Genomic DNA, 115,343 nt, shown 5'->3' on the forward strand with positions numbered 1-115,343 from the left:
GGGATTTAACGAAGGCTTGCACATCAGACTGAATGAAGAAAGTCTCCACAGATGGATAAGCGGTTCCGGGTACTTCTGGATCGATGTCTATATGCACGAACCCTCGTGAGGGTATCATCGCCGGATTCCAGAAAGAGGTGAATTCACCCAATCGGCTTCCCAAAACCAGTATGCGGCCAGGACGTTGCTCTTGCATGTATTGCAAAATTGAGGCATGACCTCCAAAGCCTGTGACGCCGATATATTGAGGATGATTTTCTGGGAAGATACCTTTGCCGCGTGGCGAAGACATCACTGCTGCTCCAGTTCTCTCGGCCAATTGGCGGATTTCTGTTGCTGCACCTCTGGCACCAAAGCCCACCCAAATGGCAAAGGGCGCTTCAGAAAGTAATTGTACAGCTTTAGCTATCGCACTCTCTTCAGGACTCGTGAGAGCTTGTGAGAAAGTCGCGTCAGGTAATGGTGTTTTGAGTAAACTTGACTGAGTTGTTGTAGGGATACTCAGATGAGCAACAAACCCACCTGGTCTTGTCAAACCAAGAGCAAGTCTGCGAGCAACCTCTGGCAGTTCATCATCAGACTCGATGGTAGTAGCATAATGAAATAGTGAACCGGATGTACAAAGCAATTCGTTGGGCATTGTGTAGGTGCTGGTTTCCTGAAAAGCCCAGCGTCCACGCTGTGGTGCTGAGGTAGCAGCTGATAAGAAAATCACCTTTGCACCTTCCCAACGGGCTGCAAACAGTGCAGTTAAAGCATTGGTAATTCCTGGCCCTGTTGTAGTAAACACAACAACAGGGCGGTTATTAACAAAGTATGACTCAATGGCTGCAAAACCTGCTCCAGCTTCATGACGGAAGTGAAGTACATCAATGGCGCTATGTTCTAGACTAGCCCAAAGTGAGGCGATCGCTCCGCCAGAGATACCAAAAGCATGACGCACTCCCAGTCTTTGCAGCATCCTGACTACAGCTTCGGCAACAGAAAGCGGCGCAGATTGTTCACTGCTGAGAATCGGTATGTCTAAGCGAGTATTTGTCTGTCCATCTCCAAAAGGTGAAAATGGTGGGAAAATAGAAGATTTAGATGAACGTTCGAGATCAGCAGCAGTAAGGGATTTGGAATCCATAGTTAGCCTCAAATATAAGTCATTTAGTAACCACCAATCTAATTTCAAACTATCTAGATTGTCTTGACAATCAAACTTAGACTATAGATAGTTGACAACTTATTTTGGTATTACAAAACCGTTGGCACAATTTTTTCAAAGTCTTTGACAGTCGAACCACCATTCACTTGTCATTTAAGTATCTGGAGACTTTTAGAAGAGAGCTTCAGTTCTTTACAAATTTGTAGAGGTGGGTTTTGCGACCATACTTTCAGTAATATGTAGAATTTGTTTGCTAAATCTGCCCTTGATATATTTAACGTTGATTAGGACATCATTTATGCAACTTTCTAAGATGCAATTGAAAGTTCTTCTTCACGTAGAATTCGTTTGAGTACTTTACCCATTGCATTCTTGGGTAGGGAATCAATAAATTTAATCGCGCTTGGAATTTTGTAACTCGCCATTTTCTCAAAGCAGAAGGCAATTATATCCTCTTGTGTTATGGCAAAACCTGCTTTTAAGAGAATCTTAGCTTTGACTATCTCACCTTTTACTGGATCGGGAGCACCATAGACAGCACATTCAGCGATCGCTGGATGTGTATAGAGGACATTCTCAACTTCCGCAGGATATACTTTGAAGCCAGAAACATTAATCATGTCTTTTAAGCGATCAACAAGATAAAAATAGCCATCCTCATCCATCGTGCCAATGTCACCAGTATGAAACCAGCCATTTTTGAGAACTTGGGCAGTTTCAATAGGACGGTTCCAATAACCGAGCATGACATTCGGGCCTCGAACAATGATCTCACCCAATTCTCCTGGTTGTACTTGCTTACCATCAAAATTGATAATTTTCATTTCGACATTTTCAATGGGGGCACCAATTGAGCCAAGTTTGTATTTCAAGTCGTGGTTGTAGCAGGCGAAAGGAGATGTTTCAGTCAGACCATACCCTTCATGAATCACGCAACCATGCCTTTTCTGCCACTGTTGGACGACTTCGGGTGACATCGGTGCGGCGGCAGTAAAATAATAACGCACACTTTTAAGGTTGTAACCAGACGTATCCATATTCAGTAGTTTTATGAAAACTGTTGGTACACCAAAAAACATCGTTATGCCTTGATTAGCAATAGTTTCAAGTACTTTCTCTGGCTCAAAACGGCGTTGTAAAACAATGGTTGCACAGGCGTTTAATCCGGCGTTGAGAATTGCATTTTGACCAAAGCAATGGAATAGCGGCAGATAAAGCAATAGTCGGTCATCAGAGTGCATTCCACAACAACGATTCTTGGAATACATATTTGAAATGATATTGCCGTGAGAAAGTGTAGCGCCTTTAGGAAATCCTGTTGTACCGGATGTGTAGACAATAGCAGCCGGTTCGTCGCGTTCCATTTCGACAGCACAGGCTTTGGGTACAGCACTTGCCATCAGTTGCTCTAGATTAATTCCCTTTTTTGATCGACCGTCTGCAATCAAAATATGTTCAAGTTGGGATAAGTCCCAATCTGGTACATTCTTACTGAGTTCCTCTGTTGTAATAAGTGTATTAGCACTGCAATCATTGAGGATAAATTTAACTTCATCACTCTTGAGCATGACATTAAGTGAAACAGCTACAGCACCAATTTTCTGAATTCCCAAGTAGCAGAAGACAAATACTGGAATATTCGGTAAAAATAAGGCAACGCGATCGCCTTTTTGAATTCCCAATCCCCGTAATCCGTTAGCCACGCGATTGGCTAGTTGGTCAAGCTGTTGGTAAGTAAAATAGTTGTCTTCAAAAATCAGAGCGATTTTGTCAGGAAATAACAGTTGACCCCTCTGTATATGTTGTGCAATGTTCATCACCGAAAATACTCACTTCAAGCAGCAGACGAAAGCAAATTAAGTTAACAAAGTCTTTTTAGTAAGCATCAACAAGACTCACTTGCGATTCTAAGGTCATCAATATTCCGTGGCGAGGTCGCAATGTGAACATTGCTTCCTCTTCAACAGGATGCCCTGGTACTGAATGTAGACGGTATTTTTGGGCTATCATCGCTACAACCAACTGCATTTCGGTCATCGCAAATATCTCGCCAATACATTGGCGTGGCCCGCCCCCAAATGGAAAGTAGGCATAGCGTGGGCGTTGAGCAACTTGTTCCCGTGCAAAACGTTCGGGATTGAATTCTTCGGGGTTTTCCCAGAAGCTTGGTAGCCGTTGCGTGACATAGGAGCTGACCATGATCAAGGAGCGAGCTGGTATATGATAGTCGCCAATTTGATCAGACTCTAGATTAGTGCGAGTGAAAACCCAAGCACCCGGATAAAGCCGCATCGATTCTTCGATGATCATCCTGGTATATTTTAAGCTTGGTAAATCCTCCAAGGTTGGAGTACGCCCGTCTAGAACACGGCTAATTTCCTCTTGCAATTGATATTCTACGCTTGGGTTTTGAGAGAGCAAATACCAAGTCCACGCAATAACGGCAGCTGAAGTTTCAAACCCACCGGTGAAAATTGTCATAATTTCGTCGCGCAGTTGCTCATCGCTCATTCCCTGACCAGATTCTTGGTCATAAGCATCCATCAACATTGAGAGCAGATCATCCGGAGATTTGCTGCCTTCTCGACGTTCCCGAATGATCCGATAGATAGCTCCATCCAAGGTTTGCATCGATTGTTGAAATCTGCGGTTTTTGAGCGTGGGTACCCACAAAGGCAGCTTGATTACTGCCCAGAGTTGGCTACTAAGGTACTTATATGCCGTGTCCCAAGCTTGATTGAGTTTATCAATTTCGTCATCAGAATCGATGCTTAACAAACTCTCCAGAAGGATCGTCTGCGCTAATTGCATCATCTCTGCAAAAATGTCGAGCGGTTTATCTGAGTCAATGTTGCGCCAGTTCTCCAGCATCTGAGCGATGTTTTTAGTCATTAGGTTGACCAGTGTGCCGACTTTCTGGCGATGAAAACTTGGCTGCATGAGATGCCGCTCACGCCGCCAGGATTCACCTTCTTTGACTGCCAAACCATCGCCAATCACCAGCTTGATTGCCTGGAAGTTTTCGCCCTTGATATAGTTGCGACTGTTTTCTTGCAGAATGTATTTCAAATGATCTGGATGAGCCACTAAGTAAAGCTGCTGAGAACCCATCGCTCTTAGATGGACAACATCACCATATTGACGTACAGCGTTAGTTAGGAACTGGAGTGGATTTCTCAACATTTGTGGAAGGTTGCCGATGATTGGATAACCATGCGGGCCAGGAGGAGTTTTGCGTAACGTTGGCGAACCCTCTTGTAGAGAAGCGGCTTGTCCGGGGGCATCGTCTGCCGAAATACTCTGTTTTAGCATCTTGTTTTTGTACAACCTCAGTCTAAGCTAAATAAAGTCTCTTTCAGGGCTTGGACAATCTGTCCTCCATCTGCGATATCCTCTGCGATCAAGGCAATGTGTTCATCTAGGGGTTGTTCATCGTCGTTCCAAATGTAAGGGCGTCCAGGTGAAGGTTTTTGTCCTACTACATCACGCACCGCCATATAGAGATTTTTAGTTGCGGGTGACAGGGTAACACGGGCGTCATAATGGTCAGCAACGAGGTAAGTACGTAAATCAACGGCTTGCACCCCAAACATCAGAGCGATCGCCATATATTGTTGAAAGATTTCCACGCTTACACGCGCTAAGTTGGCAGACGCAAAACCTTGGCTGTTGATATTTTGGTTATATTGTTCAGCGTGGGTAGGAAATCTGTCAGTTATAGAATTCCCATAGAAGGTCAACAGGGGCATAATTGAATTTCCAGTGATTTGCAATCCTTTCAATCCCATGTTGACGTTGCGTTGTTGGTTACCTACTAAAGATGGTGGCAGTCCATTGTTAAATTCCGGCGCTACTAAGTAAGCTATTTGTACATCCAAGTGTTTCGCCAATAACCCCATATAGTAACGTAGCTGATCCATTCCTACACCAATGTACTGTCCTAAGAAATTGCCGCCATGATAACTGGCTTGGTTTGCCACATCGATGAGCGGGTTGTCTGTGACAGCATTAAGTTCTACTTCAATTTGTCTTTGAATCTGCTCTATACCATCAACAATCGGCCCCATATACTGTGCTAAACAGCGTAGCGAATAACGGTCTTGAATGGGGTTTTCACCGCGATAGTCATGAGAACCATCTAACTCATCGCGGATTAAGCGTGAGCCAGCAAGCAGGTTGAGCATTTGAGCAGCAGCCCATTTTTGACCTGAATGAGGTTTGAGCTGATGAATAAATGGGTGAAATGATTGATTAGTACCTCTCAAACCTTGGATAGCTAAGGCGTGTGAACCCATAGCTAGTGCTAAGAGAATTTTGGTGTCATGTAGGCAGTTAGCTGCAATACCTGTCATAACTGAAGTGCCATTCATCATTGCTAACCCTTCTTTTGGAAGTAGTTGCAATGGCTCTAAACCCAGTTTCTTTAACGCAGTTGGTGCGTCCATTTCTTCGCCGTTAAAGTCAACGGTATAGCTTGGAGCTAGACCAATCAATGCTCCAGAAATATAGGCTAAAGGCGTTAAATCACCACTGGCACCAATTGAGCCAAATTCATACACATGAGGAGTAACACCAGCATTTAAAAACGTTTCCATGCGTTGGATGAGTTCTAAACGGATGCCAGATGCACCATGCAAGTGGGAGTTGGCACGTAAGAGCATGGCAGCACGCACATCAGCCAATGGTAATCTTTTTCCTGCTCCTACCTTGTGATACCACATCAGATTATTTTGCAGCAGGGCGGCACAGTCACGGGGGATTACGACGTTTGCCATGCCGCCAAAGCCACTAGTCACACCGTAAATTGGATCTCCCGATTCAACTGCATTATGAATGTAGTCACAAGATGCTTGCACACCCTGCAACACATCAGGGTGATCGCTTAAGCGTACTAGAGTACCATGACGTGCTACACTAACAACTTCGTTGATTGTCAAATTGCGGTTGCCTACAACTACGGTTTTGTCTAAATTACCTAATAAGGGTGATGAAGAAACAGAGGTTGTATTTTGGCGTAGAGATGTTGTATTCATCTGGTAGTTTACTTGTCCTTTTTTGTAGTTATTTACACGTTTATAATTCACTTGTTCAAGTATGTGCAGTAAAGGGAATTGGAGCCAACTTTGCCGTTGCAGTGGAGTTATAGTTTTGAGTCCAACGACCAAAGAACTGGCATAAAATAGCCATTTCCTGCATTAATAATTGCTCAATCCTTCCAGTGTGAGACTTAGGCTCATCTGAGAGGGTTTTGGTTAGTTTTAGGTAAACTTTAATCATCAAATAATCTGTATCAGATGCGATCATTGCATTAAAACCTGCTCATAATTACTGATGTATTAATTAGGCTTAATTCAAAAAAGAGAAGAATCTGTCAGAGAGATTTAATCGAAAATAAAACCAGAAGGCAAACTATCTTTCTCTTTTCGTACTTTAAAATATTTTAGAATTAAAAACAATAACTAATTAGGTTAATAAACTAACAATTATTGTCCTAGTTTTGGTGAATATCGTATTTAATAAAGCTGCAATGCGCCTTTGCCTTTCTCCAAACTAGGGGAGTTGCCCCGTGATATTGGCGAAACTGGCGAAAAAAATGAACTGGATGTTGATACCCCACCAATGTAGCAATCTGTTCTACTCTTTCTGAAGTTTCTACAAGCAAGGAACGTGCTGCTGCCATTCGGCGCTGAATGATCCAACTTTGTATAGTTTGTCCAGTTTTATGTCGTACTAGTTTAGAAAGGTAACTAGGAGAATAACCTACTGCCAAGGCTATGTCATTGAGAGTAATCTGTTGGTAATAATTAGCCTCAATGAAATAAAATATCTTTTTCAACTGGGGATCAGAGGGAAAAATCAATTGAGGCGTAGTTGGTTTCGTAATCTCAATTTCGGGTGATTTTAGGAGTGGCTGGAACTGTGCAGCATACCACTTTTGGAGCGAGGCTTGCCTGTCCAGACGAGATATTATCGCTTTCAGTAATTCCTTTGGACTACAGGGCTTAGTAAGATAGTCATCAGCTCCAAGCTCCATGCCTTTGCGAATGTCAGCCTGAGTCACTTTGGTCGTGACAAAAATAAACAAGATAATCGCTGTGATAGGGTTTTGCCGCAGCGCTCTTAAGACACCATAACCATTAAGTTTTGGCATTAGAATATCGCTGATTATTAAATCGGGTAAGTGCTCTTGTGCCCGCTCAACACCGACAAGACCATTTTCTGCAACTATCACATCGAATCCTTCTTTCTCCAAACATTTTAAAAACATGTTACGGGCTTCTTTTTCCGTATCAATAACTAAAATCTTTGTCATTATCTTTTCCTAGTATTTAGTGATTGTATGTCGGAAAATGAGCAAAGTTGGAAGTAGAATACCAGAGGAGTATTGAAATCCATTTCTCTTTTAAACTAGAGGTTTATCCAAACGATTGTTTTTAAGAAGAAAAACAGTAAAAACGTTGAGGATTAACGGGGTGGATCTCACTTTTGGATCGATGTATTTAGCTACACAATCAAATTGTAATATTTCGGATTATGTCTAATATTTTTGTATGGCGTAAGTAAGTCGACAGCGATCGCTGGCTAATAGTGAAAAAATCAAAATTGAACGAACTTTAGGGGTTTGAGTCCCCAGCAAGACAGGCAGCCCGTTTTGGGTAGGGGTCTAAATCCCCGGACGCTCGCAGACTCGCTAACGCAAAACGTAATTGCAAATGGGCGAAAAAGCGAATTGCGAATTGTTTTAATACCTGAAAATTCATATCCATATTTAATTGTTTCTATCAATGCATAAGTCCTATATAGTAAGTATTACTCAGTTTTATTTTTCCGGTTTTACGCAAAGCTAAGATTAAAGTTTACATTTGTTTACAATTTGATTGACTATGTTTTTCCCACTTTATGAAAGTTGTATTGTCATATCTAGTACCCTAAAGGGTACTCTTGAAAATCAGAGTCAGTAGATCGAAAATCCGATGAAGTGGAGTTTGCCAATGGCGTACCCGCTCTTGGCTAGCAATACCGTTCGCAGAGTGTCTCGTAGAGAAGGTGGCAAGCGGTTATTGGCATTGTTGGCGTGATGGACTTGACTAGCAGCGTGCCGCGTCTGCTGCGATCGCTCCTCTCCAAATTTCTTAAACAAAGCAATCGCACTGGAGAGCTAATGCACACATCAGCAAAGACCTAGCCTCTAGATTTTGAGAGCAGCTTGTAAACAGGCTCTTATAATTGGCGTAAGTACCCACAGCTTCAGGCGTACCGCGTTCATCCAGATGAGTAACGTAGGCATACCGTTGAGTAATAAAAGGCTGAAGGGGTGACAAACACAGCAATCAACAGATGATTCACCCCATCCACTCCACCCAATCGGGCGCATCTGCCACCAGTTGAGCAAACTTGTCCGAACTGACCTGATCAAACTTCAGCATCACGCCCCAACGTTCATCACTCATTAGCGTATTGAATAATTGATCAGGCAGTATGTTGCTTTATTGCTGTAACATTTTCAACAGAACCTCTGGGCTGTCCATTTTATCCATGACAACTTCAATAAAAGCAAGTTGGTCACGGTTTTGTTGAGCTGTTTGTAATGCTTTGTCTAACTGGGATTCGGTACTAACTTTAATTCCCCAGCCATTGCCAGCGAAAACCTTAGGGAGCTGATGATAATTCCAAGGTTGAATGTCGTTATAGGGCATACGTTCACCGTGAATATCGCGCTCTATAGTATATCCGTCATTGTTGATCAAAAAAATAATCGGTTTTAGATTATAGCGTAGAATGGTTGAAAGTTCTTGTGCAGTCATTTGGAAAGACCCGTCACCAACCAGTAGGATAGAGCGACGTTGTGATGCGGCCATACCTGCGGTGGGCTTGGCCAACGCACAACCAAGTAATGAACCAACAGAGTAACCAATCGATCCCCAAAGTACTTGCCCAACGAAAGTAGCTCCTTTTGGTAAAGGAACGATAGAGGCACCAAACAAACAAGTTCCAGTCTCAGCAACGATAATGTCATCTTCTTGGAGAAAATGAGCAAATCTATGCCAAAAATACTGCTGCGTTATCGGTGCCGAAGAGCCGCCTTCCATTGGCGTTATAAAACCAGCATCTAAATTCTCTGTTGCTGATTTGAAATTCAGCGTTTGAGGATCGCGACGCTGCAACCGTTGGCTTAAAGCAGAAAGCACATCAGCCATAGCGACATTGTTGTATAAAGCATGTTTAACTTTTACATAATCCCCATGCACTTCAATAGTTTGGCTAGGATCAAGTTTGGCAGAAAACTTGCCTGTGTTGAAATCAGTCATCAAAGCACCGACAGTTAAAACACAATCTGCTTGCTCAATACGTTTTCTGACAGATTCCTGACTGGCAGCACCATTATATATGCCGATGAATTGGGGGTGGGTTTCTTCTAGCAATCCTTTTCCCATGTTCATCGTGGCATAAGGGTATCCGGTAGCTGTTAGCAGTTCTCGCAATTGTTCATGCAAGTGATAACGAGCTACACCAATATCAGCAAGAATAATAGGTTGGGAAGCTTTTTCCAGTATGTTTACAGAGACATCAACTATTTCGGCTATTGTAGCACCATCACTCTGAAAGACAGGGGGTATAAAGAAATCAGACGGTGCAGATACCTCAGTCAGAGCAACATCCATAGGTATGGAAATATAAACAGGTAATTTCTTCAGTAAACAGATACCTAAAACTCTGTCAATTTCCGTTGCTGCATTTTCGTTTGTTAAATATGCTTGAGCCACCGTTACCTGCTGATACATCCGGGCAAATATTGAAAAATCACCAGTACCAAGCGTATGATGCACAAGTAAACCAAGAGCTTGAATTTTAGTTGCAGGAGCACCAGTAATCGCTACAACAGGAACGTGTTCAGCATAAGCGCCAGCGACACCATTAATAGCACTGAGTTCACCAACACCAAACGTAGTTACTAATGCTGCAATACCATTGAGCCGACCATAACCATCGGCAGCATAAGATGCGTTAAGTTCGTTGCAAGTAGGAATTAACTCGATACTATTGTGGTTAACAATATAGTCGAGAAACTCCATATTGTAGTCTCCAGCAACGCCAAAGATATGCTGGATGCCGATTTGCTCCAGACGAAGCAATAAATAGTCGCTAACAGTAAACTTTGCCATTGTCCGAGCCAAAATTTTACCCCTTTAGGGTATGAAAACTTTAACTTAGATACGTATCTCTGAAGTAAGAGCTAATTGGGAGCAACGTGATTTTGTGATGTCGGACTTTAAAGTAGCGATCGCTTCGGTGCATTCTGATGAATATTTCCGCTCTCTGGTAAATGGGACACTAACACCGCAAAGTCTGATTCACTTGGGGAGGGGTTTTCTTCCAGAGCGATCGCTACAGCTTGTTTTATTTTCTCTGGTTTCTTGACTAAGCGAAGTAACGGACGAGCCTGACGCTCATTTTTGATGTGTCCCCCCAACTCGCCAACTTTGTCTATGACCTTTTTACCTCCTAGCAGTTGGTTGATTCGTCGGTATCGACCCCAGGCGTATAATGCAATTCACGCTGGCAGTATTCTTCAAAGCTTTTATAGCCAGCTTGCAGGTAAAATTGGTTCTTGGCAACTTTTGGTGATCAATAGTGGGCTAGTTTATGCAGAGGGCAGAAGGAAGAAAAAATAAAATGACAGAAAGCCTTGTGGTATAAGGTTTACAGAATCTCTACATCACAAGAAAAGTCTTCAAGTTGGATCTGGATCTTTGTCACAAGTTCTACGACGACAGGCAAAATCTCAAAACCCTTCTGCCTCCCGCCTTAAAGCGCGTAACTTTTCATCATCGTCAAAAGCTGACAAGAACCGTAAAATTGTGTTATTCAAACTCAGTAGATATGCTGAAATATTCAATTCGAATATTACTTAATTATTTGAAGTATTGGGAAATGCCCGTATTGAATTAAATCATCCCGTATTTATGCAACGCCTTTTTTTAATAAGAGAGTCTACAAAAAGTATTAAATTGGCTATATCTACTCAGGTAAAAGGTAAGTTCTACGAGTATGTTATTTAGAACCAAAGCCAGTCAAATTGCTAAAGGCTTTAAGAATCACCAGAAAGCTAAACTAACTTTCACCGTAGTGCCAATAGGAGCTAGCCATTGCTATGTATTCATGGCATTGATACTCAGCTTGATAAATTTTGGCTGTACTAACACCTCAAAATCTGACCAATCCTCTGTTGTCGAGTCCTCTTCTGAAAGTAAAGTCTTGAAAGTATGGTGGGATAAAGGCTTTACTGTAGAAGAAGATGAAGCGCTACAACAAATCGTTAGTAACTGGGAAAAACAAACTGGCAAAAGAATCAAGCTTTCTTTTTTTACCAACGATGAGCTACCAAAGAAAACGAAAAGGGCAATAAAAGCTGGCAATCCGCCTGATATCTTGGTTGGTTACAATGCAAAAACAGAGTTGAATCCACGACTTGCCTGGACAGACCAATTAGTAGATGTCTCTGATGTAATTGAACCAGTCAAAAGTTCTTATCCTGAGACAACACTAGAAGATGTTCACTATTACAATAATGTCGCTAAAAAACGGAGTTACTATGCAGTCCCCCTTCATCAAGGGACAATTCAAATTTTCTACTGGCGAGACTTATTAAAGCAAGTAGGTCGGAGTGAAAGCGATATCCCCAAAGATTGGGATAAATTTTGGGAGTTTTGGAAGCAAGTGCAAGATGACTTGCAAGCAAAGCAAAAACAACTGCAACAGAATATTTACGGGTTGGGTTTTACTTACTCCATTGGAGCTTCTGACACTTACTATATGTTTGAGGAGATTTTAGAAGCATACGATGTCCAACTTCTAGACTCCAAAGGTCAACTCCTCATTGATGACCCTAAAGTGCGTCAAGGTATTATTAAGGGCTTAGAGTGGTATGCAAAATTTTATCAACAGGGATACGTACCCCCAGATGCGATAAATTGGTTAAATCCAGACAATAATCGCAACTTGTTAAACCGTGCTGTGGTTATGACACCCAATACGACCCTAGCGATTCCTATTGCTGTGCGTCAAGATCGTGATACCTACCTTAACAAACTTGGGACTCTAGAATTTCCTAATAAACCTAATGGCAAACCTATGCGCTACTTAGTCCTCTATAAAGAAGCAGTTCTGTTTGCTAAGTCTAAAAACCAGAAAATAGCCAAGAGTTTTCTTGGTTATTTAATCCAACCAGAGATAATGGGAAGTTACCTTAAAGCTACTGGAGGTCGTAATTTCCCAGTACTTAAGTCTGTCTGGAAAGATCCTTTTTGGACAGACCCAAGCGACCCGCACATTTCGGTTGTGGCAAAGACATTAATCACGCGCCAAACGCGCTCATATTACAGTGCCCAAAACCCTGCCTACTGCATAGTTTTAGAGGAAAATGTTTGGGGCAAAGCTCTCCAACGAATACTTGTAGATCATATCACCCCAGAGCAATCAGCAGATGAGGCAATTAACCGAATCAAGCAAATTTTTGCTCAATGGAATTAAGTCAGAAAAAAGGTAACTTTAATTATATAAACTTATTTGTTGCTAACATCAAAAATATATTTCTTGCATAAATGGTAGATAAAAAGGTAATAAGTTTTATATCAACATTAGCAGCGCTAACTTTTGCTAAATGTCTGTTGGATTTCAAACCTGAAAACTTCTCGTGTTTTTTCTCGGTTATTTTCCTTTGAGTCGCAAAGTGACCATAACTTATGAAGTTCTGGAATCAGCACCTGACCACTAAAGTTGCCAGTTCATTCTTGCTCTTGTCACTGGTAAGCGTTGCTGTGGTTGGAGGAGTTGCCTTTATCAAAGCGAGGGAGGCTTTAAAGCAAGCTGCCTTTGATCGACTCAATGTAACTGCAACACTTAAGGAGGAAGAAATAACTCGGTGGTTTGAAGATCAACAGCGAGATTTTCTACTTGCAACTCAATCTACAGACGTACAAGCGCATCTTAAGATACTCCTAACTAGTGAAAAAAGTAACGCAAATTATCAGGCCGCTTACACTGTTGTCTCTAAATATTTAATTAGAGTCGTCAGACTTAAACCTAATCTCAAAGAAATTTTCATTCTCGATCGCAGTAATCGAATTATTCTATGCACTGACAAAAAGCGTGAAGGTCAGTATGAAATTTTAGGCAACATTACTTATATTGAGCAGGTTGAACCAGGAGATGCTTTTAACCCAAATTTCTACGTTTCACCGTTGACTGGTAAACCATCAGTTACCTTGGCAACATCTTTGCGTAACACCGCAGGGGTAAGACAAGGTGTGATTTTAGCTCATCTGAACCTAGACCGAATTGATAATATCGTTCGGGAACGCACAGGTTTGGGTAAAAGCGGCGAAACTTATTTAGTTGGCTCCTTAATAACTAAAAACACCTTTATTTCCAAACCGCAAGTCAACACGCAAGACTTTCCTGAAGGAATTAGCAGTCAAGGGATTGATGAGGCAATGAGTGGAGTCAGAGGCTTTGGGCTTTATCGCAACTATGCTGGAGTGCCAGTTATTGGAATGTATCGCTGGCTTAACGATCAAGATTTGTCTTTACTGGTAGAAATGCATCAAGAAGAAGCCTTTGCCCCTGCTCGTCAACTGGCAGCGACTATTGTATTAGTAGGGTTAGTGTGTGTGGGAGGATTATTGATCGGAGTTTCTTGGCTGACGCGACAGTTGAAAATCTCTCGCGAACAGTTAGAAAATTACAGCTACCAATTGGAGGTGAAAGCCCAAGAAGCCGAAACTGCCAACCGTACCAAAAGCGAATTCCTGGCAAACATGAGCCACGAACTTCGCACTCCCCTCAATAGCATCCTTGGCTTTACCCAACTCATAACGCGCGATCGCTCTATCAATCCTTCCCATTTGGAACATTTAGAAATTATAAGTCGCAGTGGCGAGCATTTGCTGACCTTGATCAATGATGTGTTGTCAATGTCCAAAATTGAGGCAGGTCGAACAACATTGAATGAAAATAGTTTTGATTTGTATTCTTTGCTTGACTCGCTCCAAGAAATGCTGCAAATAAAAGCAGAATCTAAGGGATTACAACTGATATTTGAGCGTAGTCCCAAAGTTCCCCAATTTGTGCATACAGACGAAAGTAAATTGCGTCAAGTCTTAATTAACCTTCTTGGTAACGCTATCAAATTTACTCAATTCGGTGGTGTTAGTTTGCGCGTGAGAGAGAAGACTGAAAATTTGGAAACTTCTAATCCTCAATTATCAATCTTCAGTCACCTTCATTTTGAAATAGAAGATACTGGTCTTGGCATTGCACCAGATGAACTGGACAATTTATTTAAACCATTTGTCCAAACAGAAGCCGGTCGCATATCTCAACAAGGGACAGGTCTGGGTTTAACTATTAGCCAACAATTTGTGCGCCTCATGGGTGGTAACATTACTGTTAGCAGTACTTTAGGTCAAGGAACAATTTTTGCTTTTGAAATCAAAATTAGCCCAGCAGAAATAACTGAAGTTCAAACTCGACAGTTATATCAGCGAGTAATTGGTCTAGAGGCTAATCAACCGAAATACCGAATCTTAGTAGTAGAGGATAAATGGGAGAATCGCCAACTCCTAGTCAAAATGCTTGCATCGCTTGGCTTCGAGGTGCGTGAAGCTGAAAATGGTAAACAAGGAGTAAGCATCTGGGAAACCTGGGAACCGCATTTAATTTGGATGGATATGCGGATGCCAGTGATGGATGGGTATGAAGCCACCAAACAGATCAAGGCTCATTTAAAAGGTCAGGCTACCGTGATCATTGCTCTGACTGCTAGTGCCTTTGATGAAGAACGAACTGTGATTTTATCTACAGGCTGTAACGATTTTGTGCGTAAGCCCTTCCGAGAAGAAGTAATTTTGAAAAAAATGGCGAAATATTTAGGGGTACGTTATGTCTATGAGCAAGAAGCACCTAAACAAGTCCAATTAGCAGAAAGTTCTGACCTTGAGCTTTTCTCATTAGAAAAAGAGTTGGCTAAAATGCCCTCTGAGTGGATAGCACAGTTACACCAAGCGGCACTACGTACAGATGAAAAGTTGATTTTCAGCCTGATTGAGCAAATTCCTGAAGAATCTGCACCTCTGACTAATGCCCTAACTGATTGGGTCAATAACTTTCGCATTGATAAAGTCATTGATTTAACACAACCAGAACAAAATGGATAAAAATCAGGTTCAGCCACCCAAAGCAAATATTCTACTTGTTGATGATACTCCAGACAATCTGCGACTTTTATCTGCCATGCTAACTCAGTTGGGGTATGAAATTCGCAGAGTAATTAACGGGCAAACAGCTTTAAAAACAGCGCAAGCTGCCCCACCCGATTTAATTTTGCTCGACATCATGATGCCAGATATGAATGGCTATGAAGTCTGTCAACATCTGAAAGCTTCAGAGAAAACTCGCGACATCCCAGTGATTTTTATCAGTGCTTTGGATGAAGTACTCGACAAAGTTAAAGCCTTTGCCGTCGGAGGAGTGGATTACATCACCAAGCCGTTTAGTGAAGAAGAGGTTTTTGCCCGTGTTGAGAATAATTTGACTATTCGCAGGCTGCAAACGCAACTCACGGAGCAAAATGTACGTCTGCAACAGCAAATTATCCTTAGCGAAGCCTCCCAAAAAGCTCGCCAAAAAGCAGAGTCAGCACTGCGACTCAGCCAGTTTTATTTAGACAAATTTAAATATCCTATCTATTTTGTGAATTCAAATGCCCAGTTTGTATATGTGAATGAAGCAGCTTATCGTACTCTGGGGTATACCCACGAACAATTGCTAAGTATGACTGTTCATGATATTGACCCAAATTTTCCAGCAGTTACTTGGCAGTCAAAATGGCAAGAATTTAAATATAAAAACTCTTTCACTTTTGAATCTACTCACCTTACTCAAGATGGTCGAGAAATAAGCGTGGAAATAACCATCAATTATCTGGAGTTCGACGGTCAAGAATATCATTGTGTGAGTGTCAGCAATATTTAAACTTGCTAACAGGGTTAAGATCGCCAAAGCTGAGTGATTGGGTTTTAGGAATTTAGATTGAATAGGCGATCGCACAATATGGTTCAGATAAACTTTTTTCTCCTCCCCTGCTTCCCCTGCTTCCTCTGCTCCCCCTGCCTGTCTCAACGAATAAATTTCCTAACTGAACCGTATTGGGCGATCGCAACTTTAGTCTACGAGAAATAGGCGTTTTCAGGCATTCAGGAACAAAAACGCAAAATTGGGGCGATACGAAAGGATGAAATTAATCATCTTGCCGAAAAGGTTAATATGACCTTTTCAGACGTTTACTGACCTATTTTACATAAATTTAACTACACTTTTTTGAAAAATCCCTTACTACCTAAGACTTTTTCATGCTTAGAAAACTGGGTGATTATCTTAAATTAAATGCAGGGTTACATCAACCCCAAACAAAATTTCAATAAGGATAGAAGTCATATCTTTATCAGATGAACTGCGAAAAAGATTTTTTTAATAGTTGATGAGAAAAATAACTCTTTAAAGAGTTGCTTTTGTAACTGCAAATTTACAGTAAGGATTTACAACAAGTATGAATCTAACCAAGAATGAAATGGAATATGAAAATGCAGTTTTGGACGATCAAGACGTTCAAGAGAGTTTAAAAAGTATCAACGCTAAATTTGGTGATTTTTGCACCCGTGTAGCAGGTGAAGCGTGGGGTCTGCCTTTAATCGACCAAAAAACAAAAGCTCTAATTACAATCGCAGTAGATGTTGTGAATCAAAATCAAGTAGGCCCAGGTAGTCCGTTCGGAGCACATGTACAAATGGCTCTCAAGCAAGGAGCCACTGTTGCAGAGATAGAAGAACTCCTTTTATTTATGTGCGTTTATGGGGGTTTCAATAAGGTTGCTGGTTGCTTTGGTAGCCTCAATGAGATTCTTAGTTCCCAAACTTAATATTTCGCCTCAATTAAGACAAAAAATGTGGACAAAGGAGAGCAGCAATGATGTTAACAACTAGAAAAGCCGATTATGCAATCCGCGATCAAAAAGGTAAAGTAGCCTTTTATGTGCTTTTGTGGAAACGGAGAGGAATTTCCCTAGAACTTTTCGATGATTACTGGAGAGATGTTCATGGCCCAGTCTGCGCGCGATTACCAAGTCAGCACCAATACTGGCAGTTCCATCTGTCTCAAAATGAAGGTGGTTTATGGCCAACTATTAAAGGTATTGAGTATGTTTGTCCTGAAGAAGATCAGTTTAATGGCATTGCTGAATTAACCTTTGAGTCAGAAGCAGAACGTAATATCTGGTTTAAATCTGCTGCCATTCTCATGGATGACGAGCACAATATATTTAGCAAAGCGATCGGTTATAACTCTAGCTCTGACAATTCTAAAACCTATATTGATAGCATTCCCTCAGGAGATCCCAACGGCAAACTGAATCTGATTAAGTTCCACGTTATGGTGAAGAAATCTGACGCTGTGAGCGTGGAAGCTTTCCGCAGATATATGACAGATAGCTTTGCACCATCTGTTATCCAAAGTGATTCTGTCCTCAAGTTCCGGCTGCATTTATTTGAGGAAGTAGATAATTCCCGCCCAGATGCGGCTGGGGTATCTCATTATGAATCTTCAGACAAGCAGTATCAAGCTGCCTTTGAAATTGCCTTTGCCAATCCTCTGGAAATGGAAACATTCTTTGCCTCTAAAGAATATGCTACTGCTGTTAAAGACCAGATTCAGTACGTTCAGCGTATTTTACCATTTCCAGAACGAACTGCTTACACTTTTGTTTACGACGGCAAGATGACGCTGGCGGGTCAACGGAGTTCTACAGTTGCAGAACTGATCGCAAATATCGGCGCAACCAATCAACTAAAGGAGGACGTAGTTTGTCTTATGCTCGAACAAAAACTTATATCTAACTCGAATGGTTTAAGCAATGGTTCCCAAAACGCTGCAAGCACATTCATTAATAAACGTACTAATTACTATAAAGATTTGGCAGCAGATTATTCTCGTCCGGGGCTTGTAACTGCTTATGTAGCGAAAAAACTGATTGAAGATGCTGAAAAGTTTGTTGGAATGAAAGAAAGGATATTGCCACAGATCAGTCCTAATTATACTGTTGAACAGATTGAACAAGAGAATAAAGAATGGTGGCCAACCCATTGTGAGGCATTAAGGCAGGGACGAGGCGATATTTTAACCGGTGAATATCGTGAAGATTTGGTTTATTTTTGCCAGGATGGGCCCTATCAAGGGTTAGCACAGCAAAAAGAGCGCGAACAACATTGGTGGGCATTAATTGCTCAACCAGGTGTAACAATGTGTTGGCCAATCGTCATGTTTCATGGTGAAGTTACCTTCTTTGAATGGAAGTGTGTAGATGATGAAACCAACGAAACACTTGCTAAGGGAAATGTTACTTGGATTCGCCGTGGTCATAGAGGCGGATGTTACCTTAAAACTGAGCAATTGACTTTCTACCGCGATGTTTTTGCTCCTAGTGGATTATTGAAACTGATCGCTACAGCTTAGGATGACAGACAAGCGGGTATACAAAAATTTGCAAGAGTTGGAACTGCAAATTTAAAAAATATTAACCCGAATGGTTACTTTGTGACTCGTGTAGATCGTGAAATATGTAGTCTGCCATTAATTGACCAAAAGACTAAAGCGGTGATTGCGATCGCAGTTGATATTGTCAACCAAAATCATCAAGCTTCCAGTAATCCTTTTACAAAACATATAAACATAGCTCTCAAATAGGGAGCTACTCACGAAGAAATTGCAGACATTCTTTTGTTCATGTGCGTTTACGCAGGATTCAATAAAGTCGCAGGCTGCTTCGGCATCCTTAATAAGATTTTTGAAACAAGGAAAAAGGTAATGACAACAGCAATGAGAAGAGTTGATTACTCAATCCGCGACCAAAAAGGCAAGTTAGCCCTCTATCTTTTGTTATGGAAACGCAAAGGCATTTCCCAAGAACTTTTCGATGACTACTGGAGAAACGTACATGGCCCCCTCTGTGCCCGCCTTCCCGGACAGCATCAATACTGGCAGTTTCACCTAGCTAAAAATGAAGGTGGCATTTGGCCGAAAGTTGCTGAGGTAGATTACACCTGTACTGAAGAAGAGCAGTTTACTGCAATTGCCGAATTAACTTTTGAGACAGAAGCTGAACGCGATATATGGTTCAAATCTGCCGCCATTCTCATGGATGACGAGCATAACATATTCAGCAAAGCAATTGGTTACATAACTAATTCTGGCAATTCTAAAACCTATATTGATAGTATCCCTTCAGGAGATCCCAACGGAGAACTAGGTGTAATTAAGTTCCATGTCATGGTGAAGAAATCTGATGCTGTGAGCGTGGAAGCTTTTCGCAGATATATGACAGACAGCTTTGCACCAGCTGTTATCCAAAGTGATTCTGTCTTAAAATTCCGACTGCATTTGTTGGAGGAAGTAGATACTTCTCGCCCAGATGCACCTGGAGTATCTCATTATGAAGCCCCAGAGAAGCAGTATCAAGCTGCCTTTGAAATTGCTTTTGCTAATCCTCTAGAAATGGAAACATTCTTTGCCTCTAAAGAATATATTGCTGCTGTTAAAGACCAGGCTAATTACATACAAAGGCTTTTACCATTTCCAGAGCGAACTGCTTACACCTTTGTTTATGACAGCAAGATGACTCTAGCAGGTCAATGTAGTTCTAATGTTGCGGATTTGATTATGAAAGTAGGTGCGACAAATCAACTTAAGGAGGACGTAGTTTCTCTAATGAACGGCAAACAAAATAAACAGAATGGTAAGTCTGGATTAGGTCATTACTTGCAAGGTGTACAACATTTTGGAATCACTGTTTATGACATGCCAAAATCTTTAGAATTTTACCTTGAAGTATTGGGAGGTAAAGTCGCTATTGGTGGAAATGGATTTTACGGCGAAGCATTGCACAATTTGATGTTTCAAAAAGAGGAGGTTGAAGCCATTGAAAAAGGAATCAATCCAAAGTCTCTAGGAGTTGCCAACATTAGAGATGGTTCAGACATGTCTTTAGATGTCAGATTCATTTCTTTTGGCAATACAGTAGTTGAAATCATTCATTTCCGAGATGCTAAGTTAACACTTGCTGCACCGAATGCTTTTGAAAAAATACCTTCCTCTGTTGGTTACACCAATGCACCACACCTTTCCTTCTATGTGAAAGATGATGTAGATATTGATGCCTTTGCGAAAGAATTAGAAGAGGAATGTCAAAGACGAGGGCTGACTGAGGTAGTTGTTAATCGTATTATTCGGGCTAACTCGGCAGAAGAAATGAAAAAACTTGCTCCCCAATTTGCCAAGACAGATTTTACTGGCGATTTTGAAGGATGGGCACTATTCTACTGCAAAGGGCCAAATGGGGAACAATTAGAATTCAACCAAGTTACTCGTAAAGCCAAAGAAAACTTTACTAGAGCAGAGGCAGAATATAACCAAGCTAATGGGACAAATTATTGGTTTTTAAATTCTCAGAAACCAAAATCAAATGCTCAGGGGCTTTACGCTACATACAGTGTTCCCGTTAATGCTCCTTTAGAAACTGTTTGGGATGTTTTGATGGACAAAATACAAAACCCCCAACCATATATTCCCCATGTAGTTGAAGAACTGAAGATTTTAGAAATATATGACAATGGCATTCTCCGCGAAATTAGAACGCCGGGAATGCACATGAAAGAAAGAGTCATTGTAGACAAGCAAGCTGGAAAAATAACATTCACTGTGGTGGATCATCCACTGTTTACTGGTGAATTGAGTAACCAGGTGACACTACCTTCTAATGGTAATTCTGGGTCTTTGCCAATTCTAACTTACACAATAAATTTGCAGCCTATTAGTGACAAAGCCCTCGCGCAAGTAGAAGCCCAATGGTTTATTAAAGCTGCTCAACCAGAAGCGATCGCTCAAGCTGCTCAACATCTAAAACATATCATTGAAAGTAAAAATAATCAGGAGAAAAAAACAATGGTAGTCGCACCTTCACAGACATTTGTTGGTACAAAATCTGAAATTGTCCGGCGGATGTTTCAAGCTGGCGAATCGATGAATGTAGAAAACTTCGTTAAGTTCTACACCGAAGATGCCCACTATCAATTCAGCAACTTCCCCGTTGCTTATGGCCCACAAGGTATTAGAGACTCTTCTGTTAGTTTCCTAGAAACGGTTGCCAAAGTTTACCACCATATTAAAAATATGTGGGAAGTAGGAAACACAGTTGTTTGTGAAATGGATGTCACATACATTCGCCATGATGGTAAAGTTTTTACACTTCCTTGCTGCGACACAATTGTTTTTAAAGGCGATAAAGTCCAAGAACTGCGGATTTATATGAATATCGATCCGGTATTCGTCTTTGATAACAATGAAACACAGCCAAAAGCTGCTACATCTAGTGGTTCATTGACGAAAACGCTGGAAAAAATGTATGAGGCTTTACACGCCGAAAATTGGGATCAATTTATGTCGTTCTTTACCCCCAATTTACTTTACAAAATCGGTGCAAATGACCCTGTAATTGGGCCAGAAGCCTGTCGAGATTTATTAAGTCATATTTATAAAACTCTCAAACTCACAACCCACAATACACGAGGAATTTGGGAGATTGGCAATACCATTATTTTAGAAATGGATGCTAATTATATCCATAAACAAGACAAACGATTTGTTCAAGTTCCTTGCGTCGATATCTATCGTTTTGATGGCGATAAGATTTACGAATGGCGAGTTTATCCAGATGCATCTGCAACAGGTGTGCAGATTTAAAAGTTATCTAATGTAGCAGTCCTAATTTATTTGTGAAATCTTCTCTTTCTTTTACTCTTTGCGCCCATTGCAGTTTATTTAGGACTTACGCAAAAATTGCTTAAAAGCTTAACTTATCGAACCGCCAAGACGCCAAGAACGCCAAGAATCGTAGAGTTTGCGTAAGTCCTATTATTAAGAAAATACTTTTCACAACTCAAATAGGATTGCTACATAGCAATAGCGAATATACCCACATTCCTTTCCCCTTCAACCAAAAATTGTCCGGTGTATCTCGATAATCGAACAGCCAAAAATTCCACTACAAATTCTTGAATACAAGTTAACTAAAAGCAATAAACTTATATGACACATCCAATCGGTTCTATACCAATCCATTCTCCCAACGAACCAAATCATTCAGACCAGCCAGATCATGCTCACTCGTCCGAGCATCAAACTTCAAATGGTATTCAATCCCTCAATACACTTGGATTTGTCGATGACTACTTATTTGTTCCCCAAGATGCTCCATTAAATGAACGTCCAGCACTTTATACCTCTGGTGATTTATACACGCTTTTAGCAACATCACAAGAAACTAATTTTGCTTTCAATGCATTTGATTTCTTTGTTCCGCCAGGAGGTGGGCCACCACCACACATCCATAATTACGAACATGAGGCTTTTTTTGTCGAAGAAGGAAGTGTTAATTTCTTTTTAGGTGATGAAGCTGGGGTTCCAGGAAGCGACAAATTCTTTGTTTTGGATGCAGTACCTGCTGGAACCTTGATATTCGGCCCAAGATTAAGACCTCATGGATTTTCCAACCCTGACTTTACAGAGGCTAAATCAGGAACAAATAAAGGAGCGAGAATTCTTTCACTCACAACTCCTGGGGGGCTAGATTTCTTATTTGGATTTGCGGGTGAGCCAGTCAAAGATAGAAATGACCCAATTCCTGCTCCACCTCCTGGAATTAACCCTGCATTTATCGAATTTGGGCAGCGAACTGGTTATCGTGGCGAATCCTTTCCTAAAGGTATAGCGTTTCCTGGGTATACACCGCGTGAAGGCACTCCCAAGTATGTTTTGGTGCTTCCAGATGATGCGCCTGCGGGGCTGGAGGAAAAGCTAAAAGCTCAAGTGGCTGGTATTGATGGGTTTAGTATTTGGACTGCAAGCGAGCGACCAAAAATTTCTGGGCCGTTTGGAGTTGAGTACACTTCTTTGACTAGTTTTGCAGAATCAGCAGACTATTTAGGTAATCATCCTTCATATAACCAATTTTCCCTTGCACCCAAAACAACTAATACCTTTGCTAGCTCCTATTTAAATAGGAATCAGGTGGTAGAGCCTACAGAATCGCTAGCAACTGGAACTGCTAATGTCCAATTAAATCAGGCAGGAGAGCTTGAATATAAATTGACAGTTACAGGTTTGGATTTTGGGGAATTAGTAGCAGATAAAACTCCCCAAACTCTTGGTAGTGAGCTAGATGATGTCATTGGGATTCATATTTATTCAGGTAAACGCGGCAGCAATGGTTCAGACGTATTTAGTATTTTAGACCCGGTTCATCAAGATGAAACGGAGTTAAGTATCACTTTGAATCCTGATAAGTCTGCCACCATTAGTGGTGTCTGGAATCTCACAGAGAAGGAAATTCCCACTACCCTGAGTGATTTCGTCAAAAATAGTGGTTTGCCAGGACAAGAGAGCGAATTCTATTTCGAGATAGATACTGAAGGAAATAAAAAAGGTGATATTCGGGGTCAAATTGCTCGTTCCACCAATGATTTTCCTACACCTATTAAAAGCGAGAACTCTGAGGTATTTTATGTTAGAGAGGGAGAATTATCTTTCAAAATCAATAATGAAGTTAGGTTGGCACAGCCAGATACTTTTGTCTATGTGGCACCAGGAAATGAGTACTCCTTTGGTAACTTTGGTACTGGAAAAGTCGAGTCGTTGGCAGTCTCAATTACACCAGCAGAACTTGAACCAGTACCTGTAGTGTCACCTTTAAAACCTCAAACTAATATCTCGCCTAAACAGCTTGTCTTCTTAAGTGATGGAGATGATTTTTATCGACCAAATAAGAGTGGTCTCCAGAACACACAGACAACTTACAATTTTCACGCCGATTACGAGACGAAAAATAACTTTAAGGGCATCGCTTCAAACCTTGTACAGGTAACACCGTCATGGCAAAGTACTAATGCTCCCTATGATTTGGACAAACTCACTGGATTGGTCTACGGACAGACTGACTTTGCTACTGGCAAATTTAACTTCAACACAGATCCAACAAAATTTGGCTTACAGGGTTTACCGACTGGCTCGATAGTGCTGCAAGGAAGCAACGACGACAAGTTGTTTGCCACTGATAACGCTAACGGTATGGTCGATTTTGAGAAACTCACATCCACATCTTCTGGTACTTACACTCTCACTGGCGGAGAGGGCAAATTTAAAGGTGCTACTGGCACGCTGAACTTCTCCGAAACTGGCAAACTCAGTACAAATCCAAGCGATCCCCTTAAAGGTGAGGCTTCAATAACTGGCTCTTTTCAAGTTCCAGGGTCGAAACCCGGTTTTCGGATTTATGCAGGTGAAGGCAATGATGAACTCTATGCTACTGAGGAAGACCGCGTATTTGGCGAGGAAGGAAATGACTTGCTTGATGCCTCTAGTGGTAAAGGTTATAACCTTCTTGATGGTGGCGAAGGAAATGATATTCTCATCGCCGGTAGCAACGATCAACTTGTTGGTGGTGACGGAGACGATACCCTGATTATCTCCAAAGGTGGTGGCAATCTCCTCTACGGTGATGCTGGAGCCGATCAGTTCTGGATTGCTAATGGTAGATTACCTGATGCAGTTGCTGACACTAGGCAACAAATTGATTTCGGTCTACTACCGTTAAGCGATACCAAAAATACGATCGCAGATTTTGAACAAGGGATTGACAAGATTTACATTCAGGGAATTAGCGGTGTCTCCTCGTTTAATGACTTGAAACTACTGCCTGTCTTTGGCGATATTCGCAGTACAAGTATTATTGCTCAACCTAGCGGGATTAATGGTGAGATATCCCTAGCAAACGTGACTGGTGTTTTGTTCAACCAACTTTCAGCTGCGGACTTTGTTTTCAGCTAGAGGGAATGGCTTTTTCCCAGTTCTCGAATTAAGACACAACGAAATAACGCACCTTTTTACCAAGAAGGGGAAAAGGGGAAAGGGTAAAGGGCAAGGGAAGAAGAAAAAACTTTTCCCCACAAGGTATAGAGCAAGTATTTTTAAATGTGGAGAACAAGAAAAGAAGATTTTTGAGACACGTAGTGCGATAACTTAGCAGCGTCCATAGTTAAAACCCCTGCTTTTAAGTCACTGGTTCCCTTTCTCCTTTCCCCTTCTTTTTCATTCAGTTTAGGGTTTACGCAAGAATTTTGTGAAGCGAATAGTCCTATTAGTATTAACTCGGAATTAAGAGCAAAAATGACTACCATCAGCGAAGAAGCTAATCTACTTACCGTGATCAACGTCTTCACAGTTGAAAATCCTCAAGAGCAGCAGTTTTTAGTCGATCACCTAGTAAGTAACATCGAAAAAGCTAAAAAGCAAGAGGGTTTGATATCTGTGAATATCCACAAAAGCTTGGATGGCACACGAGTTATAAATTATGCTCAGTGGAGCAGCAAGGAAGCATTAGAAACGGCTCTGAAAAGCCAAGAATTTATGGCTCCTGTAGAGAAAGCTGTAGAATTCCCTCACGATTTTCACTTGTACGAAGTCGTCTTTACAACACAACCATAGCGATCGCATTTTTTCAAAGGTGTAAGGGTACAGGGATGTACGAGAAACACTTGCTCATAATCTTTGTTTCCTTACCCAGTACTCCCCTAACTCTTCACTAATGATACAAGAAATTTTATGGTCACTAAGACTGCAACAGATTCCCGGCGTTGGCTGGCGCTGATCCTGCTGTGTGCGACACAGTTTATGTTCGTACTTGATGTATCAATTATTAATGTTGCTCTGCCCTCAATGCAGTCAGCGTTCGATTTTTCACAACAGAACCTCCAATGGGTGATTAACGCCTATACACTTGCCTTTGGTGGCTTTCTCCTACTCGGTGGTCGTGCAGGAGACTTACTCGGTCATCGTCGCGTTTTCATCGTTGGACTGACTCTATTTTCTTTAGCCTCACTGATGGGTGGTCTTGCAACTTCTGGAGCTATGCTGATTACAGCACGTAGTCTTCAAGGTTTAGGCGCTGCCCTTAGCTCTCCGACGGCGTTATCGATTCTTACCATGACCTTCACTGAAGGCTCGGAACGCAACCATGCTTTAGGAGTTTGGGGGGCTACGGGTGCATCAGGTGGCGCAGCTGGTGTACTTTTGGGTGGAATACTGACTGGGATGCTGGGTTGGGAATGGGTGCTATTTGTCAACGTACCGATCGCTGGTGCAGCAGTTCTGTTAGCTCCAATATTTTTGAATGAGACTGTCACGGAAAAAGATTCTCAGCAATTCGATTTAGCAGGCGCTTTCTGTAGTACAACAGGGTTAATTCTGCTTGTCTTCACAATCGTGAACGCTGAAGGGCACTTGGTGCAGACACTTGGATTACTCTGGCTGTGTGTGTTACTTTTCGCTGGTTTCATTATTATTGAGCTGCGATCGCCTGCGCCACTAGTGCCGTTACGAATCTTCCGTCTACGTAATCTCACCGGAGCCAACCTTGTCACTTTGGTTCATGGCACTGGGCCGTTGTGTACCTTGTTCTTTATTTCACTCTATCTCCAGCAGGTGCTAGGCTTGTCGGCACTCGACTCAGGACTCGCCTTCTTACCTTTTGCGTTGGCTGGTGGTGCTTCCTCTGGGTTTGCCTCGGTGCTGGTGAATCGGTTCGGTGTCAAACCTGTTTTGACAGCCGGGATGCTTTTAATGTCCCTTGGTCTGGTACTCTTCGCCCAAGTTGCTGTCGGTGGCAGTTATTTAATCCATGTGCTACCTGCTTCGCTCATTGTCGGTGCTAGCGCTGGTCTTTCCTTTGTGCCGTTAACTATTGCTGCTTTCATGTCGGTCAAAGCTGAAGATGCCGGACTAGCCTCCGGGTTGCTGGCTACTAGTCAGCAGGTAGGTGCTGCTATAGTTCTGGCGTTGCTAGTAGCAGTTGCTAGCGCTCACACTAAAGGAATTATTGCGGCGCAAGGTGAATCACCAGCAGTATTGGCAAGCGCGTTGACTCAAGGCTTTCAGTCTGCTTTCTACCTCGGTGCTGGTTTAGTGGCACTGGGTGCGATCGCCGCATTTTTAGTTATCCAACAACGAATCAAACACTCCCGTCTTGATTAGCGCCTCCTCATATTTCGCTGACAAGAAACAGAACAAATCTCCAGTCTGCATTTATCAACAAATTGGCATTCAATACATACAAATAATTAAGAAGTGAGCTAGCTATGACTACTGATTTGAAAGGAAAAATTGGTGTACTTATTGAAGAACATTTCGACCAAACTGAATTTCGCAAATTCAATGAGTACTTTCCTCAACAAGGCTATGAAGTAGAATACATTTCTCATTTGTGGGGCAATCCACAATTAACATTCGGCTCAAATCCCGATAACGGTGAAGTTGAAGATCATGTAGTTGTAACCACAGAAGTTAACGATATAGATCCATCTGACTACAAAGGAATTATTTGTATCGGCGCTTATGCTATGGATCGGCTGAGATATCAAGTTTCTGTAAAGAAAGGTCAGAAAAATCAAGCTCCGGCGGTAGTTTTTCTTAGAAAAGCAATGAATACAGATGGTGTAAAAATTGGTACAATCTGTCATTCTTTGTGGCTTTTATGTGCTGATAAAGATTTGATTCAAGGTCGCCAAGTTACCTGCGCTCACAATATTATTTGTGATGTGGAAAATGCAGGTGGTGAAGTTATTTATGAAGGTGATGCCACCGCCGATTTAGTCATTGATGGCAATTTGATAACAGGAAAACATCCAGGAGTTGTAGACCAATTTATGGAAGTTTTTCTACAAGAAATTGAAGAGCAGCAACAAAAGGTAAAAGTCGGAGCAAATGCTTGAAGGTTAGTGACTGATTACTAGGAAAGAAATTATTTCAATATTTGCTTGAGGTTTGAATACCCAATCGCCAGTACCTAATTCCCAATTCCCAATCTTGGAGATAATCCTATGGATCACATGAGTTTTTCATTTTCAGACATGATCGCTGGTTATATCACCCACTTTAACCGCAGCGAAAAATCATTTGGTATCAAAACATCAGATGGACGAGAATACCAAGCATACCTCACCCCTAGCGCCTATGGTCGGATTAGCCAAAACTTAGACGAACCTTATCTCGACTGTACTGCTCGGTTTGGTGAAATGCTCACTCCCGGTCAGCATGTGTTTGCTTATGGTGTTTTCTATCCTTATGGACAAGATTATAAATTTGACGTTAAATATCTTGTTTTTCCGGGAGATGCACCCAGTAAATATCGTCATGAAGAACCAGATTGGTGGGTCAAACAAATACGTTCAATTGCTGATTCTTATCTAAAATGGCAGTTTGGCTACCCGGAACAGCCGATTGATTATAAGGAATATCGCACTTATCTCAACTTAGCTGGTAGTAAAAAGCATGATGATTTCTTACAAGAAACTGATACAATTTCTCGCTTAGTTTATGGTTTCGCCTCAGCTTACCTATTAACTGGAGAAGACCGATTTCTAGAAGGTGCGGAAAAAGGTACTGAGTATCTGCGCCAGCACATGAGATTTTACGATCCAGATGAAGATTTAATTTACTGGTATCACGGTATTCAAGTTACAGGCAACCGAGAGCAAAAACTACTAACGTCTGAATTTGGCGATGATTATGATGCCATCCCAGCCTATGAACAAATTTATGCTCTAGCTGGCCCTATCCAAACTTATCGCATAACTGGTGATCGCCGCATTCTTAAAGATGCAGAGATGACCATCGATTTGTTTGATCGCTTTTTCTTAGATAAAGATGGCGTTGGTTATTTCTCTCACATCGACCCCTTAACTTTAGACCCGCGTGCAGAATCCCTTGGTGCAAATCGCGCCCGCAAAAACTGGAACTCAGTAGGAGATCACGCACCAGCTTATCTAATCAATTTGTGGCTAGCAACTGGCGAACAAAAATACGCCGATATGCTGGAATACACTTTTGACACCATCGCTAAATACTTCCCAGATTACGAAAATAGCCCATTTGTCCAAGAAAGGTTTTACGAAGATTGGAGCCACGATACCACATACGGATGGCAGCAAAACCGCGCTGTAGTAGGCCACAACCTCAAAATAGCCTGGAATCTGATGCGGATGCAAAGCCTCAAACCCAAAGCTGAATATGCAGATTTGGCAAAAAAAATTGCTGCACTGATGCCAAATGCGGGTAGCGATCGCCAGCGCGGAGGCTGGTATGATGTGGTAGAGCGAACACTGGGCGAAAACGATGAACAATACCGCTTCGTTTGGCACGACCGGAAAGCTTGGTGGCAGCAAGAGCAAGCAATTTTAGCCTACTTGATTCTACACGGTATAACTCAAGAGCCGGAATACTTACGTCACGCCCGCGAAGCGTCAGCATTCTATAATGCTTTCTTCCTCGACCATGATGACGGCGGTGTTTACTTCAACGTTTTGGCCAACGGTTTGCCCTATTTGATGGGTAATGAGCGATTCAAAGGTAGCCATTCAATGAGCGGTTATCACTCAACCGAATTGAGCTATTTATCGGTAGTTTACACCAACCTACTAATTACTAAGCAACCAATCGACCTTTACTTTAAGCCACAGCCGGGAGCATTTAAAGATAACATCCTGCGGGTGCAACCAGATATTTTACCACCTGGAAGCGTGCGGATTGGTCAAGTATGGGCAAATGAGCAAGAGTATAGTGATTTTGATGCAAATGCATTAACAGTAAAGCTCCCCGATACTCAAGAACAAATAAAAATTAAAGTCCGAATTGTCCCGAATTAGTGAAATCAAAAGAACTAGGCGATCGCATAAATAAGAGTCCAAGAGTGCGATCGCTACTTTAAAAGTTAAGATGCCCCGCAGGTATCAGATTTTAGTTGGTGGACACTGCATAAAACTATTGTGTTTATTGAAATTTGAGATTAATACGCTATGACAATTAACATCGAATTGCTGCCAGTAACACTTTTAAACACGGCTGTCGATCAAGACCAGGCTGATTCGAATACACTCGCACCAATAACAGTGGTAGAAATAGTCGGTGATATAGACACCAATACAGCTCCCCTAGCTCAAGAGCGGATTCTACCACTAGCCCAACCTGAAGCCAGAATGATTCTGGAAATGACTAATGTGCCTTATATGTCCAGTGCTGGCTTAAGGATGCTGCTGTCGCTGTACCGGCAATTATCTGCTAAAGGCGGACAGATTATTTTGGTAGGACTTTCCGAAGAAATTCAGGACACAATGTCCATGACTGGATTTCTCGACTTTTTTCAGACTCGCAACACCCTTGATGAAGCCTTAGAAACTTTCAATATCAAAGTTCAGGTCAAAGACACCTAATAGCTTGTGAGAAATCTGGGTTTAGCCCTTCCTCAAGCACTAAGGTGATTACTACGAACTCCCTTTGAAGAAGAATTCAGAAGTCAGAATTTAGCAGTCAGAATTAATCAGTCGGGGATTCAGACCGGCGCAGGAATTGAAGACCTCCAAATCTCCGATTTGGAGGGGGTTTTAGACCCGTTTATTCATCCGCTTTTTCGTTCAGAATTCATACTGAATTCTGGCTCCTGACTTCTGTTTGATAAAATTACAGTACAAATAAATAACCTATCACAAAACTCCAAAAGACTTACAGTGCTGGTTTATTTATTTCATACTGCATACTTCAGCTTTTTTGTACTAGCCCGATAGGAGCTATAAATGCAGAGAATTGATATCCATCCCACCCATAGTTACGAAAACTTTAAGCTACGTCCCGGTAGTCCAATTCCTTTTGGAGCAACCTTAGTACCAGGAGGCGTTAACTTTTCTATCTTTTCCCGTCATGCCAAATCCTGTACCTTAGTACTGTTCAAAAAGTACGCCCTTGAACCAATGGCGGAAATTCCGTTTCCAGAAGAGTTTCGCATTGGTAATGTCTTCAGCATGACCGTATTTGACTTGGATTACGAAAACCTCGAATACGGCTACCGCATGGACGGGCCTTTCGACCCCAAAGAAGGACACTGGTTTGACACCAGCAAAATTCTTCTAGACCCATACGCCAAAATCATCGGTGGCAGAGATATTTGGGGAGAAAAACCCGACTGGGATAATATATATCAGCATCGATCGCGTTTAGCATTTGATGACTTTGACTGGGAAGGTGAGCGTCCATTACAAATTCCTACTGAGGATTTGATTATCTATGAGATGCACGTTCGCAGTTTTACTCAGCATCCCTCTGCTGGAGTGAAGCATCCAGGGACATTTGCCGCCATCCGTGATAAAATCCCCTATCTTAAGGAGCTAGGTGTCAACTGTATTGAGCTGATGCCCATATATGAATTTGATGAATTTGAAAACAGCCGCCCTAACCCCCAAACAGGGGAAGTACTACTAAATTACTGGGGTTACAGTACTGTCGGCTTTTTTGCGCCGAAAGCTGGTTATGCAGCTACAGGCAAATATGGGATGCAAGTTGATGAACTCAAAACGTTGATTAAAACTCTGCATCAAAATGACATTGAAGTAATTCTAGATGTTGTTTTCAACCACACAGCAGAAGGTAACGATTATGGGCCGACGATTTCCTTTCGCGGAATCGACAACAAAACCTACTATATGCTGACCCCAGAGGGTTACTACTTTAACTTTAGTGGCACTGGTAACACCCTCAACTGTAATAATCCAATTGTTCGCAATATGGTACTCGACTGTCTACGCTATTGGGCTGCTGAGTATCACATTGATGGCTTCCGCTTCGATTTGGCGGCGATTCTGGGACGTGACCCTTGGGGCGCACCACTCTCTAACCCACCACTTTTAGAAAGTCTTGCGTTTGACCCAATTCTCGCTAACTGCAAACTCATTGCTGAAGCTTGGGATGCAGGTGGTCTTTACCAAGTCGGTTCTTTTCCAGCATTTGGGCGTTGGTTAGAGTGGAATGGTAAGTACCGTGACACTATTCGTAAATTCCTTAAAGGTGAACCAGGGCTGGCGGGAGACATGGCACAGCGACTACAAGGTTCACCGGATCTCTATGCTTGGGCTGACCGTGGCCCGACAGCTTCGATTAATTTCATTACCTGCCATGATGGTTTTACGCTGATGGATTTAGTTTCATACAATGGCAAACACAATGAAGCCAATGGTGAAAATAACAACGATGGTACTAATGATAACGAAAGCTGGAATTGTGGCTGGGAAGGTCAGACTGACAATCCAGATATCAACACCTTGCGCCGACGACAGATAAAAAATGCTGTGGCTATGTTGATGGTTAGCCAAGGAGTGCCAATGATCCTCATGGGGGATGAGGTAGGACGCACACAATACGGGAATAATAATACTTATTGCCACGATAACGAACTCAACTGGCTGGATTGGAGATTATTGGAATCTCATGCAGATTTGTTTAAGTTTTTTAAAGACTGTATTGCTCTTCGTAACGCCCATCCTGTGCTGAGAAATAAATACCACTTTCGCAATGTGGATTATGTCGGCAGTGGCTATAGCGATATTACTTGGCATGGAACTCAAGCATGGAACGCTGACTGGTCTAACGAAAGTCGCATCGTGGCTTTTATGCTTTGTGGTCAACACGCTAAAGAGGGGACGGTAACTGACAATTACATATATGTGGCGATGAATATGCATTGGGAAAGTCATTGGTTTGAGATACCAGAACTTCCCCAGGAAATGCAGTGGCATGTTTGTGTTAACACTGGTGCTGCTCCTCCAGAGGAAAGTTGGGCACCAGGGACGGAACCATTACTGCAAAACCAGCACGGATTGTTTATCGGAGGTAGATCGGTAGTCATATTAGTGGGTAAATAATACAATTCGCAAGTTCTAGAGATATCAGGACTGAGGTAAAATACCTCCCAAACTCTTACTCCTCTACCTTGTGCCAATCACTACAACCTGGGGATGCCACTACGAATAGACCCACCGTAACGCGCTGGTTTCTCTGCATACTCTGCGGCAAGATGCTTCTCTGCGTTCGCGCAGCGTGTCGCAGACAGATGCTTTGCGTAGCTTGCTTCTCTGTAGGAGTATGCGTCCACGTTTTTCTATAATTATGCGTAAGTCCTGGAAAATCTCAAACGGTACATGGTATAAGATGTGTCATGCCTAAAATTATATCTGTCCACTCATTTCGGGGGGGCACTGGTAAATCAAATATAACTGCTAATCTGGCTGCTACTGTTGCTCGTTATGGGCATCGGGTTGGTATCGTTGATACTGACATCCAATCTCCAGGGATTCATGTCCTTTTCGGTTTCGATGAGGAAATGATGGAGCTTTCCCTTAATGATTATTTATGGGGGCGCTGTGATGTTGAGGATACAGCCTATGATGTTACTTTTGCTTTGAAAGAAGTAGCTAAAAAAAACAGCGCTATTTACCTTATCCCTTCCTCTCTCAATCTGGGTGAAATTACCAGAATCTTACGTGAGGGATATGACGTAGGCTTGCTACATGACGGCTTTCAAGAACTGATCGAGAGACTAAATTTAGAATATCTATTTATTGATACTCACCCTGGACTCAACGAAGAGACTTTACTCTCGATTACCATTTCCGATGCTTTGATTATCATTTTGCGCCCAGATCATCAAGATTTCCAGGGTACGGCTGTAACTGTGGATGTCGCCCGTCAATTAGAAGTGCCCCAGATGCTAATGGTTGTGAATAAAGCACTGCCAAATTTAGATTTTGATACTTTACGACGACAGGTAGAAATAAGTTACAACGCTTCAGTAGCGGGCATTTTGCCTCTATCAGAAGAAGTAGTTCACCTAGCCAGTAGAGATATCTTTTGCTTACGCTACCCCAGTCATCCCTTCAGTCAGATTGTGGAAGCGATCGCTAAACAAATTATCACATGAAATACTAATAGACATTAACCCGGTGTCAGCAGTCATGAATAAAATTAATTTTTTAGCCATAATATTTCTAATTACAAAAATAATTAGTCCCATCTCAGTTAAAGCTGAGACTCTTACTTTATCTCAATTAATTAATAATAAACTTATTGCAGAAGTAGGAGAAAGGGTTAGTAAAAAAGCTCTCTTACGAAAGTGCCAAAAAGAGTTTTGCAAGAGGTATAATCTAAGTTTAGAAAATTCAACTACTGAAGTACCACTACCAAGAGATGCTGTAGCTGAACAAGAAAAAATCTGGAAAAAGGGTTATGAAAATTATTTAGGTGCAATTTTTTCTAATCAATTAATGACATCTAACACTATTAAAAACAAACTTCAGGAAATTGAGAATGACACTGGAAAGAAATCTGCTGTTATTTATCTAATACCAACAAATAAACAGCTAGAAATACTTTTAGTAACTGCGAAAAATAACCCAATTAATAAGAGTATATCAGTAGCTAATAAAAATACTTTATTCAAAGTAACTAAACAGTTTCAAGCTGAACTTAGTAATCCTAGAGAAGTTAATACTACGAGCTACTTAGCGTCTGCACAACAACTTTATCAGTGGTTAATTGCTCCAATTGAAAAAGACCTGAAAGCTCAAAATATAGATACTTTAGTTTTTTGCGTAGGTACTGGCTTGCGCTCTGTACCTTTGTCAGCATTGCATGATGGTCAGAAATTTTTGATAGAAAACTATAATATCAGTTTAATTCCTGCCTTCAGCCTGATAGACACTCGTTACACTGACATCCGTAAATCTTCAGTTTTGGCAATGGGAGCTTCCCAATTCAAAGACTTCGATCCTTTGCCTGCTGTACCTATAGAGTTATCTACAATTGTGGAGAATCAGGGGGGGGAACGTTTCCTAAACGATAAATTCACTTTAAATAATTTGCGATCGCAACGAAAACGGCAACCTTACAAAATTGTTCACTTGGCAACTCACGGAGTCTTCCAACCAGGAACAGCTAGTAACTCCTACATTCAATTTTGGAATAATAAGTTGTACTTAAACCAATTGCGACAGTTGCAATTGAATGTTCCTACTGTAGATTTATTAGTATTGAGTGCGTGTAGAACTGCCTTAGGAGATCGGCAAGCAGAGCTAGGCTTTTCAGGGTTAGCTTTGCAAGCGGGAGTCAAGTCGGCAATGGGTAGTTTGTGGTCTGTTAATGATGCTGGGACTTTAGCGTTGATGACAGAATTTTATATGCATTTGAAAACAGCACCGATTAAAGCTGAAGCTCTTAGGCAAGCGCAAATAAGAATGCTTAAAGGGCAAGTTCAATTTAAGCAAGGACAACTGCGCTCCTCTGGGTTAAGGACAGAAATGCCTTTACCACCAGAACTATCAGAACTGGGAGATTTAAATTTATCCCATCCGTATTATTGGGCAGCCTTTACAATGATTGGCAGTCCTTGGTAGATAATACCAAGGACTGCATCTGTGGGAAAAAATAAAATAATTATGTATTTTATTCTGCCCTCTGCCTGAACCGTATTGCCTTAGAAGTAAGACTGTTAAGGAATTTTACAAGAAGTCTATTAAACGATAATATCGCTTGCCACTAGTAGTGGTGATCCTTCAAGCTGAATCTCGAAATTAGCCGCTAGATTACTATCAGTATTACCTTGGAGAATACCTCCAGAATAACGGATCTGACCTGCTGCGGTGAATGCGCGAGTTCCAATGTAAGTGAAAGCTTGGTCGCCTTTTATGATAGTGTTAGCGTCTATCTTATACCAATTTAATATAAAGCTGCATAGAATAAAGCTTCCAGGATAAAGTTGTAAGAAGAGACAGAAATTACCTGCTCAAAAGTAAGTTGGTCAAATATTTCTTGGATGCGCTCGCGTAAAGCTTGTAAAGAAGAAAAAAGTTGATTTTTGAGTGGTTTTTTGAGCAGCTGCCAAAGCCTTTCAATTGGGTTGAGTTCAGGGGCTGATGGTGGTTGAAACAGAGGAATAATATTCTCCGGCCAACGGAGCTTTGAACTTGTATCAGCCGGTGCTTGATCAACCTGTAAAATAGCGTAATCGGGCGTTGCATAAATGCGGGATGAATTAACTAAATACAGGTATTTCTCTATACTTCAAGTAATGGAGTAACAAGCGAATTGAGTATTTAAGCATATTTACTGACTTGGAATAGCATAATGTTTTGCGATGTAGACGTGCCAAATAATGACGTAAACGTGTATTTTCACCTTCTACTCTGGTCATATATGTTTTACTGACAATATGATCTCCTGGCTCAATAAAACTGGGGTAAACTTTCCATCCATCGGTAACATAAAAATAGCATTGCCACCAGCAAACAATGTCCCACAAAGGTTTAAATGTTTCAGCACTGTGGTCTCCTAAAACCCAAGCTAAAATTCCTTGACGGAAGTGGTTTACTGCTGTCCATAACCAAATTTTGTTTTTTTTGAACCGACGAAAGTCTCTAATTCGTCCAGTTCTCCAACTTCTGGTATCTCTTCTATTGGTGGTACATCTGGCAATTTTTCACCAACTTGTTTTACCCAACTAATTATAGTTGTGTGATGAACTCCTTTCTGGCGTTCAATAGCCCTAAACCCTGCACCATTAACGTATGCTTTTATACATTCGTTTTTGATCTCATTTGAGTATCCTTTTGGTGGACTATAGATATCTATAAATCGGCGTTAGCGAAGCGGGGCGGAACGCACGTCGCAGGTGACGCAAAAGTGATTTTGTTTACCTCGGCGTTTACCATTTTTTCTAATCCTCGTAGACTTACAGTATGGACAATGCACAGTAGAAGACCTCAATTCATCCCTCTATTATGCAACGCCCTATCTAGGCGTTGCATAAATGCGGGATGATTTAATTCAATACGGGTATTTCCCAATACTTCAAGTAATGAAGTAATAATCGAATTGAATATTTCAGCATATCTACTGACTTTGAATAGCACAATGTTTTGCGGTGAAGTCTTGCTAAATAATGACGCAAGCGGGTATTTTCGCCTTCAACTCTAGTCATATATATTTTACTCACAATTTGATCTCCATCGGGGATAAAACTTGGGTACACTTTCCAGACATCTGTAACATAAAAATAACTTTTCCATTGTTTAACAATTTTCCACAATGGCTCAAATACCTCTGCACTGTGATCTCCTAAAACCCAAGCTAAAATACCTTGATTAAAGTGATTTACTGCTGTCCACAGCCAAATTTTGTCTTTTTTGAACCTATAAATGTTTCTAATTCATCCAATTCGCCAACTTCTGGAATGACATCTTCTTTTGGTAAATCTGGAAGTTTTTCTCCCAGTTGTTTGCCCCAATAAATTAATGATTGCACAAGGCTGGCAGAAGATTTTGAACTTAACGCAGTCACGTTGTCGAATCTTGCAATTCCTGCCATTAGCTTGCCAAAAGTATTATTTATTATCTGAGTCTTTAGCTACCTAATTTAGTATTGCTTAGTCTGATGTTTACATAACTGATTAAAAATTTCAAATTCAATGTTGTGGGATAACCAGCTTTTTTACACAATAAAAAAGCTCGAATTTTGAAGTGCTAATTTATTTAGTTTCTGGTGACTTGATTGTTCAAATTCTTACGAGTGAATTTTCTGTTTATGTAGTTTACTTGTGCTACATATTGAAGTGCGGAATGTGGGTTATAAGTATTCATCCGAACTTGATATAACTCATCAAAAAGTAAGCGATTTCTGTAGATGCAAAGATGCCTCTGGTACGGAATTTAAATATATTTGCTAATGCTCAACTTTGCTGTTAGATAGCCCATCTTTTTGGGAAAACTAGTCTTATTAATTAGTAAATTATTATATCCTTAGATTTTTATGACAATTTCTCTCTTTTTTGGAGATGCTGGGCGTAGCTTCCTTATCCGTTCGCGGAGCGTCCCGCAGGGAAGGGGTATGGATAGCCACGGTGAAGTAAGCAGGAGGCAGAGGGTTGCAATACAGTTTAGACTGCTTTTCTACACGAGAGGCCGCGCGATCGCAACTGGTAAAAACTAAGAACATGCCTGTCTGTGGAAACTTAGCCCCAGAAGTAGCAGATAAAATTAATAACCTGGTTGGCTTGAATGCAGCCAATTTACAACTCGCTACTTATGAGGTGTTTCATGTCCGCAGTTAGCCTCAGAAAAATGCTCAACAAAAAAGAGTTGCCATCTCTACTTCATAACTTAATTTACCAGATGTTCCAACGCCACCCAATTTCATTAAGGCTTTACGCCACTTTGTTGTTTTGGTTCTGTTGTTCTAACCCTACCCAAATATGGCATTAAAAGAAACCTCAACCATGTTTACTACGCTAAAGAACCTAGAAAAAACTGGTCGCTACAGTCCCTATGAGAAAGACTTAATCCCCAAAGAGGGGCATCTTGGTTCCGGTCAGGATCTCTCGACTGATGATTCAGAAAGATGGGGAGCAACTGATCTGATCTATCCAATTTCTTTTTTATTGATGTTTAGAACAATGAAACAAATGAATAATAATTCGCTAGGACAAAAACATAAAAGTATTTTTGTAAATAAACTTAATTTAAGAGTTACTAAGAAAAAGGCTTTCTTCGGTACTCTCATCTTATTGCTTGGTTTGCTTGGAATTGGCACTTTCTGGTTTAAATCCAGATATGATTTTGATAATAAGATGACGGTTAAAATCCAAGAATTATCTAATGCCGAGTATCCAGCAAATCCTGCCCCTTTAGGCAAAAATTTTCAAAGATATTCCCAACGGAAATTAACAATTATCAAGAAAGACGAAACTCACTTCGATTTTATACTGGAACCGACAAATAAAAAAACAGCAAAGATAATTATAAAAAATGTTGATTTAAAGCTATTAGTGCCTAAAGCACCAGAATGGGTGAAAAAAGATAAAGGTTTAGAAATAATTGCCTTTACAGATCGGGAGTGGAACCGACAACAAGTTAGCTTTCCGGCAAATTCTGAAAATATAGAAATTATCGGAGGCGATGGTTTTGAAAAGCAAAATCTTGTAGAGATTGCTTTGGCTAACAATTGCTTAAATGCTGGATTTTGGGAAGTTTTGCTTTTTACGAAAGAAGATGGTAATAAATCCCTTTATTATCAAAATTGGTTTACCTTCCCATTAGGACATTATAAAAATGTATTTGAAAATATCAATAAAATTTCTTATTGGGACTATTGGTGGAGATTAGAACACTGGCAAGATCCGAGTGGTACAGTAATAAATACTAATTTGCTCAGGAAAGTGATCGATGAAAAAGAAATTGTTACCAACTTTCCAATTGATGAAAAAATCATTGTGGCAGGGGAACAAAGTAGAAAAGTTAGGACTACACTAGCAACTAATTTAACTAGCTGGGGAGATTTTTATAGGAACGAAAATAAAATCGAATTTGCAACATTTAGATCACCAGGGTTTTACGATGCCAATAAACCTTGGAAAAATGAATATTGGAGAATAGGTAAATTTGAAAAAACTATTTTAAGAAATATTAAAACTATCGGTAATCAACAAGATTTGCAGGAGATAGAATTGATATTAGGAGATACAAGAACTGGAGAGAAAAATAAATTATTGATCAGTGGCATCGATATCAAAAGTCTTCCTAAATTGCCTGTGGAAGAATATCCTAAAGGCTTATATATGCCGATGGGAATTGGGATACCTCCTTTTTATCAAAGTTACGAAGAATTAACAAAATCTCATCCAGATGAAAGCCCCTACTTCAGTTTTTTACTAGATTCAAAAGATAGATGGATAGATCATCACCACTTAGCAGTTGATGGTTCAGTAATGCACCTTGATATGGAGAATCCAAATCTTTTGCATCTTTATTTACTGTCTTATGAAAGAAATACTTTAATTACTCATCTCTTAATCTATTTGAAATGAACACCGCGCTACCACTCATTACTCAGCACTCTCTTATGCTAAAAAACCTTAAATTACTGAAAATCGCTCACCAAGGAATTCTTAAGCAATTCCTGATCACTTTCTTACCACTGTCCGTCCTGGTCGGGGGCGTGCTGATCATCATTCATCAGGCAGAGAGTAAAACTGAACGGGGCGCAATTTCGATCAACGAAAGCCGTAACGTTGAACTGCAAGCCAAAATAGCTGCTAATGATTTCAATTTAATTAAGTCAGACTTGATGTTTTTGGCTACCCAAAACGAACTACAGTCCATGCTCAAACGACCTGGGAGTACAACTGAAACACTGGAGTTAAGGCAGGCGATCGCTAAAGAGTATGTTTCCATGTCTCAGCAGAAGCAACTCTATGACCAGATTCGCTTTCTTGACATAACTGGTAAAGAAATTGTCAGAGTCAACTTTAATAAAGGTCAGCCCAGCGTTGTCCCTGACGAAAAGCTGCAAGTCCAAGCAAAGCGTTACTGGTTTAAGGATACCTTACCGCTCAAATCAGGTGAGGTCTTTGTTTCGCCACTGGATCTAAATATTGAGCGGGGCAAAATTGAACAACCGCTCAAACCAATGATCCGTTTTGGCACTCCTGTATTTGATTCTCAGGGGCAAAAACGCGGCATCGTTGTGCTTAACTATCTAGGTGAGAAATTTATCCAGAATCTGCAAAAAGAAAACTCGACAACTTTAGGCGAAATGCTGCTACTCAATGCTGATGGTTATTGGCTTAAGGGATCAAAGCCAGAGAATGAGTGGGGCTTTATGTACGAAGACCGCAAAAACCAAACCTTCGCCAAAGCCTTTCCGAAAGTTTGGCAGCAGATAGCCACAACGGAGTCGGGACAGTTCCAAACGGCTGAAGGATTATTCACCTTCAAAACCCTGTATCCTCTACTGGAAGTTCAAAAAGCTCAATCCAGTACGGGGGCGACCCGCGCCTTTGATTCCAGTCAAGAGAAGGTGGATGCCAAGTCTTACCGTTGGAAAATTTTGACTCATGTTCCCTCTGCGATCTTAAATGCGCGATCGCAAAGTTCTTTTAAGCGACTCGTGCTGTTTTATGTTGTTCTGACTGGGTTGATTGGGGTGGGTTCCTGGCTATTAGCCCTATCCCGCTTGGGACGGCAACAAGCAGACACAGAACTGCAAGCAACATTCGCTGACCTGACTGCGATTATTGACAATCTAGCAGATGGATTACTAGTAACCAACACCATCGGACAGATCACCCGCTTTAACCCGGCGCTACTCAAAATGTTCCAGCTTGGCGACATTGACCTTAAAGGAAAAGACTATCAAGAAATTTCTCAAGTTGAAATTGCTAATTTGGTAAAGCAGACCCACAAGCAGTCACGAGAAATCTTCACAGCTGAGGTCAATCTAGCAGCAGGTCGAGTTGGTCAAGCTCTAGCAACCACCATCTTTAAAGAAGCTTTTAAGGATGAGTCGAGGAAGTGGCTAGGCTCAGTGATCCTGATTCGGGATGTGACAGCTGAGAAAGAGATCGATCAGATGAAAACCGATTTCATCTCTACGGTTTCCCACGAGTTGCGGACGCCACTAACTTCTGTCCTCGGTTTTGCGTCGATCATTAAAGAAAAGCTGGAAACTGATGTTTTTCCAATACTTCCTACCGAAGACCGTAAACTTCAGAAAACGATTAAGCGGGTGGGTGACAATCTCAACATTATTGTGTCAGAAGCAGAACGCCTTACATCTTTGATTAACGATGTCTTAGATATCGCCAAGATGGAAGCAGGTAAGGTGGAATGGCAGATGCAACCCCTCGATCCGAGCGAATTACTCGATTGGGCAACCAATTCTACCGCCGGGTTGTTTGAAACTAATGGCTTGCAGTTAGTGTGCGAGATAGAACCTGGACTGCCTCAGATACTAGGCGATCGCAATCGTCTGCTACAAGTCCTGATCAACCTGATTTCTAATGCCGTTAAGTTTACCGAATTCGGTTCTGTCATCTGCCGCGTTAAACAAGAGAACGAAGGTGTTTGCATCAGCGTCATTGACACAGGCGTTGGTATTACACCTGAAGACCAGCCAAAAGTATTTGAGAAATTCCGCCAAGTTGGCGACACCCTCACCGACAAACCCAAAGGCACAGGGCTAGGACTGCCCATCTGTAAACAAATCGTCGATCATCACGGTGGTAGAATCTGGGTGGAGAGTGAACCAGGCAAGGGTAGCATATTCTCGTTCCTCATTCCCACCTCTGCTAGCGATCGCAAAACCAGTACCAGTCTGAATCTGGATGCGCTAGTCAAACAACTTAAAGAACACGTCATCACCACAAACCCTGTGCTGAATCAAAACAGCAAAACAATTCTGGTAGTAGATGATGATATCAACATTCGGGAATTGCTTCGTCAACAACTGGAAACCGAAGGCTATAATGTTCGGGAAGCGAAAGACGGCGTGGATGCTATTCATCAAATAAAAATAGCCCGTCCCGACCTGATTCTGCTGGACGTGATGATGCCCCAAATCAACGGCTTCGATGTGGCAGCCGTCCTCAAAAATGATCCCCAGACCGCAGACATTCCGATCATTATTCTGTCAATTATTGAAAACAAAGAACGAGGCTACCATATTGGCATTGATCGCTATCTCACTAAGCCCATTGACACAGAGAAACTCCTCAACGAAATTGGCTCATTGCTTTCCCAAGGTACTTCCAGTAAAAAGGTATTGGTTGTGGACAAAAATGCCTCAACCTTAAAAACCATATCGGATGTACTACAAACTCAGGGATACAGCGTGATTGCAGCCTCCGATCCCCAAGAATGCATCAATAAAGCTCGGTCAGCCAAACCTGACATGATCATCATCGATTCTATTTTCTCTCAAGAAGCCGACATGGTGAAAACTCTACGGTTTGAGAAGGAGTTGAAAAATGTATTTTTTATTATGCTGTCCGAACAGTAATCGCTGTGACTGGGGATTGGTCAAAAATTAGTTTAACCCAATGCCCCACTCCTCACTCCCCACTCCCTCCCAATCTTATGACTCAGAAAATTCTAATTGTTGACGATGAACCCAATATCTTGATTTTGATGGAACAAGCCCTAGAAGCATTAGAAGACGAGGGTGTTGAACTTCTAACTGCTCGAAATGGAGAAGAAGCCCTCGAAACTATTAAAACTGAAAAACCAAACCTAGTTTTTCTTGATGTGATGATGCCTAAAATGAATGGTCTGCAAGTCTGCCATATTGTAAAACACGACCTGCAAATGACTGACATCTACATTGTGATCTTGACAGCTAAGGGACAGGAATTTGATAAACAAAAAGGAATTGAGGTTGGCGCAGATTTATATTTAACTAAACCATTTCGCCCCAAAGAAGTACTTGAAAAATCAATGCAGGTTTTGGGCTTTTGAGGAAAATTTTGAATGTTTTTCACCTGCTTTCGCTTCCATTCTACCGCAGGCGATCGCATTTGATTTAGTTAGGTCGATTACTACTGAGATTAACACCAGTCAAATACTGGTTTTGGCTTTGGAGGTGACTGCATGACTAAATCAGTAATAGCTAAGTTATCTACAATACCCAAAAATTCTTAGAGAAAGGGGTCAAAGCCTCGCAAGGGGAACCAGTCAGATGTCTTTATCCGTACCTCAAAACTAAAAAGTTACTTGATGGCTCAACTGTTTTTTATCCCCGTGTCATTGGTGAGCGTGACCCAAATAACCCCTTTCTTTGGAGGTGGGGATATAACTGGAAGGAAAAACACAACCGGCGTTTGGAAGGGTAAAAGTATAGGCTCAATCCCCCCTGCTGCTGTCCCAATGATCCGTCTAATGCAACAGCAAGGGGCAAATAAGGAAGATATTATCGCCTTTATCAAAAAAGCGAAAATCAAAAAGCCATCACCAAAATCAGATGTCTGCAAAAATTTTGATAGCACAAAATTAAAACCAGTTCTTCCAGATGATGCCCCAATCGCTGTAGTACTGTTCGCTGGTGGCGGTGGGATTGAGGCGGGGATGGTGCAAGCCGGGATTCGTCCAGTCATTGCGGTGGAGTTCGACCCCACAAAACCAGACTTGAGCAGGGCGATCGCTCTCAACCATCACCGCAACTTTAGCGAGTACGGCTGTAGAATAATCCAGCTAATGGGACTTAGGCAAAAAACGCCGATAAAATAGCCCCAAACGTATACCGCAAGGGACTTTGACATCGTTTTGCTTGGTTTGTTGATATATCTGGATTTCAGGCGTTTTTGGGCATTTGGTGTATTTCCGTTACTCCACAAGGGTTTGAGGCTTATTTCTTCTTCAAAAATGTTTAAGTCCCGCTAACAGTCCAAGAAGTAGCACGGTTAAGATTTGTAGGTTTCCCCCGCCGCCCCGATTACCTCCACGCCTCCCCCGTGTGCGCCAACTTTAGCCAAGCCCACACAGCGAAAGCGGGTAAAGCTGAGGAAACTGGTGACGATCTGACGGCAGCGATCGCAGTAGCAGAAGCTATCCAACAGTTGCAGCCAGCGGGTGTTTACCCTAGAGAATGTCCCGCGCTATCAGAACAGTCAAAGTTTTGCCATCATCCTGGATGCTTTGGAGCAAAAGGGATACTCGGTCGATTACAGAGTGGTCAACATGGCTGACTTTGGCTTGCCCCAGGCGCGGCGGCGGTTAGTTCTGGTTGCCAGTAGAGGTTGTCGCGTTGCTTTACCAACTCGCAGAAAACCAATAGGGTGGTACGAGGCGTTCACGAAGTGTGCCGAAGGTATCGCCCATCTCATTCCTATGATGACCGATTCCCAACTACTCCCCAAACAACGGCAAGCGGTAGAACAATTTCTGACAGCTAACGAACCAACGCCACTGCTACTAGAGAGAGTTGGGGGACGCAACAGACTAAAGTACAAGCCTGGGCATCTACCCTGTAACACCATTCTGCGATCCCATTTTACAGATCACAAAGGTTGTAACCGTAGTAAGTTCGCTGATATCTGGTCGCCTGATGGGATAGTCAAATCCTTGTCTATTGAAGGGGCTGCAATCTTGCAAGGGTTTCCGTCTTGGTATGAGTTCCCAAAAGAGACTGCTACGGCTGGGTCAATCATTGGCTACTCTGTACCACCCAGTTTTGCCGTGCAGTTATTTACTCACATACAGAAACAATTATCAGGAGCATTTTTATGACAAACCGAGAGCAACTCACTTGAAATGTGTTGCTACAGGTAAGGAAGAGGACAACCAACAAGCAGGGGACAGAAAAGAAGAAGCACAAAGGTTGTGCGGTGAGAGTGAATTTCCGCCTTCCGCCTGCTTTAATGGTTTTCTTTCCTTAACTACAGTTCACATCTGGGTTCGCAGAAATTTATTAGTAGGATAGATTCATAGCTGCCTTCACCAAGAACTGCCCTCTGCCTTTCTCAATGAGTTATCTCAAAAAGATTAAGGGTAAGTAATTCGGATTAACTACCAACAGTTTTGAAATCATTTTAGTTAAAATGCCCTAATTAAAGTGCCTAGAGTTGGCGTACCTAAAACTGAAGAGGCTAAATTGCCTGGGATATTCCCATCAATTATCCAGCAGTCAATCCCTAAACTAGAAATAGTCAAAAACTCCTCAACTTTCTTCGCCATCCCGCCAGTAACATCTACTGATTTGCTCTTGCCCAAGAAAGGTTTAATCTGAGAATAGTTAGCTTGAGTAATATTGGAAACTACTTGCCCCTCTTGATCATATACACCTGCATAATTCCTAACATTTATTAGTTGAATTTTAAACTTACCTTGAAGATAGAAGTATTTCGCTAGTTCTGCAAGTATTGCATCTGTCGAGAGGACAGTACCACCAATAGCTTGATCTAGAACGACATCACCAAAAATTAAAGGAATCAAACCTGCTTGTAGACTACTTTCTATTACACTAAAGTCACTCTTCAACAGTTTCTTATTATGAGTGATTATCATAGTAATAGGTGGCAAACTTACCACTGGTAAACCTGCTTGTAGAAAACTTTTAGCTAGTAGGAAATTTAAATCTAAAGCATCTTGGTGAACTAAGCAAAACCCTAGTTTTTCTTCATCACATGAAAAACCATTAATTGTATCATATTTATTCGCTGTTAAAAATGCACAAAGCGAGCAGTATTGCGGTCAAGCCTGTCGTGAAGCACCGCAAACTACTACAATGGCGGCGATCGCCTTGTTCAGTTGGAGCTAAAAGTTTTCAATGACTACAGGCTCAACTGGTTGGGCAATTTCAAAATTGAAAATTCGTGAATAAAAGTAAAGTTCTGCTGACAAAGAACGCTTGATGTTTGCGGCTTTGCGGAAACCATGTTCTTCACCCTCAAAAGCAACATAAGCCACAGGTACACCTTTTGTTCTTAGGGCTGTAACCATTGCTTCAGTTTGATTGGGCGGAACTACTCGATCTTCTAATCCCTGAAAAAAAATCATTGGGCAGGCTAGACGCTCACTAAAGTTAATTGGCGAACGCTGTTGATAAATCTGACGCTGTTGTGGATAAGGGCCAACCAGACGATCCAAGTACCGGGATTCAAACTTATGTGTGTCCCGAACTAAAGCTTCCAAATCACTGACACCAAAATAGCTGGCTCCTGCTTTAAAAGTATCTCGGAAAGTTAAGAGGCTGTTTGAAAAGTTTTGAGGAGTAAAATTTTATGCCAATCGCCTCACCATGATCCGGATCATGGCAAGATAGATAAATGTCTCTGATGTTTCGGGTAATAACTCATAGTCTCTGACCAACCGCCGACACCCCATGAGCCAACCAAAAGTGCGCTCAACCACCCAACGTTTTTTGAGCAAGACAAAGCCCTTGGTCTGCTCCGGGCGCAACACCACCTGCACAATCCAACGGCAAAAATTCATCACCCACTGCATAAACGGCTCACCATCAAAGCCGCCATCCACCCAGAGAATAGTCAAACGAGATACCTGCTCCTGAGAGTGTTTCACCCATTTAAGAACTTGTTTTCCCCCTTCTGGCTCACCCACATTGGCTGCCGTGACCAAGACCCGCAATACTAACCCCAAGGTATCGACCGTCATAAATCGCTTCCGTCCCTTGATTTTTTTTCCTGCATCAAAGCCTATCAATTGACTAACCATCGCTGCACTCTTGACGCTTTGACTATCGATGATCGCTTACGTAGGACTTCGATGGCGATCCTGCAAGGGTCTGTGTCCACTGCCGGAGATTATCATGAATTTTCAGCCACGTTCCGTCTTTGCGCCATTTGCGAAAATAGCTATATACCGTCTGCCAGACGGGAAAGTCACCCGGTAGCGTAGGCGTAGCCCGCCGTAGGCATCGCCATCTAACTCCTTCTACCAAAACATAGAAAATTTGCTCTTTCAGTGCTGTCTACGATCTATTTACAGCGTATACTGAGAGAGCTTTTTTACCATTTCTCTAACTTTTCAAACAGCCTCTAACAGTGTGAAATATTGTTCTGTGTGGTTTAATCCTTGCCAAATTTGCAGAATTTTTGTGTCTAAAACTAACTTGCTCTTTTTACCTTCGGTAATAACTTGAGACAGTCCAGAGGTGCGGAGAAGGAAATAAAGACCGTGAATATAAGGATAGGATTTTTGTACAGGACGTTTGAGGTTAATATCTATGGGATAACTCAATTGTGAGTTAAGTTGTTGGAGATACTTAAGCAATAATTGGTGATAAGTGCTACTAACTTCAACGCCGTTGGGTTGGAGAAGTTCTAAAATAGTTTGAAAATCCCGCAGAATTGTTCCTGGGATATCTTGAGTAATGGTTTGCTGTTGAAGTAGTTGTTTTTTATCCTCCGTCAGTGGTAATTTATCTCGGATTTGATCTGGAATGAGGGAAAATAGGTTACTCATCTAAGTTGAGATAAGGAATTTGTTCGGCAGTTACAGCAATTTTCAGGTAATTGAACCACAAACTACGGTAACCTAAATATGAAGTAATTGTTTGATTCGATGCCAGTATCTTACTCAGAGGATTTGCGTCGTCGCGTGATTGCAGCTTGGTTAGCAAAAGAAGGTTCTCAACGGCAGGTGGCGCAAAGATTTAAGGTCAGCTTGTCGTTTATACGAAATTTGCTGCGTCATTATCGTGAAAGTGGACGAATTGAAGCAAAACAACGTGGAGGATACCAAAAGCCGACAATTCAGGATGAACATCTAAGCATGATTAAGTCTTGGGTGGAAGAGAAAAATGATTTGTTGCTGACAAAGTTGTGCGATCGCTGCGAGTTTAACACCTGCATCGATTTGGCTAGAAGATAATTTCTCAGGAATTCGCTTATTCATCGGAATATCAGCAGATGCAGTTCTTTTGCGATGGCGCTGTTTCTCCCCGTAGATGATCGCATTCGTAGGTTACAGGACAACGAGAGCTTGGAAGAGGCAGCCCGTGCTGTGCTGAAGCATCTGGGGGAACTGAAGCGGCCATATCTGACTGCGGTGGAGGAGAAGCTGTTGGGTTTGATAGAGCAGGAATATGGGGTTGATGAAGGAGATGAGTCAATTGCAAATTAGAGAAGATGACCTGACAGGTAAAAAGATTGCTGACCTTTTATGGGAACATCTTGAAAATATGTATGAGATTACCCCGCCCGAAAGCGTTCATGCTCTTGATATAGAGGCATTGCGTTCGCCTGATATTACCTTTTGGACGGCTTGGGATGGCGAAGAACTGGTTGGATGCGGGGCATTGAAAGAACTAGATTCAAGAAGCGGTGAAATCAAATCAATGCGTACCGTCAAGGCTCACCAACGTAGGGGTGTCGCCTCAAAGATTCTGGAACAGATTATTAAAGAAGCCCAACGGCGTGGTTACGATTGCTTGAATTTAGAAACAGGGGCAATTCCAGAATTCGCTCCAGCACGAGCATTGTATACAGGGTATGGGTTTGAGTACCGAGGCCCCTTTGCTGACTACATTGATGACCCAAACAGCGTATTTATGACGAAAAAGCTTGCTCGATTCACTTTTTTATTGGACATTTTGCTCGGCAGCAGAGGGGCAAGTTCGACCGATGACAAAGCTTGAACCCGAACAACAGCAAGAAGTGTGGTTAAAAGCAGTGGAGCAGGCACAGGGTAAAGTGCCACCAGCTAGAATCGTTAAAAACGTAGTACAGCAAATAATGGAACGCACCCAAGTACCCAACACTTACCAGTTAGGCGAAGTATGCCAAATCCTTGCTCTTGACAACCCGGAACTCAGAGGTAAAGGTGGGTGCTGGGGCATAGTCAACCATGTGGGCGAATTCAGTTGTACCGTCAGAACCTGGGATGGCGAGCATACAGTTGGGTTGCAGTACCTGAAGTCTTTCAACTACTTGCCTGCCGAGTGTGAGCAGATGCGGGTGATTTGCGATCGCATCAATCGGGTGTATTCGAGTGGACTGGAGGAGTCGGTGCAGAGGTTTTTGGAGTCGTTGGGGAAGCTGAAGCGGGCTTATTTGACCGATTTGGAAGGAAAAGTGCTGAATTTGTTGGAGTTTGAATATAAAAAAAGATCCCCCTCTCACTGACTTGTACACACACGATCTGCATCGAACAAGCCATCATTTGTGGTACGGTTTAGTGGTTAAAGCTAAACAACTGTTGGCGCAGCAAATAGAGATACAGAGATACTGCTGAACATACTGATGCTGTTTTAGGGCTATGAGGATGGTAGTAGCTAAAGTTAATTGATAAAAATACGTGAGCTATTCCATTGCTTTTTATAAAAAGTTATGAGTTTTTATATGAGCTTTTGAAATTATTTTAATAAAAATTGTGTAACAATAATTTAAAAGCTACCTGAGATTCATTATAAATTCCGTTAAAATACAATGTCCGGAAATCTATGTTTACTTATCAACTATCATTAATTGTGCAAAAGTTTGATTTTTAAATTTACTAAATACATATAAACATATTTTTAAAATAAAAAAATCAATAAAGATTAACTATAAGTTAGCTCTACTAAAATTACACTTTAATTAGTAAAAAAACAATTAATAAAGCTCAATGGAACTTAAAATCCAATTCAATCCTTGTTATTCTGTTCAAACTATAGAAACAGACAATATCTTTTTTTTGTCAGAAAGAGAAAAAGTCTGGTTAAACGATCATCTTTCTTATACTTTAGCTACATTCATCGATGGTGAACGCAATACTGACGAAATTATTGATACCATTCAACAGTCGCTACTGCAAGATCCAAAATCTTTACAGTCAGCTACCACTTTTTTCCAAGAAGTTCTCGATGTAAGTATTAAAGCCCAATATGCTTTATTACAAATGCAGCAAAAGGGCTATCTTATTCAAGAAGATAATTCTTTCCCATCGCACTTAGAAATCTTCTGCCATCATCTTAATATTGCCCCCACAGTAGCTTATCAAAGATTGCGATCGACTAAAGTAGCAGTAAAAGCATTAGGTTCGGTTGCTGCTGAAGACCTGATTGCTGTGCTTGAGTCTCTGCAAATTCAAGTAGCAGACGAAGGTGATTTGACAGTAGTTTTAACCGATGATTATCTCAATGTTGAGCTAGAGAAATTCAATCAACAAGCCTTAAAATCCAAAACTCCTTGGATGCTGGTTAAGCCGTTAGGGACAATAGTCTGGATCGGCCCTTTATTTAATCCTCAGAAAACAGGTTGTTGGAACTGTTTAGCCCAGCGTTTGCGAGATAATAGACCAATTAAAGGATTTATTCAGAGACACAAGCACATTTGTTCTCCTTTAACTCCTCCTTTGGGATTTTTGCCATCTACAGTACAAACTGCTTTAGGAATGGCAGCCACAGAGGTGTTTAAGTGGATTGTCCAAGGGGAAAATAAACAATTAGAAAGTAATTTGATTGCTTACGATGCTCTAACACTGCAAACTCAAAATCATAGCTGGGTGAAGCGTCCTCAATGTTCTAGCTGTGGAGATATGGTAAATGGGTTAACCAAAAACCCTATACCTGTTGTTTTAGAACACCGCCAGAAAACCTTTACCGTTGATGGAGGGCACCGTATTTGTTCGCCACAAGAAACTCTCAGCAAATATCAACATCATATTAGCCCCATTACGGGCGTTGTGCGAGAATTAAATAAAATTCCTGGGAATGGATTAACTCATAATTACATTGCCAAACATCATTTTCTCAGTGTTTTCGACGATTTAGCTAGTTTGCGCCAAAATTTGGGGGGTAGAAGTGCGGGGAAAGGTAGGACTGACTCTCAAGCGATGGCTAGTGGTTTTTGCGAGGCGATCGAGCGATATTCTGGGGTGTTTCAAGGGTATGAAATTCGAGAAAAAGCCAGTTACCAACAAATGGGGTACAAAGCAATCCATCCCAATGTTTGTATGAACTTCAGCCAACAGCAATATGAGAATAGAGAGCAATGGAATGTTAAGTGTCAAGGCTGGTTTCAAAAAGTCCCCGAACCTTTTGATGAACAAAGAGAAATTGATTGGACTCCCGTTTGGTCTTTAACCCATCAGGAATTTAAGTATCTGCCAACGGCTTACTGTTATTATGGCTATCAACCCGACTATAAACCCGACTGTTGGGCTGATTCTAATGGATGTGCGGCAGGTAATACTCTTGAAGAAGCTATTCTGCAAGGGTTTATGGAGTTAGTAGAGCGTGATGCTGTCGCCTTATGGTGGTATAACTCTCTGCAAAAGCCACAAGTTGATTTAGATAGTTTCGACGAGCCTTATTTTCAAAGCCTGAAGCAATATTATCAAACTATTAATCGGGAACTTTGGGTTTTAGATATTACCAGCGATCTGAATATTCCAGTTTTTGCTGCTGTGACTCGAAGAAGCGATCGCTCTGTAGAAGATATTGTTTTGGGTTATGGCGCTCATTTCGATGCCAAGATTGCTATTAGTCGAGCCTTGACGGAAGTTAATCAAATTTTACCTAACGTTTTATTTGCCAAAGCTGATGGAAGTACTCAATATCCCCCGTCAGCAGATGGCTTGGCGGTAGATTGGTGGAAAACCGCAAACTTAGCCAATCAACCTTATTTAGTTCCAAGCGAGAGAATTGCTGCTGTCAGTGGCGATTATCGCGAAGTTGCAAGTGATGATTTACTCGAAGATGTCAAGCTCTGTCAACAAATCGTTGAGAACAAAGGTTTAGAAATGCTGGTTTTAGATCAGACTCGTCCCGATATTGGACTGAGAGTTGCCAAAGTCATCGTTCCGGGAATGCGCCATATGTGGAAAAGGTTAGCGTCTGGACGGCTTTATGAGGTTCCAGTGAAAATGGGTTGGTTGTCAGAACAGCTGACAGAAGAGCAACTCAACTCTTTTCCCATGTGGATGTAAGTTTCTCCTTAGAGGATGTTTGAAAAGTCCTTTCGTCGGTAGCAAAACTTTATCGATCCCCCTTTTTAAGGGCATAGGGGGGATCTGAAAGTGTCTAAAGTCACAGTGAAATATTTTGGTTCTTCAGTACTTGTTATGCCAAATTATTAGTTAAATATTGTAATATTATGTTGAAAAGCATATCAAATAACAACTGAAACCCTTTTTAGAGTTGACATTTAAAGCGTTTTTGTGAATTGATATAAGTACTAGTAAATTTAGATACATCAAGTCTGATTGCAATTTTAGGCGATCGCACACAAAAAGTCATAGGCGAAACCCTCACACAATGGGGAATTGAAGTTTTAGAACAAATAGAAGAAGTAAGTATAGATTTGTGGCAGGGGTATAAAAACTTAGTTATAGAATTAATGCCAAATGCTCAAGTTGTAGCAGATAGATTTCATGTGATGACACAGATAAATAAAGAGTTAGATACACAAAGAAAAAGAGAAAAACGAAATGTAGAAGAGCTAATCAAAAAAACAAAATTAGCAGAGAAGAAAGCTGAATATGAACAAAGATTATTAGGATTAAAAAGTAGTAAATATCCTTTGCTTAAAAATGAAGAGAACTTAAGCGAAGAGCAATTGAAAAAACTTATTCAAGTTAAAAATATATTTCCTGTTCTGAAAGTAATGCATGAAATGAAAGAAAAGTTTATCAAAGTTTTTAATAAGACAAATGATTGGTATACGGGAGTCTTTAAACTAGGTATGTGGTTGTCGAAAGCTAAAAAATATTTCCCAAAAAGTAACAATACTATTATCCGTTGGTTTGATGAAGTTATTGCTTACTTTGATAATGGGACAAATAGTGGTGTGGTTGAAGGAATTAATAACAAACTTAAACTGATTAAACGTTCTGGTTATGGATTTAGAAATTTTGAAAACTTCAGAGTTAGATGTTTATTAAATTGGCATTCTTTTTATTAGTTTGGCATAACAAGTACTGAAGAACCAATATTTTTCAAACAACTTCTTACTTAGTGATGTTATTTTTCATGAGTTTTTCTATGAGTTCTGTTATGAGTTTTATGAGTTTCACAGCTTAGAGAAAAACTAATATCAAAGGTAGTTCACTCAATACAGTTCAGTTAGAGATAAAAACCTTATTTTCAGTAGATCGAAAACTTTTATAAGTTGACGAAATAATCAGGGTTTCAGCCGACGTTTTGGGGTTGACGATCGCGATCGCTTGCACTGCACTCTTAACCCACCAACAATGCCCGTTCCTTGAAAAGCAGACTCCAACAGGATTCCGGCAGACTATGTTCCTAAACTCAAATGAACGGCTCTTCAGGCTTCTGGAAAACTTTTCGATCTACTGATTTTGCCAAGGTTAGTTGAGGAAGGAAACCCAACCTTGTCGCGGTTTTGTTGGCTAGAGCGATAGCTCTACCCAACCTACAATTATCCTTAACTGAAATGTATTGGTATATCGCCTAATCTTTAAGATTCATTGAAAAATTATGCGACCTAAAGTAATACTGGCTTTAATTCCTATTTATTTTCTTCTTGGTAGTTGCAAAAATGACGATTTAGAGGGGGCTAAGTCATTTGCTACTTTATCCGAAAGCCTAGCAATTGCCAACAAGCAAATATCGGCTGATATTTATGCTTCCTGCGCTCGATCTGCAAGTTGGGAAGCTCTCGGAACAAGCGAGAGTCGAGAAAATATGCAAAAACAATTGGATGTATGCGATAAAGAGTACCGCAAAAATTCACAAAATACTGAAATTGCTGGCAGTGTTTTAGTCAATTATGTTGCAGCAGTTGGAAATTTAGCTACCACCAATGAAAATGGCTTTACTCCTAAGATCGAGCAGATTTCAGAAACTTTAGGCAATATTGACATCAATGGGCAGAAAATTAATGGAAATGCTCGTCAAGCAGGGTTTCAGATTGTTGACTTTATTACTAATTTTCTAGTTAGTGATTTTCGGCGGCGTAATTTAAAACTCGCTATTGTCTGCACAGATCCAGCTATTCAGGAATATTCTACAAACCTGTCCAATTTTATTAATTCATCCTATACCGACTATTTACTTAATAGAGAAATCAAGCAGATTAATGAACATTTTGGTTTCTATATAGGTCAGGTGAATCGACGATTAACGGGATTATCTGGCTCAAAAGATAATCCACAAGATTTTAACACACTTCAAGAACGACAAACTTTATTAGAAGAACAAGAGCGAGCAGAAATTAACAAAGTTATTGAACGTAAAAAATATGGTGCAGCATATATAGCAACTATTCGTTCTACCGCAGATTTTCACAGCGAATTGAAATATATTTTCAATGGAAATCAGAAGGAAACTTCACCCCAAAAAATTCAAGCATGTAAGAAGTATCGCTCGAATCCTGAAAGCCAAAATGTTCAAAACACTGATAGACAGAATGATTCCTGGAATCAAGAAATTACTATCTCAGAGTTAAAGCAAGCTAAGAAAGCAACCAAGAAATACATTGACAGAGTTACCCCTCTACTTCAAGACATTCAATATTAATCAACCATCTAACTGTTTGAAAATTAAGGAAAGATAAATTATGGCTAATAATCAAAATTTACAAGAGATTCGTCAAACTCTAACTAAAGCAATTAATGCTGCTAAAAAACAGGCTGACAATGCTTTGAAGTCTGGAATAATTGATGATTCAAAATGGCAAAAAGCAAAAGATGAATGGGGAGAATGGGAAACAATAGAAAGTTATATAAGTGGGATGATTTCTGATGAACAACTTAATAAGATTCTCAAAAATGATCCTAATAGTCTTCGTTCCCAGATTGAGCAAGCTACAAATCGTCTGAATAAGTCTGCTGGGAAAATAGAGGATCTTAATAATTTTTTCTCAGAGATAAATAGTGCTTTAAAATTTTTTAGTAATATCAACGCTATTTTACCGATTGTTTGATAAAAATAGGGCTTACGCAACGGACACGAAAAACTGTAAAATGTGTGAAGCTACGAAAAAATTTCAGCGTAGTAATCAGACTTGTAGCGTTACGCACCAACTCCCAATTCCGAGCCAGATTGATCACAGATGATGCTAAACGGATATTCGATTATTGATGCTGATTCCCACGTAATTGAACCTCCCAGTATGTGGGCTGAGTATCTTGAACCAGAATTTAAACAGTTTGCTCCCTCAGCAGACATGAAAATTCAAGGGGAAGACATTGTTAAAAAAGTCTCTAAGCAAGTTCGTACTCTAGGAAATAAGCAGATGATGTCAGCTCATCCTAATGCTTATTTTCAAGGCTACAATGTTGAGTCTCACGTTCAAGAGATGGTGCAGATGGGGATCGATCTGGCATTCCTTTATCCAACTTATGGATTGTGGCTTTGGGCGATCGATACTATGCAACCAGAAGTTGCTGGCGCTTTTACCCGCGCTTACAACAATTGGTTACAAGACTTTTGCAGTTATGCTCCAGATAAATTGAAGGGGGTAGGAGCAATTAATCTGCACGCGCCAGAGTCAATGGTGGATGAATTGCATAGAGTTGTCGATTTTGGCTGGAAAGCGGTGTTTTTACGCCCTAACCCTATCAAAGGAAGACTGTTGAGCGACTCGGCTTACGAGCCTTTTTGGACAGAATGCGAACAATTAGGCATAGCAGTAGGTATTCACGAAGGGACTCACAGTCGTTTGCCAACTACTGGAACAGAAAGATTTAACACTCGTTTTGCTACCCACGCTTGCTCTCATCCGATGGAACAGATGATGGCTTTATTAGCCTTGATTGAAGGAGGAGTATTAGAACGTCATTCAAAACTAAAAGTGGCTTTTCTAGAATCCGGTTGTGGCTGGCTTCCTTACTGGCTATGGCGACTAGATGAAGAGTATGAAAATTTAGCTTGGGAAGATACAATTCATGATAATGTTAAAATCAAGCCATCAGACTATTTTCGTCGCCAGTGCTTTATTGCCATAGAGCCTTCAGAACCATTACTGGTTCAAGCGATTGAATATATTGGCACGGACAACTTAATTTTTGGTTCGGACTATCCTCATATGGATCATAAGCCGAACATCGTTGCAGACATGGTAAAGCTTGAGGAAAAATTATCGAAAGAAACTGTGCAAAAGATTCTTTGGGATAATCCTCGTCGCTTTTACGGTTTAAGTGGATAGCATTCTTACGAAAATACACAACTTTTTAGTTCAAAATAAGGAGATAAATTAAGATGGATAATACAGTGCGTCTTGCTAAACAAGGAAAACAAATATCCCAAATGATTAGCTATATATGGCGATGGGCTGATGATGATCCACAAAAAGAAGAGACTCAAAATGCTCGTAATTTAAGAAAACGCTTTGAAGAGATTGAAATAGACAGTATTAAAAAATCAAGTTTTAAAATATTATTATTTGCTGCTAGGGAATTGAAATTTGAAGATTCTAGTTTAATAGATAATCGAGAAAATGAAAATAAACCTTCAAATAAATTATTCTCAGCCGATCCCAGAGCTTGGCTGAGAAATAACCCTGATCAACCAGTGGAAACAGCCCCTGAAGAAGTTAAATTACTGATTTATATCTTTGGGAAAGAAAGGATTAATGATGAAAATAAATATATTTCTCCTCTGTTTGACCCTGCCGAACTAGAAAAATATGATTTCGATCTTAATTCAGATTCCTTTCGAGGAAACTTGGAAGATCCTCGAAAACTGGGTCAACCTTTTATATTCAAAATTGCTTATCCTCCAGCACCGAAATTTGGAGAAGCAACTGTTACTGAAAACCAATTAGAATCCTGGATACATAATGAGAATGAAGATTTTCCTTCTAACATATTTATTCCAGTCAGCACAAGTTGATTTCAACAGAAATATATTTGTATAGCAGTCTTAAATGATTTGTGAAAATTATATAGCAATCCTAAATTGGTTGTGAGAGGGAAAATGGCTGAAAAGCTTATATATGCGTAGTTTTTATCTATGTATTTTATCACGTTTAAATTCGGATTGCTATATATCTCTTTATTATTTCTTCTCTTTGCGTTCTTGGCGGTTTGTTTCCTTATCTATATTCACGAATAAAATAGGACTGCTACATATTCCTACAACTTATTCTTAATTTAAGAAAAGCCAAAGTTTTCTATAATTCAGCTTCTCTTAAATATTCAAGTTTTAACTAGCTTGTAACTAGACTTTCAGGCGAGGTCTTCTAGACTTAAAACATCTTAATCTTTTGAAAGCATAAACTGCTAAAGACCCCACCCGCATCTAACACAAGGGTGGTTTTTTCTTCATTGGTGCTATCTAAATTATGTAGAAAAAATATGATTATCAAAGATACTCAAAAGCTTTTACCAACTCAAATCCGAGACAATTGGGAAATGTCGGATATGGTACTGGAAGTACCACCTCATGGTATTCCCTTACACCCAAAAAGTCTAGAAAGACTCGTAGCAGCAGTAAAATCTGGAAAAAAAGTAATTGCTTTCAAACCCATGCTACCTATTTCATCAGAATTAGGTTTACCTCAATATCCGACTCTGGCTTATTTGTATCCCCAGGAGTTAAGTAAAATCTGGAGTCAGTTATTACAAGGATTTGAAAGTAAAAATCAGGGGATTTTTGGCATTCCTACACCCTTGACTATTATTTCACAGACCGATCCTGACGAACAGTTACATTACTTTGCAAACTATTATGGCACGGCTGTAAAACCTTCTTATGTTAGGGCAATTGTCGGAAATACCTGCAATCTCAAATGCGTGATGTGTCCATATCATAGTTCTTTGCTTAAGCCAACACATACAACAGATTTTTTCACAGGTAATAATGCAATGTCCTGGGAGATGATGGAAAAACTAGCACAAGAATGTGGGGAACAAGGAATTACGATTTTAATTGGCAGTGTGGAGGAGCCATTGCTTCACCCTAAGATTATAGATTTTGTCCGACTTTGTAGACAGCAAGGAGTTCCTAGAGTTCATATAACTACCAATGGTCAACTGCTAGATGAAAGTCGAGCTATCGCATTATTAGAAGCAGGTTTAACCAGTATTGATATTAGCATTGATGCTGCTGATCCCGATACTTACTTAAGAGTTAGGGGCGCTAATCTTAACCGAGTCGAATCTAATGTTATCAATTTTCTGCGACTGCGCGATCGCTTGGGAATTCCCTGTGAAGTGAGGACATCATTTGTCAGAAATCAAGATGTTACTATCGAAGAAGAACAAAAATTTCGAGAACGTTGGTTAGCAAAAGCAGATAGTGTTTTTGTTTTGAATTTAGCTGAATATAAAGAAACTAATATGCGTCTTAGCAAGATTAACGACGCTCTGCAAGATTCGCTTAAACATTATATTCAAAAAGCGCAAGGGAGATGGGCTTGTCTGTTTCCCTTTATGGAAATGGCTGTTTTGCCTGACGGCAGAATATACTACTGCATTGAAACCTTATTTAGACTTGGTTTTGATAAGGATATTGCTAGTCTGGGAGATTACAATCAACAAACTCTGCAAGATATTTGGAGTGGAAATTTATTTAATCAACTTAGACGCGATTTAATCCTTAATCAGTTAGATAATAGGTCGGCTTGTAAAAACTGCGATATGTGGAAGTCACAGGTTATTAGCAGAACTTTTAAAGATAGGCTTCAAGTTACCACCACTATGATAACTGAAATTTATCAAAAAACTGACTCCAAGGTAAAAATATAAAATTTTAAAATTTTTCAAGCACTTTAGAATTGAGAAGGGACAATAAGAAAAATTGTGCTTATAAGAATTTACTCACGACTCCTATGAAAGACTATCAGATTACCCGAAAAATTTATGAAAGTGCTAATTCCTTAGTTTATCGAGCTATTCTCAAGCCCGATAATCAACTCGTTATTTTAAAGATTCTCAAGGAAAACTACCCAACTCCCTCAGAACTAACTCGATATAAGCAGGAATATGAAGTCACTCGCTCCTTAAATACCGATGGAGTTATTAAAGCATACAATTTGCAGCGATATGAAAATAGTCTAGTCATGTTTTTAGAAGACTTTGGCGGTGAATCTTTAAAATTGTTAATGTGCGATCGCCAATTTACTCTCAAAGAATTTCTCTCTATTGCTATCAAAACTACAAAGAGTTTAGGAGCTATTCACGCTGCCAATATTATCCACAAAGATATTAACCCCTCTAATATCGTTTATAATCCAGAAACCGAGCAACTTAAAGTCATCGATTTTGGTATTTCCACCTGTTTATCACGAGAAAATCAGACAGTTGCTAATATTGAGCGCTTAGAAGGAACTTTAGCTTACATTGCTCCAGAGCAAACTGGAAGAATGAACCGAGGGATAGATTACCGCAGCGATTTTTATTCCTTGGGTGCTACCTTGTACGAATTGCTCACCAATAAACTGCCTTTTGCAACCACTGACCCTATAGAATTAGTTCATTGTCATATTGCTCAACAACCTGTTCCCCCATATGAACTTGTAAAAACGTTAAATTCAACGTCTCAATCAATACCTAAAGCCATTTCAGACATTGTGATGAAATTGTTGGCAAAAACCCCAGAAGAACGGTACCAAAGTGCTTGGGGAATCAAAGCCGACTTGGAAATTTGTTGCGCTCGCTTAGAGAGTTTAGGGCAAATTGACGAGTTTTGTTTAGCAACTCAGGATATTTGCGATCACTTTGTGATTCCCGAAAAACTTTACGGAAGGGAAAAAGAAGTTACTCAACTATTAACTACTTTTGAGCGAGTCAGTCAAGGTAACACTGAGATAATGCTGGTTTCTGGTTATTCAGGAATTGGCAAATCTGCCTTGGTTAATGAAGTTCATAAACCAATATTACGCCAGCGAGGCTACTTTATTAGCGGAAAATTTGACCAGTTACAGCGAGATATTCCTTATGCGGCGATCGCTTTAGCATTTCAAAACTTAATACGGCAGTTACTTACCGAATCTGAAGCAGCGCTACAAACTTGGAAACTAGAACTTTTAGCAGCCTTGAATCCTAATGCTCAGGTTATCATCGATGTAATTCCTCAAGTGGAGCAGATTATTGGTAAACAGCTGCCAGTTGAGCAACTAGGAGCAACTGAGACTCAAAATCGATTTAATTTATTTTTTGAAAGATTTATTACTGTTTTCGCTCAGAAAGAACACCCCTTAGTTATCTTTATCGACGATCTACAGTGGGCAGATTTAGCATCCTTAAAGTTAATTGAGTTATTAATAACCGATGCTAACATCCAATATCTATTAATAATCGGAGCCTACCGAGATAATGAAGTTGATGCTACTCATCCTTTGATGCAAACCTTAGAGCAAATTGAAAAAGAAGGTACTAGGGTCAATAATATCTCCCTGCAACCATTAGAAATCGAATATATCAATCAATTAATTGCCGATACTTTAAAATGCTCTACAAAAAAATCAAAATTTTTATCAGAGTTAGTAACTAATAAAACTCAAGGAAACCCTTTTTTCTTAACTCAACTACTTCACTATTTTTACAAGCAAAACATTTTGTCATTTAACCATAATAAAAATAATTGGCACTGGAGTATTGAAGAAATTGAAAGAGTAGGAATAACTGATAATGTCGTTGAATTAACTATTAGCAAAATTATCAAATTAAATGAAAAAACTCAGAAAGTTTTGCAATTAGCTGCCTGTATTGGCAATCAATTTAATTTAGAAGTTCTCTCCCTTGTAAACAATAAATCTCAAATAACTACAGCTAGAGAACTTCAGCCAGCACTAGAGGCAGGTTTGATTGTACCTCTGAATAATGACTATAAAATACCTCTACTTTGGAATCCAGAAGAAATATCAAGGGATACTTCAGAAATATCTCCTGTTTTTATTCCCAAAATTACTAAATATATTCCCTATAAATTTCTGCATGACCGAGTTCAGCAAGCTGCCTACTTTTTGATTACAGAAAATGAAAAAAAAGCAGTTCACCTGAAAGTAGGTCGTCTTTTGATGGAACATCTCAAAGAAAATGAATTAGAACGCAATATTTTTGATATCGTCAATCATTTTAACCAAAGTTTTGAATTAATTATCGAGCCTTCAGAAAAGTATGAACTAGCTAAATTGAATTTTGAAGCTGGCAAAAAAGCTAAAGCATCTACAGCTTATAAAGCAGCTTTGGGATATTTAGAAATAGCTTTACAACTAATGTCATTAACCAGTTGGAAATCTCAGTATGTTTTTACACTTAAACTTCATTTAGAAGCCTTAGAAGTTTTATATTTGAATACAAAGTTTGAGCAAGTTGAATCTTTGTCAGCTATTATTTTACAACAAGCCAAAAGTGTTATTGATCAAGTCAAAGTATATGAGATACAAATATTATTATATTTTACCAATAAATCTCAGCAACAGAAGGCAATAGATACTGCATTTAAAGCTTTGGATTCACTAGGAATTAGAATATCACAAAAACCTGATGAAATAAAAAATAGGATTAAACAAGAACAGGAATATTTAAAATCTTACTTGAGAGAAACAAAAATTGAGAATTTAATAAATTCTCCAAAAATGACAGATTCCCATAAACTTGAAGTCATAAAAATATTACAGCATATTATGGGAACTACTATAGTAAGCAATTTTTTGCTTCATATTGAAGTGGTGTTAATACAACTCAACCTCTGCATTAAATATGGCAATGCTCCTCAAGCAGTTTGCGCTCATAGTTTTTATGGATCGTTTCTCTGTAAAGGAATAGACGGTATTAATTTAACAAGAGATATTAATTTAGGATATAGGTTTGGGGAACTTTCTATCAGGTTGCAAGATAAATTAAAAATCCGCGAGTTAGAAGCTTTAGTTATGCATATGTATTATGGATTTATCTGGCACTGGAAAAAGACTCTCAGGGATAAAGTAGCAGAAAAAAAACTATTAAACGGGTTTCAAAGTGGAATAGATACAGGTAATAATGAGTTTGCTATTTATTCATATATTAGTTACTGTTTAATAAAACTTTTTAAAGGAGATAATTTAAAAGAAGAGGTTGAAATTTGTTTTGTTAAATGCATTGACATTGCCAAAAAGCTAAAGCAAGGACATAGTACTTTTTTTGCTAAAATCTGCCACAAGCTTATAACTAACCTGCTTGAAGAGTTTAAATACAAAAAATACTCGCCTATTGATAATGTCAATAACCAAGAAGACCTATATTTAAAGGAGTGGGATAAAAATGATAAATGGTTGACTTTTATCCACTTTTTTTCTCAAACGATTATTTGCTATTTTTTTAAAGAATATGCTCAAGCTTTTAAAAATGGTATTGAAGCAGAGAAATATGTTGAAAACCTTAGCTCACATTTAACTGTACCACAGCATAATTTATACTTTTCTCTATCTTGTCTTACTCATTATCAGAGTTGTGGTATAGAGCAAAAACAAATCCTAGAACAAGTAGAAATAAATCAAGATGACATGAAAATATGGGCTGGTCATTGCCCCGCTAACTTTCAAAATAAATACGATTTAGTAGAAGCAGAAAAAGCGCGAGTATTGGGTCAAAATTGGCAAGCTCAAGAACTTTATGACAAAGCAATTCAAGGTGCTAAAAAATCTGAGTTTATCCACGAAGAAGCCATAGCTTACGAACGCGCAGCAGAATTTTATCTTTCTCTTGGTAGAGAAGAAATAGGAAGACTATACTTAAAAAATGCCCATCATTGTTATTCTCATTGGGGTGCAAAAGCCAAAGTTCAAGCTTTAGAATTAGAATACCCACAGTTTCTAATGGATATAAACAACCGAAAAGAAAACCAAAGCATTAAGACAACTGAATCTACTGGTGGTACAAATCCCCAAGCACTCGATATCATTACAGTCACAAAAGCATCTCAAGTATTAGCTAGCGAAATTAAATTGGATCAACTGCTGGCTAAGTTAATGAAAACTGTAATTGAAAATGGAGGTGCCCAAAAAGGCTTTCTAATACTGGAAAAAGATCATAAATGGGTGATCGAAGCTGAAGGGACAGTAGATTCTGATGACGTAACTCTACTACGATCGCTTCCCATTGACTCTGTAGATGGCGATCGCCAGACACCTATCCTACCAGTTGCGATCGTTAACTATGTTGTCCGTACTCAAGAAAATGTAGTTATTAATAACGCAACCGTTGAAGAACAGTTTATCCGCGATCCCTACATCGTCGCCACTCAACCAAAATCGATTCTCTGTACTCCTTTGTTAAATCAAGGCAAACTAAGCGGTATTTTATATTTAGAAAACAATTTAACTACAGATGCATTTACCAGCGATCGCATTGAAGTTTTAAGAATTCTTTCTGCTCAAGCTGCTATCTCCATTGAAAATGCTCGTCTCTACGGACAGTTAAAAGATTATAACCGAAATCTAGAGCTGAGAGTAGAAGAGCGCACTCAAGAACTCTCACAAACCCTAGAAATTCTCAAAGCCACCCAAGCCGAACTGCTCTTTGAAAACGAGTTACTCAAAAGTGGCGACCAACCCTCTACCTTTGATTATCAAGTGGGAGGAAGTTTGCCGATGGATGCTCCTACTTATGTTGTGCGTTCAGCAGACCGTTATCTCTACAAGGCGTTGAAGCGCGGGGAATTTTGTTACATTCTCAATCCTCGGCAGATGGGCAAGTCAAGCCTGATGGTACGCATGATACATCACCTCCGGCATGAGGGATTTAGCTGCGGGGCGATCGATCTGACCCGCATTGGTAGCGAAAACGTCACGCCTGACCAATGGTATAAAGGCTTAACAGTAGAGCTATGGCGAAGTTTTGGTTTGTTAAGAAAGGTTAATCTAAAAACTTGGTGGCAAGAGCAAGGAGATATTTCTCCAGTTCAGAGATTGAGTCAATTTATTGAAGAAGTTTTGCTAGTAGAAGTTGTTCAAGAAAATGATATTATACCTAAAAATTTGATAATTTTTATCGATGAAATTGATAGCTTCTTAAGTTTAAAATTCCCAGTTAATGACTTTTTTGCGCTAATTCGCTCTTGCTATAATCAGCGTAGTATTAATCCAGAGTATCGACGTTTAACCTTTGCTCTTTTTGGAGTAGCTACTCCTAATGACTTAATTACTGACCATCAAAGAACGCCTTTTAACATCGGTCAGACCATTCAATTGGAAGGGTTTAAAGAGCATGAAGCGCAAACTCTACTTCAAGGATTGGCCGAGAAAGTGAGCAATCCTCAAACAGTTTTAAAAGAAGTGTTAGCGTGGACTAATGGCCAGCCCTTTTTGACTCAAAAGCTCTGTAAATTTATCCGCAATTCTTCATCTCCTATCTTTATCAATAGAGAAGCCGAATGGATTGAAAATTTGGTGCGATGGTCGATAATAGACAATTGGGAATCACAGGATGAACCAGAGCATTTAAGAACCATTCGCGATCGCCTTCTCAAAAGTAAACAATCTGTTCGGCTACTAGAACTCTACCGTCAAATCTTACATCAAGGGGAGATTATTGCAGTTGATAGTTCAGAGGAAAGAGAATTGCTTTTGTCAGGGCTAGTAGTCAAGCAACAGGGAAAATTGAGAGTTCAGAACCGTATTTATGAATCTATCTTTGTTTGATTTACGAAAACTTTTGTTTAATCTGGAAAGTCAAAGAAGAGGTCTATACTTCTGGATAATTTAATTGGTCTAAACAATACTATTGTACTAATAAATGGCAGATATTGTGTTACTTGCGTAACTCCTGTTGTCTTTACTGTTATCTTTATTAGTAGCATTTGTCTGTAATCTCTATGAACCTTGATAGTCTGTTTGAGATTGTTGATCGCCGACTAATTGAGAGCCACAATCGCCCCCTTAATTCCACCGAAAATCTGGTTTTGCGTGGGATTTGGCAGTATAAAACTTATAACCAAATAGCTCTAGAGGCAGGTTATAGTCCTGGTTACTTTACCAATGTTGTTGCCCCAGAGTTGTTTGGGCGACTTTCTGAGGTCATTGGCCAGCGCGTGACCAAGAAAAACTGTCAGGTGCTACTGGAATCTTATGCCATCATTGAAACAGCTCCAAATACAAAACTTTTGAAACAAGACCTTACGCAATTTCCCCCCACAGTTGATCAGGATAGGTCACCAAGCTATCCCAGCGGCTCAGTTCCTCTCGCCTCTCCCTTTTACCTCAAACGTTCTTACCTTGAGGAGCAAATCTATCAAGAAATCAAGAAACCAGGAGCGTTAATCAGGATTAAAGCTCCTAGAGAAATGGGCAAAACTTCACTGCTGCTGAGGATTCTTGACTATGCGAAGTACCAGGGTTACTGCACTATCAGCTTGAATCTAGAACAAGTCGAGCAGACAATTCTGAGCGACTTGAATCAACTTTTGCGCTGGTTGTGTGCCAATATCGCCCGCCAGCTTCAGCTTCAACCAATGTTAGATGAGTATTGGGATGAAGATTTGGGAAGTAAAGTTAGCTGCACCATCTACTTTCAAGAATATCTACTAGAGTCAATTAATACTCCCCTAATCTTGGCATTGGATGATGTAAACCATATTTTTGAGCATCCCGAAGTAGCGAAGGATTTTCTACCTCTGTTGCGTTCTTGGAACGAAGAAGCGAAAAGACTGCCCATTTGGCAAAAGCTTCGTCTAGTCGTGGTTCACTCAACAGATATTTATGTTCCTCTTGAACTTAATCAGTCTCCTTTCAATGTAGGGTTACCGATTCAGTTAGACAACTTTAGCCAAGAAGAGGTACAGCAGTTAGCCCAACGCTATAGACTCAATTGGACAGATGCAGAAGGAGCTAGACAATTAATGGCAATGGTCGGGGGACATCCGGCACTAGTACATTTAGCTCTCTATCATCTGAGTCGAAACGAGGTAACTCTGTCGCAACTGGTAGAAACTGCTCCCATTGCTACCAAAATTTATTCAAATCATTTGCAGCGTCACTGGGCAACCTTGCAAAAACAGCCTGAGTTAGCACAAGCTTTTGATAACGTTCTGAATGCCAATGAATCTATTCTCTTAAATCCCACCCTTACTCACAAGTTAAGCAGTATGGGGTTGATTAAACTTTCTGGATCTGAAGCGATCGCAAGTTGTGAATTGTATCGGCGATTTTTTAGGAAAAAAGAGCAGCATTTGGTGTTACAGAATAAAAATATGAACTAGTGCAATTGCTATAGAATGTCCAAGATGTGCATTAATCCGCATTTGCAAAATAGTAAACAAAATCGCTACTTTGTATCGTTGGACACAATAGTGATAAATCCTTGAGATGTACCACAGTTAATTTTCATGCTTGGGAATAACACTTTAGTTTACCTGACTTTCAGGCTTAATTGAAGTATTGATTTATGAGTAACAGTATTGAGAGCGCTTACTTAATAACCTGAAGAAAAAAGCTCAAGCTTTTGGTTTAGAACTCACTCTTATTTCTGACCCTACGCAATTGTTGAGAGTACAAGTGCTTAGTACAGCTTTGCGTAAAATCATGGCGAATTGAGGGTTGAAATTTAAACACAAAGGGGTGCAGAGGTAAGCACAGAGGCACGCAGAGATTTCGCTATGAATTAATGAGATGTTGTACTTAGTTATAAGTTATTTTAGTAACATTACTATTTAGGGATGTTATTTTTCATGAGTTTTACTATGAGTTATGGAATGAGTTTTATGAGTTTCAGAGTCTATAAGACAACTAATATTAAAAGTAATTCACTGCAATGTTATATCTAATACGAATTTGGTTTACTTGCTCAAATAACTTATTACTTACACTTCTTGTCAACGGATATCAAAACTCAAAAAATTATCATTGATGATGCTGGATAAGCAATACTAGTTCTATGATTCATAAGGCTCTCTCTGATTTAATACAAGTCTTAATAGCTATAAATTCAGGTGTTATAAAAGATTATTCCACTATAACTTTATCATCTATTTTTAATTATACAGCTTCAGCTAAATGTGATTTTGAGTAATAAAATTTTTATTATTTAATAATTTTATTAAGTATTAGGGGATCAAATGATAAATATTTTAATAAATGATGCAGAATCCCAGACCCAAGACCTCTTAATAAAATGCTTGAAAACAGCAGGTTTTGAAGTGATTTCCACAGATAAATGTTTTATTACTGTTCATCTTAAACAAGAGAACTTGTTTACTACCACCGAAATTAAAAAATCAAATACTCAAGAGTATATATTTCCATCTATTCCTCGGCTGCATGAGGTTTTTGAGTTTATTGAATTAAATTATCATCAAAGTATTAGCCTCAAAGAAGTGGCTCAAGCAGTTGGTTATTCCTCAGCTTACTTAACCGACTTAGTACGAAGACTTACGGGGAAAACAGTCAATAATTGGATTATTGAACGCCGGATAGCCCAAGCATGTACATTACTTTTACAAACTAATTACTCCGTTGATGAGATTGCTTTAAAAGTAGGCTATCAAAACATTAATCATTTTTATTGTCAGTTTCGTGATTACTACAAGGATACTCCTTGTGGTTGGAGAGAACTACAGCGTTGTAAAATAGCTTCTAATGAAGCACAAATAAGAAAATAGAAAAAATACTTAAAATTAAAAAGTTTTGTAATTTCTCCTTATTTGCTCATTTATCTTAATTTCTTTCTTTTTATATTTGTACTTGAGAGTGTAATTGTCCCTATTGTCAATCCTAAAAATAGTAAATCTACTAAATTGGAAATTATTGTAGCAGTGAGTAATTGTTTCAGTATTTACTCACTGCTGTTTTTCCATAAAGTTTTCATATTCATCTATCTATTCTGTTAAACAAACTACTATTTTATACATAGATAAGACTGAAGCCTTATAAGCTAAAGATAATTAACTTTCGCTTTTATGAAAAGCTAAAAATAGTTAATTACCGAGCTAATTAAAAAAGAATAGTATTGATATTAAGAAAGAGCGAAAAGTTTAAACAAGTTAAACCTTGCTTTTTCAAAAAAATAGGGGAAGTTAAGTTAAATGCTACCTCCTATTGAACATAACTTAATCAATCAAAAACGAGGACAAAAATATGTCTACAACACAAGGTACTCCTCCCTGCACACATCGCGTAGGACAAGGAGACACATTTTATGAGCTTGCACGAGCTTATTATGGTGATGCAAGCAATATACAGGCGCAAAAAATTCAAGATGCTAATCCTGGTGTTTCCCCTACAAGCTTACAACTTGGTCAAATACTTAATATTTTTGCATAAATTTTAGTAGTCGGACAGAATTAAATACACCAATTTGGACTGAAATTTTGCCTAGCAAGAAATCAGTATTGTAATTAGTTCTAGCCTTAACTGAGAAGTATTGGGTTAAACCTATGATAATACCTAAAAATATTTAACTTTTGCTTATATTTTGTCTAAAAATAGCTAATTCAAATTTAAGCAAGAAAGAATAATACTATTAAAAACAACAAAATATTTAGTAATTATCTAAATTTTTACTTAAACAATGAAATTTTGTTTTTAAATAAAAAACTATGGCTAACCAATTCCAAAAACGTCAATATGTTTAAACTCAAAATAAGTAAAACGGATCAATAAACTAACTATGTAAAGATAAGTACATAAGAATGGGTATCAAGTACTGTAGCAAAGCTCAAATCAATAATTTTGCACTTTGTAAGCACATTCTTCTGCACGCTCACTTCACTCTAATCCTTAATAAAGGTAACCGTAAATATCTATAATTGGAGTTTCTTAATAATGGTAACGGAATACAAAAATGCAGTTTTAGATGACAAACAGCTTCAACAAGCTTTAAAAGATATTAACCCGAAGTTTGGTGACTTTGTTACTCGTGTAGCAGGTGAAGCGTGGGGTTTACCATTAATTAACCAAAAAACTAAGGCTTTAATAACGATCGCTGTTGATGTTGCCAATCAAGATCAGGTAGGGCCTAGTAGTCCTTTTGCAGCCCATATAAATATGGCTCTCCAGCAAGGAGCCACGAGGGCAGAAATCGAGGAACTCCTGTTGTTTTTATGTGTATACGCCGGGTTCAATAAAGTTGCTGGCTGCTTCGGTGCTTTGAATGAGATTCTCGATCGCCAAACCTAGTTGACATCAACAAAAAATTAATTGCGAATAAAGGAGTGTAGCAATGATATTAGCAACGACAAGAAAGACCGATTATGCCACACGCGATCGCCAAGGCAAACTAGCCTTCTACGTGCTGTTGTGGAAACGCAAAGGCATTTCCCGTGAACTATTTGATGACTATTGGAGAGATGTTCATGGCCCAGTATGCGCCCGCCTACCAGGTCAGCATCAATACTGGCAGTTTCATCTAGGGCATAGCGAAGGTGGTATATGGCCAACTATAGATGGTATTGAATACACCTGTCTCGAAGAAAACCAGTTTGATGGGATTGCCGAATTAACCTTTGAAACCGAAACCCAACGTCAGATATGGTTTAAATCTGCCGCCATCCTCATGGATGACGAACACAACATTTTTAGCAAAGCCATCGGCTACAATACCGACTCTAGCAACTCCCAAACCTACGTTGATGGGATTCCTACCCCAGACCCCAACGGCAATCTTGGTCTGCTCAAGTTCCACGTCATGGTTAAAAAATCCGATGGTGTGAGTGTAGACCAGTTTCGCCAGTATTTGACACAAAGCTTTGCCCCAGCTGTGGTCAAAAGCGACTCGGTACTCAAGTTCCGCCTGCATTTGTTTGAGGAAGTGGACAACTCGCGCCCTGATGCGGCTGGGGTATCACATTTTGAACCTCTAGAAAAGCAGTATCAAGCCGCCTTTGAAATTGCCTTTGCTAATCCCTTGGAGATGGAAACTTTCTTCGCTTCAAGAGAGTATGCCACTGCCGTCAAAGACCAATCTAAGTATATCAAGCAGCTTTTACCATTTCCCGAACGTAGTGTTTACACCTTTGTCTACGACGGCGAAATGACTCTGGCAGGTCAGCGTAGTTCCACTGTTGCAGAACTGATTGCCAACATTGGAGCCACCAATCAACTTAAGAAGGATGTAGTTTCGCTAATGCTAGAACAAAAACTGAGTTTTTCTAACACGAATGGTTCTTCAAATAGGTCTCAAAATGGTTTACAAACCACTACAACCACATCGAGCCAAAAACGGATTAACTACTACAAAGATTTAGCAGCAGATTATTCTCGACCGGGGCTGGTGAGTACCTATGTTGCTAAAAAACTGATCGAGGATGCTGAAAGGTTTGTTGCCAAGAAAGAAAGAACATTGCCTCAAATTGGAGTTGATTATACCCTCGAACAAATCGAACAAGAGAATAAGGAATGGTGGCCTACTCATTGTGAGGTTTTACGCCAAGGACGAGGTGACATTTTAACAGGGGAATATCGCAACGATTTAATTTATTTGTGTCAGGACGGCCCTTATTACGGCTTAGAACAACAAAAAGAACGCGAGAAACATTGGTGGGCATTAATTGCCCAACCAGGAGTCACTATGTGCTGGCCAATCGTCATGTTTTACGGTGAAGTCACCTATTTTGAGTGGAAGTGTGTAGACGACGAAACCAACGAAAGCATTGCTAAGGGAAATGTCACTTGGGTGCGCCGTGGTCATAGAGGGGGGTGCCATCTCAAAACCGAGCAACTGACATTCTATCGTGATGTTTTTGCCCCAAGTGGACTATTGAATTTGATTACCACAACCTAAAATGAAAAATGCAGTATTGGATGACTTGAAACTGCAAGCAGATTTAAAAGATATCAACCCGAAATTTGGCGATTTTGTGATTTGCGTTGCTGGTTAAGTATGGGGACTACCGTTAATTGACCAAAAGACTAAGGCTCTAATTGCGATCGCTGTTGATATTATTAATCAGACTACCCAGGTTCAGGTAATCTTTTTACAGCCCATGTGAATATGGTTCTTAAACAAAGAGCCACCCACAAAGAAATTGAAAAACTGCTTTTATTCTTATGTGTTTACGCAGGATTCAATAAAGTTGCAGTCTATTTCAATACTTTAAAAGAAATTTTTCAGCAAAGCGGTGATGCAAACATGATATCTGCAATGAGAAAGGAAGATTATTCCATACGCGATCGCCAAAGTCAACTAACCTTTTACGCGCTGTTATGGAAACGTAAAGGAATCTCCTTAGAGCTTTTCGATGAATACTGGAGAAATGTACACGGGCCACTCTGTGCGCGCCTACCAGGACAGCATCAGTACTGGCAATTCCATCTTGAGCATAGCGAAGGTGGTTTGTGGCCGATAATTGATGGCATTGAATACAACTGTCCACCAGAAAATCAGTTTGATGGCATTGCCGAATTAACCTTTGAAACCGAAACCCAGCGCGAGACATGGTTTAAATCTGCCGCCATCCTCATGGATGACGAACACAATATTTTCAGCAAAGCCATCGGTTACACCACCAGTGCAGGCAACTCGAAAACCTACGTTGATAGCATTCCCAATGGCGACCCCAACGGCAATTTGAGAACACTCAAATTCCACGTCATGGTGAAAAAATCTGATGGTGTGAGTGTAGACCAGTTTCGCCAGTATTTGACACAAAGCTTTGCCCCAGCTGTGGTCAAAAGCGACTCGGTACTCAAGTTCCGCCTGCATTTGTTTGAGGAAGTGGACAACTCGCGCCCTGATGCGGCTGGGGTATCACATTTTGAACCTCTAGAAAAGCAGTATCAAGCCGCCTTTGAAATTGCCTTTGCTAATCCCTTGGAGATGGAAACTTTCTTCGCTTCAAGAGAGTATGCCACTGCCGTCAAAGACCAATCTAAGTATATCAAGCAGCTTTTACCATTTCCCGAACGTAGTGTTTACACCTTCGTCTACGACGGCAAAATGACTTTAGCGGGACAATGCAGTTCTAAGGTTGCAGAGCTAATCGTAAAAGTAGGAGCAATCAATCAACTCAAGGAGGACGTAGTGTCTCTGATAAATAGTAAGCAGAATGGTAAAACTGGGTTAGGTCATTACTTGCAAGGAGTACAACACTTCGGGATGACAGTTTATGACATGGCAAAAGCTATGGAATTTTACACCGAAGTTTTAGGTGGAAAAGTTGCTCTGAGTGGCGATGGATTTACTGGCCCAGTGTTGCACAATACTCTTTTTCAAAAAGAAGATATTGAGGCAATTGAACGCAAAATTGAGCCGAAAACATTGGGAGTTCCCAACCTCAGAGATGGTTCAGAAGCTGCAATAGATGTAAGGTTTATTTCTTTTGGTAACACTGTTGTTGAACTCATCCATTTCCGGGATGCTAAATTAACACCAAATGCTCCTAATATTTTTGGCAAAGTGTCTTCTTGTGTTGGCTATGCAAACGTACCGCACCTTTCTTTCTATGTGAAAGATGATGTGGATCTCAACCTTTTTGCCACAACCTTAGAACAAGAGTGTCAGAGACGAGGTCTGACTGATGTTGTTTGTAACCGCATCATCGATGTCAAATCAGAAGCCGAAAGAAACAATCTTCCTCTTAAGTACAATGCCAACAAGTTTTGGAATGAACCAGAATATTTCGTCGAAGGCTACTCAGATTCAGAATTCGGCGACTTTGAAGGATGGTCATTGTTTTACTGTAAAGGGCCAAACGGAGAACAACTTGAATTTAACCAAGTGACTCGCAAAGCCAAAGAAAATTTCACCAGAGCGGAGGCAGAATATAACCAAGCCAACAACACAAATTACTGGTTTTTGAACTCCCAAACAAAAACTACAAACACAAATGGAAATGAGACTTATAGCACATACAGCAATCTACCTAATGGTATTTCTCAGTTAGAGCCAGAAAAAGCCAAGCATTTGTTACAAACTGCTCAACCGGAAGCTATCAACAAAGGTTCCCTTGCTCTCAAACATCTCATCAAAAATCAAACTACCAAAGAGGATAAATTAATGACACAGACAACAGCAATTTCCCTAACCAAACCTGAAATCGTTAGACAAATGTTTCAAGCAGGCGAGTCCATGAATGTGAACAACTTCGTCGAGTTCTACACCGATGACTGTTTGTATCAGTTTTCTAACTTTCCCATTGCCTATGGACATCAAGGTATTAAAGACAATTCAATTGCTTTCTTAAATACAGTGGCAAAAGTTTACCACCACATTAAGAATATGTGGGAGATAGGAAACACCGTTATCTGCGAAATGGATGTGACCTATATTCGCCACGATGGTAAGGTGTTTACACTTCCCTGCTGCGACACTATTATCTTCAAAGGAGATAAAGTGCAAGAACTGCGGATTTATATGAATATAGATCCGGTTTTTCAGATAGAACAAGTTGAACCTCAAACCGTCGCTGCAAGCGGTTCATTGAGCCAAAAAATCGAAAAAATGTATGAGGCTTTGCAAGCGGAAAATTGGGATGAATTTATTAGCTTTTTTACTCCCGACATACTCTACAAAATTGGTACAAATGACCCTGTAATTGGGCCGCAAAACTGCCGCGACCTTTTGACACATATCTATAAAACCCTGAAACTTGCAACCTGCAATATCAGAGGAACCTGGGAAATCGGCAATACCGTTGTTTTGGAAATGGATGCTAATTACATTCATAAGCAGGACAAGCGGTTTGTTCAGGTTCCTTGCGTCGATATATACCGTTTTGAAGGGGACAAAATATACGAGTGGAGAGTCTATGCTGATGCCTCTGCAAGTGGTGTTCAGCTTTAAGGGGAAATCAATGAAATGGTAGCTTTTATCAGATAGCAGCACCCTGCGACTTAGACCAATTATCCGGAGTTAGGAACTATGGTAACAAAAGTAACTAGTAAAAAAGGAAAAATAGGTGTTCTGATTGAAGATCACTTTGACGAGTTTGAGTTCAAAACCTTCAATAATTTCTTTACTAGGAATGGATACGAGATAGAGTATATATCTCATCTTTGGAATCAAAAACAACTGACATTCAAGGGAAATGACTTAACACAAGAAGTGACAGTTACCGCAGAAGTGAACGATGTTGCTCCTCAAGATTATGCAGGCATTATTTTAATCGGTGGCTATGCGATGGATCGTCTCCGGTATGAAGAGTATTCTCAAGAGGGACAACCCAACCAAGCCCCAGCCGTCAAATTCCTTCGTAAAGCTGTCAAGGCGATGGATAACGATCAATTAACAATTGGAACTATTTGTCATAGCCTTTGGCTGTTCTGTGCAGCACCAGAATTATTGGAAAATCGTCAAGTTACCTGCGCTCATAATGTGATTGCCGATGTGCAGAATGCCGGAGGAATTATTGTTTTTGATGGCAATGGTACTAAAAGAGTACATACCGACGGCAATTTAATTACGGGAAAACACCCTGATGTAGTTAACGAATTTGTGATTGCTTATTTAGAGGCAATTAACAAGCAAGCATTGAATAAAGTTACCGCTTAAACCAATCTTTTATAAAGTTGCGCTTAATTTTCGCTCTGGCGAAATATCTTTCAAAAAACTCTCTGTACTTTGCGATAACCTTAGCGTTCAAAAGCGAAAATCCGGTGCAGCTTTACAAAGACATAGTTAACTGATTAATCATTGCAATGAGAGGAAAGCTCAAATGGCTATTATCACCACGATAGAAGATGAAATTCAATTTGCACCGCTAATAAATCAATACCAATTAGAACCAGGAAAAGCAAATCCTTTGGGGGCAACGCCAGACAAAGACGGAGTAAACTTTTCGATTTTCTCAGAAAACGCTACATCTGTTGAACTTTTGTTGTTTGAGCAGTATGATGACCCAGAACCATCACAAATCATTAAATTAAACCCCAGGCTGAATAAAACTTTCTACATCTGGCATATCTATGTAAGAGGGTTAAAACCCGGTATTTCCTATGGCTATCGAGTTGATGGGCCTAACGATTTACACAGAAGGGGACACCGCTTCAACAAAAATAAGGTACTGCTCGATCCTTACGCTAAAGGAATTAACAATTTTGTTTGGAACCGTGCTGACGCTTTGGGATCAAAAGACAACGTAAGTACCTCAATGCGTAGTGTAGTCATTGATATCTCTGATTATGATTGGCAAGGCGATCGCCCCCTCAATTACCCAATGAGTGATACCATCATTTATGAGGTACACGTTGGCGGATTTACTAAATCACCCTCATCAGGCTGTCAGCACAGTGGTACATTCTCGGCGATCGTTGAGAAAATCCCTTACTTACAAGAATTGGGAATCACAGCTGTTGAACTGCTGCCGATATTTGACTTTGATGAAAAGCAAACTCTGCGAGAAGTTAACGGTCAACCACTGAAAGATTACTGGGGATATAATCCGCATAGTTTCTTTGCCCCTGAAATCTCTTATTGTAGTTCTCCTTGTGAGGTCAGCCCAATTACAGAGTTTCGAGATATGGTTAAGGCCTTACACAAAGCAGGCATTGAGGTGATTTTAGATGTAGTCTTTAATCATACTGACGAAGGCAACCATGAAGGCCCAACCATCAATTTCAAAGGTTTTGATAATAGTGTCTACTATCACCTAGTCACATCTGACCAGCAATACTACATGGACTACTCTGGCTGTGGCAATACGGTCAACTGCAACCACCCTATGGTAGAGAAGTTGATTATAGATTGCTTGGAATTCTGGGTAAAAGAAATGCACGTTGATGGCTTTCGGTTTGATGAAGGATCTATCCTATCGCGTGGTCACGATGGAGTGGCACTAGTTCATCCGCCAGTAATATGGCACATTGAAACATCCGAATCCTTAGCTAACACCAAAATCATTGCTGAAGCATGGGATGCTGGCGGACTCTATCAAATTGGCTATTTTCCGGGTTATCGGTGGGCAGAATGGAACGGACGCTTCCGTGACGACATCCGGAGCTTTGTTAAAGGAGATCCAGGGCTAGTCGGGGCAGTCGCTACGCGCATTGCCGGAAGTGCTGATCTTTATCAAGAAACCGGACATCTACCGATTAATAGCGTTAATTTTATTACTTGCCACGATGGTTTCACCCTCAATGATTTGGTTTCATACAACTATAAGCACAATGAAGCTAATGGTGAGGGGAACCGTGATGGTATTGATGAAAATTTAAGTTGGAATTGTGGCTTTGAAGGAGAAACTGACAACCTCGAAATTGATACCTTACGTCGCCAACAAATTAAGAATTTCATAGCAATTTTGTTCCTTTCTCAAGGCGTACCGATGATTGTCGGTGGTGATGAAGCCAGACGGACACAAAAGGGTAACAACAACGCCTATTGCCAGGATAATGAAATTAGTTGGTTTGATTGGAATCTTGTGCAGAAGAACGCTGATATATTCAGGTTCTGCAAACGGATAATCGAATTCCGCAAATGTCATTGCAATCCTACCTTGCGTCGCCGTCATTTCTTCAGTGGCGAAGTTAATGAGCGGGGTCTAACAGACATTGCTTGGCACGGTACTAAGTTATTTAGCCCAGATTGGAACGATCCTAATTCCAGAGTACTGGCATTGACTATGGGGGGCTTTGATGGCAATGCAGATATTCACGTCATGCTCAATATGCACTGGGAAGAACTCCACTTTGAACTTCCCTTTCTACTAGATAGGGAATGGTACAAAGTTATCGACACTGCTGAGTCTACCCCTATGGATATTGTCGAACCAGGGAAAGAAACTATCGTTGCAGGTGACATTTGTCTTGTGAAAGGTCGTAGCGTGGTCGTTCTAGTTTCCAAATAAATTCAGGTAAGCAATTTTCACTGGAGCAATATTATGTCTCATCTAGGTTTTTCGTTTTCAGATACCATCGCTGGGTATGTTAGCAATTTTGACTCACACAAAGGTGATTTTGGCACTTTTGACCTCACAACTTCAGATGGTAGGAATTTTTCAGTTGCATTGACCTCAATGACTTCTGCTGAACTGGTGCGTAATCTAGAAGAACCTTATTACGATTGCACTGTGCAGATGAAATCAATGCTGGTGCCAAATCGCTATCTTTTCGCCTATGGTATTTTCTATCCAGAAGCAGACCAGTACAAGTTTGAAGCCAAACACATAGTCTTTCTGGGTCGGACAGAAAGTGAATACTTTTTTGAAAAGCCAAACTGGTGGGTTAACCAGATTCGCAGTCTTGCCAATTTCTATCTCAAATCGCAGTTTGATGACGGCGAAATTGATTATCGCAAATATCGTACCGATCTCAGCTTAGTTGGTGCTAAGGAAAAGACTAATCGTCAGGAAACTGATACTATCTCACGCCTAGTTTATGGTTTTGCTACAGCCTACATGATGACTGGCGATGACCGTTATCTAGAAGCGGCTGAAAAAGGGACTGAGTACCTGCGCCAACATATGCGTTTTCTGGATGAAGGCGAAGGGATTTGCTATTGGTATCATGCCATTGACGTTCAGGCAGATGGTAGTGAACAGAAAATATTTTCCTCAGAATTTGGGGATGATTATGACGCTATCCCCGCATACGAGCAGATTTATGCCCTGGCTGGCCCGACTCAAACTTATCGCATAACTGGCGATCGCCAAATTATGAATGATATTGAGTTGACAGTCAATCTGTTTAACCGTTATTTCCTCGATCAAACCGATAAAGGCGGGTTTTTCTCCCACATCGATCCGATTACCCTTAGTCCCTACAGTGAATCTTTGGGCCATAACCGCGCGAAAAAGAACTGGAATTCCGTGGGAGATCACGCCCCAGCTTATTTAATCAATCTTTGGCTAGCCACAGGTCAGGATGAATACGCCGATTTGCTGGAGTACACATTTGACACGATTGAAAAGCGGTTCCCAGATTTCGAGCATAGCCCCTTCGTTCAAGAACGTTTTTATCAAGACTGGAGCTATGATACAACCTGGGGATGGCAGCAGAATCGAGCAGTAGTAGGACACAACCTGAAAATTGCTTGGAACTTGATACGGATGCACCATCTCAGACCAAAAGAAAACTATGCCGCCCTAGCTGAAAAAATCGCCAAGATGATGCCAGCAGTTGGTAGCGACCAACAGCGTGGAGGGTGGTACGACGTAGTAGAACGTGTACTACAACCAGGAGAAGAAATATACCGCCATGTCTGGCACGATCGCAAAGCTTGGTGGCAGCAAGAACAGGCTATCTTAGCCTATCTGATCCTGGCTGGCTCCCTTGGTAATCAGGAATATCAAAGATTGGCCCGTGAATCAGCAGCTTTCTATAATAGTTTCTTCCTCGATACCGAAGTGGGAGGAGTTTACTTCAATGTTTTAGCCAATGGGCTTCCCTACCTCTTAGGCAAAACTGAGCGGGGTAAGGGTAGCCACTCAATGAGCGGTTATCACTCCTTTGAGTTGGCTTACTTGGCAACAGTTTATACTAATTTACTGGTGAATAAACAGCCGATGGATCTCTACTTCAAGCCGAAACCAGGCGGATTTAAGGATGACATTCTCAGAGTTGCCCCGGATATTTTGCCACCAGGCAGTGTACGGATTGGTGAAGTATGGATCGACGGGCGATCGCACTTTGACTTTGATGCCAACAGCCTAACAGTCAAACTGCCACCTTCTCAAAACGATCTCAAAGTTCGAGTTCGACTATTGCCTACTCAGGTGTCATTCAACGCCACTCTGTTAGAAGTAACTGGAGGTACTGCCAAAATTTCTTTAACTGGGGTACTAGATGCCAGTGCTGTACCAGGTTTTCAGGAAGAGTTAGAGAAAGTGAAAACCCAACCAGTCAAACAGCTGGTATTTCTACTACATAATTTAAAGTGCATATCCAGTGCTGGTGTAAGATCCCTGATTTTCGCTAAACAGAAGTTAGGCGCTGATGTGCATATTTATATAGTTGGTGCGCCTGAACACGTATTACATTTCCTCAAGATGAGTTCTTTCTGCGAAGGCATTACTGTATTAGAGCAGTATGAAGCTATCGAGATGGCCAACGTGTAATTGAACACAACCTAATTGAGGAAAATCAGTAGGCAGAGAACTTTTCCGTGTTCACGTAGCGTCTCTTTCAAGAGAAGACAGGGTGTAGGTGACAAATTCGCTTCTTGTTGGGTGTTATTAAAGGCTAATTAGTTAGCAAGGGTGTTGGGAGTAGGGTGTGGGGTGTAGGGAAGATCAAGAACAGTAAATATAAGTACGGACACAAATCAATCTCTGACTCACTAATTTTCTTTACTACACGCGATACCCGACACCCCACACCCAAAGCCTTATAAACAATGGGTTTGCCGTTAACTTAGTGCTATTCGATTCACGACCATCTTCAATACACCCTACACCCCACACCCAGCCTAAACAGAGAACTTTGTAATCTACTGAACATAACTCAGTGAAGAAGGAAATTATGACGAAACCCGTACTAATGACAATAGACGATGATCCGCAAGTTTTATGGGCGATCGAGCGTGATTTACGGCGAGAATACGGTGGTGACTATCGAGTGCTGCGAGCGGATTCAGGCGAAATGGCTCTGGAGTCTCTCAAACAGTTAAAATTGCGTAACGAGCCAGTGGCACTTTTGCTTGTAGACCAGCAGATGCCGGAAATGACTGGCTTGGAGTTCTTAGAACAAGCCATTGAACTTTTTCCGCAGGTAAAACGCACCTTACTTACAGCTTATGCAGACACAGAGGCGGCCATCAGAGCCATCAATAAAGCAAAAATTGATTATTATTTGATGAAGCCTTGGAATCCTCCGCAAGAGCGTTTGTACCCTGTGCTGAACGATTTACTTGAGGTTTGGCAGGCATCATTTTTGCCATCCTTTGACGGCATTCGCGTTGTTGGTCATAGATGGTCTTGCAAGTCCCATAAAATTAAAGATTTTTTGGCTTGCAATCACGTTCCTTACCAGTGGTTGGATATAGAGTCAGATGAAGCACGCTGCTTGCTTCAGTGTACTAATTATGATGCTATGCAGCTGCCAATAGTGTTATTTCTCGATGGTTCTCACCTGGCAGCACCAACAAATATCGAAATTGCAGAGAAAATCGGGTTAAAGACACGCCCCAAAATGCCTTTTTACGATTTAGTTGTCGTGGGGGCAGGCCCAGCTGGTCTAGCCGCAGGGGTCTATGGGGCATCCGAAGGACTACGCACTGTCTTAATTGAACGGCAAGCCCCAGGAGGACAAGCGGGTTCTAGTTCTCGAATTGAGAATTATCTCGGTTTCCCAACAGGGTTGAGCGGAACAGAACTCGCCAGACGAGCGATCGCCCAGACTCATAAGTTTGGCGCAGAGATTCTAGCACCGCAAGAAGTAACTAACGTGCGTGTAGACGGTCAGTATCGATTTGTAACCCTCTCAGATGGGTCAGAGTTAAGCTGCCACACACTGCTGATTGCATCTGGCGTATCCTATCGTCGGCTGGATGTACCTGGTATTGACAAGCTGATGGGTGCTGGGGTGTATTACGGAGCCGCAATCACTGAAGCATCTGCTTGCCAAGGTGAAAACGTCTTTATTGTCGGGGCAGGCAACTCGGCTGGACAAGCTGCCATGCACCTGTCGAAATACGCCCAGTCTGTAACGCTTGTGGTACGTGGAGAGTCACTTCATAAAACAATGTCCAAGTATTTAATCGATCAAATCGAAGAGACGAAGAATATTAACGTCAAGTTGTTGACCCAAGTTGTTAAAGCCTGGGGCGAAGATAAGCTTGAGGCGCTCACCTTGGTAAACTTACAAGATGAAATGGAAACTTTACCTGCTAGCGCTCTGTTCACCTTTATTGGTGCGCTGCCACATACCAAATGGTTGGATGGTATTTTAGAACGTGATGAGCGGGGATTCATTTTAACTGGGTCTGAATTAATCCGTGATGGCAAACGCCCCAAGGGATGGACACTAGCGCGCAATCCTTTTCTGCTGGAAACTAGTGTACCAGGTATTTTCGCCGCCGGTGACGTTCGCCACCAATCAGTGAAACGAGTTGGTTCCGCAGTCGGCGAAGGTGCGATCGCTGTTCAATTAATTCATCAATATCTTGCATCTTTGTAGAAAGAGTTGATACCAAATTGTAATCATACGTAGTATTTCTCCCTCTACCTCCCCTGCACCCCTTCCCCTACCTGCCAAAACTAATATTCTTGAACGCAACTTGGTATGAGGTCTTTCTATGCTTGAGAAGTTATGCGAAATTTCTTTATTCCAAGAACTGACTGAGGATCAGCTTCAAGGGTTGTCGAAAGGCACCGAAGTATGGTTAGAGCCTGGACAAACCCTTTTCCAGCAAGGAGATCCGCCAGAATATTTCTATGTCCTACTTGAAGGCGAAATACAGATTTTACTGGATCTTAGTAACCAACAGATAGTTCTAGATAGATTCAAAACCGGGATGTTCTTTGGTGAATTACCTATTCTTGCAGGTATGCACCATTTAGGAAGCGGCCAAGCAGTACATAGAAGCCACTTGTACTGCATACCAGAGGATGTTTTTTGGCAAATGCTCATGGCCCATCCATGTGTGAGAAAAAATGTCCTTGGTTGTATGGCAATTCGCGTCCAAGAGTTTCGGATGTTATCTCAACAACATGAAAAGCTGATTGCTTTGGGGACTCTAGCCGCAGGTCTAGCTCATGAATTGAATAACCCAGCATCAGCAGCACATCGAGCCGCTCTACAACTGCGCGATACGATGCAGGTTCTCCAGTCCCTCGCTCTGAGGTGCATCGACCAACGCCTGGCACCGACTCAACTAGAATACCTTTTGCAGCTAAAAAGCAATGCCATTGAGTATGCTGCAACCCCATTCTCTTCAGATCCCTTAGCTCAGATGGATGATGAAGATGAACTAGCGGGCTGGCTGGATGAACATGGTGTGAATGATGGGTGGAAATTCGCTGCTGTCTTGGTTGGCGCAGGGATTAAAACTGAACAGTTACAAGCAATCGGTGACCAGATTGCCAGCCATACACTCACCGATATGCTGTCTTGGCTAGAAGCAACCCTGACTGTATCAAGTGTATTAAACGTGCTTGAGCAAGCTATTGAGCGCGTATACGATTTAGTCAAGGCTGTCAAGGCTTACTCATACATGGATCAGTCTGCGCTACAGAATGTAGATTTGCATCAAGGTCTTGAAAACACATTGACAATTTTGAGCCATAAGCTCAAAAAGCACCGTGTCAAAGTCATACGCGAGTACTATCCTGAACTACCAACCATTCAGGCTAACGGGAGTGCGCTCAATCAAGTATGGACGAACCTGATTGACAACGCGATCGATGCCTTGAGCGAGGGAGGCACAATTTGGGTGCGGACATTGTTGGAGAAAGATTCTGTTCTAGTAGAAATTGCAGATAACGGATCAGGAATTCCCCCTGAGATTCAAGGCCGCATCTTTGAGCCGTTCTTCACAACAAAAAAAGTTGGTGTTGGGACAGGGCTAGGTCTGGAGATTTCTTATCGAATTGTGGTGGGTCAGCATAACGGAGACATTCGTTGCTTTTCAGAGCCAGGGAACACCAGCCTTCATGTTCGTTTACCTATTGCTGGAATCAAATTTACTTAAAGATACTGGTTTAATTAACATGAATTCTGGCTCCTGAATACTTACCACAATTTTGTGTTTATCTAATCAAAAAAAGGAAGTTTACTATCATGAATTCAGCCGTAGAAATCACTGGGGGTAAGAGCCGTAAGCCAGTCTATTTAGATAAAAATCTTCTGATTATTTTTGGCATTACTTTGATGGGTGTTTTAGGAGTTTCTAGTATTAATCCGGTTTTTCCAAAGATAGCGAAAGAACTGAATGTATCACCTCAAGAAATTGGGCTACTAATCACAGTATTTACTTTTCCTAGTATTGTATTAACGCCTATTCTTGGTGTGCTTGCAGATCGATTTGGTAGAAAAAAAATACTTGTTCCCTCGCTCATGCTATTTGGGATTGCCGGAGTAGGATGCGGGTTTGCTCATGATTTCAACTTATTATTAGTATTACGTTTTCTCCAAGGAATTGGTGCGGCTTCCTTAAACTCCCTCAATGTAACCCTGATTGGCGATATTTATTCAGGTAAAGAGCGCACCAATGCTATGGGTTATAACGCCAGTGTAGGTAGTATAGGTACGGCAAGTTATCCCACGATTGGTGGAGCGATCGCTGTATTAGGGTGGCATTATCCGTTTATGCTTCCCGTATTGGCCATTCCTATAGGACTGCTTGTGTTATTCTCGCTCAAAAGTCCTGAACCGAAAAGTCAGCAGAAGTTTACAGAGTATCTCAGAAATGCGCTAGGCAATTTTAAGAATCGGCAATTTGTTGGGCTTTTTGTGAGTACGGTTGCAACTTTCATGCTCCTTTATGGTGCTTATATAACTTATATCCCAATTCTCATCAGCAATTCATTTAATGTGTCAGCTTTGATTATTGGCATTATTCTCTCAAGTATGTCTGCCACAATTACGCTCACTTCATCACAATTTGGAAGGTTGGCAAGGAAATTTTCAAAAAGAGATTTAATCAAAATTTCATTTCTTCTCTTTGCTGTAGCTCTAGTCATAGTTCCCTTGATTCACAGCCTTTGGCTATTATTAATCCCTACAATGATTTTTGGACTAGGCCTTGGCATTGGCTTTCCTAGTATTCAAACTCTGTTAGCAGAGTTGACCCCCAGAGAATATTTAGCTGCGGTTATGTCAATCAACGGGACATTTCTAGGATTTGGGCAAACTTTGGGGCCTCTATTAATGGGGGCAGTTTTTGGTATCTGGGGAATCAGTAGTGTTTTTTATGCAGGTGCAATTTTTGCAATTGCCACGTTTTTAATATTTAGGCGTTGCAATTGTATGGAGTCAACTACTCCCACCTAAGGCTACTAAATACAATTTCAATATAAGGACAAAGTATTTATGACAATCACATCCAAAATCTCAGCCTTGACTGGCAGTACCTCACCAAAATCTCTCAAAGGTTTGCTTTCAAGAGTATTTGATCAGGAACCGAATAATTCTTTCGATCAGAGCCAATTGATCCCATGTAATATCAGAAATGTAAATGGCAAGATTGAAAATAATGACGTTGACTTTTTTAAATTTTCACATCTTCAAGCTGGAAATCTCTTTATTGCACAGGTAAAATCAAACACATTTGATCCACTTCTGGGATGGGTTAACGACTCTGGTAATATCCAAGTGAACGATGACCAATCTGACAGAAGTGTTCTACCCGTAATCACAGGAATAGTACCAGCTAGTGGGAATCTAGATTTGGCCGTGAGTGGTTTAAGGGATATTAACCTTACAGGTAACCATTTTGAATCGGGTCAATATACACTTTCATTAAAGACCTTTACTTTACCTACTTCTCCTACCAATTCAACACTCCTGAACGGTGGTTTTGAAACTGGTAATTTTGCTGGCTGGACAACATTAGGTGAATCTAGTATTCAGACATCAGCATTTGGGAGTAGTCCCACCGAGGGTGGTTTTGAGGCTTTGTTGTCAACTGGAGGAGCCACATTTGCTGACTCCATTTTAGAAGAATTTTTAGGGTTAGATTCTGGAAGCCTCGATCAGATTGCTAAACAAAGTACTGGTATTAATGAAGCTACTGAAGGTTCCGCTATTCAACAAACATTCACGGCAAAGGCTGGAGACATCTTAAGTTTCGATTGGAATTTCCTTCATAATATTGATATTCCGCAACTTCCAGGCATTTTTAATGATTTCGCTTTCGTCTCTATCGATTCTGTATCGGCTTTGGCTAACGCGACATCCTCATTATTAATGACTTCTAGAACACCATTTAGCCAAGAAAGTGGCTTTCAAACTTTTTCTTTTACAATACCAACCACCGGACAATACTCTTTAGGAATCGGAGTTGTAGATGTGGGCGATCGCACTGTTGATTCTGGATTATTAGTTGACAATGTGACTCTCACCTCTGGAAACAATTTGGTGATTTAGGCGTAGGTTGGAACGCAAGCAGAGAGCGAAAAACGCGCAGGTTTTCCTTACACAATGAGAGATAAAATAGCAATGTTAAGTAGAAGACACTTTATAGCAGCGAGTGCTGGGTTGGGAGCAGGACTTCTCATTCCTACGATGTTCCAATCAAAGAGAACTTATGCCGCCTCGCCACCAATAACTAAATTTACCGAGCTTTTGCCGACTCCGTTTGCGGGTTCACCACCAAGTATATTAGCGATCGCCCCAAGTACACACTCATTCCACAGCAGTTTAGGGGCAGGAGCCACATGGGGCTACGGTGGTGCTTCTTACCTCGGTCCTACTATCGAGGTCACACGTGGGGTACCGCTTAAGCTCACCGTGGCTAATAACGTGGGAAATCACCCTCTGATGGTGGGGCTTGACACAACATTGCATGGTGTACTTGCCTCCGATGCCACCAACCCACGAATGTCGTTGCACTTGCACGGCAGCAACACCGAACCACAAAGTGACGGTTACCCAACAGACACGTTTACACCGGGACAGACCTACGTATACAACTTCAACAGCAATCAAGAAGCATCGACATTGTGGTATCACGACCATGCGCTCGGTATCACTGGGTTGAACGTTCTGGCCGGGCTTGCTGGAGTCTACTTAATCAGAGACATCGACGATCCCATAGGTGGTAATGGGCCACTCAATCTCCCCTCTGGCGCTCCTTATGAGATACCTCTGGTGTTACAAGACCGGGAATTTAACGCCGATGGCTCGATATTCCATCCCCCTGGCTGGGAATCGGAGTTGATTGGTGATGTTGCTACTGTCAATGGCAAAGCATGGCCAAACCTTAATGTTGACCGCACTTTGTACCGATTCCGGATTGTCAATGGCTCAAGTGACCGAACCTACAACCTCAAGCTATCGCCGAAACAGCCAATCATTCAAATTGGTACTGATGGGGGAATGCTCAACGCTCCAGTGCCATTGTCCAGCCTGCTGCTCTCTCCAGGCGAGCGGGCTGATGTATTGATTGACTTCTCTAAGAATCTACCAGGAGAAAAAATCGTCGTCCAAAATGATGCTGTGTCACCGTTTCCGTTTGGTCGGGGCAGCTTCTTTCCAAAACCACTTCTGCCAGAAATCATGCAGTTCACGGTAAACGCGGGTGCTGCTGCTCCTAAAGTCATTCCTCAGAAACTACGACTGCATAAACCATTAATCAAGCCGATTGCTATTCCACCCGTGCGGCAGCGATTCTTGACACTAGTGGAAACCATAGTTGAAAACAAGCTGATGGTGGTGTTACAAAACTACGTCTACTGGGATGAGGCCGAGCAATATCCAGAACTAAGGGAACGCCCCAAGGTAGACACTGTGGAGCAATGGAACATTATTAATCTGCAACCAGTTGCCCACCCAATGCACCTGCATCTAGTCTTTTTCCAGATTCTCAATCGGCAAAAGATTGATACGGCTCAGTATCTGAGGGCATACTTTGCTACTGGCCCTCGTAAAGTACGTATGCACCACGCACCACCGGGTGGGTCAACAGTACCAGCTAGCTACCCACCACCTGACCCTACACCATTTGCGATCGGTCCTGCAAGACCACCTGCACGGAACGAGGCAGGCTGGAAAGATACGGTGTTAGTCTACCCAGGCGAAGTCACCCGCCTTATCATCCCCTTCGGTGCCCAAGCCGCGCCGAACTTGCCCTTTGGCAACTCGTTTACTGGGCGCTACGTTTGGCACTGCCACATGATCAGTCACGAGGACAACGAGATGATGCTGCCCTACGAGGTGGTGACGTAGGCTGGCACTTCAAGATACTAGGGCGTGTTTTCAAACTCCAGTAGATCGAAAACTTTTATAAGTTGACGAAATAATCAGGGTTTCAGCCGACGTTTTGGGGTTGACGATCGCGATCGCTTGCACTGCACTCTTAACCCACCAACAATGCCCGTTCCTTGAAAAGCAGACTCCAACAGGATTCCGGCAGACTATGTTCCTAAACTCAAATGAACGGCTCTTCAGGCTTCTGGAAAACTTTTCGATCTACTGATAGTACCTCGATTCCAGCCCAATTCTATTTCTGCAAGTCTCTGCCCTCCTAGACCTAAACCCTGTACTGTTGACGCTAGAAATTTGCGTTTTGCAGCTCCTTTTAATTGAGATGCTGTTTGTTTCAATAGTTGTTTCAGTGAAGAAGTTAATACTATAGACACCCCTGCTGCACCCGAAATTTCAATTATTATTACTGAATTTACTACAAAAAGGGAGAAAGCGGCAGCCATCAGCTACCGCTTTCTCCCTCTCCTACAATGATTATCATTATCTTTTGCTGGGATGTTTTATTTTTTGGAAGTCCCTTAACTCGACACCAATGGACTCCATCCCATTCGTGCAGAAGCAAGCATTAAAAGCTGTAGCAATTACCCCGTAAACCTTAGAGCTTTTCTTAGTGCTATTCGTCCCTAACCTTTTGTTATCGAAAGCAGCGACTAATTAAGTTTCGCCTTAACTTTCGGATTTTAATTGGACAAAATTATTCAAAATTGGAAAACTCAATATTACAGACCTCAATTCATTAAAACCATGATCAAGACAGTTTTCCACAACCCACTCAAGTTTTATTTTACGGCAATCGCATTACTCTATTAACCATATCAAGTGCAGTTAATTAATATTCATTTAGGCAGTACTTGAGACTACCAGTAATAACAAGCTAAATTAACAAAACTTAACTTCAAAAGCCTGTTACTCCATATTGAAACAGACTTGAGATTACTCCCAACTCAAATAAAAGAATGCTTTATGGTGAAAGATACAATAGTCAAAAAATCCTCTCTTACAAAACCTCCGGTTCACCAATTGACCATTCTGACAATCGCTACAACTTTTTTAGTTGGCGGAGTTACAACCTATATGCTCTGGCGGTTTCAGTCATCTCAAGCTGGTGTTACCCAAACAGTAAAAGTTAACAATATACCCGAAGTCAAGACAGTAACTGCTTTGGGGCGTTTAGATCCTGGCGGTGAAGTCATTCAAGTTTCTGCTCCTACTTCATCTGAGGGTAGCCGAGTTGAACAATTACTTGTCAAAGAAGGTGATTCGGTAAAAACAGGTCAAGTAATTGCCATTTTGGATAGCCGCGCTCGTCTTCAAGCTGCTTTAGCAGAAGCCCAACAACAGGTACGAATAGCGCAAGCCGAACTTGCTAGCATTAAAGCAGGCGCAAAACTTGGAGAAATTGAGGCACAGCGCGCACAAATCGCTCGTCTGGAAGTCGAGCGGCGCAATAACATAGAAGCCCAAACTGCTACGGTAGGTCGGCTGGAAGCTGAATTCAGGAATGCTCAGGTCGAAAATCAGCGCTATCAGATGCTCAATCAGGAAGGAGCTATCTCTGCATCACTTAAGGATAGCAAACGTCTTAATTTTGAAACTGCTCAAGAGCAATTGCAGGAAGCCAGAGCAAATTTAAAGCGCATTCAATCAGGACAAAAACAACAACTCAATGAAGCCAAAGCCACGCTGAAACAAATTGCTGAAGTACGTCCAGTAGATGTCGAGGTTGCAGCCGCAAAAGTTAGTAGTGCTAAGGTTGCAGTTCAAAAAGCCCAGACAGATTTAGAACAGGCTTACGTAAAAGCGCTACAGACAGGAAGAGTGCTTAAAATTCACACTTATCCCAGTGAACGGGTTTCTGATAAAGGAATTATAGAGTTCGGCAAAACAGGACAGATGTATGCGGTTGCTGAAGTTTACCAAAGTGATATCAGCAAAGTTCATCCAGGCCAACGAGCCAAAGTGGTCAGTGATTCTCTACCAGAACAACTGCAAGGGACGGTAGAGCGGATTGGTTTAAGTGTAGTTCGGCAAAACGTGATTCATGCCGACCCAGCCGCCAACACTGATGCTCGTGTGATTGAGGTTTGGGTGCGTCTCGATCCCGTATCAAGTAAGAAAGTAGCACAGCTAACGAATCTTCAAGTGACGGTGGTGATTGATATATGAAAGGTTTAATCCAACAATTACAACAGCGAACACCTCTAGGATGGTTGCAACTGAATCATGAAAAAAGCCGTCTGTTCGTGGCACTGTCGGGCATTGCTTTTGCAGATATACTGATGTTCATGCAACTCGGTTTTATGAATGCGCTGTTTGATACCAGCGTTTTGCTCCACCGCAAATTAAAGGCTGATGCTGTACTAATCAGCCCTCAAGCCCGCGACTTAGCAAATATAGGCACTATTCCCCGGCGGCGGCTTTATCAAGCAATGGATGTGCCTGGAGTGAAATCAGCCCAGCCTTTGTATATCAACTTCATAGATTGGAAGAATCCCCAAACCCAGCGCAAGACCTCTATGCTGGTAGTAGGTATAAATCCAGAGCGTGTTACTGTTGATTTGCCAGAGGTTAACCAGAATTTAAAAAGTATCAAATTGTCAGATACGGTTTTATTTGACCGCACATCTAGAGGAGACTACAAAGAGATTATTGCCAAAATTGAACAGGGTAAAACTGTCAAGACTGAAATTGAGCGACGTACTGTTACTATTAGTGGACTGTTTCAAGTTGGTGCTTCCTTCTCTACCGATGGCACTTTGATTACCAGCGATCAGAGCTTTTTGCGGTTATTTCCTCAACGACAGGCTGGGGCGGTTAGTTTGGGATTGATTCAGTTCAAACCAGATAATGATCCAGTACAAGTTACAGCTGCATTAAAAGCTTACTTGCCTAAAGATGTTCAAGTGCTAACACTTGAAGAATTTATTGACTCTGCAAAAGATTACGAAGCCAAAAATAGACCGATTGGTTTTATCTTTGGACTCGGAACTGTAGTCGGGTTTATAGTTGGTATCGTGATTGTTTATCAGGTTCTTTCCACTGATGTAAATGCCCACATCAAGGAATATGCAACATTTAAAGCAATGGGTTATCGTACTTTTTACTTGTTAGGAGTCGTATTTGAAGAGGCGTTGATTCTGGCAGTATTGGGATTTATACCTGGTGCATCAATTGCTATAGGACTTTATCATTTGGTTCGTAATGCCACTAACTTGCCATTATCTATGCCGTTGTTAAGAGGAGTATTTGTACTGCTACTAACATTAGTCATGTGTACTATTTCAGGAGCGATCGCTACCCGTAAACTTCAATCTGCTGACCCTGCTGACATGTTTTAGGTATACACCATGTTTAATAAGCCAGTCATTTCCATCCACAATCTCGATCACTTCTTTGGTCAAGGTCAACTCCGCAAACAAGTCTTATTCGACATCAATTTAGAAATTCATGCGGGCGAAATTGTGATTATGACCGGGCCTTCTGGTTCTGGTAAAACTACACTGCTCACCTTAGCTGGTGGATTGCGCTCTGCTCAATCAGGAAGTCTACAGGTTTTAGGAAAAGAATTGTGTCATGCCAGTCCAGCAGAATTGGTACAGGTGCGACGTAACAACGGCTATATTTTCCAAGCTCACAATCTCCATGGTAGTCTAACGGCACTCCAGAACGTCAAAATGGGCTTAGAATTGCACAAAAATATTTCTTCAAAACGAATGCAACGGCGAGCAGCACAAATGCTGGAGCAGGTAGGATTAGAGCATCGGATAAATTACTATCCTGACGATCTTTCAGGTGGGCAAAAGCAACGAGTTGCGATCGCCCGTGCTTTGGTAAGCCATCCTAAAATTGTTCTAGCTGACGAACCAACTGCTGCCCTCGATAGTAAATCTGGTCGAGATGTCGTTAACCTCATGCAGCAGCTAGCAAAGGAACAAAGCTGTACTATCCTCATTGTTACCCACGACAACCGAATTTTGGATGTTGCAGATCGGATTGTCCAAATGGAAGACGGCAAACTAGTAAATAACTCAACGCAGATATCAAATATTGAAATGTCTCACCGTTGAAGATCACTCACAAAAAAGTAACTCTAAATGACTTCTAAAATTATGATCGCAGAATTTGATGATTTCCATGTCCTAACTACGCTTTATCAAGATATTCTCAAAGCGACTATCCCCTTCATTTTTTTTACTACTAAGGTAGCTCAGGTTGAAACTCACAAAAATATTGATCTAGAAGTGAATGATTCTCAAATTCAGTCGTGTAATTTAAGAAAATTATTGGCATTAATTGCTACCAAACTCGAAAAACAGACTCTCCTGAAACAAGATTTTGAGGCTTACGCTCAACAAGTTTTAGAGCCATTACCTATTAATACTGCTAACAGGACAACTCAGCAGTCAAATTATCAGTCTGTTCTCTTGCTCAAAGAAGTCTTTGACTTTATTGAAGCAAATTATAATCAACCAATTACCCTTGACGATGTAGCACAAGTAGTTGGTTACTCTCCAGCTTATCTTACTAACTTGGTACGACTACAAACTGGTAAAAGTCTTTACCGATGGATTACTCATCGACGGATGGCAGAAGCATACCTTTTGTTATTAGAAACAGACCAAAATTTAAATCAAATATCTCTGAGCTTAGGTTATCAAAATACAACTACCTTCTGTCGTCAATTTCGCCAGATAAATGGCAAAACACCTCATGTTTGGAGAACAATATGCCGCCGTTATCTTAGTCCAAAAGCAATTAATGCTAAACAATTAATATCTCAATCAAAAGAATGGTTATTGCATTATAAATTTCAGGCAATTTAAGCGGTATCACGTATATTTTATGAAATTGCAATGTATAAAATTCAATTTTTACAATGGCTGCAATCTTTACTTTCAGCCATTTTTTGTTTTTAAAGCATAGACATAAACTTACGTTCTTTAATTTTTGAAATAAAAATATACTGTTATGTTTAATGAAATCAAAATAATTGTTCAATTAATCAAAAAAATGATTATTGCAACTATCCTTTAAGACACTATAAACTTGAACTGTGAAAAGAAAACACTTGACTTTCTCCTAGAACAACACACTTAAGACGTAAACAGTTGCTGCATAACTTTTAATGCTTTGCTTTTTAATCGCAAGCATTCGCAATCAAAAAAACAGAATTTACGTTCTTATTCCAATACATTAATCCGCAACAAATCTAGTCAATTGAAAACTCAAGAGATCATGAAAAAAAACAAACATTTTGACACTATTATTCTCGGAGCAGGGATTGCTGGAACAACCCTGGCTAGTATTTTAGCTAAAAATGGTTTTAGCGTATTGCTACTCGAAAAAGGTACTCATCCTCGGTTTGCAATTGGTGAAGCCATGTTGCCTGAAAGTGCATTGTGGATGTGGATTGTTGCAGAACGTTTTGGTATACCAGAACTTAAAAATTTAACTCAAGTTGAAACAATCCAGCAATACGTATCATCCGGTTGCGGCGTAAAACGTTTACTTGGGTTTGTTTACCATAAACAAGGCGAGAAACAAAATCCAGATGAAGCACATCAACTGATTTCGCCATCTTCTTCTTTGATATCTGAAAGCCACCTCTTCCGCCCAGATGTTGACCATTACATGTTGAAAGTAGCTATCAATTATGGCGTTGAATATCATGACTTGACTGAAGTACAAGACATTGACTTTCAAGAAGATGGCGTACAAGTACGAATCAAAGATGGAGAAGAATATTCTGCTCGCTTTTTAGTCGATGGCTCCGGTTTCCGTTCTCTAGTAGCTGAAAAATTCAATCTCCGCGAAAACCCAACTCGTTTAAGAACCAACACTCGCGGTATCTTTACCCATGTAGCTAATTTACCAGGCTATGATGATTGTATACCCCAAGAAGACTTGCCAGGACAAAGTTGTAAATGGCAAGAAGGAACATTACATCATGTCTTTGATGGGGGCTGGATATGGGTCATTCCCTTTGACAATCACAGTCTTTCGGAAAGCTCTCTGTGCAGTGTTGGCTTAATGCTCAATGGCTATAAGTATCCGAAAAAAGACATAGACCCAGAACAAGAATTCTACAGTATTATCGAGCAGTTCCCAAGCATTGCTAAACATCTTAAAGACCTGAAACCAGTACGTAAATGGGTCAGTACTGATAGGATTCAATACTCATCTACAGATGCGGTAGGACATCGTTATGCTCTGTTGAGCCATTCTTATGGTTTTATTGATCCTTTATACTCAAGAGGTTTTATCAGCACCTTTGAAACTGTTCATTCTCTAGCAGGTCGATTATTAGAGGCGTTAAAAGATGATGACTTCAGTGTTGAGCGCTTTACCCATGTAGAAAAATTGCTAGCAACAAAAATTGATCACAACGACCAGATACTTTATAACACTTTCCGTTCAATGTCGCACTTTCCACTATGGAATGCAATGACTCAACTTTGGTTAGCTTACCTAATTCTTAGTGATGTCTATCTGTTCCGTAGTTGCTTAAAATCTATAGCTAGTAGTAGTTCATCACCTTTTATAGAGCTTGACCAAGAAGAGCCTTATCCTATGGCTAAAGCTCCCTTTGCTGAGACTTTCCAAACTGTTTTAGATAGTTACGAAGTGTTATTAGATAAGGTTGATGCAGGAGAAATTCCTGTAGAAGAAGCTGCTAATCAGATGCTCTCTCTTCTCAAGCAATCTGATATGTTACCGCAATCAGTTTACCCTTGGGGAAATCCTCAAGCACGACATGTTGATTTCCGTGCGTATCCAGAACCAATCAAACCATTAGTTTCTTCAGGTGCAGATGATATTCCCTTAGCCTTGCTTAAAGAGTTTTTTGATATTAAAGTACCACAACCTGTATAGACGGGTTAGAAAAGTCTCTCCAATATTTGGAGAGACTACAGAGAGGACAAATAATGTGCAATGTGTTTTAAAGAATTGAGACAACAGCAACACAAATAAAAGAGATTACTATGCTATTGCAATCAAGACCTTCTACCCCAACAATAAATACTCCACTTCCAGGCCCGCGTGGTTTACCCATCATTGGGAACTTGCCAATCATGGGTAAATATCCATATCAAACATTCACTCATCTAGCAAAACAGTACGGCAATGTCTTTCAAATACGTATTTTTTCTCAAACTATTGTTGTACTCAATGGACTTGAAACAATTAAAGAGGCTTTATTAAAACAACAAGGGGATTTTGCTGGTAGACCAAACTTTTACACTCTCAAGAATGCAGTTAGAGGTAGGGCTATTGGTGGTAGGGATTATGGTTTGCTATGGAAAAGGCATCGGGAAATTACTACTAACGCTCTGCATAAATTCGTTACAAGTAAAGTAAGCTCCATTGAACAGCAAGTGATGGAGGAAGCAGCTGAATTAGTAAATATTCTCTTGAGCTATCAAGGTCAACCTTTCAATCCCGAGATAGAGGTAAATCTCTCCGTTGCGAATGTTATGCTTCAGATTTTGTTTGGAGAAAAATGCAGTCGTGACGATCAAGATTTTATTGCCTTTGTCAAATTAGCTGAGGATTTTCCGCAAAATACTGCGGGTACTTTATTAGCTGATTTTATACCACAGACTCGTATATTTTTTGAAAATTTTGGACAAGGGTTATCAAAGTGGCATAACGCGCTGAATACGCTGGAAAGATTAGTTTTAAAGAAGTTAAAAGAGTATCGAGACTCATACGACCCCGAAAATCTTAGAAGTATGGTAGATGCGCTCATTAAAGCCACTAATGAGTTAGATGAGTTCGACAAGCAAACCTTGGGTCTTACCGAAAAGGTGATTGTGGAAGGAACACCGCAAGAAATGATGGGTACAGGATTACTACCTATTGCGCCCCTAATTCGTTGGGCAATGTTATATATGATTGCTGACCCAGATATTCAGACGAAAGTCCACCAAGAACTAGATACAGTAGTGGGTAGAGACCGACAAGTATGCATGGCCGATCGCAAAAAATTGCCATTTACAGAAGCTTGCATTCATGAAATGCTACGACATGCTCATTCCTTCCCTCTGGCTCTCCCAAGCGCTACTACAATTGATACCACTATCAATGGTCACTTCATTCCCAAAGATACGCCTGTGTTCGTTAATCTTTATAGCTTGACCCGTGATGAGCGTTTTTGGCATGAGCCTGAAAAATTCAACCCATATCGATTTCTCACTGATACAGGAGAAGTTAGAGAAGATTTGCTAGATAAATATTACCCATTTGGAATTGGAAAACGTCGCTGTTTCGGAGAGTATTTAGGACGGCTTGAGCTATTCACTTTTATTGCTAGTTTAATGCAGAAATGCAGCTTTGAAAAAGCTCCAGGAGAAAAATTGAATTTTGAAGGTACAGCAGGAGCTATTTTAATGCCGGAGAGTTTTCAAATTATCATCAAGCCGCGTATTTAATTAAGAGCGATCGCAAATCACAATCAAAAACAGCAAACAATATTTAGAGGTAAGTTATGACCCTTCATCCCCCAGAACCATTTCGGATCAAGATGGTTGAGCCGATCAAACTACTCGATCGTAATACCCGTGAGGCAGCTATACGCCGAGCTAATTACAATCTCTTTGGTCTGCGTTCAGAGGAAATATTCATTGATTTGTTTACAGACTCTGGCACTAGTGCAATGAGTCAAGCACAGTGGGCAGCAATGCTTGAAGGTGATGAAGCTTATGCTGGCGCTCGTTCGTATTATCGATTAGCAGAAGTCATTCAAGACATATTCGGCTTTCCCTACTTTTTACCTACTCACCAAGGTCGAGCAGCAGAAAACATTTTGAGCGCTTGTTTGGTGAAACCAGGTCAGTATGTTCCTTCTAACATGCACTTTGATACTACCTATGCCAATATCCGCGCTCGTGGGGGACTTCCTACTAACCTAGTTATTGAAGAGGCCCATCATACTGGTTCATATCACCCCTTTAAAGGGAATATGGATATTGAAAAGCTACGTGACTTTATCAATAGAGTAGGAGCAGACAAAATTCCCTTTGGTATGATCACAGTCACCAATAACGCTGGAGGTGGTCAACCCGTTTCTCTAGAAAACCTACGAAGAGTTTCCCAAACTTATAAAGAGTTTGGTATACCGTTTTTCATTGATGCTTGTCGCTTTGCAGAAAATGCTTATTTTATTAAGCTACGAGAGCCTGGTTATGCAGATAAAACTCCTCTGGAAATTAGCCAAGAAATGTTTGCTCTAGCCGATGGCATTACCATGAGTGCCAAAAAGGATGGCATGGTCAATATTGGTGGCTTTATAACCATGAGAGATGAGGTGCTATTTGAACAAGCACGTAATGAATTAATTCTCCGTGAGGGATTCCCCACTTATGGCGGGTTAGCTGGCCGGGATTTAGATGCTATGGCCATTGGATTGCGTGAAGTACTTCAAGAAGAATATCTAGCTTATCGTTTGGGGCAAACAGCTTATCTAGCAGCGCGTCTACGAGAATTAGGGATTCCCATCATTGAGCCGCCAGGCGCACATGCAGTATACGTAGATGCTGGATTGTTATTGTCTCATATCCCTCAAGAACAATTTCCTGCTCAAGCCTTAACAGTAGAACTCTATTTAGAAGGTGGAATTCGAACAGTAGAAATAGGCTCACTGACTTTTGGTCATCTTGATCCAGATACCAACAAAATGGTGTATCCCAAATTGGAACTAGTTCGTCTAGCACTTCCTAGAAGGGTATATACACAAAGTCATTTAGACTATGTGGCTGAAATATTTGGTAAAACTGCTGCACGCTGCAATCAAATTCCTGGATATCAACTAAACTACGCGCCTAAATTGTTGCGTCAATTTACAGCCCAGCTTGAACCTATTAAAGCAGATAATCACTTATCAAAAACATTGACAGAGTTATCAATACTCTCGGTTTAAGCGCAACTTGTGAACTTTCTTGAAAAAGATTCTTCCTAGCACAAAACATAAAGCTGAACAAGAACTGTTTTGAATAAAAGAGGTAGAAATGGAAGAAAACATTATTATTGTTGGAGCAGGGCTTGTAGGTTCTCTGCTCTCTGTATACCTAGCACGCGCTGGCTTTAAAGTTAGTGTATATGAACGAAATTCAGATCCACGCCAAGTTAATCTGCAATCAGATCGATCTATCAATATAACCTTGTCTGAACGGGGTTTCCACGCATTAGATGCTGTGGGTGCAGGTGACATGGTACGCAGGCTTTGCATTCCTGTCTATGGCAGAATTATTCATGCCCAAAATGGTGAGCTAAATTATCAGCCTTACGGTAACAATAGAGAAGCTATTTATTCTATCGGACGCGAAGACTTAAGTAAGGCGCTTCTCTGTTTTGCCCAACAGCATGAAAACATTGAATTTCATTTCAACCAAAAATGTAGTGACATTGATTTACCAACTGCTACCTTAAAATTCCAAAATTCAAAAACAGGAGAAGTCAATCAAGTTCATGCAGATAGGATTTTTGCTGCTGATGGAGCTTATTCTTCTGTTAGGCACAAGATGCAGCGATTAAAACGTTTCAATTATTCCCAAGAATATTTTGAGCAGGGATATAAAGAAATTATCATTCCTCCCTCCAGTGATGGCGATTGGGCATTAGATAAAAACGCCATACATATCTGGCCACGAGATGATTACATGCTTATTGGGTTTCCTAATTTAGATAGAAGTTTTACGTTATCATTACACTTGCCTTATGAAGGTGAAATTTCTCATAAGTCTTCTGCATCTCCCGATTCTCTGCGCTATCTTTTCAAAAAGTATTTTCCTGATATCTGGTCGCTAGTAGAACCCAACTTAGTGAATTACATTGATAAACCAGTGGAAGCAATGATTACTATTAAATGTTTTCCTTGGAGTTATCAAGATAAAGTAATACTAGTTGGTGATTCTTGCCATGCTATTTTTCCTTCATACGGTCAAGGAGCTAATGCCGGCTTTGAAGATTGCCAGTTACTTACTAATTGCATTCATAAACATTTAGGAGACTGGCAATCAATTTTTCAAGAATATGAGATTATGCGTAAACCAAATATGGATGCTCTCGCTGATCTTTGCGTAGAACACTTTACTGTTTTAAGAAAAATGGTAGGAGATCCCAAATTTCTAGAACTCAATAAAATTGAGAGAAAAATCCAAGAAAATAATCCAGAGTATGCATCCCTTTACTACAATGTTTCTTTCACTTGTATGCCATATCTAGAAGCTTTAAAAGCAGAGCGTAAACATCAGGAAATAGTTGAGAAGATTGTCGAAGCAAACATGGTTTTAGAGATGTCGGTCTAGAATATTTACTTGAAAGTAATTATTCACTCAATTAAAGTGAACAGCAGTCTAGTAAATAAAGGTTTAAGTCAATGATTATAGTCATGAAAACAGGAACTCCTGAGCTAGAAATTCAACAAATTAGCCAAGAATTAGAAAGATGGAAGATTAAACCAGAAAAAACTGTAGGCAACCACAAAGTTATAATTGCATTAATCGGTGATACGGCAGATATCAATCCTCAATACATTCAACAACTCAGTCCTTTTATTGAGGAAGTATTGCGGGTGAAACAGCCCTTTAAACGGGTTAGTCGAGAATTTCGCTATGGAGAACCTACTGAAGTATTAGTATCCACACTGAATGGAGCAGTTAGTTTTAGCGAAAATCATTCTATAGTTACAATAGCTGGGCCTTGCTCAGTAGAGAACGAAGAAATGATTGTACAAACAGCTAGGCGAGTTAAAGCTGCTGGAGCTAAGTTTTTGCGGGGAGGAGCATATAAACCGCGTACATCTCCCTATGCTTTTCAAGGATATGGTGAGAGTGCTTTAAATTTGTTAGCAACCGCTCGCCAGGAAACAGGTTTGGGAATCGTGACAGAAGTCATGGATACAGCCGATCTTGAGAAAGTAGCTCAGATTGCTGATATTGTCCAAATCGGCGCTCGCAATATGCATAATTTCTCGTTGTTAAAGAAAGTAGGTAGTATAAACAAACCTATTTTGCTCAAGCGAGGGATGTCTGCCACGATTGAAGAGTGGTTGATGGCAGCTGAATACATTTTGGCAGCAGGCAATCCGAATGTAATTTTGTGCGAACGGGGAATTCGGAGCTTTGATCGGCAGTATGCCAGGAATACGCTTGATTTGAGTGCTATACCAGTATTGCGATCGCTAACTCACTTACCGATTATGATCGACCCTAGCCACGGTACTGGTAGATCAGAATATGTACCAGCGATGGCATTAGCTGCGATCGCAGCTGGTGCAGATGCTTTAATGATTGAGGTTCACCCTAACCCATCGAAAGCCCTTTCTGATGGGCCTCAATCTCTAACACCAGATCAATATGAGAAGTTAATGCAAGAAATGGCTGTGATTGGTCAAGCTGTTAATCGTTGGGAACCAAAATTTGCCACATCGACAGTATCTTCCCTTTCATCAAACTATCAATCTGCAAAACAACTTTGTAATAGCACCATCACTGTCATGACTTCTCACAACTAGTTTTAAAACTCTGTTCAATTTCCATGCACAAGAGGTACAAATGAGCAAGGAATATGACCCCGCAAAACTAGAATTAACAAACTTAGAACCTATCACTAATAGTGACTTGATTGCTCCACAAGCTGTAGACATCAAAATTGAAAAGCTAGAGAACCGACAACGACGTGTTTTTGCCAAAATTCAAATTCCCTATTCATTAGAGCAAGTTTGGCAGGTTCTCACAGACTATGAAGCTTTTACTGAGTTCATGCCCAATTTTACGCAAAGTAGACGCTTGGCTCATCCAACTGGAGGTATTCGTGTAGAACAAGTCCGCACGAAAAGTTTCATGGGGATGAAGGTATCGACCAAATTAGTTGTAGATATCGAAGAAAACTTTCCCTCTAAAATTCATTATCAACAAGTTGAGGGAGACTTTAAGAACTTCTCTGGTTACTGGCAGTTAAAACCTTGGAATCTATCGCCCGATCAAGATGGAGTGGAGCTTTCATATAACTTCTTGATTTGGCCAAAGCCAATTTTACCAGGCGCATTAGTAGAACACGTTTTGAGCCACGATATACCAGTAAGTATGTTAGCGATTAGAGAGCGAATAGAAAAGCTATTTAGTCGTGGATAGATGACTAATAGTTTATCGCATTAGTTTTGCTAGAAAAATTAGCTTTTCAACTTCTTTCTTTTTCCTTGTTATTTGCGAATTTTGGTTACTTTGTAGTTCGTTATTTTACAGTGCATTCATGCAATGAACCAACTAGGTAAACAAGTTTGTAGTTAAAGCATTTCTGGAATGGTGTTCTTTAAATAGTTTGAGAGAATTCCCCAATGTTTGATACTTATTGCTACACAACTAAAGGTGGAGTGTACATATCTCGCTCCATCACTGAGACACTGATCGAGACTGCGATTAATGAAGTCTTATCACTTATTGATTCTCAACGTGGAGGTTTATTTTCCAGTAGTTACGAATATCCTGGAAGATATAAAAGATGGGCAATAGGTTTTGTTAATCCACCCTTAGAACTCGTTACTACTGACAACTTTTTTACACTTACAGCCCATAACGATCGCGGCGTAGTGCTATTGCAGTATTTAGCAGAGCGTTTGTTTGGGCGATCGCAACTCCAGATAGTTAATTGGGAAACGAAGCATTTATCTGGATTAATTCGACCAACAGAACATTTATTTTCCGAAGAAGAGCGCAGCAAACAACCATCTGTTTTCAACATCGTTCGGGAAATCTTATCTGCTTTTGAGAGTCCAGAAGATCAACATTTAGGGCTGTATGGTGCATTTGGCTACGATTTGGTTTTCCAATTTGAACCAATGCCAAAGCAGCTTGAACGTTCTGTCGATCAGCGAGATATGTTGTTATATCTACCTGATGAACTGTTAATTGTTGACTACTACCAGCAACGTGCATTCAGGGTGCAGTATGAATTTGAGACTAAGCATGGTAGTACTAGAGGTTTGCCAAAGAGTGGTGAAATCATTGATTACAAAGGAAAATTCCATACCCCCACTCAACCCTGCGATCACAAACCAGATGAGTATGCTCTTCAAGTTGAGAAAGCACTTAATTATTTCCGTCGAGGTGATTTCTTTGAAGTAGTTCCTAGTCAAAACTTCTTTCAAGGCTGCCAAAAGTCCCCAGCAGAACTTTTCCGAAAGTTACAGCAAATAAATCCTAGTCCCTATGGATTTATCTGCAATTTGGGTGGAGAATATTTGATTGGTGCATCTCCAGAAATGTTTGTACGCGTCGAAGGGAAGCGTGTTGAAACTTGCCCAATCAGTGGCACTATCAAGCGTGGAAAAAATGCCATTGAGGATGCGACACAAATTCTTCAGCTACTCAACTCACGCAAAGATGAAGCTGAACTGACAATGTGTACTGACGTTGACCGCAACGACAAATCCCGAATCTGCGAACCTGGGTCAGTGCGAGTAATTGGCCGCCGCCAAATAGAGTTGTATAGTCATTTGATCCATACAGTAGATCACGTCGAAGGCTTAATCAGACCTGAATTTGATGCCTTGGATGCATTTCTTACTCATCTGTGGGCAGTCACAGTCACAGGAGCGCCCAAAAGAGCAGCAATGCAATTTATTGAACAGCATGAGCGTAGCCCTCGACGTTGGTATGGTGGAGCAGTTGGTTACTTCACTTTCAAAGGCGACTTGAACACCGGTCTGATTCTGCGAACAATTCAACTTAAAGACTCAATTGCAGAAGTGCGTGCGGGTGCGACAGTTCTTTATGACTCAATTCCAGAAGCCGAAGCCCAAGAAACTTTAACTAAAGCAGCAGCTTTGTTTCAAACGCTCTACCAGACTCAGCAAAAGTCCAACTTGTCATGCAGTTTAAACCTTAGCAATCGAGCTAAAACTGAAACAAACAAGCGTGTCTTACTAATTGACCACGAAGACTCATTTGTACATACACTTGCTAACTATATCCGCTCTTCTGGTGCCACAGTTAAAACACTACGTCATGGCTTCTGTGAACAAATTCTAGATATTGAATCTCCAGACATCGTTGTACTATCTCCTGGCCCTGGTAGACCTAGTGACTTTAATCTGTCCAAAACAGTTGCAAGCTGCATACGTCGAAGAATCCCAATTTTTGGGGTTTGTTTGGGGTTACAAGGAATTGTTGAAGCTTTTGGGGGTGAATTAGGAGTTCTTGAGTATCCGCAACATGGAAAATCGGCTCGTGTTGTTGTTACAGCGCCAGAATCTGGGATATTTCAAGGTTTACCCCAATCCTTTGAAGTTGGTAGATATCATTCGTTATTTGCTCTACCCGATCGCCTTCCTCAAGAATTGCAAGTTACAGCTATTTCAGAAGATGGTGTGATTATGGGCATTGAGCATAAAACCCTTCCAATTGCTGCACTCCAGTTTCACCCAGAATCGATCATGACTCTTTCTGATGAAGTAGGTCTATCAATTATTAAGAATGTCGTGCGTATGTACACACGAGAGTGCAATTTCTCACATCCACAGCTAGAAACTACTGGTAACAAAGATGTTATCCATCGTGCCGTATTGTCTGTCTCTTAAATTCAAGTGATGACTATGCAGACTGATCGCCATCCTTTAACTTTATTTACTACTAATACCAAGCCGCGCCATATCCTTGAAGAGATTGTGTGGCAAAAAAAGCAAGAAGTTGCACTTAGAAGTCAGCAATTGTGTTTAGAAGATTTACAAAATCAGATAAGTACTGCCCCTGCTACGCGAGATTTCTTAAGTGCGCTGCAACAAAGCCCAACCAAACCCAGCTTAATTGCAGAAGTCAAAAAAGCCTCACCTAGTAAAGGAGTAATTCGAGCTAACTTTGAACCAGTCAAAATTGCACAGGCTTATTCACAAGGTGGAGCAACTTGTATATCAGTACTAACTGATGAAAAATTCTTTCAAGGCAGTTTTGACTATTTGCAGACGATTCGACAAAATGTTTCATTACCACTGCTGTGTAAAGAGTTCATCATTGATCCTTATCAAATATATCTAGCACGAGCAGCTGGCGCTGATGCTGTACTTTTGATTGCAGCCATTCTGTCAGACCAAAACCTCAAAGAATTTTTGCAAATTGCCTACAGTTTAGGCATGAACGCTCTGATAGAGGTACATACTCTAGCAGAACTAGACCGAGTACTAACGCTCAAAGACTTGCGTTTAGTAGGTATCAATAACCGTAATCTCGAAGATTTCACGGTTGATTTAGGAACTACACAGCATTTATTGGCAGAACGAAGAGAAAAGTTAAACAGTTTAAACATCACTGTTGTTAGTGAGTCTGGTATACACACAAAAGCTGATTTAGCTCTTGTGGCTGATGCTGGTGCTAGTGCTGTTTTAGTGGGAGAGTCTTTAGTCAAACAAACCGATCTAGTCCAAGCAGTACTCGATCTGCGGACAAATTTTTAGCCATTCACTTACTTTGTTAGACAAACTATGAGGACGACTTCTATCTCTCATTGCTTCGAGACTTTACGAAATCGCAATCAGTGCGCCTTAATTCCCTTTATTACTGCTGGCGATCCAGATTTAGAAATAACAGCAGAAGCTCTACGGGTTTTGGATCGTCACGGTGCCGATCTGATTGAATTGGGTGTTCCTTACTCAGATCCTTTGGCAGATGGGCCTGTAATTCAAGCAGCAGCAACCCGCGCTCTGCAACGGGGCATTCGTTTAGATCAAGTTCTGGAAATGGTTCGGACTATTAGTCCTAGCCTCAAAACACCTCTAATCTTATTTACTTACTACAACCCCATTTTGAACCGAGGTGTTGAGCAGTTCTTGCAACAAATAGCTCAAGCAGGCATTGCTGGTTTGGTAGTACCTGATTTACCATTGGAGGAAGCAGAAAATTTATTACAGCTAGCCACCAAGTATGGTATCGAAGTGATTTTGTTGGTAGCTCCTACTAGTTCAGTTGAACGTATTGAAGCGATCGCTCGTCAGTCTCAGGGATTCGTTTATTTAGTCAGTGTCACTGGTGTCACTGGTATACGCTCCGAACTCCAACTGCATGTTAAAGATTTACTCACAGATTTGCATAGTGTCACTGACAAACCTATTGCTGTTGGTTTTGGCATTTCTAGACCTGAACAAGCTCGTCAGGTGATGGATTGGGGTGCAAATGCTGTGATCGTGGGTAGTGCCTTTGTGAAATGTTTGGTTAAAGGGACAGCGACTCAAAGGCTGTTGGCAGTTGAAAAACTTTGTCGAAGTCTGAAAGCAGCAATTACTGCATCAAATAACTAATTCAGGGGAATCTCATCGTGGTAATCACAAAAGATATTTATGCTCTCGCTCCCAGAGCAAGCAAACCTGATATATTGGGTCGATTTGGACGCTTTGGAGGCCAGTACGTTCCTGAAACTTTAATGTCAGCGCTCAGTGAGCTAGAGAGAGCTTACCAGCACTATCGTACAGTTCCTACTTTCCAATATGAGTTACAAAACCTCATGCAGGATTATGTAGGACGACCCAGCCCTCTTTACTTTGCTGAACGTTTGACTGCTCATTATGCCAAACCTGATGGCACAGGGCCACAAATCTACCTCAAACGTGAAGATTTAAACCATACAGGCGCTCACAAGATTAATAACGCTCTAGCTCAGGTGTTATTAGCAAAGCGAATGGGCAAAAAACGGATTATTGCAGAGACAGGAGCAGGTCAGCACGGGGTTGCTACAGCCACAGTTTGCGCTCGCTTTGGTTTAGACTGCGTAATCTATATGGGCATCCATGATATGGAGCGGCAAGCTCTAAATGTGTTTCGGATGAAGTTGATGGGGGCAGAAGTTCGTCCTGTGGAAGCAGGAACAGGAACTTTAAAAGATGCTACTTCCGAAGCAATCCGAGATTGGGTAACTAATGTCGAAACTACTCATTACATTCTCGGTTCTGTTGCTGGGCCTCATCCTTATCCGATGATGGTGCGTGATTTTCAGGCTGTGATTGGACAAGAAACTCGCACTCAGTGTCAGGATAAATGGGGAGGATTACCAGATATTCTCCTGGCTTGTGTAGGAGGTGGTTCTAATGCGATCGGACTTTTCCACGAGTTTGTCGATGAACCAAGTGTGCGACTAATTGGAGTAGAAGCAGCAGGTGAAGGCGTTAACTCCCAAAAACATGCTGCTACTCTCACTCGCGGACGAGTTGGCGTTTTGCATGGTGCAATGAGCTATTTGCTACAAGATGACGATGGTCAAATAATCGAGGCACATTCGATTAGCGCTGGGCTAGATTATCCTGGTGTGGGGCCTGAGCATAGTTATTTGAAGGACATCGGACGTGTTGAATACCACAGCGTCACCGATCAAGAGGCTTTACAAGCATTCCAGCGTCTTTCGCGGTTAGAGGGAATAATTCCGGCTCTAGAAACTGCCCATGCGATCGCATATCTCGAAACTCTTTGCCCTGAAATAGGAGGAAGTCCACGAATTATCCTCAGTTGCTCTGGACGAGGAGATAAAGATGTGCATACCGTTATTCAATTCTTGAATGCTATCTAATTAACTCTGTTGTAAAAATTTGGGAAAATTTGAGATGATAGCGGCAATTCCTACATTAAATGCAGACAAGGCATTAACTTTTGATTCTCAAGATTGGTCTACCTTACTGCAACAACTGCTAGACCGTCAGTCCCTTTCTGTACTCCAAGCCAAAAATTTGATGCAAGGTTGGTTAACAGAAGCCATCCCCATAGCACAATCAGGAGCAATTTTGGCAGCAATTCAAGCCAAGGGAGTAGCTCCTGAAGAGTTGGTTGGTCTATCGCAAGTTTTGCGACAGCAGTCATTACAATTAGGAACTAGTAATGCTATCAACTCCTATCCTTTGATTGACACTTGTGGGACTGGTGGAGATGGAGCCTCAACTTTCAATATTTCTACAGCTGTAGCTTTCGTGGTTGCAGCCGCAGGAATCAAAGTTGCCAAGCATGGCAATCGTTCAGCATCTAGTCAAGCTGGATCGGCGGATGTCCTAGAAACGCTGGGTCTGAATCTCTATACCAGCAGCGATCGCATAATCGCAGCCCTTGACGAAGTTGGGATAACGTTTTTATTTGCACCAACATGGCATCCTGCTTTCAAGGTGGTGTCACCTCTGCGTAAAACGTTGAAAATCCGTACTGTCTTTAACTTATTAGGCCCCTTACTCAATCCTTTACCACTTACAGGGCAAGTTATCGGAGTTTATAATCCTAACTTAATGAACACAATCGCCCAGGCTTTAAATCAATTAGGCACTTGCCGAGCGATCGTTCTTCATGGACGTGAAAAACTGGATGAGGCAGGACTAGCAGATTTGACTGACATGGTTGTGTTGGCAGACAAACAACTACATCAAATAACTTTGAATCCTCAAGATTTGGGATTGAAACCTGCTGCAACTACTCAGTTAGCAGGTGGAAATGCCAAGGAAAATGCTGAAATTCTCAAAGCTGTACTTCAAGGAAAAGGCACTCAGGCGCAGCAAGATGTTGTGGCTTTGAACGCAGCGCTAGCTTTACAGGTTGGCGAAGCGATCACTTCCACAGATGAAATTAACTTCTATGCAAAAGGGGTAACTCTTGCTAAAGATATCTTACAAAGTGGAGAAGCCTGGATGAAGTTAGAACAGTTAATCCGAATTCTGCATTAGGTAAAAAAAGTATCTACATACTTTACAAACGTAAAATTCACTGCGTTTGGATTTATGTTGGTTGATTTCTTTGACTTTTTCTCGTTTGACAAAATACTTCATGAAACCTTTAGGAGCAATATTCTCATGGCACAGAACATAAAGAACATTGTAATTGTTGGTGGTGGTTCTGCTGGTTGGATGACCGCAGCATATTTGAGCAAGGCTTTGGATAAAAATGTTCAGATTACCCTAATTGAGTCATCTAACATCACAACAGTGGGAGTTGGTGAAGCGACCTTCAGTACCATTAAGCTATTCTTTGATTTTCTCGGTTTGCAAGAACACGAATGGATGCCAAAATGCAATGCTACTTATAAAATGGCAATTAAGTTTGTCAATTGGAACTCTCAAGGACAATACTTTTACCATCCTTTTCAAAGATATGAAACGGTAGATGGTTTTGATATCTCCGAATGGTGGCTAAAAACAAAGAGACATGAAGCACCATTTGATTACTCCTGCTTTATGATTCCTTTGTTATGCGATCTGAAGCGCTCTCCCAGACATTTTAACGGAGAAGTTTTTGACAATAAAGCTCAAGATTTGTTTACCCAAGAGATTACCACTCAGAAAAATGTCTTGGCTGATTTAAAAGCTCAGTACCCTTACGCCTATCATTTTGATGCCAACTTACTGGCAAGATTCTTAAAAGATTATGGGAAGCAGAGAGGTGTAAGACAGATTGTTGATGATGTAGTAGATGTTCATTTAGGTGAAGATGGCAGTATAGATGATGTCAAAACCAAAGAACATGGGACTATTAAAGGCGATTTATTTATAGATTGTACTGGCTTCCGTGGTTTATTAATCAATAAAGCTCTTGGTGAACCATTTATTTCCTTCTCGGAGTCACTACTGTGCGATAGTGCGATCGCTATGCAAATACCCACTAATATCAAGAAAAATGGCATCAATCCTTATACAACAGCAACTGCGCTCTCATCTGGTTGGGTCTGGAACATCCCTCTGTATGGAAGAGTTGGCACAGGGTATGTTTACTCAAGTGCGTTTATCTCTAAAGAAGAGGCGGAAACTGAATTTAGACAGCACTTGGGAGAAGGTGCCAATGATTGCAGAGCTTCACATATCAAGATGAGAATTGGTAGAAACAGAAACTCATGGGTGAAGAACTGTGTAGCTATTGGTCTTTCTAGTGGTTTTGTTGAACCACTAGAGTCTACCGGCATATTCTTTATTCAGCATGGTATTGAAGAGTTAGTCAACAACTTACCAGACACTTCCTTTAATGAGGATGTAATTAAAAACTACAACAAAACTGTTGCTAATTGCATAGATGGTGTTCGAGACTTTTTGACACTTCATTATTGTGCTAGTAATAGAGCAGACACAGAGTTCTGGAAGGCAAGCAAGCGCGACATCGTAATTTCTGAAGAACTACAAGAAAGATTGAGATTGTGGAAGAGTAGACTACCAAACAACAAGAGCATCAATCCGAACTATCACGGTTTTGAGTCCTATTCCTATTCTGTAATGTTGTTAGGGTTAAATTACCTTCCTGAAAACAATTTACCTGTATTGAATCATATTGAAGACCAAAAAGCTATAGCAACATTTGATGCAATTAAGGAAAGAACAAATTACCTTAGTGCTACCTTACCATCTCAATATGAATACTTAACTTACGTGATCAAGTCTCAAGAACAGTCTGAATATCTGAGCGAAAATGAATTAGTTCGCTCTTTGGTTACGACTTAAGTGTATTAAGCTGTTTCTGGCCTAACATTACATGTTAATCATGCTGCTCTGTGGAATGCTAAGTCATTTCACAGAGCCTCTCTCGGTGTTCCATCGACATTAGAGAATCTATCAGGATCAAATCAAATGCAATGTATTTTAGAAAATTAATACTAATCATCTCGGGAGATTTAAACCATGCACAAAATCGTTACAATTTCCGGTAATTCTTCTTTCAACTCTCGCTCTGCTGCAATCTTAAACTATGCTCAAGAACTTTGTACCAAACATCAAATCGAAATAGCATCTATTACAGTACGCGATCTCCCTCCAGAGGATTTGATTTACGGAAACTTTGAGAGTCCAGAGGTGAAAAGACTACAGCTTCTCGTTGGGCAAGCAGAGGCAGTAATTATTTCTACACCTGTTTACAATTCCTCCTACACAGGAATACTAAAGACTTTGCTAGATTTAATGCCTCAGTATGCTTTTGGTGGTAAAACTATCCTGCCAATTGTTACAGGTGGATCAATCAATCATTTACTGTCAATTGACTATGCGATTAAGCCTCTGTTCTCAGCAATGGGAGCTACTCACATTCTCAAGGGAGTTTACGTCGTCAGTTCACAAATTCAGTTTAATGAGCAGAAAGAAATCCAATTAGATAGCGATATTGAGCAGAGATTAAAAGCTTCTATTCAAGAACTTGTTAATACTTTGACACAGAAAAAATTGGTGGCAGTGTAGTTTTATTGACCAGAAAAAGGCAGAGAGCAGAAGTAAAGAATTGATTTTATCTCTGCCAATATGATTAATTGCTAATGATGATATTGGTAAACTCGCCCCTAAAAGTTCAAAAATCCAATATCAGTTTTATAGTACATTCAGAAAAAATAATATGTAATTATGAACAAAATAGCAAATTTTACTAATAATGTACGAGTGACTTACTCTACTTCTGCTGCTTTCACACCAACTGTTGTTGCTCTGGGAAAGTTTGACGGTCTGCATTGTGGTCATCAACAAGTCATTCAACCTATTTTGAATCACATCAGAACGCAGGAGTCCGGGAAGAAAAACCGATCGCTAACTAAAGAACATATTTACCCCACAGTTGTCACTTTTAATCCGCATCCACAAGAGTTTTTTACGGGAAAACCTTGGCCTTTACTGACACCCTTGCAAGAGAAAGTGCAAGAGCTACAAAATTGTGGTGTAGAACAACTAGTATTATTACCTTTTGATAAAGAATTAACTACTTTAAGTCCGCAAGATTTTGTAGAAAAGATTTTAGTGCAACAGCTAAAAGCTCAAATGATCAGTGTAGGAGAGGACTTTCGCTTTGGAAAGCACCGTAGTGGAACTACTAGTGATTTACAGGATATCGCAGCTAAATTTAATATTCCTGTTGTCATTGTTCCTAATTACTCTTTTCAAGGCGAACGTATTAGCAGTTCTTCTATTCGCCAAGCCTTAGCTAAAGGTGACATGCACCGTGTTAAGGTACTATTAAACTATCCTTATAATTTCACAGGGAAAGTTGTTAAAGTACAGCAGTTGGATAGAAGCATCGGCTTTTCACCTGCTAAAATTCAATTAACAGCTAACAAGTTACTACCTCGGCATGGTGTATATGCGGTGCGAGTATTCATTGTCAATGAGACTGTAGATGCTTCATCTTTATCTAACCAACTTTTGCCTATAGGTATAGGAGTTATGAATGTTGCTCATCATTTAATAGTCAATGATACCTATCCATCTGTAGAAGTACACCTATTGGACTGGTTAGGCGATTTGTATGACAAGACATTAATAGTACAATTAGAAGAATTTTTACGACCAGAGCAAAAGTTCTCCTCCTCAGAAACCCTCAAAGCACAGATTACAGCCGACTGTGCCAAAGCCAGATATCTATTGTTACGATCAACTAATTTAGAGAAATTCGCAGGCTGATAAGCTGTAGTGCTTGATGAATAACGGTCTTATGCCATATTGAACTTCAATGAGCAATAGAAAGACTTAAGTTTATTCTTAACTTGCTGTTCTTGAGTGCAAAAAATTTTGCAAGTGATTTAGTATCAACTTAATTGCTCAAAAGTCAGAGGTTTTGGGATGAATCTATGTGATCTAAACATTAGAGAGTAAAGAATTAGATTGTTCAAAAACCATTATAGATATACACTCTTGCCTGCTCAAAACTATTATTTCTAGTACTAAACGGGTAAGGGTAAATTCTTACAGCAGAAAATAGCAAACAGGAAATAGTGAGCAGGCTTGAAAGTCAGTAAAGCCAGATAACAACCTTTAATCTATTTAATTTGCTGAACATGAGTACTAAATTTCAAACTCCCAACACAAAAACAGATATTTCGCTGAAAGGATCAATCGCGTCTTCTGTTTTATCGCCATCTTCACTATCGTTGCTGTATCCACCTTTTGCAGATATATCAAATATCTGCTCGGAGAATATTGCGCCTTCAGTTGGCAATGAAGTGTCAGTGGCTTCTGCGGTAGTCAAGATGCTAGAAAAAATGGGAGTGCAATATGCGTTTGGTGTTTCGGGGGGAGCGATCGCACCTTTATGGCACAGCCTCGAAAATAGCTCAATCCAAGTGATTCACTTTCGGCACGAAGCCGGAGCAGCGTTTGCAGCTACAGAGGCACACTTTACTAGCGATCGCCCAGTCGTAGTATTTACTACAGCCGGGCCGGGGATCACAAACGCAATCACAGGACTATATGCAGCACGTTGGGACGGTGCAAAAGTTATCTTTTTATCGCCGTCCACCTCAGCATCACAGCGAGGAATGTGGGCTTTCCAAGAAACCAGCGCTTACACAATGCCCAGTGCGGATATATTTACCACAGGAAAACTATTTCATTATGCAACGACTTTAGAAAGCGGCGAACAATTGCCAGAAATTGCACGTAGGCTAGTGCTGGGTTTAGCTAGACCGGGTGGTTTTGTCGCCCATTTGAGTATTCCAACAGCAGTGCAGACAAGTACAGCCAAAACATCTTGGTCAAAAGTCAATCTCACTGCACCAGGAGTCACAGTCAGTGAGGAAACAGTTTCAGAATGTGCAGAGTTACTTTCTAAAGGAAAATTCGCCATCTGGGTAGGCTTTGGGGCTAGAAATGCAGCTAAGGAAATTCGGCAGTTAGCAGAAACAACAGGTGCAGCAGTGATGTGTTCGCCACGGGGTAAAGGAATTTTTCCCGAAGACCATCCGCAATTTATAGGCAGTACAGGCTTCGCTGGACACAAATCAGTCTTGAGATATATGCAACAATCTCGACCATTGCACACTCTAGTTTTAGGAACACGATTAGGAGAACTCACCTCTTTTTGGAATCCCGCAATGATTCCTTTGCAGAGTTTTTTGCATGTTGATATTGACCCAGAAGTACCAGGAACAGCCTATCCAACTGCCCAAACAGTAGCCATTCAGTCGGATGTGAAATTATTTGTGCGATCGCTACTTAAGCATTTACCAAAAAGTCCTATTGAAACACAGCAGTCATTACCCAAACCTGAGTGTGAAATATTCTCATCATTAAACACAGGTGCAGTGCGACCAGAGGTATTGATGAATGCAATTCAACAGGTAATTGTGGATGGCAGTGATGCCTTGATCATTGCAGAAGCCGGCAACTCTTTTGCTTGGGGAAATTACATGCTGCGATTTGCCCAACCCGAACGTTACCGTGTTAGTACCGGATTTGGGGCTATGGGTCATGCTGTCACAGGTGTTGTAGGTGCTGCCCTAGCCCGGAATGGCAAAGCTGTAGCCATAGTGGGAGATGGTGCGATGTTGATGAACAGTGAGGTAAGTACGGCTGTCAAATATAAAATTCCTGCCGTTTGGATTGTACTCAACGACTCATGTTACAACATGTGCGCTCAAGGAACAACAATGCAGGGATTTAACAATCTTGATATAGAAATTCCCCAAGGGGATTTCGTTAAAATTGCCCAAGGAATGGGAGCTGATGGTATCCGTATCGAAACAGAATCTGACATTCAGCTAGCCCTAAAGAAAGCGATGCTCTCTCCAGTTCCATTTGTTGTTGATGTAGTAATTGATCCGACTCGGCTAGCACCGATTGGCAGCCGCATTGAGAATCTAATTTTGCAAAATACTAGTGTTTGAGAAAAAATTTATGATAGCGTGTCAATCTGTAGGAATTAGCTCACTTGCCTTAAGCTTCCCAACCATTAAGCGTACAAAAAACTACTACAGAGAAAATTATCCTGATTTAATTGCTCATGCAGAGCAAAAAAACTTAGCAAAGCTAATGTCACAAGATAATTTGGCTGCTTGCAACGAATTTGACTCCCAAATGCTGCCCTATTTATCAGATCCCTTTCGGGGAACTGTTGAGAAAAGGATACTTGGGCCAGGCGAGTCGTCACTGACCTTGGAGTATCGTGCCGCTAAAGATGCTCTAGAGGCAGCAAAGCTTTCCCTTGACGATGTTGATCTTTTAATTGTCGGCTCATTCTTACCTGAACATATCGGCTTTGGTAATGCTGCCTTCCTCGCCCGCGAACTGGGATTAACTTGTGGTGCATGGAACCTTGATGCAAGCTGTGGTAGTACCCCTGTAGCGCTACAAACTGCCTGTGCTTTAGTGCAATCAGGAGGATACCGCAATGTATTGGTTGTGATCTCCTGTACTTACTCTCGTTTTTTCAACGAGGACGATACTCTCTCTTGGTTTTTTAGCGATGGTGCTGGCGCAATGGTTGTCAGTCCGCTCAAAGCAAACCAAGGCATTCTCAGCACCAAATCTGTAAATACCAATATGTTGTGTGACCAGTTCTCCTTTCAACTCACACCAGATGAGCAGGGCAAAGCACAATTACGTATGCAGGTAGATAAGGGTACAAACAAAGTAATCAGTAGAACATCTGCGGGGCTTCTACGTCAGTGTTGCGAGGGAGCAGTTGCTGCTGCTGATGTCAGTTTCGACCAAATTGATTTTTTCATTTTCAATACACCTACTGCCTGGTTTGCCGACTTTTGTACACAAGTACTAAGTATTGATTCAGAACGCACAATCAACACTTACCCTCTCTATGCAAACATTGGGCCAGCACTGACTTTAGCTAATTTATATCACGCTGCCCAGTTGGGTAAGATTCGTGAAAATGATTTAGTTCTCATTTATGGCTTTGGTGCAGCCAGTAGTGCCACTGCAAATGTAATGCGTTGGGGAAAAGTGGCTTTAGGTTCCGATCCACATCTCAATTTACCTGAATCGGCAGTGAAAACTTCAATAATGAGCCTTGCTTCTTGTTAACCTAAGTTCAACATATTAGATTTAACATATTTTCAAAGCTTTCACTGCTCGGCTACCGTGTACACACAAGTTAAAAAACTCACTTGACATTATCGTATACGGTAGCCTTCCCTAGCAGGCAAGGGGCTGGAATTCTGTTCAATACTCAACTGCGCCCAAGGCTTTCATAGTAGCAATAGTTACTGGACTTACACCTGTTACACCATTAATATTCATACCTTCGTAGGATTTAGAGCTTTTCAAAGTTTTCTGACACTCACCAGTTTTGAAATTCCAAAGCTTAATCGTCTCATCTTCACTGCTACTTGCTAGGGTTTGACCATCAGGACTAAAAGTAACTGACCAAACAAACTTAGAATGTCCAGTCAAAGTTCTGATGCACTTACCTGTGCTGATATCCCACAGTTTCACCGTATGGTCGCCACTACCGCTTGCTAGTATATGAGCATCTAGAAAAGCTACTGAGTGTACAGAACTGGCATGTCCCTCTAAGGTTTTAAGATGCCGTCCTGTGCTGACATCCCACAACTTAATTGTTTGGTCACTACTACCACTTGCCAACGTGCAACCATCGGGGCTGAAGATGAGTGACCAAATCCAATCAGTATGACTATCCAAAGTTTGAAGGCAAAGACCAGTACTGACATCCCACAACTTAATTGTTTGGTCATTACTGCCACTTGCTAATAAATCACCATTGGGATTGAAGGCTACTGTCCATACCCAATGAGTATGTCCTTTTAAGGTTTTGACACACTGAGTTGTTTTGGCATCCCACAACTTTACTGTCTGGTCTTGACTGCCGCTTGCTAATAGATGACCATTGCGGCTAAAGGTAATTGATGTGATTCGATTTGTATGTCCTTGTAATGTTTTGAAGCATTGACCAGTGTTAATATCCCATAACTTCACTGTTTGATCTTCACTACCAGTGGCAAGTATAGTATTTTGAGAAAAAGCAACTGATGTAACTCGATTACTATGACCCTGCAAAATTTTTAGGCATCTCCCAGTGCTAACATCCCATAGCTTCACCGTTTGGTCATTATTGCCACTTGCAATATAGTTACTATTAGGGCTAAAGGCAACTGACCACACTCCATTACAATAACCCTGGAAAGTTTTCAGACAAAGACCAGTAGTGACATCCCACAGCTTTACGGTTTGGTCTTCACTGCCACTTGCTAGCGTATAAGTATATGGTCTAAAAGCAACTGAAGATATTCTGCTACTATGACCGTACAGAGTGTTAAGGCACTGACCAGTAGTAACATCCCACAGCTTAACTGTTTGGTCATCACTGCCACTTGCTAAGGTCTGACTATCATAACTAAAGGTAACTGAATTTACACAGTCTTGATGACCATGTAAAGTTTGAATACATTGATATGTAACAGGATTTAATAGCTTTATTGTTTGGTCACAATAACCTATAGCCAAAATTTGACCATCTGGACTAAAGGCGACTGACTTTACTTCACTATCTTGATACTCTAGAGTTTTTAAGCATTGATAGGTTTTAAGATCCCATAGCCTTACCTTTTGGTCATCGCTACCAC

The 115,343-nt window shown here is 40.7% G+C and carries 83 protein-coding genes and 7 pseudogenes (2 of these 90 running past the window's edge); 71 read left to right on the plus strand and 19 right to left on the minus strand.

The annotated features are described in order from the left end of the window. The 9 genes from RMY00_RS19120 to RMY00_RS19160 all read right to left on the minus strand — a co-directional run. A protein-coding gene (locus RMY00_RS19120) for a ScyA-related TPP-binding enzyme (protein WP_322649045.1) crosses the window boundary here: on the minus strand, positions 1–1,129 show its 5' portion. Its footprint begins 692 nt before the window's first position; 1,129 of the gene's 1,821 nt are visible here — the first part of the coding sequence; the start codon lies at positions 1,127–1,129; the stop codon falls past the left edge of the window. 329 nt (positions 1,130–1,458) lie between these two features. Then, complete coding sequence (locus tag RMY00_RS19125; RefSeq protein WP_322649046.1) at positions 1,459–2,967, minus strand: long-chain fatty acid--CoA ligase; 1,509 nt, start codon at positions 2,965–2,967, stop codon at positions 1,459–1,461. 58 nt (positions 2,968–3,025) lie between these two features. Beyond that, a complete protein-coding gene (locus RMY00_RS19130; protein ID WP_322649047.1) occupies positions 3,026–4,462 on the minus strand; it encodes a cytochrome P450 in 1,437 nt (478 codons plus the stop codon). A gap of 17 nt (positions 4,463–4,479) precedes the next feature. Continuing rightward, positions 4,480–6,183 carry an aromatic amino acid ammonia-lyase gene (locus RMY00_RS19135; RefSeq protein ID WP_322649048.1) on the minus strand — a complete coding sequence of 568 codons (1,704 nt, stop codon included), beginning with the start codon at positions 6,181–6,183 and terminating at the stop codon, positions 4,480–4,482. 55 nt (positions 6,184–6,238) lie between these two features. Then, a complete protein-coding gene (locus RMY00_RS19140) occupies positions 6,239–6,454 on the minus strand; it encodes a hypothetical protein (RefSeq protein WP_322649049.1) in 216 nt (71 codons plus the stop codon). 187 nt (positions 6,455–6,641) lie between these two features. Further along, positions 6,642–7,463, minus strand: coding sequence for a DNA-binding response regulator (locus RMY00_RS19145; protein WP_322649050.1), 822 nt, complete (start codon positions 7,461–7,463; stop codon positions 6,642–6,644). A gap of 642 nt (positions 7,464–8,105) precedes the next feature. After that, on the minus strand, positions 8,106–8,291 hold the full coding sequence (locus tag RMY00_RS19150; protein ID WP_322649051.1) for a hypothetical protein: 186 nt from the start codon (positions 8,289–8,291) through the stop codon (positions 8,106–8,108). A gap of 346 nt (positions 8,292–8,637) precedes the next feature. Next, a complete protein-coding gene (locus tag RMY00_RS19155) occupies positions 8,638–10,314 on the minus strand; it encodes an alpha-keto acid decarboxylase family protein (protein WP_322649052.1) in 1,677 nt (558 codons plus the stop codon). Positions 10,315–10,421: 107 nt separating this feature from the next. Further along, positions 10,422–10,622 (minus strand): hypothetical protein, encoded by a 201-nt coding sequence (locus RMY00_RS19160; protein WP_322649053.1) that lies wholly within the window; start codon positions 10,620–10,622, stop codon positions 10,422–10,424. Positions 10,623–10,638: 16 nt separating this feature from the next. Between RMY00_RS19160 and RMY00_RS19165 the strand changes: the two genes are divergently transcribed. From RMY00_RS19165 to RMY00_RS19245, 17 genes are all read left to right on the plus strand, one after another. Further along, a complete protein-coding gene (locus RMY00_RS19165) occupies positions 10,639–10,824 on the plus strand; it encodes a hypothetical protein (RefSeq protein WP_322649054.1) in 186 nt (61 codons plus the stop codon). A 376-nt stretch (positions 10,825–11,200) separates the two neighbouring features. Then, positions 11,201–12,682, plus strand: coding sequence for an ABC transporter substrate-binding protein (locus RMY00_RS19170; protein ID WP_322649055.1), 1,482 nt, complete (start codon positions 11,201–11,203; stop codon positions 12,680–12,682). A gap of 212 nt (positions 12,683–12,894) precedes the next feature. Continuing rightward, positions 12,895–15,366: a hybrid sensor histidine kinase/response regulator gene (locus tag RMY00_RS19175; RefSeq protein ID WP_322649056.1), complete on the plus strand. Its 2,472-nt coding sequence runs from the start codon at positions 12,895–12,897 to the stop codon at positions 15,364–15,366. Further along, positions 15,359–16,183 carry a response regulator gene (locus RMY00_RS19180; protein ID WP_322649057.1) on the plus strand — a complete coding sequence of 275 codons (825 nt, stop codon included), beginning with the start codon at positions 15,359–15,361 and terminating at the stop codon, positions 16,181–16,183. Before RMY00_RS19175 ends, RMY00_RS19180 begins: the two co-directional genes overlap by 8 nt. A 574-nt stretch (positions 16,184–16,757) precedes the next feature. Beyond that, positions 16,758–17,126 (plus strand): carboxymuconolactone decarboxylase family protein, encoded by a 369-nt coding sequence (locus RMY00_RS19185; protein WP_322649058.1) that lies wholly within the window; start codon positions 16,758–16,760, stop codon positions 17,124–17,126. 47 nt (positions 17,127–17,173) lie between these two features. Next, on the plus strand, positions 17,174–18,715 hold the full coding sequence (locus RMY00_RS19190) for an EthD domain-containing protein (RefSeq protein ID WP_322649059.1): 1,542 nt from the start codon (positions 17,174–17,176) through the stop codon (positions 18,713–18,715). A gap of 81 nt (positions 18,716–18,796) precedes the next feature. Further along, a complete protein-coding gene (locus RMY00_RS19195) occupies positions 18,797–18,946 on the plus strand; it encodes a hypothetical protein (RefSeq protein ID WP_322649060.1) in 150 nt (49 codons plus the stop codon). A gap of 120 nt (positions 18,947–19,066) precedes the next feature. Continuing rightward, positions 19,067–21,997 carry an AtaL-like protein gene (locus RMY00_RS19200; RefSeq protein ID WP_322649061.1) on the plus strand — a complete coding sequence of 977 codons (2,931 nt, stop codon included), beginning with the start codon at positions 19,067–19,069 and terminating at the stop codon, positions 21,995–21,997. Positions 21,998–22,342: 345 nt separating this feature from the next. Further along, complete coding sequence (locus tag RMY00_RS19205; protein WP_322649062.1) at positions 22,343–25,138, plus strand: CHRD domain-containing protein; 2,796 nt, start codon at positions 22,343–22,345, stop codon at positions 25,136–25,138. 339 nt (positions 25,139–25,477) lie between these two features. Beyond that, positions 25,478–25,795: an antibiotic biosynthesis monooxygenase family protein gene (locus RMY00_RS19210; RefSeq protein ID WP_322649063.1), complete on the plus strand. Its 318-nt coding sequence runs from the start codon at positions 25,478–25,480 to the stop codon at positions 25,793–25,795. A 117-nt stretch (positions 25,796–25,912) separates the two neighbouring features. Beyond that, entirely contained in the window at positions 25,913–27,340 is a 1,428-nt protein-coding gene (locus RMY00_RS19215; RefSeq protein ID WP_322649064.1) for an MFS transporter, read from the plus strand. 104 nt (positions 27,341–27,444) lie between these two features. Then, a complete protein-coding gene (locus RMY00_RS19220) occupies positions 27,445–28,077 on the plus strand; it encodes a DJ-1/PfpI family protein (protein ID WP_322649065.1) in 633 nt (210 codons plus the stop codon). Positions 28,078–28,185: 108 nt separating this feature from the next. After that, positions 28,186–30,009, plus strand: a complete 1,824-nt coding sequence (locus tag RMY00_RS19225) for an AGE family epimerase/isomerase (protein WP_322649066.1) — start codon at positions 28,186–28,188, stop codon at positions 30,007–30,009. A 150-nt stretch (positions 30,010–30,159) separates the two neighbouring features. Beyond that, positions 30,160–30,573 (plus strand): STAS domain-containing protein, encoded by a 414-nt coding sequence (locus RMY00_RS19230; RefSeq protein WP_322649067.1) that lies wholly within the window; start codon positions 30,160–30,162, stop codon positions 30,571–30,573. A 360-nt stretch (positions 30,574–30,933) separates the two neighbouring features. Continuing rightward, the gene (glgX, locus tag RMY00_RS19235) at positions 30,934–33,051 is read left to right on the plus strand and encodes a glycogen debranching protein GlgX (protein ID WP_322649068.1); all 2,118 of its coding nucleotides are present in this window, start codon (positions 30,934–30,936) and stop codon (positions 33,049–33,051) included. Positions 33,052–33,344: 293 nt separating this feature from the next. Further along, the gene (locus RMY00_RS19240) at positions 33,345–34,106 is read left to right on the plus strand and encodes a MinD/ParA family protein (RefSeq protein ID WP_322649069.1); all 762 of its coding nucleotides are present in this window, start codon (positions 33,345–33,347) and stop codon (positions 34,104–34,106) included. 34 nt (positions 34,107–34,140) lie between these two features. Further along, positions 34,141–35,577, plus strand: a complete 1,437-nt coding sequence (locus RMY00_RS19245) for a CHAT domain-containing protein (protein ID WP_322649070.1) — start codon at positions 34,141–34,143, stop codon at positions 35,575–35,577. Positions 35,578–35,899: 322 nt separating this feature from the next. Here the strand turns inward: RMY00_RS19245 and RMY00_RS36210 are convergent, their stop codons facing one another. From RMY00_RS36210 to RMY00_RS19255, 3 genes and pseudogenes are all read right to left on the minus strand, one after another. Then, complete coding sequence (locus RMY00_RS36210) at positions 35,900–36,241, minus strand: transposase (protein ID WP_416212082.1); 342 nt, start codon at positions 36,239–36,241, stop codon at positions 35,900–35,902. Further along, positions 36,216–36,931, minus strand: a pseudogene (locus RMY00_RS19250) (IS1 family transposase). The gene RMY00_RS36210 and the pseudogene RMY00_RS19250 overlap by 26 nt, the downstream one beginning before the upstream one ends. Before the next feature lie 70 nt (positions 36,932–37,001). Next, positions 37,002–37,477, minus strand: a pseudogene (locus tag RMY00_RS19255) (IS1 family transposase); the annotation flags it as partial. A 625-nt stretch (positions 37,478–38,102) separates the two neighbouring features. On the opposite strand from RMY00_RS19255, the gene RMY00_RS19260 reads away from it, so the two are divergent. From RMY00_RS19260 to RMY00_RS19295, 8 genes are all read left to right on the plus strand, one after another. Next, complete coding sequence (locus tag RMY00_RS19260) at positions 38,103–38,288, plus strand: hypothetical protein (protein ID WP_322649071.1); 186 nt, start codon at positions 38,103–38,105, stop codon at positions 38,286–38,288. A gap of 141 nt (positions 38,289–38,429) precedes the next feature. After that, entirely contained in the window at positions 38,430–40,040 is a 1,611-nt protein-coding gene (locus tag RMY00_RS19265) for a hypothetical protein (protein WP_322649072.1), read from the plus strand. A 35-nt stretch (positions 40,041–40,075) separates the two neighbouring features. Then, entirely contained in the window at positions 40,076–43,012 is a 2,937-nt protein-coding gene (locus tag RMY00_RS19270; protein WP_322649073.1) for a response regulator, read from the plus strand. A 77-nt stretch (positions 43,013–43,089) separates the two neighbouring features. Beyond that, a complete protein-coding gene (locus RMY00_RS19275) occupies positions 43,090–43,467 on the plus strand; it encodes a response regulator transcription factor (protein WP_190894307.1) in 378 nt (125 codons plus the stop codon). 297 nt (positions 43,468–43,764) lie between these two features. Then, entirely contained in the window at positions 43,765–44,235 is a 471-nt protein-coding gene (locus RMY00_RS19280; protein WP_322649074.1) for a hypothetical protein, read from the plus strand. Between the two features lie 224 nt (positions 44,236–44,459). Beyond that, entirely contained in the window at positions 44,460–44,693 is a 234-nt protein-coding gene (locus tag RMY00_RS19285) for a hypothetical protein (RefSeq protein ID WP_322649133.1), read from the plus strand. Next, positions 44,635–45,234 carry a DNA cytosine methyltransferase gene (locus tag RMY00_RS19290; protein WP_322649131.1) on the plus strand — a complete coding sequence of 200 codons (600 nt, stop codon included), beginning with the start codon at positions 44,635–44,637 and terminating at the stop codon, positions 45,232–45,234. The genes RMY00_RS19285 and RMY00_RS19290 overlap by 59 nt, the downstream gene beginning before the upstream one ends. A 19-nt stretch (positions 45,235–45,253) precedes the next feature. Beyond that, positions 45,254–45,427: a hypothetical protein gene (locus tag RMY00_RS19295; protein WP_322649075.1), complete on the plus strand. Its 174-nt coding sequence runs from the start codon at positions 45,254–45,256 to the stop codon at positions 45,425–45,427. Positions 45,428–45,540: 113 nt separating this feature from the next. On the opposite strand, the pseudogene RMY00_RS19300 reads toward RMY00_RS19295, so the two are convergent. The 4 genes and pseudogenes from RMY00_RS19300 to RMY00_RS19315 form a co-directional block, all read right to left on the minus strand. Then, positions 45,541–46,158 (minus strand): annotated as a pseudogene (locus tag RMY00_RS19300) (isopentenyl phosphate kinase); the annotation flags it as partial. A 102-nt stretch (positions 46,159–46,260) separates the two neighbouring features. Next, a pseudogene (locus RMY00_RS19305) lies at positions 46,261–46,683 on the minus strand (alpha/beta hydrolase family protein); the annotation flags it as partial. Between the two features lie 42 nt (positions 46,684–46,725). Further along, a pseudogene (locus tag RMY00_RS19310) lies at positions 46,726–47,431 on the minus strand (IS5 family transposase); the annotation flags it as partial. Positions 47,432–47,490: 59 nt separating this feature from the next. Further along, entirely contained in the window at positions 47,491–47,928 is a 438-nt protein-coding gene (locus tag RMY00_RS19315; RefSeq protein WP_322649076.1) for a hypothetical protein, read from the minus strand. Between the two features lie 99 nt (positions 47,929–48,027). On the opposite strand from RMY00_RS19315, the gene RMY00_RS19320 reads away from it, so the two are divergent. The 25 genes and pseudogenes from RMY00_RS19320 (at position 48,028) to RMY00_RS19440 (ending at position 85,223) form a co-directional block, all read left to right on the plus strand. Next, positions 48,028–48,336 carry a helix-turn-helix domain-containing protein gene (locus RMY00_RS19320; RefSeq protein ID WP_322649077.1) on the plus strand — a complete coding sequence of 103 codons (309 nt, stop codon included), beginning with the start codon at positions 48,028–48,030 and terminating at the stop codon, positions 48,334–48,336. Positions 48,337–48,390: 54 nt separating this feature from the next. Further along, a complete protein-coding gene (locus RMY00_RS19325; RefSeq protein ID WP_322649078.1) occupies positions 48,391–48,588 on the plus strand; it encodes a hypothetical protein in 198 nt (65 codons plus the stop codon). Further along, positions 48,569–49,102, plus strand: a complete 534-nt coding sequence (locus tag RMY00_RS19330) for a GNAT family N-acetyltransferase (protein ID WP_322649079.1) — start codon at positions 48,569–48,571, stop codon at positions 49,100–49,102. The genes RMY00_RS19325 and RMY00_RS19330 overlap by 20 nt, the downstream gene beginning before the upstream one ends. Next, entirely contained in the window at positions 49,089–49,589 is a 501-nt protein-coding gene (locus RMY00_RS19335; RefSeq protein ID WP_322649080.1) for a hypothetical protein, read from the plus strand. The genes RMY00_RS19330 and RMY00_RS19335 overlap by 14 nt, the downstream gene beginning before the upstream one ends. Before the next feature lie 481 nt (positions 49,590–50,070). Then, on the plus strand, positions 50,071–52,374 hold the full coding sequence (locus RMY00_RS19340) for a TOMM precursor leader peptide-binding protein (protein WP_322649081.1): 2,304 nt from the start codon (positions 50,071–50,073) through the stop codon (positions 52,372–52,374). Positions 52,375–52,619: 245 nt separating this feature from the next. Then, positions 52,620–53,348, plus strand: a pseudogene (locus tag RMY00_RS19345) (ISL3 family transposase); the annotation flags it as partial. 536 nt (positions 53,349–53,884) lie between these two features. Continuing rightward, positions 53,885–54,925, plus strand: coding sequence for a hypothetical protein (locus tag RMY00_RS19350; protein ID WP_322649082.1), 1,041 nt, complete (start codon positions 53,885–53,887; stop codon positions 54,923–54,925). 40 nt (positions 54,926–54,965) lie between these two features. Beyond that, positions 54,966–55,331: a hypothetical protein gene (locus tag RMY00_RS19355; RefSeq protein WP_322649083.1), complete on the plus strand. Its 366-nt coding sequence runs from the start codon at positions 54,966–54,968 to the stop codon at positions 55,329–55,331. Between the two features lie 129 nt (positions 55,332–55,460). Then, positions 55,461–56,555, plus strand: coding sequence for an amidohydrolase family protein (locus tag RMY00_RS19360; protein ID WP_322649084.1), 1,095 nt, complete (start codon positions 55,461–55,463; stop codon positions 56,553–56,555). Positions 56,556–56,608: 53 nt separating this feature from the next. Further along, positions 56,609–57,241 carry a hypothetical protein gene (locus RMY00_RS19365; RefSeq protein WP_322649085.1) on the plus strand — a complete coding sequence of 211 codons (633 nt, stop codon included), beginning with the start codon at positions 56,609–56,611 and terminating at the stop codon, positions 57,239–57,241. Between the two features lie 464 nt (positions 57,242–57,705). Next, the gene (locus tag RMY00_RS19370; RefSeq protein ID WP_322649086.1) at positions 57,706–59,097 is read left to right on the plus strand and encodes a radical SAM protein; all 1,392 of its coding nucleotides are present in this window, start codon (positions 57,706–57,708) and stop codon (positions 59,095–59,097) included. Between the two features lie 83 nt (positions 59,098–59,180). Continuing rightward, positions 59,181–64,973 carry an AAA family ATPase gene (locus tag RMY00_RS19375; protein WP_322649087.1) on the plus strand — a complete coding sequence of 1,931 codons (5,793 nt, stop codon included), beginning with the start codon at positions 59,181–59,183 and terminating at the stop codon, positions 64,971–64,973. A 173-nt stretch (positions 64,974–65,146) separates the two neighbouring features. Beyond that, positions 65,147–66,529 (plus strand): AAA-like domain-containing protein, encoded by a 1,383-nt coding sequence (locus RMY00_RS19380; RefSeq protein ID WP_322649088.1) that lies wholly within the window; start codon positions 65,147–65,149, stop codon positions 66,527–66,529. 855 nt (positions 66,530–67,384) lie between these two features. Then, on the plus strand, positions 67,385–67,927 hold the full coding sequence (locus tag RMY00_RS19385) for an AraC family transcriptional regulator (protein ID WP_322649089.1): 543 nt from the start codon (positions 67,385–67,387) through the stop codon (positions 67,925–67,927). A gap of 475 nt (positions 67,928–68,402) precedes the next feature. After that, positions 68,403–68,588 carry a LysM domain-containing protein gene (locus RMY00_RS19390; RefSeq protein WP_322649090.1) on the plus strand — a complete coding sequence of 62 codons (186 nt, stop codon included), beginning with the start codon at positions 68,403–68,405 and terminating at the stop codon, positions 68,586–68,588. Positions 68,589–69,089: 501 nt separating this feature from the next. Continuing rightward, the gene (locus RMY00_RS19395) at positions 69,090–69,443 is read left to right on the plus strand and encodes a carboxymuconolactone decarboxylase family protein (protein WP_322649091.1); all 354 of its coding nucleotides are present in this window, start codon (positions 69,090–69,092) and stop codon (positions 69,441–69,443) included. A gap of 43 nt (positions 69,444–69,486) precedes the next feature. Continuing rightward, the gene (locus RMY00_RS19400; protein WP_322649092.1) at positions 69,487–71,046 is read left to right on the plus strand and encodes an EthD domain-containing protein; all 1,560 of its coding nucleotides are present in this window, start codon (positions 69,487–69,489) and stop codon (positions 71,044–71,046) included. Between the two features lie 210 nt (positions 71,047–71,256). Continuing rightward, a complete protein-coding gene (locus tag RMY00_RS19405; protein ID WP_322649093.1) occupies positions 71,257–74,046 on the plus strand; it encodes a nuclear transport factor 2 family protein in 2,790 nt (929 codons plus the stop codon). A 78-nt stretch (positions 74,047–74,124) separates the two neighbouring features. Continuing rightward, positions 74,125–74,754, plus strand: a complete 630-nt coding sequence (locus RMY00_RS19410) for a DJ-1/PfpI family protein (RefSeq protein ID WP_322649094.1) — start codon at positions 74,125–74,127, stop codon at positions 74,752–74,754. A gap of 163 nt (positions 74,755–74,917) precedes the next feature. Further along, positions 74,918–77,047 (plus strand): glycogen debranching protein GlgX, encoded by a 2,130-nt coding sequence (gene glgX / locus RMY00_RS19415; RefSeq protein WP_322649095.1) that lies wholly within the window; start codon positions 74,918–74,920, stop codon positions 77,045–77,047. A 33-nt stretch (positions 77,048–77,080) separates the two neighbouring features. Then, positions 77,081–79,255, plus strand: coding sequence for an AGE family epimerase/isomerase (locus RMY00_RS19420; RefSeq protein WP_322649096.1), 2,175 nt, complete (start codon positions 77,081–77,083; stop codon positions 79,253–79,255). Positions 79,256–79,658: 403 nt separating this feature from the next. Further along, positions 79,659–81,314 carry an FAD-dependent oxidoreductase gene (locus tag RMY00_RS19425; RefSeq protein WP_322649097.1) on the plus strand — a complete coding sequence of 552 codons (1,656 nt, stop codon included), beginning with the start codon at positions 79,659–79,661 and terminating at the stop codon, positions 81,312–81,314. Positions 81,315–81,432: 118 nt separating this feature from the next. Continuing rightward, complete coding sequence (locus RMY00_RS19430) at positions 81,433–82,827, plus strand: ATP-binding protein (protein ID WP_322649098.1); 1,395 nt, start codon at positions 81,433–81,435, stop codon at positions 82,825–82,827. Between the two features lie 89 nt (positions 82,828–82,916). Continuing rightward, positions 82,917–84,128: an MFS transporter gene (locus tag RMY00_RS19435; RefSeq protein ID WP_322649099.1), complete on the plus strand. Its 1,212-nt coding sequence runs from the start codon at positions 82,917–82,919 to the stop codon at positions 84,126–84,128. Between the two features lie 39 nt (positions 84,129–84,167). Further along, entirely contained in the window at positions 84,168–85,223 is a 1,056-nt protein-coding gene (locus tag RMY00_RS19440; protein ID WP_322649100.1) for a hypothetical protein, read from the plus strand. A 158-nt stretch (positions 85,224–85,381) separates the two neighbouring features. Here the strand turns inward: RMY00_RS19440 and RMY00_RS19445 are convergent, their stop codons facing one another. Further along, positions 85,382–85,513 (minus strand): hypothetical protein, encoded by a 132-nt coding sequence (locus tag RMY00_RS19445; RefSeq protein WP_322649101.1) that lies wholly within the window; start codon positions 85,511–85,513, stop codon positions 85,382–85,384. Between the two features lie 163 nt (positions 85,514–85,676). Between RMY00_RS19445 and RMY00_RS19450 the strand changes: the two genes are divergently transcribed. Further along, entirely contained in the window at positions 85,677–87,023 is a 1,347-nt protein-coding gene (locus RMY00_RS19450) for a multicopper oxidase family protein (RefSeq protein WP_322649102.1), read from the plus strand. A 242-nt stretch (positions 87,024–87,265) separates the two neighbouring features. Here RMY00_RS19450 and RMY00_RS19455 read toward each other — a convergent pair. Next, positions 87,266–87,430, minus strand: a pseudogene (locus RMY00_RS19455) (ISAzo13 family transposase); the annotation flags it as partial. Between the two features lie 595 nt (positions 87,431–88,025). Between RMY00_RS19455 and RMY00_RS19460 the strand changes: the two are divergent. The 20 genes from RMY00_RS19460 to RMY00_RS19555 all read left to right on the plus strand — a co-directional run bounded on the left by RMY00_RS19460 (position 88,026) and on the right by RMY00_RS19555 (position 113,784). Beyond that, positions 88,026–89,228 carry an ABC exporter membrane fusion protein gene (locus RMY00_RS19460; protein WP_322649103.1) on the plus strand — a complete coding sequence of 401 codons (1,203 nt, stop codon included), beginning with the start codon at positions 88,026–88,028 and terminating at the stop codon, positions 89,226–89,228. Beyond that, positions 89,225–90,400, plus strand: a complete 1,176-nt coding sequence (gene devC, locus RMY00_RS19465; RefSeq protein ID WP_322649104.1) for an ABC transporter permease DevC — start codon at positions 89,225–89,227, stop codon at positions 90,398–90,400. Before RMY00_RS19460 ends, devC begins: the two co-directional genes overlap by 4 nt. Positions 90,401–90,409: 9 nt before the next feature. Next, positions 90,410–91,129 (plus strand): DevA family ABC transporter ATP-binding protein, encoded by a 720-nt coding sequence (locus tag RMY00_RS19470; RefSeq protein ID WP_322649105.1) that lies wholly within the window; start codon positions 90,410–90,412, stop codon positions 91,127–91,129. Between the two features lie 27 nt (positions 91,130–91,156). After that, positions 91,157–91,885, plus strand: a complete 729-nt coding sequence (locus tag RMY00_RS19475; protein ID WP_322649106.1) for an AraC family transcriptional regulator — start codon at positions 91,157–91,159, stop codon at positions 91,883–91,885. 412 nt (positions 91,886–92,297) lie between these two features. Next, complete coding sequence (locus RMY00_RS19480) at positions 92,298–93,935, plus strand: NAD(P)/FAD-dependent oxidoreductase (protein WP_322649107.1); 1,638 nt, start codon at positions 92,298–92,300, stop codon at positions 93,933–93,935. Between the two features lie 110 nt (positions 93,936–94,045). Then, positions 94,046–95,494 carry a cytochrome P450 gene (locus tag RMY00_RS19485; RefSeq protein ID WP_322649108.1) on the plus strand — a complete coding sequence of 483 codons (1,449 nt, stop codon included), beginning with the start codon at positions 94,046–94,048 and terminating at the stop codon, positions 95,492–95,494. Between the two features lie 56 nt (positions 95,495–95,550). Then, positions 95,551–96,981, plus strand: a complete 1,431-nt coding sequence (locus RMY00_RS19490) for a tryptophanase (RefSeq protein WP_322649109.1) — start codon at positions 95,551–95,553, stop codon at positions 96,979–96,981. Positions 96,982–97,069: 88 nt separating this feature from the next. Then, positions 97,070–98,368 carry an NAD(P)/FAD-dependent oxidoreductase gene (locus tag RMY00_RS19495; protein ID WP_322649110.1) on the plus strand — a complete coding sequence of 433 codons (1,299 nt, stop codon included), beginning with the start codon at positions 97,070–97,072 and terminating at the stop codon, positions 98,366–98,368. Between the two features lie 71 nt (positions 98,369–98,439). Continuing rightward, positions 98,440–99,576 carry a 3-deoxy-7-phosphoheptulonate synthase gene (aroF, locus tag RMY00_RS19500; protein ID WP_322649111.1) on the plus strand — a complete coding sequence of 379 codons (1,137 nt, stop codon included), beginning with the start codon at positions 98,440–98,442 and terminating at the stop codon, positions 99,574–99,576. Positions 99,577–99,616: 40 nt separating this feature from the next. Next, on the plus strand, positions 99,617–100,195 hold the full coding sequence (locus tag RMY00_RS19505; protein WP_322649112.1) for an SRPBCC family protein: 579 nt from the start codon (positions 99,617–99,619) through the stop codon (positions 100,193–100,195). A 203-nt stretch (positions 100,196–100,398) separates the two neighbouring features. Beyond that, positions 100,399–102,639: an anthranilate synthase gene (locus RMY00_RS19510; RefSeq protein ID WP_322649113.1), complete on the plus strand. Its 2,241-nt coding sequence runs from the start codon at positions 100,399–100,401 to the stop codon at positions 102,637–102,639. A 9-nt stretch (positions 102,640–102,648) separates the two neighbouring features. Beyond that, complete coding sequence (gene trpC, locus RMY00_RS19515; protein ID WP_416212080.1) at positions 102,649–103,509, plus strand: indole-3-glycerol phosphate synthase TrpC; 861 nt, start codon at positions 102,649–102,651, stop codon at positions 103,507–103,509. A 27-nt stretch (positions 103,510–103,536) separates the two neighbouring features. After that, entirely contained in the window at positions 103,537–104,349 is an 813-nt protein-coding gene (gene trpA, locus RMY00_RS19520) for a tryptophan synthase subunit alpha (RefSeq protein ID WP_322649114.1), read from the plus strand. 17 nt (positions 104,350–104,366) lie between these two features. After that, positions 104,367–105,608: a tryptophan synthase subunit beta gene (gene trpB, locus RMY00_RS19525; protein WP_322649115.1), complete on the plus strand. Its 1,242-nt coding sequence runs from the start codon at positions 104,367–104,369 to the stop codon at positions 105,606–105,608. Between the two features lie 34 nt (positions 105,609–105,642). After that, positions 105,643–106,740: an anthranilate phosphoribosyltransferase gene (trpD, locus tag RMY00_RS19530; protein WP_322649116.1), complete on the plus strand. Its 1,098-nt coding sequence runs from the start codon at positions 105,643–105,645 to the stop codon at positions 106,738–106,740. Between the two features lie 126 nt (positions 106,741–106,866). Then, positions 106,867–108,498 carry a tryptophan halogenase family protein gene (locus RMY00_RS19535; RefSeq protein WP_322649117.1) on the plus strand — a complete coding sequence of 544 codons (1,632 nt, stop codon included), beginning with the start codon at positions 106,867–106,869 and terminating at the stop codon, positions 108,496–108,498. A gap of 177 nt (positions 108,499–108,675) precedes the next feature. Beyond that, positions 108,676–109,224: an NADPH-dependent FMN reductase gene (gene ssuE / locus RMY00_RS19540; protein WP_322649118.1), complete on the plus strand. Its 549-nt coding sequence runs from the start codon at positions 108,676–108,678 to the stop codon at positions 109,222–109,224. Between the two features lie 159 nt (positions 109,225–109,383). Continuing rightward, the gene (locus RMY00_RS19545) at positions 109,384–110,430 is read left to right on the plus strand and encodes a bifunctional riboflavin kinase/FAD synthetase (protein ID WP_322649119.1); all 1,047 of its coding nucleotides are present in this window, start codon (positions 109,384–109,386) and stop codon (positions 110,428–110,430) included. 374 nt (positions 110,431–110,804) lie between these two features. Continuing rightward, entirely contained in the window at positions 110,805–112,631 is a 1,827-nt protein-coding gene (locus tag RMY00_RS19550; RefSeq protein WP_322649120.1) for a ScyA-related TPP-binding enzyme, read from the plus strand. A 10-nt stretch (positions 112,632–112,641) separates the two neighbouring features. Beyond that, on the plus strand, positions 112,642–113,784 hold the full coding sequence (locus tag RMY00_RS19555; RefSeq protein ID WP_322649121.1) for a 3-oxoacyl-ACP synthase III family protein: 1,143 nt from the start codon (positions 112,642–112,644) through the stop codon (positions 113,782–113,784). Positions 113,785–113,922: 138 nt separating this feature from the next. On the opposite strand, the gene RMY00_RS19560 is transcribed toward RMY00_RS19555, so the two are convergent. Then, positions 113,923–115,343, minus strand: the end of a protein-coding gene (locus RMY00_RS19560; RefSeq protein ID WP_322649122.1) for an NB-ARC domain-containing protein. 2,098 nt of this gene lie beyond the right edge of the window; only the last 1,421 of its 3,519 coding nucleotides appear in the window; its start codon lies beyond the right edge, outside the window; it ends in the stop codon at positions 113,923–113,925.

This window comes from Nostoc sp. ChiVER01 (assembly GCF_034531155.1).
Classification (GTDB): domain Bacteria; phylum Cyanobacteriota; class Cyanobacteriia; order Cyanobacteriales; family Nostocaceae; genus Nostoc.

Coding starts and splice junctions, on each gene's coding strand:
- RMY00_RS19395 (WP_322649091.1), top strand. CDS start 69,090: ATGGTAACGGAATACAAAAATGCAGTTTTAGATGACAAACAGCTTCAA.
- RMY00_RS19185 (WP_322649058.1), top strand. CDS start 16,758: ATGAATCTAACCAAGAATGAAATGGAATATGAAAATGCAGTTTTGGAC.
- RMY00_RS19360 (WP_322649084.1), top strand. CDS start 55,461: ATGATGCTAAACGGATATTCGATTATTGATGCTGATTCCCACGTAATT.
- RMY00_RS19510 (WP_322649113.1), top strand. CDS start 100,399: ATGTTTGATACTTATTGCTACACAACTAAAGGTGGAGTGTACATATCT.
- RMY00_RS19335 (WP_322649080.1), top strand. CDS start 49,089: ATGACAAAGCTTGAACCCGAACAACAGCAAGAAGTGTGGTTAAAAGCA.
- glgX (WP_322649068.1), top strand. CDS start 30,934: ATGCAGAGAATTGATATCCATCCCACCCATAGTTACGAAAACTTTAAG.
- RMY00_RS19265 (WP_322649072.1), top strand. CDS start 38,430: ATGGCATTAAAAGAAACCTCAACCATGTTTACTACGCTAAAGAACCTA.
- RMY00_RS19140 (WP_322649049.1), bottom strand. CDS start 6,454: ATGATCGCATCTGATACAGATTATTTGATGATTAAAGTTTACCTAAAA.
- RMY00_RS19380 (WP_322649088.1), top strand. CDS start 65,147: ATGAACCTTGATAGTCTGTTTGAGATTGTTGATCGCCGACTAATTGAG.
- ssuE (WP_322649118.1), top strand. CDS start 108,676: ATGCACAAAATCGTTACAATTTCCGGTAATTCTTCTTTCAACTCTCGC.
- RMY00_RS19400 (WP_322649092.1), top strand. CDS start 69,487: ATGATATTAGCAACGACAAGAAAGACCGATTATGCCACACGCGATCGC.
- RMY00_RS19370 (WP_322649086.1), top strand. CDS start 57,706: ATGATTATCAAAGATACTCAAAAGCTTTTACCAACTCAAATCCGAGAC.
- RMY00_RS19410 (WP_322649094.1), top strand. CDS start 74,125: ATGGTAACAAAAGTAACTAGTAAAAAAGGAAAAATAGGTGTTCTGATT.
- RMY00_RS19330 (WP_322649079.1), top strand. CDS start 48,569: ATGAGTCAATTGCAAATTAGAGAAGATGACCTGACAGGTAAAAAGATT.
- RMY00_RS19245 (WP_322649070.1), top strand. CDS start 34,141: ATGAATAAAATTAATTTTTTAGCCATAATATTTCTAATTACAAAAATA.
- RMY00_RS19440 (WP_322649100.1), top strand. CDS start 84,168: ATGACAATCACATCCAAAATCTCAGCCTTGACTGGCAGTACCTCACCA.
- RMY00_RS19275 (WP_190894307.1), top strand. CDS start 43,090: ATGACTCAGAAAATTCTAATTGTTGACGATGAACCCAATATCTTGATT.
- RMY00_RS19490 (WP_322649109.1), top strand. CDS start 95,551: ATGACCCTTCATCCCCCAGAACCATTTCGGATCAAGATGGTTGAGCCG.
- RMY00_RS19385 (WP_322649089.1), top strand. CDS start 67,385: ATGATAAATATTTTAATAAATGATGCAGAATCCCAGACCCAAGACCTC.
- RMY00_RS19405 (WP_322649093.1), top strand. CDS start 71,257: ATGGTTCTTAAACAAAGAGCCACCCACAAAGAAATTGAAAAACTGCTT.
- RMY00_RS19225 (WP_322649066.1), top strand. CDS start 28,186: ATGGATCACATGAGTTTTTCATTTTCAGACATGATCGCTGGTTATATC.
- RMY00_RS19450 (WP_322649102.1), top strand. CDS start 85,677: ATGTCGTTGCACTTGCACGGCAGCAACACCGAACCACAAAGTGACGGT.
- RMY00_RS19230 (WP_322649067.1), top strand. CDS start 30,160: ATGACAATTAACATCGAATTGCTGCCAGTAACACTTTTAAACACGGCT.
- RMY00_RS19480 (WP_322649107.1), top strand. CDS start 92,298: ATGAAAAAAAACAAACATTTTGACACTATTATTCTCGGAGCAGGGATT.
- RMY00_RS19200 (WP_322649061.1), top strand. CDS start 19,067: ATGACAACAGCAATGAGAAGAGTTGATTACTCAATCCGCGACCAAAAA.
- devC (WP_322649104.1), top strand. CDS start 89,225: ATGAAAGGTTTAATCCAACAATTACAACAGCGAACACCTCTAGGATGG.
- RMY00_RS19460 (WP_322649103.1), top strand. CDS start 88,026: ATGGTGAAAGATACAATAGTCAAAAAATCCTCTCTTACAAAACCTCCG.
- RMY00_RS19505 (WP_322649112.1), top strand. CDS start 99,617: ATGAGCAAGGAATATGACCCCGCAAAACTAGAATTAACAAACTTAGAA.
- RMY00_RS19175 (WP_322649056.1), top strand. CDS start 12,895: ATGAAGTTCTGGAATCAGCACCTGACCACTAAAGTTGCCAGTTCATTC.
- RMY00_RS19270 (WP_322649073.1), top strand. CDS start 40,076: ATGCTAAAAAACCTTAAATTACTGAAAATCGCTCACCAAGGAATTCTT.
- RMY00_RS19315 (WP_322649076.1), bottom strand. CDS start 47,928: ATGAGTAACCTATTTTCCCTCATTCCAGATCAAATCCGAGATAAATTA.
- RMY00_RS19555 (WP_322649121.1), top strand. CDS start 112,642: ATGATAGCGTGTCAATCTGTAGGAATTAGCTCACTTGCCTTAAGCTTC.
- trpC (WP_416212080.1), top strand. CDS start 102,649: ATGACTATGCAGACTGATCGCCATCCTTTAACTTTATTTACTACTAAT.
- RMY00_RS19495 (WP_322649110.1), top strand. CDS start 97,070: ATGGAAGAAAACATTATTATTGTTGGAGCAGGGCTTGTAGGTTCTCTG.
- RMY00_RS19240 (WP_322649069.1), top strand. CDS start 33,345: ATGCCTAAAATTATATCTGTCCACTCATTTCGGGGGGGCACTGGTAAA.
- RMY00_RS19340 (WP_322649081.1), top strand. CDS start 50,071: ATGGAACTTAAAATCCAATTCAATCCTTGTTATTCTGTTCAAACTATA.
- RMY00_RS19325 (WP_322649078.1), top strand. CDS start 48,391: ATGGCGCTGTTTCTCCCCGTAGATGATCGCATTCGTAGGTTACAGGAC.
- RMY00_RS19435 (WP_322649099.1), top strand. CDS start 82,917: ATGAATTCAGCCGTAGAAATCACTGGGGGTAAGAGCCGTAAGCCAGTC.
- RMY00_RS19355 (WP_322649083.1), top strand. CDS start 54,966: ATGGCTAATAATCAAAATTTACAAGAGATTCGTCAAACTCTAACTAAA.
- RMY00_RS19165 (WP_322649054.1), top strand. CDS start 10,639: ATGACCTTTTTACCTCCTAGCAGTTGGTTGATTCGTCGGTATCGACCC.
- RMY00_RS19125 (WP_322649046.1), bottom strand. CDS start 2,967: ATGAACATTGCACAACATATACAGAGGGGTCAACTGTTATTTCCTGAC.
- RMY00_RS19420 (WP_322649096.1), top strand. CDS start 77,081: ATGTCTCATCTAGGTTTTTCGTTTTCAGATACCATCGCTGGGTATGTT.
- RMY00_RS19485 (WP_322649108.1), top strand. CDS start 94,046: ATGCTATTGCAATCAAGACCTTCTACCCCAACAATAAATACTCCACTT.
- RMY00_RS19425 (WP_322649097.1), top strand. CDS start 79,659: ATGACGAAACCCGTACTAATGACAATAGACGATGATCCGCAAGTTTTA.
- aroF (WP_322649111.1), top strand. CDS start 98,440: ATGATTATAGTCATGAAAACAGGAACTCCTGAGCTAGAAATTCAACAA.
- RMY00_RS19145 (WP_322649050.1), bottom strand. CDS start 7,463: ATGACAAAGATTTTAGTTATTGATACGGAAAAAGAAGCCCGTAACATG.
- RMY00_RS19135 (WP_322649048.1), bottom strand. CDS start 6,183: ATGAATACAACATCTCTACGCCAAAATACAACCTCTGTTTCTTCATCA.
- RMY00_RS19170 (WP_322649055.1), top strand. CDS start 11,201: ATGTTATTTAGAACCAAAGCCAGTCAAATTGCTAAAGGCTTTAAGAAT.
- RMY00_RS19180 (WP_322649057.1), top strand. CDS start 15,359: ATGGATAAAAATCAGGTTCAGCCACCCAAAGCAAATATTCTACTTGTT.
- RMY00_RS19390 (WP_322649090.1), top strand. CDS start 68,403: ATGTCTACAACACAAGGTACTCCTCCCTGCACACATCGCGTAGGACAA.
- RMY00_RS19130 (WP_322649047.1), bottom strand. CDS start 4,462: ATGCTAAAACAGAGTATTTCGGCAGACGATGCCCCCGGACAAGCCGCT.
- RMY00_RS19470 (WP_322649105.1), top strand. CDS start 90,410: ATGTTTAATAAGCCAGTCATTTCCATCCACAATCTCGATCACTTCTTT.
- glgX (WP_322649095.1), top strand. CDS start 74,918: ATGGCTATTATCACCACGATAGAAGATGAAATTCAATTTGCACCGCTA.
- RMY00_RS19350 (WP_322649082.1), top strand. CDS start 53,885: ATGCGACCTAAAGTAATACTGGCTTTAATTCCTATTTATTTTCTTCTT.
- RMY00_RS19210 (WP_322649063.1), top strand. CDS start 25,478: ATGACTACCATCAGCGAAGAAGCTAATCTACTTACCGTGATCAACGTC.
- RMY00_RS19535 (WP_322649117.1), top strand. CDS start 106,867: ATGGCACAGAACATAAAGAACATTGTAATTGTTGGTGGTGGTTCTGCT.
- RMY00_RS19155 (WP_322649052.1), bottom strand. CDS start 10,314: ATGGCAAAGTTTACTGTTAGCGACTATTTATTGCTTCGTCTGGAGCAA.
- RMY00_RS19475 (WP_322649106.1), top strand. CDS start 91,157: ATGACTTCTAAAATTATGATCGCAGAATTTGATGATTTCCATGTCCTA.
- RMY00_RS19430 (WP_322649098.1), top strand. CDS start 81,433: ATGCTTGAGAAGTTATGCGAAATTTCTTTATTCCAAGAACTGACTGAG.
- RMY00_RS19190 (WP_322649059.1), top strand. CDS start 17,174: ATGATGTTAACAACTAGAAAAGCCGATTATGCAATCCGCGATCAAAAA.
- RMY00_RS19205 (WP_322649062.1), top strand. CDS start 22,343: ATGACACATCCAATCGGTTCTATACCAATCCATTCTCCCAACGAACCA.
- trpD (WP_322649116.1), top strand. CDS start 105,643: ATGATAGCGGCAATTCCTACATTAAATGCAGACAAGGCATTAACTTTT.
- RMY00_RS19220 (WP_322649065.1), top strand. CDS start 27,445: ATGACTACTGATTTGAAAGGAAAAATTGGTGTACTTATTGAAGAACAT.
- RMY00_RS19215 (WP_322649064.1), top strand. CDS start 25,913: ATGGTCACTAAGACTGCAACAGATTCCCGGCGTTGGCTGGCGCTGATC.
- RMY00_RS19550 (WP_322649120.1), top strand. CDS start 110,805: ATGAGTACTAAATTTCAAACTCCCAACACAAAAACAGATATTTCGCTG.
- RMY00_RS19375 (WP_322649087.1), top strand. CDS start 59,181: ATGAAAGACTATCAGATTACCCGAAAAATTTATGAAAGTGCTAATTCC.
- RMY00_RS19320 (WP_322649077.1), top strand. CDS start 48,028: ATGCCAGTATCTTACTCAGAGGATTTGCGTCGTCGCGTGATTGCAGCT.
- RMY00_RS19545 (WP_322649119.1), top strand. CDS start 109,384: ATGAACAAAATAGCAAATTTTACTAATAATGTACGAGTGACTTACTCT.
- trpA (WP_322649114.1), top strand. CDS start 103,537: ATGAGGACGACTTCTATCTCTCATTGCTTCGAGACTTTACGAAATCGC.
- RMY00_RS19365 (WP_322649085.1), top strand. CDS start 56,609: ATGGATAATACAGTGCGTCTTGCTAAACAAGGAAAACAAATATCCCAA.